Source organism: Isoalcanivorax indicus (genome assembly GCF_003259185.1).
Taxonomy (GTDB): Bacteria; Pseudomonadota; Gammaproteobacteria; order Pseudomonadales; family Alcanivoracaceae; genus Isoalcanivorax; species Isoalcanivorax indicus.
This window is the reverse complement of record NZ_QGMP01000002.1, coordinates 1-113097: the sequence shown is the minus strand read 5'-3', so window position 1 is coordinate 113097 and position 113097 is coordinate 1. Positions and strand designations below refer to the sequence as shown.

Genomic DNA, 113097 nt, shown 5'->3' with positions numbered 1-113097 from the left:
AACGAAGGTGGATTCCTTGCCCAGTCGTTTCAGCAGGTCACCGATCTGCGGCCCGCCGCCATGCACGATCACCGGGTGCATGCCCACGGCTTTCATCAGCACGATATCGCGGGCGAACGAGTTCTTCAGGTCCTCGTTCTCCATGGCATTGCCGCCGTACTTGATGACCACGGTGGCGCCGGAAAAGCGCTGGATATAGGGCAGCGCCTCGATGAGGATGCGTGCTGTTTCGCTGGCCCGGTTCTGGTCCATGTTGTCTCCGTCGTGTTCGATGCTAGAAAGGCAGTTTCAGTTTCGGTTCGATATCCTGCAATGTCTTGCGGAACAGCGCCACGATACGATGCAGGGCGGCCTTGTCGCGTCCTTCGAAGCGGGCGGTCAGCGCTGGCGTGGTATTGGAGGCGCGCACCAGGCCCCAGCCATCCTCGAAGTCCACCCGCAGGCCGTCCAGGGTGCTGACACTGCCGTCGGCGAAGTCAGCCTGCCGGGCCACCAGCCTCTCGATCAGGGCGAACTTGCTTTGCTCACTGGCCGGGATCAGCAACTCGGGGGTGGTCATGCCGGTCTTCAGACGGGCAAATACACTGTCGGCGTCGCCGGATTCCAGCGCCAGGATTTCCAGCAGGCGGGCAGCGGCGTAGAGGCCATCATCCATCCCGTTCCAGCGGTCGGCGAAGAACATGTGGCCGCTCATCTCGCCGGCCAGCGCAGCGCCGGTCTCGCGCAGTTTGGCTTTCATCAGGGCATGGCCGGATTTCCACATCAGTGGCCGGCCGCCCATGCGGCTGATCAGCTTGGCCAGTTCGCGGCTGCATTTTACATCAAAGATGATGTCCGCCCCCGGTGAACGGGACAGCAGGTCGCGGGCGTACAGCATCAGCAGACGGTCCGGCCAGATAATCTGCCCGCTCGGGGTGATCACCCCCAGGCGGTCGCCGTCACCGTCGAAGGCAATGCCGATATCGGCGCCGTGCTGCTTCACCGCCTGGATCAGGGCGTGCAGATTTTCCGGGCGGCTCGGGTCGGGGTGATGGTTCGGGAAGTGGCCGTCCACCTCGGCAAACAGGGGCATCACCTCGCAACCCAGCTCACGGAACAGTTGCGGGGCAATCATGCCGGTAATGCCGTTGCCGCAGTCGATCACGACCTTCAGGGGGCGGGCCAGCACGATATCTTCGCTGAGGGCGCGCAGGTACCGCTCGCGGATATCGCGGCTGTCTGCCCTGCCCTGCCCCTCGCTCAGGCGCTGTTCGGTGATGCGCTGATGCAGGCCGCGGATGCGATCGCCACTGAGGGTTTCGCCGCCGATCACCACCTTGACGCCGTTGTAGGCCGAGGGGTTGTGGCTGCCGGTGACCATGACCCCGGACTGCACATCCATCACGGCGGTGCCGTAATAGAGGATCGGTGTGGGAATGGCGCCCAGGTCGATCACGTCACGGCCGCTGGCCAGCAGCCCCCGGGTCAGTGCCTGGGTCAACTCCTCCGACGAGGTGCGCCCGTCGCGGGCCACCAGCAGGGTCTGTTGACCCGCATCGCCCGCTTCGCTGCCGATCGCGCGACCGATCAGCTCCATGATTTCGGCGTTCAGGGTCTTGCCGACGATGCCGCGGATGTCGTACTCGCGGAAGATTTCCTCCGGCACCTGGGGGGCGCTTGGCGCGGCCGGTGCGCTGTCGCGAATCAGGAGGCCGACGTCCTCTTCCACCAGGATATCCAGGAAGGCGTCCTCCGGCGCCGGTGCGCGGGCCCGGGGGCTGGCTGCGGGGGCGCTGGCGGCGCGCTGGGCCAGACTGCTGGCAGCGTCGCCGAGGGCGCTGAAGGTGAAGCCCTTGCTGCTGCCGCTGACCAGACGGTGTGCATCGGCAGCAATGTGGCTGCCGATCTGGCGCAGCGTCAGGACCAACAGGGCCAGCAGCACCAACAGTATGCTGCCAGCGCCGATCAGGAACAGGTCGCGCGAGTCGTTCAGTGGCGCGGGTTCGCCCCGATAGGTCAGGGTCAGTTCGGCGGCGGCCGTGGCGCTGGCAATGGTCTCGCCGCGAGGCTGGCCGATGCTTACCAGGGTGGTGTTGTTGCCCTGCTGGCGAATCTCGATGCCCCCGCCGGGCAGGGACATGCGGCGCAGCTGGCTCACCAGCGGCTCCAGGGATTGCTCCACCAGCACGATGCCGCGCCCGTCTTCGCTACCCCGTGCCGCGACCAGGCGCAGCGGGCTTCCAGGGATCAGCACGGCCCCGGGGGCCTGCCCGGTGCGCGCCTGCTGGACCAGGTCTCGGGCGGAAAAGGACAGCGCCGCGCGCGGGATCCGCTCGTCCGTGGGCACCAGCGTAATGGTGAAATCCGGTAATTGCTGGCTCAGCCGCAGGGCGGCAGTGTCCGGGTCGCCGTCAAAGCCCTGGCGCACGGCGCTGCTGCGGGCCAGCACCTCCAGCTGCGCCTCGGTGGCGGCCACTTTCTGGTTGATCAGGGCGACTGGCTGCTGCAACAGGGTGTTGGCCAGTTCCACCGCGCGCTGCTGTTGGGCCGGGCCATACAGCAGCCAGCCGCTGAACGCCGTCAGTGCGCCCACGGCCAGTGCCGCCACGACACAGGTGGCGATGATGAAACGGTTCATGCCGCCGGTCTGCGGTGCCGCAGACGATGCCTTCTTGTTGTGCTTCTCTGGCTTTTTCTTCTCTCGCTTTGCCATGGTCATTCCCCCAGTACCAAACCCTGCGCCACGAAGCGGGCCCTGTTGTCAGCGCCCCGTGTGCCCGAAGCCGCCGCTGCCACGCTTGCTGGCATCGAAATCCTCCACCTGTTCCAGGGCCACTTGCATGACCGGCACGATGACCAATTGAGCCATGCGTTCCCCGGGTGCCAGCGTGAAGGTGTCGTGACCGCGGTTCCAGCACGAGACCATCAGTTCCCCCTGGTAATCGGAGTCGATCAGCCCGACCAGGTTGCCCAGCACGATGCCGTGCTTGTGACCCAGCCCCGAGCGCGGCAGGATCAGGCCCGCATAGCCGGGGTCGGCGATATGGATGGCCAACCCGGTGGGAATCAGCACCGTCTGGCCTGGTTCGATCACCTGCGGGGCGTCGAGCATGGCGCGCAGGTCGAGTCCGGCGGAGCCATCGGTGGCATACGCAGGCAGCGGAAAGTCGTTGCCGAGTTTCGGGTTCAGGATCTTGTACTGCAATTTCATGGTGATGTCCCGGTGCTGAGGCGTCTAACGCTTGTAACGGATGGCGACCAGCTCGACCAGTTGCTTGGCAATCTGCCGTTTGGCCGCCAGTGGCAGCACTTTATGGCCGCCCGGCCAGATCACGGTGAGCGCGTTGTTATCGCTGTTGAAGCCGACGTTTTCGCCGGAGACGTCGTTGGTGGCGATCATGTCGAGCTTCTTGTTATCCAGCTTGGCCCGGGCATAGGCCACCACATCGCGGGTTTCGGCGGCGAAGCCGACGGTGAACGGGCGCCGCTCATGGGCCGACACCGCCGCGACGATATCCGGGTTCTTCACCAGGGTCAGGTGGATCTCTTCGGTGGATTTCTTGATCTTGTGATCGGCGGTGACGGTCGGCCGGTAATCGGCGACAGCGGCCGTGGCAATGAAGATATCGCAGCCGCCGTCCACCGCACTCAGGCAGGCGTCATACATGTCCTGGGCGCGCACCACATCAATGCGCTTGACCCGCGTGGGGGTCGGCAGGTTGACCGGGCCGCTGATGAGCGTAACCCGGGCGCCCGCTTCGGCAGCGGCTTCGGCAATGGCGAAACCCATCTTGCCGCTGCTCTGGTTGGTGATATAGCGCACCGGGTCGATGGCTTCGCGGGTTGGCCCGGCATTGATGACCACATGCAGCCCGGTGAGCAGGTCGTGGTCGAACACCTCGGCGGCCATCTGCACGATCTCGGACGGCTCGAGCATGCGCCCGGGGCCGACTTCGCCGCAGGCCTGGCTGCCCGCGCCGGGACCGAACACGCGCACGCCCTTCTCCTGCAGGATCAGCAGGTTCTTCTGGGTGGCGGTGTCGGCCCACATCTGCTGGTTCATGGCCGGGGCCAGGGCGATGGGCGCCCCGGTGGCCAGGCACAGGGTGGTGAGCAGGTCGTTGCCATGGCCGTGGGCCATACGGGCCATGAAGTTGGCCGAGGCCGGGGCGATCAGCACCAGATCGGCCCAGCGGGCCAGCTCAATGTGGCCCATCGCGGCTTCGGCACGGGGGTCCAGCAGGTCGGTGTGCACCGGGTGGCCAGAGAGTGCCTGCATGGTCAGCGGGGTGATGAACTCGCAGGCGCCGGCGGTCATGACCACGCGCACTTCGGAGCCGGCATCCTGCAGTCGACGCACCAGGTCCGCGCTCTTGTAGGCGGCAATACCCCCGGTGACGCCCAGCAGGATGCGTTTGTTGACCAGTCGTTCCATAGTGCCTATTGTCTCCGAAGCGGTGTCACGGAAGGCGCCAAGCGTAGCATTGATGGCCGATGGAGTAACGGCCCTCCTGCCCTGTCGGCTTTCCTGACCTGATCCCTGATTCCGGACACATGGAGCGTGTCATGCCTATCAATGAATGGCCGGTGGACCAGCGTCCACGGGAAAAACTGCTGCACCGCGGCGCAGCCAGTCTCGACGATGCCGAGCTGCTGGCGATCTTTCTCGGCTCTGGCTTGCCGGGGCGCAGTGCGGTGGCGGTGGCCCGCGCGGCCCTGCGTGACAGTGGCGGCCTGCGCGCGCTGCTGGAGCTGTCCCCCGGAGAGCTGGGGCGCCTGGCAGGCTTCGGGGTGGCCCGGCGCGCCGCGTTGCAGGCTGCGCTGGAGCTGGGCAGACGTTATCTGGGCGAGCCCCTGCAGCGCGCCGACGCCATGCAGAGCCCGGGGGCGGTGGCCCGCTATCTGATGGCGCAGATGCGGCATCACCGGCATGAAGTCTTCGTCGGCCTCTTCCTGGACACGAAAAACCGGCTCATCGCCTGCGACGAGTTGTTTCACGGCACCATCAATGCGGCAGCGGTCTACCCCCGCGAGGTGTTGCGCCGGGCCATGCATCACAATGCGGCGGCGGTGGTCTTTGCCCACAACCACCCGTCCGGCGAGCCCACGCCCAGCGAGGCAGACCGGCGCATCACGGCCCAGTTGATCGAGGTGCTGGGGCTGGTGGATATCCGTGTGCTGGATCATGTGGTGATTGGTGACGGCCGCTGGGTGTCGATGCGTGAGCACGACTGGCCGGGTGGACAGGTCTGAGGGGGATTTTCGAGGTCCGGCGAGTGTCTTCCTTGCTTCGCTGGCCCTGCTCTGGTATAAATCGCCGCCTTATTCCGGAGCGGGGCCTGTCCGAGTGCCGTTCCGCGTACACGATTCTCTGGAGCACGATCATGTCCAAGGTTTGCCAGGTTACCGGTAAGCGTCCTGTTACGGGTAACAACGTATCGCACGCCAACAACAAGACGAAGCGTCGTTTCGAGCCGAATCTGCACTACCACCGCTTCTGGGTGGCCAGTGAGAACCGCTTCGTACGTCTGCGCGTGTCAGCCAAGGGCATGCGTATCATTGATAAAGTCGGTATCGACAAGGTTCTGGCGGACGTTCGCGCCAGCGGCCAGAAAGTCTGAGGAGGCCCTGAGTCATGGCGGGTAAAGCAGTTCGCGAGAAGATCAAGCTGGTATCCAGTGCAGGCACTGGGCACTTCTATACCACCACCAAGAACAAGCGGAATCATCCCGAGAAAATCGAGACCCGCAAGTACGATCCGGTGGTGCGCAAGCATGTGGCCTACAAGGAAGCCAAGATCAAGTAAGACCTTACTTGCTCCGGCATTCCAGAAAACCCGGCTTTGGTCGGGTTTTTTTGTGCCTGTCGCGCGCCTCAGGCCTTTGAGTGAACGCTCGTGCTCCCTTGCGAATATGCGGTTGACAGTATCGGGGAAGGCGGTAACGTCGAAGACGAAGGAAATGCTGGTTTGCCGAATTGGCATAGGGCGTCAAGAAAGCATGACGAAGTAGACACACAATCAATACTGTGAGTCCCGTCACGTTTCTTTACACTAATCCCGATTGGTAGTACAAATGGCTTAACAGTGCATAGGTAAAAGGAGTTAGGCATATGATCAAGCAGTGCATGAACAGGCAGCGGATGGCCGGTAGTGACAAGACTGAGCGCACTGGAATCAGGCAGGCATCGGAGCGCGGTGCCAGTGCCATCGAATACGTAATGATTATCGCGGTGATTGTGCTGGCGGTTGTCATCGCTTTTAACACGACAAACCTCGGGCCGTGGATAACTGAGACGTTCCAGGAGCTTACGGGTGAACTGGAAGGCGGCGGGGGCGGTTGACGCCCTTGGGGCGTCCTGTCTGTCGACCTGGTTGGTGTCCCCGGAAAGGGAGGTGGGCTATGTCTTGGCATAGTCGGCAAGATGGGGCGGTGGCCATTGAGTTTGTGCTGCTCTTTCCTGTGTTCATTCTGGTCATGTTGGGGGCGCTGTATTTTGCATTCGCCTTCAACACGCAGCGGTCGCTGGTGTTCGTCGCCCAGTCGGGCGCCGATGCGGCGCTCCGGGTCGATCGCAGCCAGTTTGACTTGTCCGGTGAGGCAGGTCGGAGCGCATATCTTACCCGCATGCGGGACGAGGCTTGCGATGTCATGCGACCATTGCTGGCGCGTCAGTCGCGCACCGTGGTCGGTTCTCTGGAAGGCATGGATTGCCCCGGTTCGGAAGGGGTAAACAGCATCAGCATTGAGCCAGCGGATGACGGCGCTCCGGTCATATTGATCGCCATAGAGGTCGAGCCCGCCTGGCGGCCACCGCTGGTCAGCCAGTTTATCACGACCATCTCCGGGTCAGCTTCTGTACCGTTCTAGCAGAAAAAAAAGGTGTACCTGTCCAGTGTGGATGTCGGCAGGTCTGATATAAACAGGGATGAGCCAACGCCAGCGAGGGAATGATGTCTTCTTCAAGGGCTATCTACATGTTGCCGGCGCTCGTACTGAGCGTGCTGGCCATCGTGCTTGCCATCATCGGTCTGAGCCGCGAACCGACGGCACCAGCCCCTGTCCCGCCTGAGGGTGAACCGCTGGTGGTCACAGAATCCCGTACTGACGATGCCCGGGCGCGTTACCGCTACTGGGCGTTTGCGCGTGCGGTGGAGGCGGGCGCCGAGCTCACTGACGATGATCTGGTCGAGGTGTCGGCCGGCCAGGCGGTGCCGGGCGCGGTCGGTACGGACACACCGCTGGCGGGACAAACCGTGCGCCGCAATGTGCGCGCGGGCGAACTGGTTTCCGGTTTTCATCTGGAGGCGGGCGGTGCGCTGGCCAATGCCTTGTTGCCGGGTTTCCGCGCCATGGCGTTGCCGGTGGATGAGGTGAGTGGCGTAGGTGGCCTGCTTGAGCCGGGTGACATGGTGGATGTGCTGGCGACCTTCCGTGATGCGGCAGACCAGCGCGGTGAGCCGAGTGCCATGGTGCTGATGCGTAACGTCGAGCTGCTGGCGGTGGGCGGGCTGCTGCAAGGCGCCGAGCCTGATCCCGCTGCCCGGGACCGGCGTGCACGCACTTCGACGGTGGTGCTCGCGGTGCCCGAGCAATCCGTGCCGCGCCTGATGCTGGCGGCGGCCAACGGCTCCCTTCGACTCAGTGCGGTATCGGCCATCGATATGGCCGACACGGAAGGCAGCGAGGACATCGAGGCACGCATCAAGCGTGTTGCCGTGCAGCCCGGTGAAGGGCTGGTGCGCTATCGTGAACTGTTCCCGGCACCACCGCCGCCGCCCCGGGCGGCCCCGCGTCCGCGCGGTCAGCAGGTGGAAATGATCGAGGGCTCGGAAACAAGGAGTGTCAATGTACGCCCGTAACCGTCACCCCCGTCTGATGTTGCAGCGCGCCCTGCTCGGCCTGCTGTGTTTGTGCATGACCGGCGCTGCGCAAGCCCGCGACCAGGACATACTGCGGCTGGCCAGCGGCGAGCAGCAGATCCTGTTCTATCCGGACGGCATTGCCAAGGTGGCCACCTCGGAACCGGATGTGCTGGCGTTGACGGTCAGCCAGAGCCGCGAGCTGGTGCTGACTGGCAAGGCCGAAGGGGCTGCCATTCTTTCGGTGTGGCCGCGCGGCGCGGATCGACCTGAGCGCACCACGGTCGTGGTGTCGCCGACCAGCGGCGCGCGGCTGCCTTTCGGCACCCAGGTGCAGACCGACATTCGTATCGTTGAGGTCAGTCGCACGCAGCTGAACTCGGCAGGCATTGCCTGGAGCAAATCCCGAAGCGGCAGCAACTTCGGGATTGCACCGCCGGGCAGTGGTTTTCTGGATGGGGGCAGCGTCTCGCCCCTGTCAGGGGAAACCTTCAATATCTTTCGGGTGGGCAGCAGTAGCCTGACCGCCATTTCGGCGCTGGAAGCGGGCGGCTTTGCCTACACGCTGGCGGAGCCGAGCCTGACCAGCCTGAGCGGACAGAACGCGACCTTCCTGTCGGGCGGTGAATTTCCCGTACCCACCCGGGCGGACACCACGGGCACCCAGATCGAGTACAAGGAATTCGGCGTCGGCCTGTCGTTGACGCCCACCGTGGTGAGCGGTGAGCAGATCATTCTGCGGGTGGCGCCGGAGGTCAGTGAGCTGGATTTCAGCGCCGGGATTGCCAGTGGCGGGGTACAGGTGCCCGCGTTGCGCGTGCGACGCTCCGAGACGACGGTATCTCTGGCGCCCGGTGAAACCTTCATCATCAGCGGGCTGGTCAGCCGCAATACCATCAACGCCAGCGACCGCCTGCCCGGCCTGGGCAATCTGCCGGTCCTGGGCGCCTTTTTCCGTTCCAGCCGTATCGAGCGTGAAGACAAGGAACTCATCATGCTGGTGACGCCGCATCTGGTATCGCCGGCGCAGGTGGGTGCGCCGCCCCCGGCATTGCCCGGCGCGGCAGAGGATGCCAGCAGCATGGGCTGGCTGGATATGATGCTGGAGACACAGCGCGGGTCGAAGCCGGTCCGCCATGGACTGAGTTGGTAATGGCCATGCGGGATCATGATGTTGTACTCGGAGTGCTGGATGACGATGGGCTGCGCAGCTGGCTGAAAGGGGTGTTCGATGAAACCCTGAGGCTTGAGGATGTCTCGCGCTCGGATATTTCACGCATCCTGCGCATGCTGGAAGCCACCAACGCGCACATTGCCATGGTCGAGGTGGACGAGGCGGGGCTGAACCAGGCCTTGGCCATCATCATGGCCATCAGCACGGCGCGCCCCTGGGTGACCGTGGTGGCGGTATGCCGCTCGCCGCATCAGGAAATGCTGTTGCAATGCATGCGTGCAGGCGCGCGCGATTGTCTGAGCGCCGGCACGGATATGGCCGAGGTGCGTGAGCGCCTGCGTCGCCATCAACTGGTGCGGCCACCGGCGCTGAGTGCTCAGGCCGGTGTCAGCAATCTGATTATTGTTGCCGGTGCCGATACGCTGGTGGACACCGGCTTCTTTGCCCAGAATCTCGCGGTGTCGATGGCGGCCCGGGTGCGCGGCCAGCGCACGCTGGCCATTGATGCGGTGCCCCGTGGCAATGGCCTTTTCTATCTGGATGCGCGCACCGACTTCGGTCTGGAAAACCTGCTCGCCAATCCCGAATCACTGGATGAAAAACTGATTGATACCGCCCTGGACGAGTTTCGCCCCGGGCTGCGGTTGCTGCATGGCGGGATCGACAAGGCGCGCATTTCCGGTGATCGGGCAGCGGATCTTTTTATCGCCCTGAATCGTCTGATGAATGTATTCGACGTGGTGGTGATCAACGCAGGCGGGCCGGGCCAGTGCAGCTGGATTCATCACCTGGGAATTCATGCCCGCCAGCTGATTCTGCTGGCGACGCCTGAAGTGCATCAGATTCAGGGATTGCGTGCGGTGGCGAATGACTGGAAGCCGCATCTGTCTGCGGCGGCCGAGATGAGCCTGGTGCTGGACGGCCATGAAGCCGGCATCACGCCAACCGATGATGAGATTACCGAGCTGTGCGGCGTCACCATTGCGGCCAAGCTGCCCATGGACTGGCGTCACCGCCTGGAAGCCATGAATCTCGGGCTGCCAATGTGCGAACAGTCTGCGCGTTCCAGCTACTGCCGACAGCTCGAGGCGCTGGTGGATCGCATCACCGGTACCCGGTTGAGTGGCAGCCTGCTGGATCGCATTCGCGGTTCGGTGACACGGCGACAGGCCGCCGCATCAGGCGGGTGAGCCGTATGGGCAGCCCGCAGGAGTAAAGTATGGCCGGACGCATTGATGACGAGTACCAGGCGCTCAAGGCCCGTGTCCATCATGTGGTGGTAGAGCGGCTGGACGAGGAAGGCATTGAAGTGGCCAAGGCGTCACAGGAACGTCTGGTGGATTTTGTGCGCGCGGCCGTGAGCAAGTTCATCGCGCAAAGCCGCATTCCCCTGAGTAATCGCGATCTGGCGCAGTTGAGCAGCGACCTGATCGATGAGGTGGTCGGGTTTGGCCCGCTGGAACCCTTGCTGAAGGATCCACGCATCAACGACATTCTTGTCAACGGTGCCGAGTCGGTTTATGTCGAGGTGGCGGGCGTCTTGCAGAAGGCGCCCGTACGCTTCATGGATGACGGGCATGTGATGCGAATCATCCGGCGTATTCTGGCGCCGCTCGGCCGTCGACTGGATGAATCCAGCCCGATGGTGGACGCGCGGTTGCCGGATGGCTCGCGGGTCAACGCGATCATCCCGCCGTTGGCGCTGGACGGGCCTTCGGTGTCGATCCGGAAGTTTTCAGCGGACATGCTGACGGCAGACCAGCTGCTGGCCAACGGTTCCATGAGCCAGGAATGCCTGACCGTGCTCAAGCGTGCGGTCGAGGATCGGCGCAATATCATCATCAGCGGCGGTACGGGCACCGGCAAGACCACCATGCTGAACCTGATCAGCAACTATATCCCACGCAACGAACGCATCATCACCATCGAGGATTCGGCTGAACTGAGCCTGCGTCATCCGCATGTGGTGCGGCTGGAAACCCGGCCGCCGAATACGGAAGGGCGGGGGCGTGTCAGTTCACGGGATCTGGTGGTGAACGCGTTGCGTATGCGCCCCGACCGGATCATTGTCGGTGAAGTGCGCTCCAGTGAAATTATCGAGCTGTTGCAAGCCATGAATACCGGCCACGATGGGTCCATGAGCACCCTGCATGCCAACAGCTCCCGGGATGCGATCGTGCGTATTGAAACCTTGCTGGCCATCAGTGGTTATGAAGCCAGCGAGCAGTCGGTATCGCGGCTGATTGCGTCTGCGGTGGACATCATCGTGCAGCTGGTGAGGATGCCGGACGGTCGGCGTCTGGTGCAGGAAGTGGTGGCGGTCGAGCAGGATGAGCATTACCGCTGTGCCCTGAGACCTGTTTATCGGAGCGAGGATGACGCGCGAATGGTTTCTTGATTCCGCAGTCACCCTGGCGGTACTGGCCGGGGTGGTGGCGCTGATACAGGTGCTCTGGGTGCTCTGGCGAGACAGCCATGCGCGCCGCACGCGCATGCTCGGGCGCATGGGCGCGGCGGGCTATGGCGTCTCCTCGGGCGAAGAGACACCTCAGCCGCTGGTCGTGACCGACACGCGCCTGCAGCGTGTCATGTTGCGCGGCAACATTGCCCTGAGCGAGGGGGCCTTCCGCGGGCTGCTTTTCCTGTTGCTGGCATTGCTGGTGCTGGTGGTGCTGGTCTGGGGCATGATTGCCGCCGTCCTGTGCCTGGCGACGGTCGGGGTGGGCTTGTGGATTTACTGGTTCAGACGCTTCAGCGCGCGACGTCTGGAGATCAACGAAACCCTGCCGGGCATCGCCGATGCCATTATCCGCGGGCTGAGCGCCGGGCGTACACTCGATATGGCCGTCATGAAAGCCCTGGACGAGGCCCCGGAGATATATGCCCCGCTGGCGTTCCGGGTGCGCTCTGCTGTGGAGGGCGGGCGTGATTACGTGCCGCTGTTCGAGGATTTTGCCGACCTGTATCAGATCCCGCCGATGGTGCAGATGGCCATAGGCCTCGGCACCGGCCAGCGGCACGGTGCCTCGGTGCAATCGGTGCTGGCCCAGTTGGCCGAAGGCCTGCGCGGGCAACAGCAACTGCGCCGCGATTTCATGGCCATGACCGGCGAAACACGCGTCAGCGCCGTGCTGTTCGCCGTGGTGCCCATCGCACTTGCCGCTTATCTGATGCTGGCCAATGAAGAATATCTGCAGGTGTTGCTGTACACCCCGCAGGGCAACCGCATGCTGATCATCGCCCTGATCTTCGAAGCCGTGGGCATCTTCTGGCTTTACCGCATGGTGCAGGGGGTGGGGCGTGTCTGAGGTCTGGCTGTGGCTCGCCGTGCTGTCTGCACTCGGTGCCTTCTGGGCAGCGGTATGGCTGGCGCCGGCCTGGGCCCGTCGTGACCGCATCAGTCGACGCATGGAGCACCGTTACCATGGCGTATCGGGCAGCGAGGTGGATGAGCCGCAAGGCTGGCTTTTACGCTTCGCCGAGCGAGCGTTGGGCACCGGCGTGCTGGCCAGTGATTTCAGGGAGGTGGACGAGGCCTTGTCGCGCACGGCCCTGTCGCGCGAACGTATTGTGCTGACCTACTCGCTCGCCTGCTGGGTGCTACCGCTGGCGCTGGGGCTGGCTGGCCTGCTGATCTACGGGCCGCTGGGTGGCCTGGCGGGCCTGGCGCTTACCTTTGTATTGGCGCGGCGCATTATTCGCAAGCGTGGTGAACAGGCCGAAGCCCAGATGAACCGCGAAGCGGTGGCCCTGTGCCAGTTGATGAGAATGTTTCTGGAAACGGGTATGACGCTGGAGCGTGCCTTTCGCACTCTGGCGCAACAGGCGGGCCCGCTGATGCCGGTACTGATTCGTCACATCGACACCTTCAACCGGCGTATCGATGCCGGCATGGATCGCAGTCGAGCGCTGGCCGAGCTGGGGCGCAACCGTAACGTACCGGTGCTGTACGACCTGACCATTATTCTGCGCCAGACCGGGGTGCTGGGTACCGGCGCCGGGGAAGCGATCAACGCGTTGATCCAGCGCGCTAACGAAATAGAACGGGCACGCTTGCAGGAAGCGGCGAGCAAGGTCAGTGCAAAGATGTCGGCGGTGATGGTGCTGTGCATGTTGCCAGCACTGATGATTCTGATTGCGGGGCCGGGTCTGGTTTCGTTTTCCGAATTGCTCAGATAGAGGCGGACAGAGGCGATGAGGCGGATGATGAAGCGCGTAGGGATACCGATACTGGCGGTGATGATCAGCGGCTGCGCCAGCATGGGCAATCTGGTCAGTTCATCAAACGATGGCCTGCCCGGGCGGGTCACCTGTAGTGATCGGGTGCAGCCCAGTGATCGGGTGCATCTTGAGCTGGTCGACAGCCAGGCCGCCGAGGGCCGCCGTTACGCCGCGCTGGCGCAGCTGGAAAGCCGTCCGCTGGCGGCGTTGCCGCACTGGTTGCGTTACGGGCAACTGAAAGCCGGCGTTAACGAGCTGGATGAAGCGGAGCATGTCTTCAGCACGCTGGTGCGTCGCTGTGGTACCGGCGAGACCTACCACGGCCTGGGTCTGGTACAGGTCAAGGCTGACCGCCGTGGTGAAGGGCTGGCGAACCTCCAGCGCGCCCGCGAACTGCTGCCAGCGTCCGCCAGTGTTCGCAACGACCTGGGCTATGCCCTGATGCTCAACGCGGACTATCAGGCCGCGGAACGGGAGCTGTGGACCGCTCTGGAACTGAGTGACAACAACGCCGGCCCGGCCCGGCAGAATCTGCTGACCAATTACCTGCTGATGGGCCAGCGAGACAGACTGGAATCCTTTATTCGCAGCCAGCGTATTCCCGAGGCAGAAGTTGAACATGCCCATGCACTGGCCGCCGACATACGGAGGGCACGCTGATGTCTGAGATCAAACCCCTTCTGATCGCCGCCCTGCTCACCTTGCCGCTGGCCGCCGTGGCGGAGACACCGCCGCCGCAGTCGGGTTTCTCTGATCAGGTGATCCAGAAGCCGCCACGCACAGAAACGTCGCGCCTGCTTGAAACCCAACGCCGATCCGGCGAGCCGGAAGAAAGCGAGATTCCCGCTTCCATCTACGTCGACACCCAGCGTCGCTCGGCAGACACGTTCCGCCGACCGATTCCCGAAACCATGCGCGAAGATACCACTCGCAGGTAAACGCCATGCGAAACCGTCAGCGCGGTGCCTACAGTTTTCTCTTCCTGGTCGTCCTGATCGCTGGCGGCCTGCTGGTGTTCGCCCTGGCCGCCGACGGAGCGCGGTTGTATGCGCAGCAGCGAATACTGCAGCAGCAGGCGGATGCCATTGCGTTGGCGGCCGCCCGAGGGGTGCAGACCTGTGGCGGTGATTCGGCTTCCTCAGGGCAGGTTTGCCTGTTGGCGCAGCAGCATGCAGTGCAGTCCGGGTTTCCGGTCTCTGTTGATTGTGAAAATGTTCAAACCGGAGTGTTGAGCACCGCGGGGAGTGATCTCTATACCTTTTCTCCGGCGCCTTTTCTCCAGAGTAACAGCGTCAGGGTGGTCCTGAACGAAACGGCTCCGCGCTCGCTGCTGTTGCCCGGCCGCATCGTGGGTCAAACCACGCTTACTGCGCAATCGACGGCACGAAGACAGTTGGTGGGCACCTTCTCTTCTTCTCCTGACACGCTCGCGTTGGGGCTGGAGGAAGCGAGCCTCCTGAATGGATTGTTATCCGAAGTCCTGGGCATGCCGGTTGGACTCGGGCTGGTTGACTATCAGGATCTGCGCGATGCAACCGCTGGCTTGGGCGATCTTCTTGTTGAGTTGGCGCAACTGGGGGTTGGAGACACAACCCTGGAAACGTTACTCGGCAGCGATGTTCCGGCGGACGTACTTATTCTGGCTTTGCGAGGCGCTGTTGGCGCACTGACGCCTGCGGGCCAGGTTCTGGATGGTCTGTTGGCGGGGGGCGGGCTTGGCCTGGTGTCGATCAGCAATGTGCTGGAGATTGTTGATGCGGCGAGTGTGCCTGAGTCATCTCGCTTGCCGGTCTATGACCTGCTGATCAGCACGATACTCAATCTCGCTGAGGGGGCATTGATTGAATTGCCAATTGACGTTTCCCTGCCTGGCGTCGCCAGTGTTACAGCGAACATCCTGACGGACGCTGCTCCAGTCGTTGCAGTAGGTGTGGCCAGGCAAGATGCGGATGGTGGCTGGGTAACCAGCGCTCGTGGAGCAGATATTCATGTCGAGCTCCTCGCGATGATAGAGCTGGATCTTACTATCCTCGGAACCGGTGTCAGAGCAACGGTATCGTTGCCACTCACCACAAGCACAGGCTCTGCAAGAGGTGATTTTGTCTCGGCGGCATGCGCAGACGGATTCAGCAATCTGGTTCAGGTGGGGGTCGGTGCCAGAACGGCGGTGGCTGATGTAGAGGGGGCGGCAGATGTATTGGTGCAACTCAGCCTGATTGGTATTCCTGTGACTATTACGGGCCTTCGGCTTGTCGTGGATTTGCCCGTGGGCGCTCAGGAAGAAGAACTGACCTATCCGTGGATGGATCTTCATTCTCAACAGCAGGAAACCATCAGGGCGGGCCAGCCACTTAATCTTTCGGGTTTGGGGAGTGGCTCGGTTCGGATTGAGGGCAGTGCAAACCCCAGCGCGTCTTGTGGGCTCCTTTGCTCGACATTCAACGCATTGCTCTCGCCGATAATAGCGCTGCTGAACGTCACGCTCTTCAATGCATTGCTGCCCGTGGTAGGTGGCTTGCTTGACGTTGTCGTTGGGCCGCTGCTGACGGCATTGGGACTCGAGCTGGGCACTGCTTCAATCACGGTGTCAGATTTGCAGCAGGCTCAGCCCGTTATTGTGCGAACGGTAGAGTGACCCCTCAGATGGTCACCGAATTATCGGTCGGTACCGTGTAGGCCTTCAGCTTGGCCGCAAATTCCTGCAGCGCTCTGATGCCACTCTGCTCGGCTTCCTGGCACCACTGCTTCAGCGCTTCCAGCATTTCGGCAGAATTTCGGCTGGTGCGTGACCAGATTTCCTGCAGACGCAGACGATACTGATAGATGGTGGCGAGGGTTTCATTCTCGGCGGTCAGTCGATCCAGGCGCGCGCGGTGGCGTTCAGTGATCAGTGTGTCATCACGATAGAGCAGCTTTCGGGCGCGGCTGAACAGATTGCGGGTGGCGTCGCAGGCGCGCTGCTTCTCATCACGAAATACCGGTGTTATCACTTCCTTGCGGTAGCGGGCCATGACCTGAAAGCGATTGGCCATCAGGGCGCGCAGTGTGTCCAGATCCAGCGCGGTCTTGTCGGCGGCAATGACCGGACGGGGCGGTACCTTGTTGACCTTGGCCAGGCGCAGGGTTTCGAGCACACGAATCCAGAACCAGCCGGCATCGAACTCGAAGCGACGCACCGACAGCTTGGCGGAGTTCGGATAAGTGTGGTGGTTGTTGTGCAGCTCTTCGCCGCCGATCAGGATGCCAATGGGCGAAATATTGCGTGACGCATCCTTGCTCTCGAAATTGCGGTAGCCCCAGTAATGGCCCAGGCCATTGATGACACCTGCGGCAAAGACCGGAATCCACATCATCTGTACCGCCCAGACGGTGATGCCGATGGCGCCGAAGCAGGCAATATTGATCGCCAGCATCAGATAGATGCCGATATAGGTGTGACGGGTATAGACGTTGCGCTCGAGCCAGTCGTCGGGTGTGCCGGCACCGTAGCGGTCCAGTGTCTCCTGATTCCTTGCTTCCTCGCGGTACAGTTCAGCGCCTTCGCGCAGTACCTTGCCGATGCCGTGATAGACCGGGCTGTGCGGGTCTTCCGGGGTTTCGCAACGGGCGTGATGTTTGCGATGGATGGCCGTCCACTCTTTGGTCACGGTGGCGGTGGTCAGCCACAGCCAGAAGCGGAAGAAATGCGCCACGGCGGGATGCAGGTCCAGCGCACGGTGGGCGCTGTGCCGATGCAGGTAGATGGTCACGCTGACGATGGTGACATGGGTCAGAGCCAGGGTAATCAGCACCAGCTGCCAGACGGAGGGAGCAAAAAAGCCAGTCCACATAATGTGTATCTCGGGTCATCAATCGCAATAACAGGTCTACCAGTCTACCTTGTCGGGGCCTGTCCGGCACAGGGCCGCTGGGGCCAGTAGGACGGGCGCCCGGGTTAGGCGCGGGTCAGAAGCAGATCGCCAGAGGGCAGGCAGCGCACGGTCCATCCCGGTGCGACCCAGGTGGTGGCCACAGGTTCCGTGATCACCAGGGGGCCTGGCAGGGGCGCGTCTGCCGCCCGGGCGGGCAAGGCGTCCCTGGCCAGCACGGGCACGGGGCCCATACCCGCGACCTCGGTGGCTGAGGGGGCCGCCGGGTTGGCCTGCAAAGGCGGCGGTGCCTCGGGCAGCCGGGTGGGTGCGCTGACGCGGGCGCGCACATTGACCCATGCCACGGGCAGGCTCAGGCGGTGCCCGTAACGGCTTTCGTGCAAGGAGTGGAAGGCCGCCTCGGCAACCTGTGCATCGCCGTGCCAGGGCACGCTCAGGGGAAAGGACTGCCCCTGGTAGCACAGATCCACCTGCACGGCCCGGGTCAGCGCGGACGAGTCCGCTCCCTCGTCCCGCAAGGCCTGGTCGCCCTCGGCCAGCAGGGTGTCGGCCAGGGCGGACACGGTCGCGGCGTCGGCGTCAGCGGGCAAGGCGCGGATCAGCTCGCGCTGGCGTGGGGCATGCACCAGCCCCTGGGCGGACAGGACGCCGCTGTTGCGGGGCACCAGTGCCCGGGAGCTGCCGAGAATGTCGGCCAGCGCGCAGACATGCAGCCCGCCGGCGCCGCCGAAGCTCATCAAGGCAAAATCCGCCGGGTCATAGCCTTTCTGAACAGAAATGACGCGCAGCGCCTGGGCCATGTGCTCGTTGGCCAGCGCGAGCACGCCGTGTGCCGCGCCCTCGCGGTCTGTGCCCAGACGGCGGGCGAGGCGATCCATGGCGGCCAGGGCGGCGGGCCGATCCAGTCGCATGGAGCCGCCCAGGCTCTGGCTGGCGGGCAGGTGGCCCAGCACCAGATGGGCGTCGGTCACGGTGACCTCGGTGCCGCCACGGCCGTAGCACGCCGGGCCCGGGTCCGCGCCGGCGGATTCCGGGCCGACGTGCAACATGCCGGCATCGTCGACGCGGGCCAGCGAGCCGCCGCCAGCGCCGATGGTGTGCATGTCGACCATGGGCACCGCCACGGGCCAGTGGCCGATCCGGCCTTCCAGCGTCAGGCGGAAGCCGTGGTCCAGCAGGGCCACATCGGTGGAGGTGCCGCCCATGTCGAAAGTCATCAGGCGCGGCATGTCCAGTTGTTCGCCAATGGCCCGGGCGGCATTCAGGCCGCCGGCAGGACCAGACAACAGCAGATTCACGGCGCGGCTGGCGGCGGCATCCAGTGACAGGGTGCCGCCGCTGGACTGCATCAGGCTGATGCGGCCGGGGCGGGCGCCGTGGGCCAGACGTTGCAGGTAATCCGCCACCTTCGGGCCCAGCCAGGCGTTCAGCCAGGTGGCCAGACCGCGCTCATATTCGCCGGCAATGGGCAGGACCTCGGCGGAATGACAAACGAAGGCTTCCTGGTCGGCCAGCGCATGGCGCAGGGCTTTCTCGTGGTCGTCGTTCAGATGGCTGAACAGGAGGCTGATGGCGATCGCCTCCGGTTTCAGTGTTCTGACGGCCTCCATCACCCCGGCGATATCGTCGGTGCCGAGAGGAGTCAGCTCGGCGCCGGACGCCTCCAGACGGGCGGCCACGCCCTGGACCGGGGCGTTGTCCAGAGGGGATGTCCGGGTCGGCGGTGTCAGGTCATAAAGTGCAGGGCGGGTCTGGCGACCAATGCGCAGCACGTCCTCAAGCCCGGCGTTGGTGATGAACAGCGTGCGCGCGCCCTTGCCTTCCAGGGCTGCGTTGGTGGCCACCGTGGTGCCATGGACGATCATCAGATCGCCCGTCTGCAAGGCGGGTGTCAGGCCAAGCTCCTCGATGCCGCGAAAAATCGCTTCCTCGGGCGCATGAGGAGTCGACAGCACCTTGTGGATGCGCTGGCGACCCTCGCTGAGTGCCACGAAATCGGTAAAGGTGCCGCCGGTATCCACGCCCAGCCAGGATGTCATGAATCGAGTCCTTCTCGGGTACACTGTAGCGCCGCAAGGCTGTTATAAGCGCCGCAAGCCTACCATGCCCGCTACAGGAGTGAAGGTCCTGCCATGCCCGAATTGCCAGAAGTCGAGACCACGCGCCGGGGAATTGCGCCGCATCTGGAGGGTCGTCGTATCCAGCGCGTGCTGCTGCGGCAGCGCCAGTTGCGCTGGCCGGTGCCTGACGAGGTGGCGGGCTTGCAGCATGCCCCGGTCTCGGGGGTGGCGCGCCGCGCCAAGTTCCTGCTGGTAGACCTTCCCGGCGGCCAGATGCTGATGCACCTGGGGATGTCCGGATCGCTGCGGGTGATCCCGGCAGAAACACCCCATGGCAAGCACGATCATGCCGATTTCGTGCTTGATGACGGCAAAGTGCTGCGTTTTACCGACCCGAGGCGTTTTGGCGCCCTGCTCTGGACAGCCACCCCGGGTCAGCACGCCCTGCTTGACCACCTCGGGCCCGAACCGCTCGGTGACGCCTTCACCGGTGAGGCGCTCTTCCATCGCTCGCGGGGGCGGCGGCAAAGCGTCAAGACCTTCATCATGGACAATCGCACTGTGGTGGGCGTGGGCAATATCTACGCTCAGGAAAGCCTGTTCATGGCCGGTATACACCCGTCGCGCCCGGCGGGTCGCATCAGCGCCGCGCGCTACCTGCGCCTGGCTGAGGCGATCCGCGAGGTGCTGGGGCGTGCCATCGAGGCGGGTGGCACCACCTTGCGCGATTTCACCCGCGCGGACGGTCAGCCCGGTTACTTCGCCCAGTCGCTCGCGGTCTATGGCCGAACCGGGGCGCCCTGTATTCGCTGCGGGGCCGCTCTGAAAGGCTCGCGCCATGGCCAGCGCAGCACCAGCTATTGCGCCGTATGTCAGACCTGAAACGCCCTCGGGTCAGGCACTTTTCGGGGGTTGGTTGCCGCGCTAGCACCAAAGGTGTAGATTGTGAACCAATTGTCGGTATATTAACCACTTAGCTGCCACACTGATGGCAGCACTTTAACTATAACAAGCGTTTCGCGTACATAAAGAGGGATTGATCATGCAGCGAGCCAAGCACCCGGTGCTGTCCGGTATCCTTGCCGCCTCCCTGATCATGGCGGGTCTGATGCCGGTAACCGGGCAGGCGAACAGCGTCTACGCCGAAGAACGCCCCGGTGAGCTGGCCACCATCGGTGATGCGGTGTTTGTGCGTCCTGTCATGCTGGTTGTTACCGGTCTGGGGCTGGTGGCGTTTACGGCATCACTGCCTTTCAGCGCCCTGGGCGGCAACGTGGATGAGGCGGGCGAGCGCCTGGTGAAAGCACCGGCGCGTTCCACCTTCTTGCGTTGCCTGGGCTGTACACCCGCCCAGCATGAACAGCGCCGTGCGGAACGCCGCACCGAACGGGCCAACAGATAAGCAGATGTTCGTGTCGGGAGACTCAATAATGAAAAAAGCAGGCGCTGTGCTGCTCTCCGGAATGTTGCTTGCAGGGGGTGCTGTCGCCCATGCCGAGCAACGCATGCAAGGTTATGTGGGCATCAGTTACGCGGAACTCGAACAGTATGACCGGTTCTTTGGTCAGGGGCGTTACGAGACGGGCGAAGTGTTTGCGCGTATCGGTGGCCACCTCAACGAGATATTCACTTCCGAGTTACGCATCGGTACGACGCTGAATGACGAGAGTGGCACGTCGTCGGTCGGCGTTCGCGACTATCGCCACGATTACATCATCACCATGATGTTGCAGGCAGGTCATGAGATCGGCATCTTCCGGCCCTATGTTGGCGCAGGCTACTCCTATGTGCGCGAGCGCGTCACGCTGGTCAATGGCAATGAAGTGACCGGCTCCTTTGATGACATCACGGTAGCGGGTGGTGTGGATATCTATCTGGGCGAGCGCGTTGGCCTGAACCTGGAATTCACGCAGTATTATGACACGGAAAACCTGCGCCTGAAGGGCCCCTCTGCGGGACTTATCTGGCGTTTCTGATCCATCGGGAGTGGGTTGGGCGAGGATAACAACGTAAAGCCTATCGGGGGTATGCGGTGAAAAGGACATTTTTCTTGTGCGTTGTTCTGGCAGCGCTGGTATCCGGTTGTGGCGGCTCTTCCGGCGGCGATGGCGGAATCACCTTCGCGCGGCCTGCCGTGCAGGTTGCCGGGCTGGAACCCGGGCAGGGCGTCAGCGTGAGCCTGAATAATGGCCAGGTGCTGGCCTTCACCAGCAACGGGCGCCAGACATTCGCTGAGCGCCTGGCAAACGGTGACAGTTATACGCTGCGCATCACCTCTACGACAGGCGGCGCTGAATGCCGCTTCAGTAATGGATCACAGACAACCACGTCGAATTCCGTTACGCGCGATAACCATGTGATATGCGGCGACGCGACCGACCCGGGAGACCCTGGCGATCCGGGTGATCCCGGTGGTCCGGGGCAACCCTCTGATCCGGACGATGGCACCGGAGAGTTGCGGATAATTTCCGCTGCGGGTCAGGAAGGTTCGCTGGTCACCATGGCGCTGCGCATCGTCCGTCCGGGCGGTGTCTATACCGGGCCGCTTCAGCTTTCCAATCTGGCCGTACTGCACAAAGGGATCGATGTTGCCACCACGGAAGAGCAGCATTTGCATCTCGAGAACAATCCGGAACGACAGCGGGTCATCATTGCTCACGTTGACGCCAGTGAGAGCATGAGGGACCACCTGCCAGGCATATCCGATGCCCTGCTGGACCTGTACGCGCACACCAATCCGGACTATGACCACCGTCTGTATCTCGCTGTATTCGATGCGGGGCCCGAGACGCGGTACATTTATCCGGCTGCCAGTGATCGGTCGGAGTTCGGTTTTGCGGGCATGCTGGACTACTGGCTGCCGCCGGGTGGGGCCTTCAAGCCTGGGTCAAACCTGAATACCGCGCTGTTCAATGCGGCGGCGAGCTCAGGGGACTCTGTTTCGGCTGCGCATTTCCAGACTATTGATTCAGTGGTTATTACCGATGGGCGTCATCTTTTGAGTGCCCTCCAGGTGGACGCCATTCGCAACGCGATGCGCAGTGGCCGGGTCTCGATCATTGCTTATGGTCCGGATGCCGACGTTGAGACTCTGCGATTGGTAGATCCCGATGTACCGCATGTCACATCTGCCGCAGCGCTGAGCGCCCTGCTTGCAGATCTGGCTGACCAGCAAACTGCCCGCTCAGCTGGCATCAGGTTGCTGCATCATCTGGCTTCTGAAGATGCGAGAGAGCAGGAAGTACCCGAAACCTACACCTTGACGCTCGGCGGTGGGCTTTGCACCACCGGAGATTGCACTGTGTCCCGGAATATCGGGGGTGCGACGGGCAGTAACCGCGGTACCTATGCACTGGCCAGTAATACAGCGCCATTCATACATGAAACGACAAAAATGAAGGCCCTCCGCTGGGTGGACAACTGGCTCGGCCATCACTGCCCCGGTACAGGTGAGTACGAGTGGGCGGTGCGGGTGAGTGAGCATGAATTCATCCCCATCAACCAGCGCGCCGAGTTTGTCATTTTCGACACCAACGGCGCGGTCATCCACGATGGGGGGGGTACCGATCCGCACTTCATCATGTTGACCGATGCCAGCGAGTATATTTTTGTGAGCCCGGGCACCGACACAACCATAGAGCTTTACGCTGCGGAAAACGGGCTCTTCGGTTATGCTGGTTGCCGCAGCAGCGCTATTCTGAGCGTGCAACGTGCGGCACCGTTCGAAGGCTGATCAGTACCGAGTCCCGGCTTCCGGGCGAGGCGCACTCTTGGCCTGACCTTCCCCGCGCGGATCGGAAGCGGCTGAAACGCCTTCCGATCCGCGCTGCCAATGAATGGCATGCATATCCCCATAAGTGCGGCCCACGGATTCCAGCGTGTGGCCGCGCACTTCCAGTTTTTTCGCCAATGGCGTACCCATCACGTCCGGTTCCACCTGCACGACATCCGGCAGATACTGATGGTGATAGCGCGGCGCGCTGACCCAGGCGTCTACCGGTTCACCGGCCAGTGCCTGCTGGATGCCCAGCAGCACCATGGTGATGATACGGCTGCCGCCCGGGGTGCCCAGGATCGCCACTTGATCGTCCCACTCCACGAAGGTCGGCGTCATCGACGATAGCGGGCGCTTGCCCGGGGCAATGGCATTGGCTTCGCTGCCCACCAGGCCGTAGGCGTTGGGTTCTCCTGGCTTGGCGGAAAAATCGTCCATTTCATTGTTGAGCAGAATGCCGGTGCCGGGCACCGTGAAGCCGGAGCCGAAGGGCAGGTTGATGCTCAGGGTAGCGGCCACGCGATTGCCGTCCTGATCCAGCACCGAAAAGTGTGTGGTGTGAGTGCCTTCAGGCTGCGCCATGGGGGTGCCCAGATCGCTGCTGGGCGTGGCGCGATCCAGGCGGATGCTGGCGGCGCGGCTGCGGGCATAGGCCGGATCGAGCAGTGTCTCAAGCGGTATATCAATATGATCCGGGTCGCCCAGGTACACGGCGCGATCATGGTAGGCGCGGCGCATGGCTTCCACGTTCAGGTGAGGCAGCAGTGCCGGGTCGATGTCGCCCTCGTTGAAGCGGGCGAGCATGTTGAAAACCTGAGCGAGGACTACGCCGCCCGAGGACGGCGGGGGGGCAGAGATGATACGTGCCCCGCGAAACTCCGTCACGATGGGCGCCCGCTCCACGACCCGGTAATCGCGCAGGTCTGCCAGCGACCAGATGCCGCCGTGACGCTGTACGGCCTCGACCATCAGCCGAGCGATATCTCCCTCGTAGAAACCGGCAAACCCCTCGTCGGCCAGGGTGCGCAACACCTTGGCCAGTTCAGGCTGGCGGATGACATGACCCTCTGGCGGTATCGTGCTGTCGTGCAGGAAAATCCGGGCGCTTTCCGGGTAACGTTGCAGGGCACTTTCCCGGAAACCGGCGAGCATGCGGTAGCGAGGGCTGACCGGGAAGCCTTCTTCCGCCAGCGTGATGGCGGGGGCCAGTGATACGGACAAGGGTACGGCGCCATAGTGGTCCGCCAGGTGCACGAAGGCGGCGGCCTGGCCGGGAATGGCGGCGGCCAGCGGGCCATTGATGGCGCGGTCGCGCACCACCTCGCCCTGTGCATCCAGGTACATGTCATGCCGTGCCCGACCGGGGGCGGTTTCACGCGCATCCAGCATGGTCTGGTGGCCATCGGTGTCGCGGTGCAGCAGCCAGAAGCCGCCACCGCCCATGCCGGAGCCCGCTGGCTCGACCACGGCCAGAGCGGCGGCGACCGCGATGGCGGCGTCGAAGGCGTTACCGCCGGCCTCCAGCACGGTAAGGCCAGCGTGGGTTGCGGCGGGGTGCGCGCTGGCGATGGCTGCGGCGGAGGGGCGCAGGGTCTCGGCCCAGGCCAGCAGCGGCAGCGTCAGGGCTAGGAGTAGTGAAGCAAGGCGATAGCGCATGATCGGGCTCCGGTTGCGGGGCGGCCGACCGGGCGCACCCCGGGGGAGGGCGTGTCAGCCCTCTCTTGCGGCCTTTTTGGCGGCCAGGGCATCGGCTACGGATGCCGGCACAAACTGGTTTACGTCGCCGCCCAGCAGCGCGATTTCGCGCACCAGGCTGCTGGAGATGAATGACAGGTGTTCGGCGGGCGTCAGGAAGACGGTTTCCAGCTCGGGAGCCAGTTTGCGGTTCATGTTGGCCAGCTGGAATTCATACTCGAAATCCGAGACCGCTCGCAGTCCGCGCAACAGGATATTGGCCTTCTGCTCCTGGCAGAAAAACGCCAGCAGTTTCGAAAAGCCGACCACTCTGACGTTGGAAAGGTGGCCCAGGCATTGTTCGGCCAGCGCCACCCGCTCGTCGATGCTGAACAGGGGGCCTTTTTTCTCGCTGACCGCGACAGCCACGATGACTTCGTCAAACATGGCGGCGGCGCGTTCCACCAGATCCTTGTGGCCATTGGTGATCGGGTCGAAGGTGCCGGGGTAGACAACACGGTTGGTCATGGCAAGCGGCTCTCAGCAGACAACAACAATGCGGCGAGCATACAGGAATCGGCCACGGGGCTCACCCCGTGGTCAGTTGCTCCGCCAGCCGTGAGGCATTGCGCGCGCTGATGCTGTAGATCGTCAGCTGGGGATTGACCCCCAGGCTGGTCGGCAGCACTGAGCCATCGAACACATACAGGTTCTCCAGCTGCCGGAAGCGGCCAGTGCTGTCCGTCACGCACAGACGCTCGTCTTCGCCCATGGCGCAGCCGCCCATCACGTGGGCGCTGCCCATCAGGGCAAAGTGCGCTTCATAGGTGTAGTCGCGTATGGCGTCGCGCGCCTCGGCCCAGCTGTCGTGGTACTGCGCCTGGGAATGACGTGCCCGCACCTTGCGGGCGCCGGCGGCAAAATGCATCTCTGTCTGGGAAAGCAGGCTGTGCCGCACACCCTCCATCAGGTAGGCGTTGATCGGGTAGTCCACCACGGGCGTGCCGTCCGTGCGCAACTCGACGTTCCCGCCAGGGCAATCGTCGTGGAAGCCGTCGCGCAGCATGCCAATACTGGCGGACAAGTGGGGCAGCTCGCGCATCTCTTCCTGCATACGCTGGCCGTGGGTATCCAGCAGTACCGAGGTAATGCCGGGGTGCACGGGCATCACCTCGAGCTTGTAGCCCGCCTTGCCGGTCACGCCGTCACGCCAGGTAAATTCATCGGAATACAGCGACTGTGGCGCGCCGTAATAGCCGGCGATTTCCTCGTCATAAACCCCGAACGACGAGGTCGTGACATGCAGGGTGGTGCGCTGGCCGATACGGCCATGGGGGTCCGGCAGGTCTGAGCGCAGCAGCAGGCCCGGCGTATTGATGCCGCCACCTGCGGCAATGACGGCCCGCGCGCGCACCGTGCAGGTATGGCCATTGGGCTGCCGGTCTGCGCCGAGCAGCGTGCATTCCACGGCGGTGACGCGCTTGCCATCATGGTGCAGCCGCGCGGCTTCGGCGCTGTGCACCAGGGTGGCGCCCGCCTTCATGGCCTCGGGCAAGGTGGTCACCAGCATCGACATCTTGGCGTTGGTCGGGCAGCCGGTGCCGCAGTAACCCAGGTTCCAGCAGCCATCCACGTTGCGGGGAATCACATCCCAGTGCCAGCCGAGTTTTTCAGCGGCACGCTGGATCACGGCATTGTTGGCGTTCGGGGGTATCACCCAGCGGCTGACTTTCAGGCGCTGCTCCATGCGCTCGAACCAGGGCGCCATGTCTTCAGGGCGCAGGCCCTGCACGCCGAAAGCGTCGTGCCAGTGATTCAGCGTTTGCGCCGGAGTGCGGAAGCTGGAGGTCCAGTTGACCACGGTGGTACCGCCTACGGCGCGACCCTGCAGGATGGAAATGGCCGCATCCTTGGTGGTGCGTGTTGCGCCTTCCTGATACAGGTCTCGATAGGCCTCGGCCTCCTTCATGTCGAAGGCATCGGAGCTTTTCAGCCGCGCGGCTTCGATCATGATGACCTTGAGGCCCGCCTGGCTGAGGATTTCCGCACTGACCCCGCCGCCGGCGCCGGTGCCGATGATGACGACGTCGGCCTCAAGCGCCAGATCGCGATCGGTCACGGCACCGTCAATCACATCCCAGCCGTCGGCAACGCCATCCACCCAGGGGTCGCGGATACCGCGAATTTCAAGCGAGGAAAGATTTTGTGTCATGCGGCGACTACCTTCTTCGGCGGACCGGGGTAGCCGGTGCTGCGCGCACCTTCCTCGGTCAGGTACCAGGCCCAGGCGAGTGGCTGGTGAATGGCGCGCAAGGCGAGCCGTGCCAGGCCGTTATCGCGTTGCGACCAGTGGGCAACAGTCTGTGTCAGGGTGTCGAGGTCCTGGCGATGGAAGGCGCGCCAGGTGCCTGTAAAGAACCACCGCGCCGGGCCGATGCGCAGGGCATCCAGCAACTGGAACAGGTCGGCACGCGCGCCGGCGACGGCACTGTCCAGCAGCAGGTCCATCTGCTGCAGCGCCTGTTCCACCCGCTCCTCGGTGGCGACGAAGGCGCCAGCCAGCAAGACAGGCACCAGCGGGCGCAGCAGCGTCAGATCGCTGTCGCGCAAATGTCGGTAACCGGTGGCGGGCGTACTGGTGCGGCTGCAACCGCTGACCCCGGCGAGTGTGGCGCCAGAGGCCACCACCGCCGACCCCATCATGGAAAAGCGGATGAAGTCCCGGCGGCTTACACCGCCGGGTACCGGCACTTGACCGGCGTTCTGCGCATCCATGACCGGGTCACTTCATCAGGTACTTGTAGATGAAGCGGTGCATGCCACGGCCGAACGGCGGCAGGATATTGCGTGTGGCATTCATGCGGCCCTTGCGGAACACCCCTTTGGCCTTGCTGAAGGTGTAGAAACCTTCCGGGCCGTGATAATGCCCCATGCCGGAATCGCCGACGCCGCCGAAGGGCAGATCATCAATGCCCACGTGGCTCATGGTGTCGTTCAGGCAAACGCCGCCGGAATGGGTGTTGTTGAGCACATACTGGGCGCGTTCGCTGTTCCAGTCGAAGTAATACAGCGCCAGCGGGCGCGGGCGATCGTTGATGTAGTCGATGGCCTGATCGAGGTTGTCGTAGGGCTGCACGATCATCAGCGGGCCGAAAATTTCGTCCTGGGCGATCTTCATGTCGTCCGTGACATCCAGCACCAGGGTAAACGGCATCTTGCGCGTGTTGCTGAAGTCTTCGTTGGCCGGGTTGATCTCGACGATTCGCGCCCCCTTGGCGCGGGCATCCTCGATGTAACCGCTCAGCCGCGAGTGCTGACGATCGTTGATGACACTGGTGACGTCCGGGTTGTTGACGATGCTCGGATACATCTGGCCCACCTGGGCGCGGAACGCATCGATGAATTCGTCAACCCGGTTGCGCGGGCACATCACGTAATCCGGCGCCACGCAGGTCTGACCGGCATTGAAGCACTTGCCGAAGGCAATGCGTTCCACGGCATCCTTCATCGGGAAATCCTCGCCGATGATGGTGGGGCTCTTGCCGCCCAGCTCCAGCGTGACCGGGGTCAGGTTCTCGGCGGCGGCGCGCATGATGTGGCGGCCGACCGAGGTGGAGCCGGTAAACAGCAGGTGGTCGAACGGCAGGCGCGAGAACGCGACGCCGACCTCAACGTCCCCGTTGACCACCACCACGTGATCGTCGCCGAAGGTTTTCGCGATCAGTTGCTGCAGCAGCTCGCCGATATGCGGGGTGGCTTCACTCATCTTGATCATCACCCGGTTGCCCGCAGCGAGCGCGGCCAGCAGCGGCCCGACGGCGAGATACACCGGGTAGTTCCAGGGCACGATCACGCCGATCACGCCGAGCGGCTGGTAGACCACACTGGAGGCACCGGGGAAGCCCATGCTGCCGGAGGCGCGCTTTTGCGGCTTCATCAGCTTGCGCACGCGCTTGCTGTAGTACTTGATGCCTTCCAGGCTGGTCAGGATTTCGGCAATCCGGGTTTCGTCTTCGGAGCGGCCGCCGAAATCCTTGTTCAGGGCCTCGACAATCGCGTCGATATTGTCCAGCAGCATCGGTTTGATGCGCTTGAGGTGCTCGATGCGCTCTTCGGCAGTCGGGTAGGGGTGACGGCGGAATGCTGCGCGTTGCGTGTCGAACAAGGTGCGGAGCCGGGCCAGCTCGGCTTCAGGTGCGTGGATCGATTTCACTTCGGCGACCATGATTGCGCCTCCCTGGGTTTGTTATCATGAGTTGTTATCGATTCTTAGAGTAATTACTCTAACTGTCAATCTGCTCTCTGTAACCCACCCACATTGCAAAGACATTGGCCTGATATGACCGGAACACGGGAACGCATTCTGGACACCAGCCTGGCGCTGTTCAACGAACAGGGTGAGCGCAACGTCACCACCAACCATATCGCCGAGGCCCTGGGCATCAGCCCTGGCAACCTGTACTACCACTTCCGCAACAAGGCGCAGATCGTGTTCAGCCTGTTCGAGCGCTATGAGGCGCTGGTGACCGGCTTTCTTAGCGTACCCGAAGGGCGAGCGCTGACCTGGGAAGACAAGATCGGCTATTTCGAGGCCATCCTGCAGAGCATGTGGGGGGCGCGCTTCTTCCACCGGGACCTGGGGCATCTGCTCAATCAGGATCCGCACCTGCGTGAGCGCTATGGCCAGTTCGTGCGTCAGAGCATGGATCGCGGGCTGGGGGTCTATGAAGGGCTGCGTGCGGCGGGGCTGGTGGAGGCCAGTGACGAAACGCTCAGGGCCCTGCTGGTCAATACCTGGGTGCTGACCGCGTCCTGGGCTAGCTTTGTCCACAGCCTGGTGCCGCCGGACCGGCAGAGCGAGGCGCTGGACAGGACACTGTTGAGTCAGGGCATCTATCAGGTGATCTGTCTGGAGGCGCCTTACTTGCGTGGCGAGGCCGCAGACCACCTTGAGGACATGAAGGCGCGCTACCGGATGGGCCGCGGCGATACGCTGGATCTGCTGTTCACACCTTGAGCCAGGGGCGCAGGAAGGCCGGGATACGTGACTCCAGCCAGTACTCCGGGTTTCTCGGGCTGCCGCCCACAAAACCCACATGCCCGCCGTGGGGGCTGATTTCCAGCGTGACCGCGCTGCTTACCCGGGAGGCAGGCGGAATCACGTCGGGGACCATGAACGGGTCGTCCTCGGCATGCAGGATCAGTGTCGGTACGGTGATGCGATCCAGCTTCTCCCCCGCGCTGCAACGCGCGTAATAATCGCCGGCGTCGCGAAAGCCATGCAAGGGCGCCACGATACGGTCATCGAATTCGCGAAAGGTACGAATACCGTCCAGCGGTCCCAGCTGCTGAAGGCGGCGCGCTTCGTGGGGGGCCAGGACTTTCAGTTTTTCGTGCTTCTGCTGCAATTGTTCCAGCAACTCGCCGAGCAACCGGTTGCGGTAGACCCGTGAGAAGCCCCGGTCCAGTTGTGCGGAGCAGGGGGCCAACTGCAACGGGACCGACACGGCCACAGCGGCAGCGACGCAGCGTGCGGGCTTGTCCGCGAGGTAATTCAGCAGGCGGCTGCCGCCCAGGGAATAGCCGACGGCCAGCACCGGGCCATGGCCGTTGCGCTCCGCCAGCGACGAGATCACATCGGCCACATCCCGGGTCTCCCCGGCATGGTAGATGTCGGCCCGGTCGTTGTGACGGCGCGCTGTGCCGCGGGCATTCATCACCACACTGGTCACGCCAAGATCGGCGAGGCGTGCCTGCAGGCCGCGGGCATAATGCGAGTCATAGCAGCCGGACAGGCCGTGCAGGATCAGTACCACGGGGGAGCCCGCGCCCAGCGTCGGGCCGGCCCAGGTCAGCCACAGGTGGTCGCCATCACGCAGCGCCAGTTTTTCCTCGCGGCGGAGCAACGGCAGCGGCCGCCGGAACAGAGGGCCCCAGATCGTCTGCAGGTGGCGCGAGCGCAGCAGCCGGTGCGGATGGAACGGCGCCGTTGTGGCGCCGTGGAGGCGTGCGGCAAGGTCAGTGGCTGAAGGGCTCATCAAAACGGGTCCACCTCACATCATCAATACTTCACGGTGCAGCCGTACGGGCGCGTGACGGCGGGGTCCGGGGTATGGCCATCGAGGACTGCCCGGGCGGCGTTCGCGAGATAGGGCGTGGCGCCCGGGATATCTGCCGGATCGGCGCTGGGGTTGCTGTCGATACCGCCCATGAAGCGCAGCACCCCGTCTGCGTCGATCACATACATGTGCGGGGTGGTCCGCGCGTCGTAGGCGCGTCCCATGTCGCCGCTCTCATCCAGCAGCACGGCGGTGGGGGCAGCATGGCGGTCACGTGTGAGGGCGTCGGCCTGATCGGGGGACACATGCCCCTGCTTGCCCGGTGCCGACGAAATGACGGTCAGCCAGACGGCACCGTTTTCAGTATAGCGGCGCTGCAACTGCTGCATGTTGTCGCTGACGTAGTGCTTCTTCACGAAGGGGCAGTCGTGGTTGGTCCACTCCAGAATCACGGTCTGTCCGGAAAAATCAGCCAGGCTGTGGGTCTGTCCGGCGGTATCGATGACAGAGAAGTCCGGGGCGGGCTGGCCCACGCGGGGTGCAGCATGGGCCGCGCCCAGGGTCAGTGCGAGCAGGCAGCCTGTGAGGGCAAGGTGCAGGGATTTCATGGGTAGCGCTCCATATCTGTTGATCGTGTCAGGGGTTGGCGGCGCGGCTCACCGCATCGCGTACCAGGGTCGGTGTCAGTACCTGCGGCAGGACCTGCGGTGCGCCGCCGCCGCGTGGATACAGCACATACAAGGGCACGCCGTTGCGTCCGTAGCCGGCCAGGTACTCGGTAATGTCCGGGTCCTGGCGGGTCCAGTCGCCCTTGAGATAAGAGACGCCGCCGTCCGTCAAGGCGGCGCGAACCATGTCAGTGTCCAGTGCCACGCGCTCGTTGGCCAGGCAGGTGATGCACCAGTCAGCAGTCATGTTGACCAGCACCGGCTCCCCGGCGGCACGCAGCGCTGCCAGACGCTGCGGCGTCCAGCGATCATCGTCAGCGGTCACGGCGATGGTGGCCTGTTGTCCGCTGGCCTGCCACAGGGGCCACAGTGCCGCCAGCATCACCAGGGCGGCGGCCAGCCGCAGGCGTTGGCGGCCGTGCTGGCCGAGCCCCCACAGCCACAGACCCAGCGCCAGCACCACCAGACCGGCCAGGGCGAAGGTCAGCCCATCAATGCCCACCTGGCGGCCCAGCACCCAGAGTAACCAGACGCCGGTGAGAAACAGCGGGAAAGCCATGGCTTGCCGGAAGATGCCCATCCACGGGCCGGGTTTCGGCAAGCGCCGGGCGAGTGCCGGGACAAACCCGATCAGCAGGAACGGGAAGGCCAGGCCCAGGCCCAGCGCGGCGAAAATGCCCAGCGCGACCGGCGCCGGTTGGGTGACGGCGAACCCGAGCGCGGTGCCCATGAAGGGCGCGGTGCAAGGGCTGGCGACCACCACGGCCAGAACGCCGGTAAAGAAGCTGCCACGCAGGCCGGTGTCGCGGGTCAGTGTTTCGCCGGCGCCCATCCAGCCCGCACCCAACTGCACCACGCCCATGAGGGCCAGCCCCAGCGCGAACATGAGGTAGGCCAGTCCGCCGACCACCATGGGGGTTTGCAACTGGAAGCCCCAGCCCAGGGCGGCGCCCCCGGCGCGCAGCGCCAGCAGCAAGGCGGCAATGACAAGGAAGCAGGCGAGCACGCCAGCGGTGTATGCCAGGGCATGTCCACGATGCCCGCCGTGGCGGGCCAGGCCGAGTGCTTTCAGAGAGAGCACCGGGAAGACGCACGGCATCAGGTTCAGCAACACGCCGCCGCCGAAGGCCAGCAGCAGGGCCAGCAGCCGCGTGGGTACCGTGTCGGTGGCGCTGTCTGCGCGGTCCTCACCGGTGGGCGGCGCTTCAGTGCCACCCACGGTCAGCGACCAGGCGCCATTGGCGTCGCGCAGTACCGCCGGGAACTGCGCCGGAGTGGTGTGGAAGTAGACGTTCAGCGGCTGGCGGATGATCAGGTTGCCGTGTTCATCGGTGGAAAACTGCTGGTTTTCGGCATGTTCCACCAGCTCGGTGGTGCCGGGGAAGAATTGCAGTGGCGGCGTCAGTGGGCGGTCGGGGGCGACGGTGACTTCAAGCCAGGTCGCTTCGATGCTGAAGGCAGCGGGCCAGTCTGCCGCCTGCGGCTGGCGCGCGCGGGCGCGCTGGAACAACGCCGTGTGCGCGGACAGGTCGGTGATGTCGCCCACGGGCAGGGTCAGGCTGAGCTCGGCGTCGCCCGGAATGCACTCCACTTCGCAGACCAGCCAGCGGGCCTGGGCGGTCAGGGTCACGCTATCGTCTTGCGCGATCTCCAGGGGCAGAGTGATGTCGCTGAGCAGGAGGGTTTCGCCCTCGAAACCGTAATTGACCAGATGTTCCACCGGCAAGCGGTCCGGCACCGGCCACTGGATCGGCCCGGCCTCGGCGCCGTCCGGCAAGGTCCAGTCGATACGGGTCTCCAGGCCGGAGTCGCCCGGGTTCATCCAGTAAGTGTGCCAGCCCTCGTCGGGCTGCAGACGCAACGCCAGGGTCAGCGTATCGCCCGGCGCGACACGGTCGGCGTCACTGAACAGTTCGGCGCGGATGTGCGGGGCCTCGACCTCGCCTGAACGGGCCGGGTCGCCGACGGCCTGGGCGGCCAGGGCGCAGAGCCCCAGGAGCAGGGTGAGGCGTCGCGATGTCCGGGCCATGCCGGTTCTCCTTCAGTTCAGGACGGTGCGTTCGGGGCATCCGGCTGTCGACGGTACAGGCAAGCGCGCACGTCGCCGCCGAGCTTCTCCTTTTCCAGATGCCAGTTTACCGGCACCGCCGGGGCAGGATCATGACGCCGTGTTTCGACATAGATGAGCGCCTCCCGGCTGAGCCAGCCGCCCCGCTCCAGAGCGTCGCAGGCGGGCGGGACCAGCCCCAGGTCATAGGGCGGGTCAATGAACGCCAGGTCAAAGGGCGCCGGTGGCGCGCCGCGGGCGAGCCATGTCAGGGCGTCGGCGCATTCGACCCGCAGGGTGGCGCCGAACAGCGGTTGCAGCTGGCGCGTCAGGTCACTGGCGCGTTCGCGCTTCTTTTCCACCAGCACGGCTGATGCCGCGCCCCGGGACAGCGCTTCGGCGCCGAGCACGCCAGACCCGGCAAACAGATCCAGTACCCGGCGCCCGCGTATTTCGAACTGCAACCAGTTGAACAGGGTTTCGCGTAGCCGGTCCCCACTGGGGCGCAAGTCGCCGCCCTGATCGGTGAACTGCAATCGGCGGCCCCGGTGCTGGCCGCCGATGATGCGCACGCTGCCCTTGCTGGTGGTCATGGCAGGGTCCTCATTCGGCGCCGTCCGGATCGTCATCGGGCAGCCGAGCCTCGGGAGCGCGCGGTCCGATGCTGGCGATCGCCAGCCGGGTCGGATCCAGATGACGGCGCAGGGCCGTGCGGATCTGTTCCGCTGTCACGGCGGCGATGTCCCGCTGGAACTGGTCCATGTAGTCCAGCGGCAGGTCGTAGAAGCCGATGGAGCCCAGCTGGCCGACGATGGCACTGTTCGAGGCTGTGCTCATGGCAAAGCTGCCGGTCAGGTAATCAATGGCACGCTGCACCTGTTCGTCCGTGGGGCCCTCCTCGACAAACTGCTCGAGCAGCGACAGGGTCAGGCCCAACGCCTCGTCGGCGTTGTCGTTGCCGGTCTGCAGGGCAATCTGGAACGGCGCTGCGGCCGCCATCGGCGTAATGGACGAGGAAATGCCATACACCAGGCCACGGCGCTGCCGCACTTCGTCCATCAGCACAGCACTGAAGCCGCCCCCGCCGAAGACGTGGTTGCCCACGTACAGCGGCACATAGTCCTCATGATCCCGGCTGATGACCTGGGTGCCGATCTGGATATGCGTTTGCGAGGAATTGAAGGTGATGTGGCGGCGGGTCGATTCGGCGGGCGGTTCGGCCTGCGGCAGGGCGGGCGCGCGGCCGCCCTCGGGCAAGGCGCTGCTCAGGCGGTTGGCCAGAGCGCGTGCCTCCGCTTCGCTCAGCGCGCCGACCACGGCAATCACGGCGTTCCCGGCGGTGTAGAAGTCCCGGTAGAAGCGCTGCAGATCGTCCCGGCGCAGACGCGGCAGGCTTTCCAGCGTGCCGGACGAAGGAATGCCATAGGGATGGGCACCAAACAGGGTCTCCTGGAAGGCCCGGGAGACCTGCGGGCCGGGAACCTGTTGCTGCATCAGCAGACCCTGCTGCATGCGCGTGCGCACCCGGTTCAGCGCATCCTCGGGGAAGTCCGGCGCGCGCAGGATCCGCGCCGTCAGCGCCAGTGCCGGTTCGAGAAATTCGGCGTCGTTGAGCGACGTCAGGGTTACCAGGGCCATGTCCCGGTGGCTGCTGCTGCCGAAGCGAGCCCCGAGGTCCTCGAAACCGCTGGCGATCTCGTCCACGCCCATGCCGTCCGCGCCCTGATCCAGCAGGGCATTGGTGAGGGAGGCGAGCCCGGCGAGATCGCCGTCGCGGGCGCTGCCGGCATTGAAGACCAGTCGCACATCCACCATCGGCAGCTGGTCGGTCTGCACATGCAGGACCCGGCTGCCCGCGTCGGTCTGCCAGTGCTGGATGGCCAGCTCCCGGCGGCCCGGCTGCGCCGCTTCCACCTCGGCCAGCGATACCGGGAAGGAGACCGGGGCGGCTGAGGTGTCGCGATCATGAGTACGGCTGGCCACCACCATGACCAGGACGATCAGCACCGGTACGGCGATCAACGCTGCTACATAACGGGAATCACTCATCGTGGGTGGCCTCACTGACCTGGGGTTGCACATGGGCCACAGCGCGGCGCTGGGCAACGAGATAACGGCGGGCCGCCGCACTCACCTCTTCCGGCGTCACGGCGGCCAGCGCCTCAGCCATATTGGCGCGCAGGCGCCAGTCCACACCGAGCATGGACAGATAGCCCAACTCCATGGCCTGACCGAACAGCGAATCCTGGCCAAAGACATGGCTGGCCAGGACCTGGGCACGGACCCGATCGAGTTCGGACTGCGCTGGCGGTGTCTCGGCGATGGCGCGGATTTCGGCCTCGATGGCGGCCTCCAGATCGTCCAGCATGACACCCGGATTGGGGGTGGCGCTGACCACAAATACCCCATCGCCCCGTGCCAGGCCCTGATAGCTGGCGCCCGCGCCTGCGGCCAGGCGCTGACCGCGCACGAGGTTGCGCTCGATGCGCGCACTGCTGCCGCCGTCGAGCACGCCGCTGAGCATGCTCAGCACGTAAAACTCGTGGGGATCTTCAGCCGTGCGCAGCGACGGCAGGTTCCAGCCCATGTACAGCGTCGGCACCTGCACCGGCAGCACCAGGTTCAGGCGCCGCTCGCCCGCGATGTCAGCCTGCCGGGGTTCTGGCCGCGAAGGCACCGGGCGGGCGGGAATCCTGCCGAAGAAGCGTTCGACCTGGGGTTTGACCTGATCCAGGGTGACATCACCGACGATCACCAGGGTGGCGTTCCCGGGCATGTACCAGCGCTCGTACCAGTGCTGGGCCATGTCCGGCTGATACTGCTCGATCTCCCGGCGCCAGCCAATGATCGGGTGGGCATAGCCGGTCCCCGGGCGCAGGATGCCGGTGAATTTTTCCCAGGCCAGCGCGTTGGGGTTGTCATCGGTGCGCTGGCGCCGCTCTTCCAGCACCACCTGGATCTCGCGCTGGAATTCCTCCGGGTCGATGCGCAGGTTGGTCATGCGCTCGGCTTCCAGTTCCAGCGCCAGCGGCAGGCGTGACGCCTCATACTGCTGGTAATAGCCGGTGTACTCGTACGCGGTAAAGGCATTGCTCTGGCCACCAAAACGGGCCACCAGAGCAGAATAGTCGCCGGGGGTGAGGTGCTTCGTGTCCTTGAACAGCATGTGTTCCAGCATGTGGCTGATGCCGGTCATGCCCGGCGGCTCATCGATGCTGCCCACTCGATACCAGAGCATGACCACGGCCACGGGCGCGCGGTGATCCTCGCGCACCATCACATTCAGGCCGTTGCCCAGGGTGAATTCATGGGTCGGCGGGACTTCGCCCCGGGCGCTGGCGATCAGGCCGCCCAAGGCGAGCAGGGCCATCATGACCCGGATCAGAGGTGTCGCTGGAAGTCGTCTCATAAGCGGGCTGCGCGTCTCTCTGCGTTTCTATGGGTGTGGCGGGATGATAGGATAGCCCGGCCCCTGGTGTCCTGCGCTGTGTCGCGCATGGCCGCCGATCCCTTGCCATCATGATCTCTCGGAATGACCCAGCATGAGCGATGAAGTTTCCCGGAAACCCGATCAGGACGACGACGAGCAGCGCGATGAAGGCGGTTTCTTCTCGCGGATGTTCCGGCGGCGTCCGGAGGGCGACAGCGGCGCTGATGAGACGCCAGCATTGACGCCTGCCGATGTGGAACCCGTGAAGGACGATGATGCGGCGGCGGGTGAAAGCCTGTGGACGCGCATGAAACTGGGCCTGGGCAAGACCCGGCAGAGTTTCGGCAAAGGGCTGGCAGATCTGCTGGTCGGCGCCAAGGAAATTGATGACGAGATTTTCGAAGAGATCGAAACGCAATTGCTGGTGGCCGATGTCGGCGTTGAAGCCACCGACACCATCGTGGCGGCGCTGACCGAGCGCGTGGGCCGCAAGGAACTGGTTGATGCAGACGCGCTTTACGACGCCCTGCAGGACGAGTTGCGCAAACTGCTGGTGCCGGTGAACCAGCCGCTGGACGTGCGCGCCGATGACAAACCCTACGTCATCCTGATGGTGGGCGTGAACGGTGTCGGCAAGACCACCACCATCGGCAAGCTGGCCAAGCGCCTGCGCAATGAAGGTAAATCCGTGATGCTGGCGGCGGGCGACACCTTCCGTGCCGCCGCCGTGGAACAGCTTCAGGTGTGGGGCGAGCGCAACGACATCCCGGTGATTGCCCAGCATACCGGCGCCGATTCCGCCTCGGTGATTTTCGATGGCTTGCAGGCTGCCAAGGCGCGCGGCGTGGACGTGCTGATCGCCGATACCGCCGGGCGCCTGCATACCCGCAGCAACCTGATGGACGAACTGACCAAGGTCGTGCGGGTGATGAAAAAGCAGATGCCGGACGCCCCCCATGAGGTGCTGCTGGTACTGGATGCCGGCACCGGCCAGAATGCCATCAACCAGGCGCTGGAATTCCGCCAGGCGGTGGGCGTGACCGGCCTGGCCCTGACCAAGCTGGACGGCACCGCCAAGGGCGGCATCCTGTTTGCCCTGGCACAACGTACCGGCCTGCCGATTCGCTTTATCGGCGTGGGCGAAAAACTTGAAGACCTGCGGCCGTTCGATGCCGAGGAATTTGTCCAGGCCCTGTTCGAGGATGTCACCGGGGGATGATCCAGCTCGATCGTGTCAGCAAGCGCTACACCAGCCCGGGCATGGGCAGCAAGGATGCCCTGCGCCAGGTATCGCTGCGCCTGCCCGCCGGCGAGCTGACGTTCCTCACCGGGCATTCCGGCGCAGGCAAGAGCACCCTGCTGAAGCTGATCATGATGATCGAACGGCCCAGCGCCGGCGAGATCGTGGTGGACGGCATCCCCCTGAACCGGGTCGGCCGCAGCGGCATTCCCCTGGTGCGGCGGCGCATCGGCATGGTGCACCAGAATCACCAGCTGCTGTTCGACCGCAGCGTCTACGACAACGTCGCCCTGCCGCTGATCATCGCGGGCTTCCCCCGCGCCGACATCGGCAAGCGCGTGCGCGCCGCGCTGGACAAGGTCGGCCTGCTGAGCAAGGAAAAGCTCAACCCGATGATGCTGTCCGGCGGTGAGCAGCAACGTATCGGCATCGCCCGTGCCGTGGTCAACAAGCCACCGCTCCTGCTGGCCGACGAACCCACCGGTAACCTGGATCCCGAACTGTCGGCCGAGATCATGGACCTGTTCCGCGATTTCGCCCGCGTCGGCGTGGCCGTGATGATCGCCACCCACGACCTGTCCCTGATCGCCCGCTATCCGCACCGCCTGCTGACCCTGCGCGAAGGCACGCTGGTGGCCGATCGTGAGGAGGTGGGTCATGGCGCGTAACGCCACCCCCATAAAACCGCGCAAGCCCGCCCCGGTGACGCCGAAGCGCCCCGGCGCCCGCATCAGCCGCAGCGTCTGGCGTGATCGCCTGACCGCCTGGCGCCTGCACCACCGCGACTCCGCCCGTGACGCCCTGCAACGCATGCGCAATACCCCGGCCGCCACCGCCATGACCGTGCTGGTGATTGCCATCGCCCTGGCGCTGCCCGCCGGCATCACGGTGCTGCTGGAAAACGCCCAGGCGGCGACCCGCGACTGGGACGGCAATGCCCACCTGTCAGTCTTCCTGAAGGCCGACGTCAGCGACGCCGATCAACGCGCCCTGGCCCAGCGCTGGCAGGGACGCGACGACGTGGAACGCGCCCGCCTGGTGACCCGCGACGACGCCCTGGCGGAGTTCCGCGAACTGTCCGGATTCGGCGAAGTGTTGGACGCCCTGCCCGACAACCCCCTGCCCGCCCTCATCATGGTTTACCCCAGCGACACCCGCCCCGACGCCCTGGCGGCCCTGCAATCCACCCTCTCGGCCCTGCCGGAAGTGGATATTGCCCAGCTGGATGTGCTCTGGGTGCAGCGCCTGCACGCCATGATCGAACTGGCCGGGCGTATTGTCGGCGCCCTCACCCTGGCCCTGGCTCTGGCCGTCGTCCTGGTGGTGGTCAACACCATCCGCCTGGCCATCGAAAGCCGCCGCGACGAGATCGTCGTCATCAAGCTGGTGGGCGGCACCGACGGCTTTGTCCGCCGCCCCTTCCTCTACACCGGCTTCTGGTACGGCCTGGCCGGCGGCCTCGTGGCCGTCCTGCTGGTCCAGATCGCCCTGCTCTGGGTCGGCTCGCCCATGGACGAACTCACTTCCCTCTATGAAAGTGAATACTCGCTAATCGGCATCGGCTTCTCCAACGCGCTTATCCTGCCACTCTTCGCGGGCCTTCTCGGCCTGATGGGCGCCTGGCTGGCCGTCTCCCGACACCTCAACGACGTCGACCCCCAACTGCTCTGACTCCCTGTGCTCGACCCAGCCTGCGCACTACCGCAGCAGGAACAGAACCGCCCGTTGGCTGTTGGTTTCCGATCAGGCTGCGCGTGACGGCCCTCGGGGGACGGGTAAGGGTATTCAGGACCTTCGAGAGGCATGGATGCCGAACGAGAGCCCCCACGGACGGGTTTACGGCGTGTCCTGAATACCCTTACCCGTCCCCCGAGGGCCAGCCCTCCGAACCAAAAAGAATGGAAAGCCCTGAACCCCCGATAGCCACTGGCTATGAAGGGGAACCAAAATCCCCTCTTAGCACTCCAAGGCAGCGAGTGCTAATATCGGTGTCGCTCCGATGGGAGAGACTCCAGACAGGAGATGGGGAAAGATGACCATGCAACTGCAGAAATTCGAATCGGGAGACATCGCCCTGCGACTGAATGTGCCGGGCGCCAGCCTGGAAAGCTACACCCAGGCCGTCAACACCGTGCCGGTACTGAGCGCCGAAGACGAACGCGCCCTGGCCGAACGGCTGTTCTACGACAATGACATCGACGCCGCACGCAGCCTGGTGCTGTCGCACTTGCGTTTCGTGGTGCATATCGCCCGCAGCTACACCGGCTACGGCCTGCCCCTGGGCGACCTGATCCAGGAAGGCAACGTCGGCCTGATGAAAGCTGTGCGACGCTTCGACCCCACCGTCGGCGTGCGCCTCGTCAGCTTTGCCGTACACTGGATCAAGGCTGAAATTCACGAATTCGTACTGAAGAACTGGCGCATCGTCAAAGTGGCCACCACCAAGGCCCAGCGCAAACTGTTCTTCAACCTGCGCGGCGCCAAGAAGCGCCTGGCACGCCTGACTCCGGAAGAGACCCAGCGGGTCGCCGAAGATCTGGGCGTCTCGGTGCGCGACGTGCAGGAAATGGAAGGCCGTCTGGCGGCCTACGACGCCTCTTTCGATGGCCCTATGGACGACGACGAAGACAGCGCCATGGTCTCGCCAGCGCAGTACCTGCAAGCCGAGGGCGGCGACCCGGCGGACATTCTGGCCGACGAAGATTGGCAGCAGCAAAGCAGCCGCCGCCTCGGCTCCGCCCTGCAGAGCCTGGATGACCGCAGCCGCGATATCCTCGAACGGCGCTGGCTCACCGACGACAAGACCACGCTCCAGGACCTGGCCAACGAGTACGGCGTGTCCGCCGAGCGCATCCGCCAACTGGAAAACGCCGCCATCGGCAAACTGCGTAACGCGATGGCGGTCTGATAGCGCGGCAGTGCCTGGACAGTCCGCATCGCCCCCGGGGCGGGCAGACCCTTCCGGGACCCGCCGTGAACCCATCCCTGGGGGCTTGCGTTCGGCATCCTGCCTCACACAGTCCCGGGAGGGTCTGCCCGCCCCGGGGGCGATGCTCAGCAGTAGCGTCTGCGCATCTTTGCCCTGAAGGGGTTGGGTAAATGCGTTAGACTGAAGGCCGTTCTTGTAGCGGCCTTTTTCATTTCTGCACAGACCTGTCGGAACACATCCATGAAAGCTTTGTTGATACTGGGTGCCCTTAACGCCGCGTTGGCGGTGGTGTGCGGTGCCTTTGGCGCGCACGGGCTGAAAGCACGGGTCGAGGCCTCGTTGCTGGAGACCTGGGCGACGGCCAGCGAATACCATTTCTTTCATGCCCTGGCCTTGCTGCTGGTGGGCGTGCTGGCGAAGCAGTTCGGGGCGGCGGGCATTGTCACGGCAGGCTGGATACTGCTTGCCGGCATGCTCGTGTTCAGCGGCAGTCTTTATCTGCTGGTGTTGTCAGGCCAGCGCTGGCTCGGCGCCATTACACCGCTGGGCGGCACCGCGCTGATCATGGGCTGGGTGTGGCTGGCCTGGGCCCTGTATAAAGCAGTATGAGCCGGGCGGAGTGAGGTAAGCCATGCAGATTCAGGTTAACGGCGACGCGCTGGATTTTCATGGGCGCACCATCAGTGACCTGCTGGTGCAACTGGAGATTCACGGGCGTCGGCTGGCGGTGGAAGTGAACCGCGACATCATTCCGAAAAGTGAGCACGCCGACCATGCCTTGCAGGACGGCGACGTGATTGAAATTGTTCATGCCATTGGTGGTGGATGAATCATCGATGACATCAGGCGCAGGAGACACCATGACCGCAGATACCTTCGAAATCGCTGGCAAGGCCTATCAGTCACGATTGCTGATCGGGACCGGCAAGTACAAGGATTTCGAGGAAACCCGTGCCGCCATCGAAATGAGTGGCGCGCAGATCGTGACGGTGGCGATTCGCCGCACGAATATCGGCCAGGACGCGAACGAACCGAACTTGCTGGATTTTGTGTCGCCCGAGCAATACACAATCCTGCCGAACACGGCCGGGTGTTACACCGCAGACGACGCCGTGCGCACCTGCAAGCTGGCACGCGAGCTGCTGGATGGTCACGATCTGGTGAAACTGGAAGTGCTGGGCGATCAGAAGACGCTGTACCCGGACATGCCGGCCACACTGGAAGCGGCCGAGAAACTGGTGGCCGATGGTTTCAAGGTCATGGTCTATACCAATGATGATCCGATTGCGGCAAAACGCTTCGAGGAGATGGGGTGCGTGGCGGTGATGCCGCTGGGCTCGCTGATCGGCTCCGGGCTGGGCATTCTCAATCCGCACAATATCCGCATCATTCTGGAAGAGGCGAAGGTGCCGATCATTGTGGATGCGGGTGTTGGCACAGCCAGTGATGCCGCGTTGGCCATGGAGCTGGGCTGTGAGGGCGTACTGATGAATTCGGCGGTGGCCCATGCACGGCACCCGGTGCTGATGGCCAGTGCCATGAAGAAAGCCATCGAGGCGGGGCGCGAGGCGTTTCTGGCCGGGCGCATGCCGCGCAAGGCCTATGCCAGCGCCTCATCGCCGCTCGACGGGCTGGTGCGCTGAGATGAATGCCGCCGCCGCGCAGGACCAGCTGGCGACACTGGTGGGCTTCCCCACCGTGTCGCGGGATTCCAATCTGGCGCTGATCGATCATGTCGAGGCGCTGCTGGTCCAGCATGGGGCGGTATGTGAACGCATTGCCAGCGATGACGGCCGCAAGGCCAATCTGCTGGCACGCATGGGTCCGGCAGTAGCCGGGGGCGTGGTGCTTTCCGGCCATACCGATGTGGTGCCCGTGGCGGGCCAGGACTGGCACAGCGATCCGTTTGTACTCACACCCGGTGAGGGTGATCGCTTGCATGGGCGCGGCACTTGCGACATGAAAGGCTTTATCGCCTGTGCGCTGGCCATGCTGCCGGTATGGTCGCAGGCGGCATTGCAGCGACCCCTCTGGCTGGCGCTGTCCTACGATGAGGAAGTGGGTTGTCTGGGAGCGCCACGCATGATCGAGCGCCTGCTGGCTGCGCATCCGCGCCCGTCGGCGGTGATTGTGGGCGAGCCGACCTTGATGCAGCCGGTGGTGGCCCACAAGGGCAGCACCAATCTGCGCACCACAGTGACCGGCAAGGCGGCGCACTCCAGCCAGATCGACCAGGGGGTCTCGGCGATTCATCTGGCCGCGCACCTGGTCACTGCCATTGAAGCGGTGATGGCAGACCTGCGGGCGGAGGGCCGTGTTGATGAGGCCTTCAATATTGCCCACTCGACATTGCATGTGGGGCGCATTCAGGGGGGCATTGCCATCAACGTGATGGCGCCGGAATGCCACTTCGACTGGGAAATCCGGCATCTGCCCACGGATCAGTTCGAGGCCTTGCTGGCCCGGGTCGACGCGCGGGCCGAGGCGCTGGTGGCGGAGTACGGCAAAGGGCTGGCGGAGGTGACGGTGCGCACCGAGCGACTGACGGCCACGGTGCCGCCGCTGGCCAATCGCGATAACGGGGCCGCCCTGGCGCTTTGCCACCGTCTGCTGGGCGATGTGCCGACTGAACAGGTGGCTTATGCCACCGAGGCCGGGCAATTCCAGCAGGCGGGTCTGCCTACCGTCATATGCGGCCCCGGCAGTATCCGTCAGGCGCATCAGCCCGATGAATTCATCACCCTCGCCCAGCTTGATGCCTGCATGGCCTTCATGCGGGCGCTCACCGATTCCCTGCAACAATCTTGATCTGACACCGTGACAGGCTGTCGATACCGGGTTATCCGGGGCGGGGGCCATGCGCTGTGGTCATGCCCGGGGGGTGGTGCAGGGTTTGCGCGTATTCCCGAACCAGTTGTACCGCCAGCAGATACAGCCAGGTATCGGGCTTGGCCTTGCCCTGGAAGTCGCGACAGCGGATCCAGTTGTCGCGGGCCAGCTCGCGCAGCACGAAATCGGTGGCATCCTCGACCCGTAACGGATCGTTGCCCAGCATGCGACGGCACAGTGCGCGCACACGGGACTTGTGCGCCGACCCGAAAACCAGCGATGCCCAGTTGATGTGTGACCCCATACGGCTCATGCGTCATGCCCTCTGCATGGAGCCTCGCCGATGGTGCGCGGCGTGTCGTCCCCCAAATGGGGTAGACATGTTGATGGGGGTCAGAGTGACCGGCGGCAGGCCGGGCTGGTGAGGACGCAGCGCACCAGGTCAGCCTGGCTGTGCGTGCCGGTTTTCAGAAACAGGTGCTTGAGGTGCGTGCGCACCGTGCTGTCCCGGGTCCGGGTGGCCTCGGCGATGCGCTGCACGGTGTCGCCGTTGGCGAGCCTGACGGCGATGTCCGCTTCGGTGGGTGTCAGATCGAACAGGTGTTGCAGCGACGCTGCTGCGATGCGGGGGCGCTGGTCCGCCTGTTGCAGCTGAACGGCCACAAAGGCGCGGCGCGGGGTGAACAGCAGTGGTGTGTCGTCGCCCTGTACCGGCATGACGCGCAGCCAGATATCGCCCTGTTCCGGGCAATGGAGGCGCAGCGGCGGTGACGTGTCGGCTGGACCCTCCGGCACCTTGGCGGCCTCGGCACAGGCGGCCTGGAAATGCTGCTGGCTGGCGGAGGTGCACAGGCGCAGGCGATCCTGCTGCAGGTGCATCACGCTGCTGGCGCGAATCAGGGCCTCGGCGCGGGGGCTGGCGTAAACCACTTTTTGCGCGGCATCCAGCAGCAGGAACGGGCTGGCCAGGTCTTCGGCGGAGCGGACGATGGCGCCGGAGCGCAACTGGTTGTTTTCATACAGGCGTCGCAGGGCGCAGACATGCTGCAGATGGGGTACCAGGGTGTTCATGGCCCGGGTTTCTTCCCGGGTAAAATGACCCGGGCCGTCGCTGCGCTGAATCAACAGCTGCACCGTGCAGTCGGCATCCTGGTAAACGGTGCCCAGCATGCCGTGATGAATGCCCTGGGGGCGGGCCCATTCGTTGAAGAAGCGAGACTTGAGAAAATCCGGCTGGCGGCAGGAAAAATCCAGATAGGTGCTGTAAAGCTGCCCGGGGGGTTTCTGCGCCAGTTCGGGGCGCCATGGGCACAGATTGACGAAATGATCGACATACTGCTGGTAGTACTGCGCGCAGTGGTTGATGACCACGCCGGTCTGCACCGAGGCGGCCCTGCGATCCATCACCAGCAGGCGTGCGGAGCGCGCGTCCAGAGCGTCGACCAGTCCATGCAGCACCTGCTCCCAGTGCTCCGGCTCGGCAGCGGTTCGGTACAGGCTGTCCAGCAGTTGCGGCTGACCGGTCGACAGCCGCTGTGCGGGCCTGCCGTGCAGCCTGTTCATGCGGCGTCTCCCGGAGCGATCCGGGCCAGCGCCGCACGCAGCAGGGCCGTGACGCGATCGGGCACCTCCATCTGCAAAAAATGCCCGGTGTCCGGCACCACGACCTCGTGGAGGTGGGGGGCACAGCGCGCCCTGGCGCTGTCCGGAATCAGGCTGCCGTTGATGGCATGGACCGGGCAATGCAGCGTCGCCAGAGTGTCCGGTTGCCAGGCCAGTAGCGAGGCCCACAGGGGCAGGGCCAGTGCCGGGTCTGCGCTGGCCATCTCTGTCTTCAGGCGCGTTTTCAGCGCTGCCGGGGTGAGGGCCGTGCTGGTATTGTCGATCAGATCAGCCATGGCGGCCGCGAAATCGGCACGAAACGGCGCATGGATGCTTTCCTGCGTGGCGGCATCCAGGCCGCCATAATCGATCACAAAGGTGTCGATCAGGATCACCCCGCGGGCCTGATCGCCAAGGCGGGCGGCGGCTTCCAGGGCCACGGCGCCGCCCATGGAGTGGCCAACCAGGACCAGCGGCCCGTTGAGGTCGCGCTGCAAGGCCTCCACCAGCGTGGCGGCGAGGGTATCGATCCCGTGCGCGGCGCTGGCCGGGCTGTCGCCATGGCCGGGCAGGTCCACCACCCACATCGGGTAGTCGCCGCGCAGGGCCTCCACCTGCGCCTGCCAGTAGTGCCGTCGGCAGCACCAGCCGTGAACCAGCACAAGCGTTGCCTGCGGCTGCGGGCCGTCAATGCGATCGACCACCAGCGTCGCGGCGTCACGGGCCGTCTGGGCAGCTGTCGTCATGGTGTCTTCCCCGGAGAGTCATTGCTTTATTTATTAATGTGACTTCTATCACATGCCCGTGGCGTCGACAAACCCGGGCCTGTAGGCGTTTGTGCAGAAAATGTACGCCGGAATATGTCGATAGCACCGGGTGGTCGCGCGACCAGAAGTCAGGTTCAGGTGTTCGGGAGCGATCATGCAGTATCTGTGTCTGATATACGGCGCGTTGCGCCAGCCCTGTGTGCTGCCCGCGTGCGGCGCGGAGGCCGTCGCAGTGGCGCATCTCGTCTGTGATGACGTGGTGCGGGCTTCACGGCATTATCTGGCGGCAGAAGCACTGGATGACGCCGCTTCGACCGCATCGGTGCGGGTGCAGCAAGGCCGCTACCACGTCATACCGGGCCCGCTGCTGTCCGGTGGCGCGATACTGTCCGGCTTTCTGCTGATCGAGGCGCGTGATCTGAACGACGCCATTCGCGTGGCAAGCCGGGTACCCTTTGCCGAAGGGGGCACGGTAGAGGTGCGTCCGGTGCGCCCGGTGCCGCGCAGCGAGAGGGAATACCTTGACTGACAGGAGTGACTGCTCAGCGATTATCAGCCGCGTCTACCGCGACGAGTCGCGTCGTGTGCTGGCGACCCTGATTCGTTTGCTGGGTGATTTTGACTTGGCCGAGGAGGCCCTGCAGGACGCCTTTATCGCGGCGGTGGAGCAGTGGCCGCGTGACGGTGTGCCGGACAAGCCGCGCGCCTGGCTGGTCTCCGCAGGGCGTTTCAAGGCCATCGACCGCCTGCGCCGCCGGGTCCGCTTCGACGCGTCGCTGCGTGAGCTGGCGATTCGCCTTGAGGGCGAGGACAACGAGCTGGATCTGGATGATCCGGTGCAGGATGACCGCCTGCGCCTGATCTTTACCTGCTGCCACCCGGCGCTGCCGGAAGATGCGCAGGTGGCGCTGACGTTGCGGGAAGTCTGTGACCTGACCACCGAGGACATCGCCCGGGCCTTTCTGGTGGGCACGCCGACGCTGGCGCAGCGCATTGTGCGCGCCAAGCAACGTATCCGGGATGCCGACATCCCCTATGCCGTCCCCGAGCGCGGCGAACTGGCCGAGCGGCTGGATGCGGTATTGCGGGTTATCTATCTGGTGTTCAACGAAGGCTATTACGCCAGTAGTGGCGACGCCCTGCTGCGCACGGATCTGTCCACGGAAGCGATTCGTCTGGGACGCCTGCTGCATGAACTGCTGCCTGAGCCTGAAGTGTCGGGGCTGCTCGGGCTGATGCTGATCAACGAGGCACGCCGCGAGGCACGCATGGACGGCGACGGGATGCCGGTCTTGCTGGAAGATCAGGATCGTCGCCGCTGGGATGCTGCGCTGATTGCCGAGGGTGGACGCCTGACTGAAGAGGCGCTGCGCTCGCGACGGTTTGGCCCCTATACCCTGCAGGCGGCGATTGCCGCGGTACATGGTGAGGCGCCCTCGGCGGCCGACACGGACTGGCCGCAGATCGTCGGTCTCTATGATGTGCTGATGCGGGTGGCGCCGTCGCCGGTGGTGGCACTGAACCGCGCCGTGGCGGTGGCCATGCGCGATGGCCCCGCCGCCGGGCTGGCGCTGATGGATGAGATACTGGCTGCCGGGCAGCTGACGGATTACAGTCTGATGCATGCGGCCCGGGCCGATCTGTGGCGCCGTCAGGGCTGCGATGACGAGGCGCGTGCCGCCTACAAGCAAGCGCTCTCGTTGTCGCGCCAGGAGGTCGAACGGGCATTCCTGAGGCGCCGACTGGAGGCGCTTGCGTCTGAAACGGGTTGATGAGGGGACGAGATGAAATACCTGTGCCTGGTGTACGCCGACGAAACACAACTGCACAGCCAGCCGGACAGCCCGGAAGATGCTGAGTGCCACGCCTACGCAGAAGCGATCGCGGGCAGTGGGGCGATGGTGGCGGCCGAAGCGCTGGCGCCGGTCAGCACAGCGGTGACGGTGCGTGTGCGTCAGGGCAAGTCCACCGTGACCGATGGCCCCTTCGCTGAAACCAAGGAGCAGCTTACCGGGTTTTATCTGGTGGAGGCCGACAGCCTGGAGGCCGCCCTGCGCATTGCCGAAGGCATCCCGCCAGCGCGCGTCGGCAGCATTGAAGTGCGTCCGGTGCGTGAACTGGATATCTGAGACGCCCGGGCGGTACTTGTGATTCCCCGGCACCGGGGGGACCATGGGGGCTCAGTATCCTGTGTAACGCTGACCCTTGGGAGTGCCGTGATGGAACGGATAGCGGAGGCGCCCGCGTCGCGCCAGGCTGGAGTCGTCCCCGCCCTGCTGGGCCTGCTCGTGCTGCTGATGGCCTGTTCGCTGCAGGCCGCACCCCGCGACATCAATCCGGACGCACTGGTGGAAGTCGAGATCGCCACGTTGGGCATGGCGTTTGATGGTTCGCCGGTCGTCCTGCTGCGCGAACCCGGGGCCAACCGCGTTATTCCCATCTTCATCGGCCATGCCGAAGCGCAGGCCATCGCCCTCGGCCTGCGCGGGCAGCGATTTCCCCGACCCATGACCCACGACCTGTTCGGCAATGTGTTCGGCGCGCTCGATGCGACGCTGCGACGTGTGTTCGTGGATGATCTGGTGGGCGGGGCCTTTCTCGGCATGCTGGAGCTGGACGTGGCCGGGCGTGAGGCGCCGGTACGTATCGACAGCCGTCCCAGTGACGCGCTGGCCCTGGCGGTGCGTGCCGGTGCCAGTATTCATGTTGCCCCGAAGGTACTGGATGCGGCGGCCGAGATTGATTACCGCGGCCTGGACGATGAACTCGTGACGGCCCTGGGGGTAACCGTCAGTGCCGTGACGGATGAGCTGCGCGCCGCCCTGTCTCTGCCTGACAAAGAGGGGCTGCTGGTGACGGATGTGACCGGGGCGGCGGCAGAGCAGGGTCTGGCGGCGGCCGCCTTGCTGTTGTCGGTGAATGGCGAAACGCCGTCGTCACCGATGCACTATCTGGAACTGGTCAGTGCAACGGAAGCCGGTAAAAAGGCCCGGCTGCGTGTCTGGCAGGATGGCGAGGAACACGACATCGAGCTGGCAACGGATCAGGCGCCACGTCGCCGTGTGCCGCCGCCCCGGGAAGGCCTCCAGTCTTCATAGATGTTTATCTGATTCACCGTGTCCCCCTCAGGCATGACCGGGCGGGTTCGGTGGGCGCGGCAAAACAAGACACGACAGACAACCAGAGGCCTCGAGCGATGAGAGCAGTGATGAAAGCAGCCATGATGAAGACCGGCCTGGGCATGATGGCGGTCATCGCCATAGCGGGGACTGGCGCGGTATCTGCGTCCGACCGTATTGATCGCATTGTCCAGTTGCAGCTGGAAGAAGGCGCGCGGTTCTTCGCGGATGAAGGCTATGTGATGCTGGGCGCGCCTCGCTACGGCGCCCTGGGTCACGGCGGAGAAGACCGGATTCCGTTCCGGATTCGGGCAGGGGTCAACCATGTTTTCTATGCCGTCTGTGACATGGATTGTGACGATCTGGACCTGCTGCTGCTTGACCACGATGGCAGCACACTCACCAGTGACCTGTTGCCCGACGATGTGCCGATTGTGGAATACACACCGGTCAGGGACATGCAGGTGACCGTGGTGGTGAGAATGGCCAGTTGCGATATTGCACCCTGTGCCTACGGCGTGTCGTTACTCGTGGATGAGCAGTGACGCGGCGGGTGAATCCGTCTCCCCTGTCGGGGTAGCCCAGTAGGGGGATAGGTGTTTAACCCCTGATCTCCGTAGATTGGAGCTTTCCAATCAGGAGTCAGGATAATGAAACGGATAGCTTTTCTGAGCATCATGGCTGCGGCGGGCGCGCTGGTGGCTTGCGGCGGTGGTGGTTCGGGCGACGGGAGCGGCGGGCCGAGCGGTGGAGGTGGCCAGGGGGGCGATACCCTGCCGGTGCTCAGTGGTCTGGCCGGGGACGCAGACAACCAGGATTACCTGTACTACACCGTCGCCATTGAAGGCAGTGAAGGGTTGTATGCCGTGGATCCGCAGAATCCGGCATCGCCCCTGCTGGTTGACGCTGGCCTGGCGGAGGGCCTGACAGGTCCGAACTTCGATTACGAGCGACTTGTTTTCCCGATTCATGAGGCCACGATCACCGTCGATGGTGGCATTGCTGATTTCCGCGTTGTGCAAGTCTTTTACGGGGATGGCATGAATCATTTTCCGCCGTTGTCGGAAAGTCTCGGCTACCAGCGTGTGAGCACCGATACCGGCGTACCCATGCCCTCGCCGGTCAGCGTCTCGTCTGCACCGGGGGGGATTCCGTTCCAGCAGGGCGCCTTTTTCCAGTTCGACCTGAATGATGCCCTCGGCACCCTGATTCTTTATCGCCGGCTGGATGACTGGTTGCAGATCTCGGTGGGCGATGGTGGCCAGGTGGCGCCCCTGGAAATGGATGCTGACCACGAGCCGGTTGCCACGGTGCTGGACGCCGGCGCTGCGGCCGGAGGCGGCTATCTGGTGGTCGATACCGGCAACAACAACAGGCTGCTGCGCCTTGATGTGGCGCTGGATGTGGTCGGGGCCGTCAACGCTGGCGGTGCGGTGTTGGAAGAGGTAACCAGTGTCCAGCCGCTGGGGTCGCCCCTGGCAGACGGCAGCCAGTATCTGGTCATCGGCATCGATGAGGAACAGGCCACCTTGTGGCGCTACCAGCCCGGCGGCGCGGGGGCGGGCACCGTGGAGCCGGTGCTCAGCGCGAGCGGTGAGCCGTATGGTTTTCCGGTGGCGGTGTTCGGCCAGATCGATCCGGTTCGCGGCAGTGCGGCCTTGCCGCCAGCCGAGCATATCGCCACGCACGATGGTGTCTTGTTCTTCAAGCTGGGGGAGTTTCTGCTCTTCAATGAGACTTTCGATCTTGTCAGGGTAGAAGGCACCAGTTGGTCGCTTGTCGAAGAGGTGAACGACACCCAGGGCCCGTTCCTGGTGGCCACGGAGAACGGCATAGCCCTGGCGACGCCCACGGAGATCATTGCCTGGAATATTGACGGATCAGGGCGGCGTGTCCTGGATGCGGATGATCGCAGCATTTTCGGGCAGGAGATCGAGAACGATTTCTTTGCCATTGGCGGCGGCTGGCTTTTCTACAACCGTTCCCAGGGGTTTCCGGAAATCCGGGTGGCGGCGGCGGTGCGTCTTGACGGCAGTGAGAGCCTGAACCTGCACGATGCCCGGTGGGTCGGTGCCTCGACCGATGGTACGGCGGCAGCCGTAGACCAGCTCAGTTTGCTGTCGGCCTCGGAGGTGTTCCTGCTGCGTGACAACGGCGAACTGGCGGCGCTGTCGTCGGCAGATCCCCGGGCGGGCGCGGTCACGCTGGGCAACTTGCCCGAGGGCAGTGTCGGTGCCCGGCTGTTCGGGCTGGCCCCGGGGCCATACCGGCTGGTGCAGTCACGCCGTGACGGCGGTTCGGACCCCGATGAGTTCGATGTGCTCTACGTGGATACCCGCACCGCAGGATCACTGGTGCGGCTGACGCCGACCTCATCGCCACTGACGCCGCAGCGGCCGGTCAGTGGCTTCTGAGGGGCCAGCAGGGCGCGCTATGCCGCGCCCTGCTCTGTGTCGGTAAAGAAGGTCAGCAGGCGGTCCAGCGCCATGCGCAACGGGCTGCCTTGCAGGCTGATGCGCGCCAGTAGCTCGCTGACAGCATCATCACCGTCGATGCTGTCCATTTTTTCACTGAGCATGTCCAGCGCGCGCAGGCGTTTGATGTCCAGATTGTCTGCCAGATCGAATTCGAAGGCGTCGTCCCAGCACAGATTCAGTTTGACCACCGCCATACCGCTTTCCAGTTGTGCCATGATTTCCGGGCTGCCCAGATCCACGGCGGTGTAGCGCACACTGCTGCCGGCGTCGTTGTCGGCCTTCAACTCGCAGCGGTCGCCCAGGGTCAGGCCGCCGGGTAGCGTGTCGGGGGCGCGCAGCCAGGCCGTCATGGCCGCACTGGGGGCATGATCGGCTCCGGGCGGTTTGACCGGCAGGTCGCCCACCGCCTTGCGCAGCGCCGCGATGACCTGCTCGGCGCGATTGGCGGGGGCATCCACCAGAATGCGCTGGCGCAGCATGTCGATCATGAACGGAATCCGGCGCGAACGGGTAAAGGCCTTCGGCATCAGCTCGAAGGTGATCTGGTCCTTCAGGTCCGCGCGTTCCTTCCTGCCCGGTTTGCGCCCGTCCCGGTCCTCGATCTGCTGGACGCGTTCATCCAGCTCTTCCTTGATGACCGCCGCAGGCAGGAGGCGGCTGGTTTCCTGCCAGGTGCCCAGCAGCAGGTGGTCGCTTTCCAGCAGCAGACGGTCATCTTCGCGCAGCGGCGCCACGAAGCCATCGACACTCAGGGCCTGCTGGCTGATCGGCGGGCAGGGCACTTCAGCGAGCAGATCATTCAGTTCAGTGGTGGACCAGCTGAACGGCTTGCTGCTGACATAGAGGGAGATATTGCGGAACCACATGGCGTTGCGTCCTGATTCGGGCGGCGGTTGAGAGGCGAGGACGATAGCGGAGCGAGGGGCTGACCTCAAGGGATCATATGCGGGCCGCTGAATCGGGGACGCTGGCATGTCGCTGGGGTAGAATGGCGGGCCCACAGACAGATGCCGATCCGCCATGCTTGATTTCATCAGACAGGACAAGGACCCCGTAACCGGCCGCGTCATGCGGCGTGTGCGCAGCTTCGTGCTGCGTGAGGGACGCCTGACCCACGGCCAGCAACGTGCGCTGGACACGCTCTGGCCGGTGTATGGTCTGGAGCGCAGTGGCGGCGTGCTCGACGCACAGGCCGTGTTCGGCCGTGATGCACCGCGCGTGTTCGAGATCGGTTATGGCATGGGCGCGTCGCTGGTGGCCATGGCCACCGTGGCGCCGGAGATGGATTTTATCGGCGTGGAAGTACATCGTCCCGGTGTGGGGGCGCTGCTGATGGCGATCGAGGAGCACGGGCTGGAGAACCTGCGCAGCTACTGTGATGACGCGGTGGAGATTCTCGAACAGTGTATTGCCGATGACAGCCTGACGCGCGTGCAGCTTTATTTTCCTGATCCCTGGCACAAGAAGAAGCATCACAAACGGCGCATTGTGCAGCCGGGGTTTGTTTCGCTGGTGCAGCGCAAGCTGGCTGCCGGTGGCGTCTTCCACATGGCGACCGACTGGGAGGATTACGCTGCTCATATGCTGGCCACGATGGAGGCTGAGACGGGCTGGGAGAATATCGCCGGTGCGGGTCATTTCTCGGAGCGACCGGCCTGGCGCCCGGAAACCAAGTTCGAACGCCGTGGCGCGCGCCTGGGGCACGGTGTGTGGGACCTCCTTTATCGAAAAAGGTAACCCGAAAATAGTAGTGGTATTTTTCGTCTGATACTAAATGCCCAGAAGGGCGTTCTCTCGTAACACTCCCCCAACAAAACGACATCAATCTGCACTTTAGTGCATGCCCGGCAGTGATAAACAATCGACACATTGGTGTCCCATCAGGTCACATTTTGCCGTGCCCTGACACATTTTGACGCCGCCCATAATGATAACGATGCCGGGTGAAAACAAAATGCTGATGTCCAGGCCTGTTTACGTGTTCGTACTGATGCTGGGGATGGCGCTGTTACTGGCGCTGGCGACAGCGAGTCACCGTCATGCACCGGTCGCGGATACGGTGGGAAGTTGCCACAAGCGCGGTCACACCGTGGGGCACACGGTGGCCATGTCCGGTTTTGATCTGGTGGGCCTGCGTCCCTGCATTGCAGAGGATATTGGTCATGCGGGTAGCGAGGCAGCCCGCCCCCTGCCCACCCACCTTTCTCTCGAATTCTACGACTGAGCCGACACGTCACGCAGTCGCCAGGCACTGAGGGTGCCCAGTAGCCCCATGGCACCCAGCAACAGCAGCACTGCCGCGCTGGAGATCAGTGAAGCCAGTGCACTGAGGCCTCCCGCCACCAGCAGCAGTACACCGATGGCCGTGTTGCTCACGGCGACATAATCGGTCCGCCGGTTCCCGCCAGCCATGTCCACCATATAAGTCTTGCGGCCGATACGAACGCCGGCATGGGCAACCGAGAGCACGAAAAACGCCACCGGATAGAACCAGCTGGCGCCGGAAAAATCACTCTCTACCAGCGCCAGGCCGCCGGTCATCAGGCACGCCAGACAGGCCAGCGCGCCGCCACGCACCATCACCTGACGGCTTGATGCATCGGCCATATAGCCCCAGGCCGTCGCACTGAGCGCGCTGGCCAGGCTGGCGGCCATGACGAAGGTGCCGAGCATCAGGGCGCCGCCGCCCTGTTGTTGCGCCAGCACCACCATGAAAGGCGCGCCGAGCGCTGAGGCCATCAGCAAGGCGCGGGCGATGACGAAGCGGCGGAAGGGCCGGTCGTCGCGCAACAGGGAGAGGCTGGCGATGGCGGTGCGCAGGGCATTGCCGCCACCGCCGGTTTCGCCGTCGAATTCCTCCACACGATGGAACAGCAGGGCCGCCAGCCACCAGGTCAGCGCGGCGGCCAGCAGCAGGCCGATATACAGCGCCAGGCCGGGGTCCGTGTCGTCATGGAAAATCACGGCCGCCAGCGCCAGCGTGATGACGCCGGACAGCGTCGATGCCAGACCGGCAAGGCGGCCGCGTCGCGATTTCGGAATGCATTTGCCCTGCACGTCCTTCAGGGCAACGGAGCAGAGACCACGGGCCAGGCTGAACAGCACCAGCATCAGGATGATGCCGAGGCCGGCGGCCAGCCCGTCGAGCCACCAGACACAGGCCGCCATGGCGGCGACGGAGGCCCCTTGCAACACGGCACCCAGCACCCAGAATGGTTTGCGCTGCGGATGGCGGCGCACCCAGGCGCCAATGGCCAGTTGCGGGATCAACGAGCCTGATTCGCGAATCGGCACCAGCCAGGCCACCAGCGCCGATGGCGCACCAACGGCGCCGATCAGCCAGGCGAGTACCGTTTTCGGGTTGATTAACAGGTCGCCGATGCTGGTCAGCACCTGGCTACTGAGCATGCGGAAGAAGTTGCCGGGCACTTCCCGGCAGGCCTCCTCGGACAGGTCGGTGCAGACGCGCGCGTCTTCGTCGTTGGCAACCAGCGCATAAAGCTGGTCGGCGGCATCCCTGTGGCCTTTCATCTGCACCGTCTCCCCGGAGGTGGGGCGATACTACAGCCCCAGATTGTCCAGAATACGCAATGACGTACCGGCTTGATTCATGGTGTAGAAATGCAGGCCCGGTGCCCCCAGCGCCAGCAGGCGCTCACACAGCCGGGTCACCACGTCTTCGCCGAAGGCACGCAAGCTGGCATCGTCCTGCTGGTAATGCTCTGCGGCCTTGCGAATCCAGCGCGGAATTTCAGCACCGCACATATCCGAGAAGCGCACCACATTGGCGAAGTTGGTGATCGGCATGATGCCGGGCACCACCGGGGCCGAGACGCCGAGCTTCTCCAGTGCTTCCATATAATAGACGTAGGCGTCCGGGTTATAGAAATACTGGGTAATCCCCTGATTGGCGCCCGCGTCGATCTTGCGCTTGAAGTGCGCAATATCATCCTCGAATGAACGCGCCTGCGGATGCATCTCCGGATAGGCGGCGACTTCGATGGTGAAATGATCGCCGGTCTCCGCACGAATCAGGCGCACCAGATCATCGGCATAACGCAGGCTGCTCTGGGCAATGCCCATGCCCGAAGGCATGTCGCCACGCAGCGCCACCAGACGCGTGATGCCCGCGTCGCGATAGCGATGGATCAGTGCCCTGACCTCCTCTTCATCCTGACCGATACAGCTCAGGTGCGGGGCGGTGTCGATCCCCGCCTCGCGTACCTTCATCACGGTGTCCCAGGTGCGGTCCCGGGTGGAGCCGCCAGCGCCGAAGGTGACCGAAAAAAACTCCGGCGTCTTCTTCAGCAGTTTCTGTTGAACCGTAATCAGCTTGTCGAGCCCTTCCGCCGTTTTCGGCGGAAAGAACTCGAAGCTGATGCCATGTTTCTGTGTCATCGGAACGGGCTTCCCTCAGTATTTGTAGTGGTCAGGCTTGAAGGGGCCGTCCACGCTGACGCCGATGTACTCGGCCTGCTTGTCGGTCAGGCGGGTAATCACACCGCCGAAGCCCTGCACCATGTAACGCGCCACTTCCTCGTCCAGATGTTTCGGCAGCACCTCGACCTTGAGCATGCGCTGTTTGACCGCATCGCTGTGGTTGGCATAAGCCTGATCGTACAGATACATCTGCGCCAGCACCTGGTTGGCGAAGGAGCCGTCCATGATGCGGCTGGGGTGGCCGGTGGCGTTGCCCAGATTGACCAGGCGGCCTTCGGACAGCAGCAGCAGGAAGTCGCCTTCGGCGCGGTCACGCCAGACCTTGTGCACCTGCGGTTTGACCTCTTCCCATTCCCAGGTCTTGCGCATGAAGGCCGTGTCGACTTCGTTATCGAAGTGCCCGATGTTGCAGACCACGGCACCTTTCTTGAGCGCCCGCAGCATGTTGCTGTCGCAGACATCGTAGTTGCCGGTGGTCGTGACCAGCATATCGGTGTTGCCCAGCAGGGTCTTGTCGATGCACGCTTCGGTGCCGTCGTTGACGCCGTTGAGGTAAGGGCTGACCACTTCGTAGCCGTCCATGCAGGCCTGCATGGCGCAGATCGGATCCACTTCGGTGATCTTGACGATCATGCCTTCCTGGCGCAGTGACTGCGCCGAGCCCTTGCCGACGTCGCCATAACCGATCACCAGTGCTTTCTTGCCGGACAGCAAATGGTCCGTGGCGCGTTTGATGGCGTCGTTCAGCGAATGACGGCAGCCGTACTTGTTGTCGTTCTTCGCCTTGGTGACCGAGTCATTCACGTTGATGGCCGGGACCTTCAATGTGCCCTGCTTGATCATCTCGTACAGGCGATGGACGCCGGTGGTGGTTTCTTCGGTGACGCCGTGCACCTTGTCCAGCATCTGCGGGTAGGTCTCGTGGATATAGGCGGTCAGGTCGCCGCCGTCATCCAGAATCATGTTGGCATCCCACAGATCGCCCTCGGGCGTGCGGCAGGTCTGCTCGATACACCACATGTACTCTTCTTCGGTCTCCCCTTTCCAGGCGAACACCGGAGTGCCGGCGGTGGCAATGGCGGCAGCGGCATGATCCTGGGTGGAAAAGATGTTGCAGCTGGACCAGCGCACCTGGGCGCCGAGGCTCTGCAATGTTTCGATCAGCACCGCCGTCTGGATGGTCATATGGATGCAGCCGATGATACGGGCACCCTTGAGCGGTTGTTGTGCGCGGTATTTTTCGCGGATGGCCATCAGGGCCGGCATTTCGGTTTCGGCGATCTCGATTTCCCGGCGACCCCAGCCAGCAAGGGAAATGTCGGCGACCTTGTAGTCCTGAACGGTTTCTGCCTTGGCATTCATCAGTCTTTTCTCCATTCACAGTGTGTGCGAATGGGCGCCGTTGTTCGGATTACCGGCCGTGCCCGAGCCTCGCGGTCGTGCCGCTGCAGCGCCCCTCGGACAGGCCGGTATGACGTCGGCTTACAGCCCGGCGTCGGCCTTGAGCGCAGCGGCCTTGTCGGTGCGCTCCCAGGTAAAGTTGTTGCCTTCGCGGCCGAAGTGACCATAGGCCGCCGTCGCCTGATAAATCGGGCGGCGCAGGTCCAGCATCTCAATGATGCCGCGCGGGCGCAGATCAAAATGCTGACGTACCAGCTCGATGATCACGTCATCGGCTACCTTGCCGGTGCCGAACGTATTCAGCGAGATGGAGGTGGGTTCTGCCACGCCGATGGCGTAGCTCACCTGAATCTCGACTTTCGACGCCAGTCCGGCAGCCACAATGTTCTTGGCCACATAGCGCCCGGCGTAGGCCGCAGAGCGGTCCACTTTCGTGGGATCCTTGCCAGAGAACGCGCCGCCACCGTGACGGGCCATGCCGCCGTAAGTGTCGACGATGATCTTGCGTCCGGTCAGGCCGCAATCGCCCATGGGGCCGCCGATGATGAACTGGCCGGTGGGATTGATATGGAAGCGGGTCTTGTCGTGCAGCCATTCTTTCGGCAGCACGGGCAGCAGCACCTCATCCATAACCGCTTCACGCAGATCTTTCTGGCTGATGTCCGGCGAATGCTGTGTGGACAGCACCACGGCATCAATGGCCACCGGCTTGCCGTTCTCGTAGCGCAGGGTGACCTGGCTTTTTGCGTCCGGGCGCAGCCACGGCAGCACGCCGTTCTTGCGCAGTTCCGCCTGGCGCTCCACCAGACGGTGAGAAAAGAAGATCGGTGCGGGCATCAGCGTATCGGTTTCGTCTGTGGCGAAACCGAACATCAGGCCCTGGTCGCCGGCGCCGATTTCCTTGTCTTCTTTCTCGTCCACGCCCATGGCGATATCGCGGCTCTGCTTGCCAATGGCATTCAGTACCGCACAGGTGCTGCCGTCGAAGCCGACATCAGAGCTGTCATAGCCAATGCCCAGAATGACCTGGCGCACCACATCTTCCAGATCCACGTAGGTGGAGGTGGTGACTTCCCCGGCAATGATGGCCATGCCGGTCTTGACCATGGTTTCCACGGCAACCCGGGCATGGGGGTCGTCCTTGATGATCGCGTCCAGTACGGCATCAGAAATCTGGTCAGCCATTTTATCCGGATGACCTTCGGACACGGATTCGGACGTGAAGATGGAATATTCGCTCATCGATGCAGGGACTCCATGGTGATGTGGTCGTTGTCAGGTAGTGAATGTCGTGGCATCCAGGTGGGCAAAGGTGCGCACCTGGACCTGAAAACCGTTACGTAATGCCAGAAACTGGCTTTCCAGCAATGTCAGCCCGGCCCGCTCTGCCCAGCCGGTCAGTTCGGCCTCCTCGAAGCCCAGCCACTGATCACCGCAATTGTCGCGGGTCCAGGCCTGGTCGTGGCGGCTCAGTTCGGTGACCAGCAGCACGCCGCCGCGACGCAGGCGTCGGGCGGCGCTGATGAAACTGTCGCCGGGTGCAGGCAAGTGATGCAGCACCATGTTCAACACTACCGCGTCAAACTGGCGTGGTGGTGCCGCCTGCGGCCATTCTCCCAGACACAGCGTGACATTTTTCAGGCCCTGCACACTGCGGCGTGCGTGATCCAGCATGGCGCGGGTATTGTCCAGCCCGGTCACCTGCTCGAAACGGCCCGCCAGCCAGGCCAGGAAGCGACCATCGCCGGGTCCGATCTCCAGTGCCGCCTGGCCGCCCTCCGGCAGTGCCCGGGCCAGCATCTCCGCCGCCAGCTCGCCGTACTGATCAAAGTCAGCGATCAGGTCCTGGCGAGCCGCCAGATCCCCGGCATGACGATCAAAGAAAGCCCGGCTCTGCTCGGCCCGACGGGCCACCACCCCGGCCAGCCGCTCGGCCACCTCGGTGGCCAGCGGCAGTGCATCCAGTTCGTCCAGCAGCGCCTGGTGCAGCAGGGCGGGCTCGCCCTCGGCCGTCGGCAGCCGCCGCCGATAAAAGATGGTGTTGCCCTCCCGCCGCTGCTCCACAAGCCCTGCCCTGGCCAGCACTTTCAGGTGGTGGCTCATGCCGGATTGCCGCACTGCCAGCACCTCGCACAGTTCCAGCACTGCAAAGCTGTTGCTGCCCAGTACCTGCAAGACCTGCAGTCGCAGGCCATCGCCGGCAGCGCGGAGCAGGCCGGTCAGTGCGTCCAGCAGGTCGCCACCCTCGGGCAGCTGTGGTTGCGGCTGTGGCAGTGTCATAAGAGGGCGAGTTTAGAGGAATGCCACCCCTATATCAAAACTTTTTGATATAGGGGTGGCATGACGAGCTGCGCCATATATAACGCAGTGCGTTATGGCTTGCCCATGGCGATCAGCAGCTTCATCGACAGGGAAGCCGAACTCATCTGCAGGAGGGTTTAATGAGCAAATTGCCGAACGTTCATCCCGGCAAAGTGCTGATGGAAGAGTTCATGGTGCCGCTGGGGATCAGCCAGAACCGGCTGGCACGTGTCCTGGGCACAAGCCCCCAGTTCTGAGGCGGATTATGACCTGGAAGCGGCGGCCAGTATCGACCTGGAGGCGCTTTCACCCCTGTGCGCATGAAAGCGCCTGCCAAGCATCGGTCGTGACAGTTTGCCGCCAGCCCCCACCTGGGCGACAATAGCGCCCCTTTGATCGGCGCCCCGGCTTGTCCCGGCAGGCGCCGTTCTTGATTGATGACGTGTCAGACAGCCCAGGAGCCCGCTACATGCCCGCCTCAAGCCCCGGTCCTCGTGACCTTGCCAACGCCATTCGTGCGCTGAGTATGGACGCCGTGCAGCAGGCCAACTCCGGGCATCCCGGTGCGCCCATGGGCATGGCTGACATCGCCGAGGTGCTGTGGCGCGGCTTCCTGCGCCACAATCCGGCCAATCCGGACTGGCCCAACCGGGACCGGTTCGTGCTGTCCAACGGCCATGGCTCGATGCTGCTCTACAGCCTGCTTCACCTGAGCGGTTACGACCTGTCCATCGACGACCTGAAACGCTTCCGTCAGTTGCACAGCCCCACTGCGGGGCATCCGGAGCACGAAGAGTGTGTGGGGGTGGAAACCACCACCGGCCCGCTGGGCCAGGGCATTGCCAATGCCGTGGGAATGGCGCTGGCCGAGAAGCAGCTGGCGGCACAGTTCAACCGTGATGGCTTTCCGGTGGTCGATCACTATACCTACTGTTTCCTGGGCGATGGCTGCCTGATGGAGGGTATTTCCCACGAAGTCTGCTCGCTGGCGGGCACGCTGGGTCTCGGCAAGCTGATCGCTTTCTATGACGACAACGGCATTTCCATCGACGGTGAGGTGGACGGCTGGTTCACGGACGACACCGTGGAGCGTTTCCGCGCCTACGGCTGGCATGTGATCCCGAATGTGAATGGTCACGATCCGGTGGAGGTGCAGGCCGCCATCGAGAATGCCCGCAAGAACCCGGATCAGCCGACCCTGATCTGCTGCAAGACCGTGATCGGCTTCGGCTCGCCCAACAAGCAGGGCAAGGAAGAGTGCCACGGTGCGGCGCTGGGCGATGACGAGATTGCCCTGACGCGCAAGGAGCTCGGCTGGGCACATGGCCCCTTCGAGATTCCGCAGCCCATTTATGAGGCCTGGAATGCGCGCGAGGCGGGTGCTGCGGCCGAGACGGACTGGAAAGCCCTGATGCACGGCTATGGCCAGCAGCATCCTGAGCTGGCTGCGGAGTTGAGCCGCCGGCTCAAGGGTGACCTGCCCGCAGACTTTGCGGCGCAGGCGGAGGCTTATATCCGCGAATGCCAGAACAAGATGGAAAAAGTGGCCACCCGCAAGGCCAGCCAGAACTGCCTGGACGCCTTCGGCCCGCTGTTGCCGGAGCTGACCGGCGGCTCGGCGGACCTGGCCGGCTCCAACAACACCATCTGGAAAGGCTCGAAAGCGCTCAAGGCCGAGGATGCCAGCGGCAACTATGTGCATTACGGCGTGCGTGAATTCGGCATGACCGCGATCATGAACGGCATGCAGCTGCACGGCGGCGTGCGTCCCTACGGCGGTACCTTCCTGGTCTTCATGGAATACGCTCGTAACGCGGTGCGCATGGCGGCGCTGATGAAGCAGCCCACCATTCTGGTGTACACCCACGACTCCATCGGTCTGGGCGAAGACGGCCCGACCCATCAGCCTGTCGAGCAGTTGGCGAACCTGCGCATGACCCCGAACATGCGCACCTGGCGCCCCTGCGACACCGTGGAGTCTGCGGTGTCCTGGAAGGCGGCTATCGAGCGCACGGACGGCCCTTCGGCGCTGGTGTTCACGCGTCAGGGCCTGCCCTGCATGACCCGCGATGACGCGACCCTGGCGAACATTGCCCGAGGCGGTTACGTGCTGCACCAGACGGGTGACGGTGAGCCGGAGGCGATCATTATTGCCACCGGTTCCGAGGTGCATCTGGCCATGGACGCGGCGGCGGCGCTGGATGGCGTGAATGTGCGTGTGGTGTCCATGCCCTGTGTCGAGGCCTTCCTGGCGCAGGATGCTGACTATCGCGAGCAGGTGTTGCCGAGTGCGGTGCGCAAGCGCGTGGCGGTGGAAGCAGCGATTACGGATTACTGGTACCGGTTCGTCGGCCTCGACGGCCGCATTATCGGGATGAACAGCTTTGGTGCCTCGGCGCCGGCGGGTGATCTGTTCAAACACTTCAATATCACGGCCGACGCCGTGAAGCAGGCAGTGGCCGAGCTCATCGGCTGATACGGGGCACACCATGCGTGTGGCACTGAATGGTTATGGTCGCATCGGCCGGTCATTTGTCCGGGCGCTCGCGGAGCGCGAGGCGGGAGGCTGGCAAGCGCCCTTTTCGCTGGTGGCGATCAATGATCTCGGTCGCCCCGAGGACCTGCTGTATCTGACCCGCTTTGATTCTACCCACGGGCCCTTTCCGGGGCTGGCGGCGCTGGGGGCGGACGGCCTGACGGTGGGGCGGCACACCGCACGCCTGTTCAGCAATGAGGACCCCGCCGGTTTGCCCTGGCAGGACATGGGGATCGGTCTCGCGCTGGAGTGCACCGGCGTCTTCCGTGGTCATGATGAAGCCAGTGAGCACCTGCGTGCTGGCGCCCAGCGCGTGATCATCGGGGCGGTGCCGTTTGATCAGGCGGATGCGTTGCTGGTGTATGGCGTGAATCATGAAACGCTGCAGCCGGGGCAGCGGGTGCTGTCCGCCGCTTCCTGCACGACCCACGCCATCGCGCCGCTGCTGGCGGCGCTGGATCAGGCCTGGGGCGTGGAACAGGTGCTGATGAAGGAGGTCCATGCCTACACGTCTGATCAGACGTTGCTGGACCACGTGCATCGCGATCCGCGTCGGGGCCGGGCGGCGGCGCAGAATATTGTGCCGACCACCTCCAGCGCTATCGGCGCGGTGCAGCAGATTCTGCCGCAACTGGCCGGGCGCATCAGTGGGGGCTCCATCCGGGTGCCGACACTGAATGTGGCCATGGTGGACCTGACCCTGCGGCTGCGCCAGGTGCCCACGGCCAGTGAGGTCAATGGGCTGATGGCCCGGCGTGCGGACGAAGTGCCGTGGCTGATCGGCTACAATAATGACCCGCTGGTGAGTGTGGATTTCAATCACCGCAGCGAGTCGGCGATTTTTGATGCCACCCAGACCCGTGTCCAGGGCGACATGGTGCGAGTGGTGGCCTGGTACGACAACGAATGGGGTTATGCCAACCGACTGCTGGATCTGGTCAGTTGGCTGGCCCGGCACCCGTAAAACACAGAGAACGACGCCAAACAGAGGTAGCACGATGGCCATTCTGCGCATGACGGATCTGGATCTGAAGGGCAAGCGCGTACTGATCCGCGAAGATCTCAATGTGCCGGTGAAAGACGGCAAGGTGACCAGTGATGCGCGGATTCGTGCGTCGCTACCCACTATCCGCCATGCGCTGGATGCGGGCGCACGCGTGATGCTGATGTCACACCTGGGGCGGCCCGAAGAGGGCCAGTTCGATGAAGGCGCCTCGCTGAAGCCGGTGGCCGAACATCTCGGCCTGCTGCTGGAGCGTGACGTGCCGTTGGTGCGCGACTGGCTGGATGGCGTCGAGGTGGCAGAAGGCGATCTGGTACTGTGCGAGAACGTGCGGTTCAACAAGGGTGAAAAGAAAGACGACGAGGCGCTGTCGAAAAGAATGGCCGCGCTGTGCGATGTCTTTGTCATGGATGCCTTCGGCACGGCGCATCGCGCCCAGGCCTCCACACACGGTGTGGCGAAATTCGCGCCGGTGGCCTGTGCCGGCCCGCTGCTGGCGGCAGAGCTGGATGCGCTGGGCAAGGCGCTGGAAAATCCGGCCAAACCCCTGGTGGCTATTGTCGGGGGCGCCAAGGTGTCCACCAAACTGGAAGTGCTTGAATCCCTGGCCGACAAGGTCGATCAGCTGATTGTGGGCGGCGGCATTGCCAATACCTTCCTGGCGGCAGCGGGCAAGCCCGTGGGCAAGTCGCTGTGCGAGCATGACCTGATTGACGCGGCCCGGCGTATTGCGGCGAAAGTGAATATTCCTCTGCCTGTGGATGTGGTGGTGGCGCGCGAATTCTCGGCCGATGCCGAAGCGGTCACGAAATCCGTGGACGAGGTGGCTGATGACGAGATGATTCTCGATGTGGGGCCGAAAACGGCGCATGTGTTTGCAGCATTGATGAAAGAAGCACGCACCATTGTCTGGAACGGGCCGGTGGGTGTGTTCGAGTTTGACCAGTTTGCCGGGGGTACCCGGGAGCTGGCCGAGGCGATCGCGGAAAGCGATGCCTTTTCCATTGCGGGCGGCGGTGACACGCTGGCGGCGGTGGATAAATACGGTATCACCGAGCAGGTGTCCTACATTTCCACCGGCGGTGGCGCTTTCCTGGAATTCCTGGAAGGCAAGACACTGCCGGCCGTAGCGATCCTGGATCGCTGACAGACAGGATGAATTGAGGAGAATCACATGGCACTGATCAGCATGCGACAGTTGCTGGACCACGCCGCCGAATATGGCTACGGCGTACCGGCTTTCAACGTCAACAATCTGGAGCAGATGCGCGCCATCATGGAAGCGGCGGATCAGACGGATTCGCCAGTGATCGTGCAAGCGTCTGCGGGCGCCCGCAAATACGCCGGCGCGCCTTTCCTGCGCCACCTGATCCTGGCCGCTATCGAGGAGTTTCCACATATTCCGGTGGTGATGCATCAGGATCACGGCACCAGCCCGGCGGTATGCCAGCGCTCCATCCAGCTCGGTTTTTCATCGGTGATGATGGATGGTTCGCTGGGTGAAGACGGCAAGACCCCCATGGATTACGACTACAACGTGCGGGTGACCCAGACGGCTGTGGCCATGGCCCATGCCTGTGGTGTGTCCGTGGAAGGCGAACTGGGCTGCCTGGGTTCCCTGGAAACTGGCCAGGCCGGTGAAGAGGATGGCATCGGTGCCGAAGGCATTCTGGATCACAGCCAGATGCTCACCGACCCCGAAGAAGCGGCTGACTTCGTCAAGGCCACCAAAGTGGATGCCCTGGCCATCGCCATCGGCACCAGCCACGGCGCCTACAAGTTTACCCGTCCGCCCACCGGGGACATTCTGGCCATTGACCGCATCAAGGCGATTCACGCCCGTATTCCCGATACGCACCTGGTCATGCACGGCTCCTCCTCGGTACCGCAGGACTGGCTCGAGATCATCAACGAGTTCGGTGGCGAAATTCCGGAAACCTATGGCGTGCCGGTGGAAGAAATTCAGGAAGGTATCCGTCACGGCGTGCGCAAGGTGAATATCGATACGGACCTGCGACTGGCCAGCACCGGCGCCATCCGTCGTTTCCTGGGCCAGAACAAGTCGGAGTTCGACCCGCGCAAATATCTGGCGGTGGCCACCCAGGCCATGAAAGATATCTGCATTGCCCGTTACGAGGCCTTCGGCACTGCCGGCAACGCCAGCAAGATCACGCCGCTGTCACTGGAAGTCATGTTCCAGCGTTATGAAAAAGGTGAGCTGGACCCGCGTGTAAAATAAGCGCCCGCCCGGCACGAAAAAGCCCGCCCTGGCATTCGCCCTGGCGGGCTTTTTCGTGCCGGGCTGTTGTTTTCGTGCGGAACTTGACCTCAGGGTTTGGCGTAGGGATAACGCGCCAGTGGCTGTGTACGGTGATAGCTGTCCAGGCCGGAAATGGCGACAGCGTCGAGCTGCGTTATATCAATGTGGCCATCTTCTCCCACAGCGCTGGCCAGGGTCAGCACCTCCACGATTTCGCCAATGATCAGCACGGTATTGTTGAGGGTGACGGGTATCGTCTCGCGCAGCCGCAGGCCCAGCCTCAGACGACTTTCCAGCACATAGGGCGCGTCCAGCGTGCCGGAGTACCACGGCGTCAGGCCGCAGGCCACAAACTCGCTCGCGTCCCGGGGATAGCGCGCGCTGGTCTGGTGGGCGGCCTGGATGATGCCGTCATGGACCTGGTTCAGGGTGAAGACGCCGGTGCTCAGGATGTTTTCCAGGGTGTGACGCTCGGATACGGGTGGGCGGCTGATCAGGCCGAGGAGCGCCGGGTCCGCGCCAAGATGCACGGCGGAACTGAACAGGGCCAGGTTCTCCCGGCCATGGGGGTCCCGGGTGCCCACCAGGTTGGCGCTCTTGAAGCCAGTCAGTGCATTGACGAAGCGGGCGCGGTGCCGTTGCGGCATGGTCGCCGGGTCAAAACGGGTTAACGCTGACATGCCTGGACTTCCGTGATGGTTGAATCGGTCAGTGTGATGCAGGCTGCGTCATGTTTGTGTCGTGACAACGCCTGGACTCGCCGCCCGAGCAGTGTGCGGGTATGCTCTGGTCATGAGTTCACCACCCGATGCCTCGCCGCCTTTTGATATCGACGCCATACAGTCCGGCTGGCAGCCGCTGGACTGGACGGCGCCGCAGGTGATTAGCGGTGAGGCGAAACGCTATGCGGAATATTACGGTATCGATTTCGCGCGCCAGTACCCGGATCTGTTGCATGCGTTCGGATACTTCGACGCGGCCGGGCATACGATCGCCGTGCACGGCTGGCTGCCACCGCAGGCGCGGGGCACGGTGCTGGTGGTGCATGGTTATTTCGATCATGTGGGGCTCTATCGGCATGTGGTCGGCCACCTTCTTGAGCGTGGTTACGCCGTGCTGGCCTATGACCTGCCCGGGCACGGATTGTCATCGGGGCCCCGTGCTGCGATTGACGATTTCCTCATCTATCGGGACGTTCTGCATCAGTGTCTGACCAACAAGGCAAATGGATTTCCGCGCCCCTGGCATGTCATTGCCCAGAGCACCGGCGGTGCGATTGTCATGGATTATCTGGTCAGTACGGCGGTGCAGGGGGTGCCGTCACCCTTCGAGAAAGTCATTTTGCTGGCCCCCCTGGTGCGTCCGTTTGCCTGGCGTTCCGGGCGTATTCTGCATGCGCTGGTCAGCCCGTTCCGGGACTATGTAAAACGCGTTTTTACAGTTAACTCGAATGATCCTGATTTTTTACACTTTCTGGAGCATCTGGACCCTTTACAGCACCGCGCACTCTCTGCACGCTGGGTATCCGCGCTGAAAAAATGGATACCGACCTTCGAGCGCGCCGGGGCCGTGCAGGTCAGCCCGGTCATCATCCAGGGCGATATGGATGAGACCGTTGACTGGCGGCATAACCTGAGCATTATCGAAGACAAGTTCCATCAGCCGGAGATTCATGTGCTCAAGGGTGCACGGCATCAGTTGGCCAATGAGCATCCGGATATTCGCAAGCAGGTGCGACAGATCATCGACAAGCATCTGGGTTGAACGCACCTGTATTGACTGGGAGTAGAGACATGAAGACAGGTTTTTCGAGAATGACATTGCTGAGTCTGGCGTTGGCAGCAGCGGCGTCGGCGCAGGCCCAGCCCGCCCAGCGCGATGGTGCGGAGCGAGCCGGTGCCGCGCAGCAGGCGGCCGAGCAGCGACTGACGGCTGACGAAGCGCGCGAGCATGCCCGCGAGCGTGGTGAGGCAAATCGCGATGCAGCGCGTGAACGCGGTGAGCGGATGCGGGAGCAAGGCGACCAGCAGCGCGAGACCCTTCGTGAGCGTGATGCCCGGCAGCGTCAGGACACGCAACAACGTGGCGAGGACATGCGACGGGACTCGGAGCAGCGTCGCCAGGGCCAGAGTGATGCCATGCGTGATGCAGATCGCAGGGCGCGGGAGCGTACCGGGCCGGTGCGTAATTATCCCGAGCAGTAAGGGTTTTCTCGAGTGTAAATCGGATCAGAAGGAGATGGATCATGAAAATGTGGATAGCAGGTACAGGTGTTGCAGCGCTGTTTGCCGCTGGTGCGGTACAGGCGCAACCGATGACCCAGATGCAGCCTGAGTTTTATGTCGGCGGTCAGTACAACTATCTTGAGCAACGGGTGAGTGGCCAGTCGAACCCGAACTATGACGTATTCAGTGGTCGTCTTGGCGTGCAGGTCAATCCGTTCATTTCCGGCGAAACTCGTCTTGGCTTCGGCGTTAGTGGTGATCGGGTGGATCCAGGCAATCTGAAGACAGAGGTCCACAATTATTACGGCTTCTACGCGCGTGCCGGTTTGCCCAATGAAACAGCGTTCACGCCCTATGTGATTGGTGGCTGGACGGATGTTCGCTTCGAGTTGGAGGGTAACGGGCAAAGTCGCGACGGCGGCAGCTACGGCGCGGGTGTTGATTTCAATCTGGACCCGTTCCTGGCCCTGAACCTGGAGTACATGCGAATGCAGGACAAGAGTGACTACGATCTTGACGGTATTTCGCTGGGTTTCACCTTCAAGTTCTAAGGAAGGTGTAGCCAAAAAAGCCGACCTTCCGGGTCGGCTTTTTTGTGCCTGCTGCGCGCGTTTCGCTCAGTCCCACTGAATGGGTGCGGCGGAAGATCCGGGTGTCATGGGGCGGCCGGAGGGGGTTGTGGCGGCGACACGGGTGGGGCGCAGCAGGGCGTCTGCGGTGATGGCGGCGGCATTGCCTTCGACCAGTTCGGCCACGGCATGGTCATCGAGGACGCGGGTAACACGCAGCGTCGCCAGTGGTGGACTTTCCAGGCGAATACGTTGCCCCGTGTCCGGGTCCTCCAGCTCGCGCAGCGTGTCGTGCACGCTCAGCAATCTGCCGGCGACCAGTCGGCCGCTGCCCTGGCTGAGGTAGTAGCTGCCGTGGTCACTGGCCAGCACGCGGATCGGATACAGCGTATCGGTGACGGTACTGGTCAGGTCGGCGGCCACATCGGGGAACAGCAATTCACTGATCCGGTCACGCTCGCGCTCGGGATCAATGTCCGCATCCCGCAGACGGCGGCGCAGATCTGCCGGTGTTTCCCGGTAGACAAAAGTGTCTGCGCGGACGATTTCGCCCGTGGCGGTTTCGATCAGCCGATAGTGAATGCGAACCACCGGTTCCAGATCATTGAACGCGGCGCCGTAATAGCGCCGTTGCGGCCGACCCAGCTGAAAATCGCGAATCTCGCCCACCAGCATCAGGTCGGCGCCCATTTCCCTGCCCAACTGAAGCTGCGCTGCAGGCAGCAGGCTGCCTGCTGACACGTTCAGTTCCTGATCCAGGTCGGCGCTGAAATCGCGGTCGAGCACACGCAGGCGACCGCTCTGGCTGAGGCTGTTGACCAGGGCATTGCGCAGGCGTGCGCTGACTTCGGGGGCGGGCAGGGTGCCGCCCAGATCGAAGTCTGGCTGGGCGGTGCGGAAGCTGCCTACGGCCACGGACGGCAGATGGCGGCGGTCGGGGCCCACTGGCGCGTAATCCAGCAGCTGTGCCTCGACGTCCGCTTGCCAGAGGCCCTCGCTGATCTGCCGGGTGGCCAGCACCCGGTAGCCTGCTACGGAGGCCAGCGTCGGCAACTGGGTCTCGGGTTCGCTGTACCAGCGGCCCGTGGCGACGCCTTGCTTTACCACCCATTCACGGACCTGGGTACGAAAGGCCGGGTCCAGCGTCACCACGACGCCGAGTCCCTGGCGGGCCGCTTCCACCAGCGCATTGGCAACCGCTTGCTGGGGGGTGCCGCCATAACCGCTGGCATTGCGGGTGAGGGTCTCGCTGGCGTGGCTGTTGAGCGCCAGACAGGCGCCGAACAGCAGAGCGAGCAGAAGCCGTGGTGTGTGCATCGTGTGCTCCCCGTCGGGATTACATACCGAACAGCCGGCGTGACTGGGTCTTGCGGATTTCCTTCTCGCTGGACCACTCGATGATGCCGGTTTCCAGGTTCATCATGTTCAGGGTGAACTTGTAATAGACATCGCGGGTGCGGTTATCGCGCTTCACGATGCTGGTCAGGGCGCCGTACAGCATGAACTCGGCTCCGATCTGGCGGCCCATGGTCACGGCGGTAGCCGGGTCGACCATGCCGCTCTGGGTCTGGAAGTCCATTTGCTCGCGCACCCGGTCCACCACGGTCATGTCCACAAAGCGGAACTTGCCGGACTGGATCAGTCGGGTGCGGATGCTGTCGGTCACCGATTCGGTGTCGATGTGCTCAACGGTCCGGTTCTGTACCCGGTCCACGAACACCACCGGGCGCCGTTCGGCGGTCAGCTGGACGACCGGGGGGAAGCGCAGCAGATCATCCACCATCGAGGTGGCGATCATCTGCAGGTCGGTGGAGCCGAAATCCACGGTCACGGTTTCCGTGGCGGTGGCGTCACCGTATTGCACTCGGGTACAGCCGGTGGCGACCAGGGCCAGTAGCATCACAACCAGTGTCATTGCACGCATCATCGCGTTGTCTCCTTCAGATCAATGATGGCCGGATTTACTGTTCCCGGACCCAGACTTCAAAGCGTACCGCCGACGGATTCGGGGCCACGCCCTGCAGGCGTTCTTCACTGCGGCCAGCCAGTTGGCGTGGCTGCCAGGGTTCCCCCTCCGGGGCGATCTCGAAGCCGTTGCGATCATACCAGCGGAACTTGTACTGGTATGAGAGGGCAAAGGCAGAGCGGTTGCGCACCAGAACCTGGGTGCGGATCAGATCACCGGCCATGGCACGGTTCACTTCCAGCAGCTCCAGGCGGCCGTCCAGAGACACGCTGTCATAGCGCATGACATCGCGATCTTCTTCGGGCAGTGACGAGGTGGTGGTGGCGCACGCAACCAGCAGCAGGGGCAGCAGCACCAGGGCAAGGTATCTCATTGTTGTTCCTCCAGGGTGGGCATCACGGTGATGTGCAAACGGCTTCCGGTATCGATCACGCGGACCAGGGTGATGCCCCCTCTGGTAACCGGAATTTCCACGGTAGCACTGCCTCCTGACCCCGACAACCTGAGAGCCTGCGGGCCCGGCGGAAGTTCCAGCCGGGCCACCTGGGCATACGCAGGCAGGGTCAGCCAGCTGCGCAGGTCAGCGGATTCAGAAACCAGATTATAAACCTGGGTGGCGAAAGCGCCGAAAAGACCCAGATCATCGTTGGCGCGTTTCTGCGCCTCATACTTGGCGGCGGCGCGCAGGGTCTGGCGCGCCAGCATGCCCGGCACGGCTTCACGCAGGGCCCGCGCGGCCATGCCGCTGACCGCGGTGGCCACTTCGCTGCGGCCCAGTTCGGTATCGCCCTGCTGGATGCGCAGCGGCACCGGGCCCACCAGATCACCCCCGTAGGTGGGGAAGGCGATGGCAAAGTAGCCGTGAATGGTGGGGATGGGCAGGCTGACTTCTTCACGTGGCGGCACAAAGCCCTGTTCGTAAGCGATCACCACCAGCCCCTGGTCGCTGACATGGCGCCGGTTCATGCGCGCCTCGACCCGAGCGATGTCGGCGGGCAGCAGACTGATGTCCGGGTTGACCTCCCAGGCACGTTTGTAGTCCACCAGCGCGTTGTTGTAGTCGCCGGTGGCCTCCCGGAACACGCCCGCCAGATAGTAGAAGTAGGCGTTCTGGATGCTGGAGCGAACGCTGGCAGCGGCGCTGTTGAGCCCGGCCAGTTCGCTACCGAAATCGCTGACGGCGGCGACGGGTTCGCCGTCTGCCAGGGCGTCACCGATTTCACGCTCGCGGCGCTGTTCCGCCACTTGCTGTTCCAGGGTGACGCGGCGGAACTCCACCGCCGCAGCGTCGAAATCGCCCGTCTGCCAGTAATTGAGCGCCTGCAGGCCGTGCACCATGATGCGTTCGTAGTCCTGGCCGCGATAGGGAATGGCGTTGTCGTTGACCATCAGGGCCGCGATACCCGACCCGGCCCCGCTGGCGCGGATGCGGGCCTGCTCGTCCTGGTTGTCGTACAACCGGATGACGTCGCGGAAATCCTCGATGCTTCGTGTCAGGTCACCGGCGATCTGTGCGGCACGGCCACGTTCCTGCAGGTACAGCAGCTTGTCGGCGCCACGGGTGCGGCGATTCAGGCGGGTGATGGCGGCGTCGGGCTGGTCACTGGCCAGTGCGCTCTTCCATTGCTCTGCCTGCCAGGGATAGGGGTTGAACAGCGAGCTCGTGGCGCACCCTGTCAACAGGGTCACCATCAGGAGCAGGGGCAGGCGGAACCAGGGTTGCAGCATGGGAAGCCAGTCAGACGTTCGAACCGACAAGGTAGCGGTCTGCGAGCGGGCTGTCGAGATGGGCTCCGCCCGGATGGCGTGAACGGCCATCGGGGCGGGGTGCCGGGTGTGGCGGTTCAGAACAGGACGCGAGTGCGGACCGTGCCCTGGATATTGCGCAGTTTTTCCAGCGCGAGCTGGCTGTACTCGGCGTCCACGTCTATCACGACATAGCCGATCTTCTCGTTGGTCTGCAGGAACTGGGCGGCGATGTTGATGCCGTTGTCCGAGAACACCTGGTTGATCTGGCTGAGGATGCCGGGCACGTTGGCGTGAATGTGCAGCAGGCGGTGCATGCCGGGGTGCGAGGGCAGGGCGACTTCGGGGAAGTTCACCGCTGACAGCGTCGAGCCGTTGTCGGAGTAACGCACCAGCTTTTCGGCCACTTCGGCGCCGATGTTTTCCTGGGCTTCCTGGGTGGAACCGCCCACGTGCGGGGTCAGGATGACGTTATCGAACTCACGCAGTGGCGACAGGAACTCGTCGTCGTTGGACTTGGGTTCTTCCGGGAAGACGTCGATGGCCGCGCCCAGCAGGTGGCCGTCGCGCAGGGCGGCGCACAGGGCGTCGATGTCCACGACCTTGCCGCGGGCGGCGTTGATCAGGTAGCTCTTCGGCTTCATGGCGCGCAGCTGGGGTTCTTTCATCATCCAGCGGGTGTTGGGGGTGTCCGGTACGTGCAGGCTGACCACGTCGCTCATGGCGAGCAGTTCGTTCAGGCTGCCCACCTGGGTGGCGTTGCCCAGTGGCAGCTTGGTGACGACGTCGTAGAAGTAGACCTTCATGCCCATGGATTCGGCCAGTACGCTGACCTGGGCGCCGATGTTGCCGTAGCCGACGATGCCGAGCTTCTTGCCGCGCACTTCGTAGCTGTCTTTGGCGGACTTGAGCCAGCCGCCGCGATGGCAGGAGGCGTTGCGCTCCGGGATGCCGCGCATCAGCATGATGGCTTCGCCCACGACCAGTTCGGCCACGGAGCGGGTGTTGGAATAGGGAGCGTTGAAGACCGGAATGCCTCGGCTGAGGGCGGCACCCAGGTCGACCTGGTTGGTGCCGATGCAGAAGCAGCCGACAGCCATCAGTTTGTCGGCGGCGGCGAAGATCTCTTCGGTGAGTTGGGTGCGTGAGCGGATGCCGATGATATGGGCGTCGCGCACTTTTTCCTTGAGGTCATCGCCAGTCAGGGCGCCCTTGAGGAGTTCGACATTGGTGTAACCGCTCTGGCGCAGGTTCTCCACGGCGGTGTCGTGGATGCCCTCCAGCAGCAGTACGCGGATCTTGTCCTTCTCGAGAGACGTTCTGGCCATGGGTGTAATTCCGGTAACCTCTGAAATGGGCGCGTATGGTATCATATCGGGCTTGCAGGAAACCCCCGAAATAGCGATGCCGTCCATGTGACCGGCTGGTTTCGTGGTAAGGGCCATCGGGGTGCGGTGCACCTTGCCCGGACCCGCCGTGAACCCGTCCATGGGGGCTTGCGTTCGGCATCCATGCCTCACACAGTCCTGGCAAGGTGCACCGCACCCCGATGGCCGTCACGTTCAGTGGTTGTCGTCCAGACCAACATTACAGATTGGCCTCTCCCCCGGAGATTGGAAAACATGAGTCAAAACACCGTTGCAGACCTCTTCCGTCCCCTGCTGGGCGATACTCGCTGCCTGACCGATGCTGACAGCTGTCAGCGCTATGGGGTGGACTGGACCAAGGTCTGGGCGCCCGCGCCCAGCGTGGTGCTGTTACCGGAGACGGTGGAGGAGGTGCAGGAGATTGTGCGCCTGGCCAATGAGCATGGCATCGCGCTGGTGCCCTCCGGAGGCCGGACGGGTCTGTCGGCGGGGGCGGTGGCGGCCAGTGGTGAGGCGGTGGTGGCCTTTGATCGCATGAACAAGGTGTTGGGGTTTGATGCCTATGATCGGGCGGTGACGGTGCAGCCGGGGGTCATTACCCAGCAGTTGCAGGATTACGCGGAGGAACAGGGGCTGTTCTATCCGGTGGACTTTGCTTCGGCGGGGTCGAGTCAGATTGGCGGCAATATCGGTACCAATGCCGGCGGCATCAAGGTGATCCGTTATGGCATGACGCGGGACTGGATTACCGGCTTGAAGGTGGTCACGGGCAAGGGTGATCTGCTGGACCTGAACAAGGGATTGATCAAGAACGCGACGGGCTATGATTTCCGGCATCTGTTCATCGGCTCGGAAGGCACGCTGGGTTTTGTCGTCGAGGCGACAGTGAAGCTGGCGCGGCAGCCGAAGGATCTGGCGGTGCTGGTACTGGGGTCGCCGGGTTTTGCCGAGGTGATGAAGGTGCTGCATGCGTTTCAGCAGCAGATAGACCTGACCGCGTTCGAGTTCTTTTCCGACAAGGCGATGGCGCATGTGCTGGCGCATGGGGTGCCGCGTCCGTTCGAGACGGAGGCGCCGTTCTATTGCCTGCTGGAATTCGAGCAACTTTCCGACGCCACGGCGGATCAGGCCATGGAAATCTTCGAGCATTGCGTCGAGCAGGGCTGGGTGCTGGATGGGGTCATGAGTCAGTCGTTGCAGCAGCTGGAGCAGCTGTGGCAGTTGCGCGAGCGCATTTCGGAAAGCATTGCGCCGCATACGCCCTACAAGAACGATATTGCGGTCAGTGTCAGCAAGGTGCCGGCATTTGTAGAAGAAGTGGACGCGGTGGTGCAACAGGCGTATCCGGATTTCGAAATTGTCTGGTTCGGGCATATCGGTGATGGCAACATGCACCTGAATATTCTCAAGCCGGCGGCACTGGCCAAAGAGGAATTCTTTGCGCGCTGCAATAATGTGTCGAAATGGGTCTTCGAGATTGTGCAGAAGTACAACGGGTCGATTTCGGCGGAACATGGTGTGGGCATGACCAAGAAGCCGTATCTGCATTATTCCCGCTCGGCAGCGGAGATCGACTACATGCGCGCCATGAAACAGATCTTTGATCCCAACGGCATCATGAACCCGGGCAAGTTGCTCTGATGAAAGCACCTTATCAGCACAAATGGATCGACGGTTCGGTCATGGACATGCCGGTGGGCAAGGTGGTGTGCGTGGGCCGCAACTACGCGGAACATGCGCGTGAGCTGGGTAATGAAGTGCCGGCAGAGCCGGTGCTGTTCATGAAGCCGGCCTCGGCCTTGTGCCATCTGGAGGCGCCGCTGGCGATTCCCCGTGACCGGGGCGCGGTGCATCACGAGGTGGAAATGGTGGTGCTGATCGGGGCGCCGCTGTGCAAGGCGTCGGACGACGAGGCCAAGGCAGCCATTGCGGCCTACGGGATCGGTCTGGACCTGACCCTGCGGGATGTGCAGGACGGGCTCAAGGAGAAGGGCCTGCCGTGGGAGAAGGCCAAGGCCTTTGACGGCAGTGCGCCGGTGTCCGGGCTGATCGATGCGCGGGGTGTCTCCACGCGTCAGAACCTGGATGTGATGCTGGACGTGAATGGCGAGATGCGCCAGTACGGCCATACCGGGCAGATGCTGTTCCCGGTCTTTCAACTGGTGGCGGAGATCAGCCGGCATTTCACCCTGATGCCGGGGGACCTGGTGTTTACCGGCACGCCAAAGGGGGTGGGCCCTTTGCAGGTGGGCGACCGGCTTGCCATTCGGCTGGGCAACTTCCTGGTGACCCGCACCGAGGTGGTCTGATCTCCGGGCGGCGGATCAGAAGCGCTCCACGCCGTCCGGCGTCGCCATCAGCACGATATCGGCAGGGCGTCGGGCGAACAGGCCATTGGTGACCACGCCGACGATGTTGTTGATATCTTCTTCCAGCTTGATCGGGCGCATGATGTCCAGCCCGTGCACATCCAGAATGATATTGCCGTTATCGGTCACGAAGCCTTCCCGGTACTTCGGGCGGCCGCCCAGTGCGGTCAGGCGGCGCGCGACATAGGAGCGCGCCATGGGGACCACCTCTACGGGCAGCGGAAAGGCGCCGAGCCGGTTGACCCGCTTGCTGGCATCGACCACGCAGATGAACTGGTCGGCCACGGCGGCGACAATCTTTTCGCGGGTCAGGGCGCCGCCGCCGCCCTTGATCATCTCGCGGTGGCGGGTCACTTCGTCGGCGCCATCCACGTACACGGGAATCTCGTTGACGTCATTCAGCGACAGCACGGTGATACCGTGAGACTGCAGGCGTTTCGCGCTGGCCTCGGAGCTGGCTACCGCCCCCTTGATGTCGTCTTTCATGGCGGCGAGGCCGTCAATGAAGAAGTTGGCGGTGCTGCCGGTGCCGACGCCGACAACGGTGCCGGGCTGTATGAAGGTCAATGCCATGTCGGCAGCGGCTTTCTTCAGTGCGTCCTGATCCATGAGGGCCCATCCGGGTAGTGGTGGTGTGTCATCTTCGGGTGCCCAGTTTACGGCAGCCGCGCGTCCGGGTCATGCTGGTAGGCGCAACAGGTCGCCGCCCTGTACAATCCTTCTCCTTCCGACGGAAAAATCAGGCTCGTATCATGCCGGACCGCTACATCAAGAAGATTCTGCAGGCCCGCGTTTATGACGTGGCCATAGAAAGCCCGTTGCATGAAGTCGGCCTGATTTCCCGTCGTCTGAACAACCGTGTGCTGCTGAAGCGGGAAGACCTGCAGCCGGTCTTCTCCTTCAAGTTGCGAGGGGCCTACAACAAGATCGCCGGCCTGACGCCAGCCCAGCAACAGCGCGGGGTTATCTGCGCCTCTGCAGGCAATCATGCCCAGGGCGTCGCGCTGGCCGCCGGTTTCCTGGGTCTCAAGGCGGTGATCGTGATGCCTCGCACCACGCCCGAGATCAAGGTGCGTTCGGTGCGCGAACGGGGTGGCAAGGTCGTGCTGCATGGTGACAGCTTCGATGAGGCCCTGGCCCATGCCCGCGAGCTGGAGGCGCGTGACCAGCTGACCTTTGTGCACCCCTATGACGACCCCGAGGTGATTGCCGGCCAGGGCACTGTGGGCATGGAGATACTGCGCCAGCACACGGGGCCCATTGATGCCGTGTTTCTGCCGGTGGGCGGCGGTGGCCTGGCGGCGGGTGTGGCGGCGTACATCAAGTACCTGCGCCCGGATGTGCGCATCGTGGCGGTGGAGCCGGAGGATGCAGCCTGCTTCAAGGCGGCGATGGAGAAGCAGCGCCGTGTGGTCCTGCCGGAAGTCGGTCTGTTTGCCGACGGTGTGGCGGTCAAGCAGGTGGGCAAGGAGACCTTCCGGGTGCTGCGCAAGTGCGTGGACGAAGTGATCACCGCCAATACCGACGAAATCTGTGCGGCGGTAAAAGACATCTTTGAAGATACCCGTTCCATCGCCGAACCGGCGGGCGCGCTGGCGCTGGCGGGCCTGAAGAACTGGGTCAGTCGGCATGGTGCCGAAGGCAAGACGCTGGTGGCGGTGCACAGTGGCGCCAATGTGAACTTCGATCGGCTGCGGCATATTTCCGAGCGCGCCGAGGTGGGTGAGCAGCGCGAGGCGATCCTGGCGGTGACCATTCCGGAGCGGCCCGGCAGCTTCCGGCAGTTCTGCCAGGCGCTGGGGCGACGCGCCATCACCGAGTTCAATTACCGTTATCGCGATGCACGTGACGCCACGATATTTGTCGGCGTGCAGATTCGTCCCGGCTCGGATGACCTGTCCTCGTTGCTGAGGTCGTTGCAGGACAAGAACTATCCGGTGGTCGACATGACCGGTAATGAAATGGCGAAGCTGCATATTCGCCATCTGGTGGGTGGCCGCGCCATGGCTTCCGACCCCGGTGAGATGCTCTATCGGGTGCAGTTCCCGGAACGTCCGGGGGCGCTGCTGAAGTTCCTCATGTCCCTGGGCAGCCACTGGAACATCAGCCTGTTCCATTACCGCAATCACGGTGCGGCCTACGGGCGGGTGCTGGTGGGCTTCCAGGTGTCTGCCGGGGAAGAGGCCCGTTTGCGCAAGGACCTGCGCGATGTGCCCTACCCGATGACCGAAGAGAGCGATAATCCGGCCTATCAGCTCTTCCTGCGTTGACGCGTCGCTCACTGTCCAAAATGACAGTTGCGCGCAAAATATAAGGTCGAATCTCAGAGATTCGGCCTAACCCCTTGACTTGCGGTCCCAAATTGTTCATTTTTTGAACCCGTTCCGGTTGTGTGCTGTCACATACCGGTAGTCTTTCTTACCCGGCGTTGCAGGCCGGTATTCGTATGCCACAGGGCGTTTGGGTGGCATCACTTTTGCAGGCAGGGATTTGCCTGGACCAAGGGCGTAGTGAATATGTTGAACAACAAGGCGCGGGGATGCCTGAAGCGATGAACAAGAAAAAACCTGATGCATTGGTAATTCTGGCAGTGATTTTCGGTCTGGGCGTGCTGGTGAGCAGCCTGACCTACGGTGGCAATGAGTCGCGTCATGATCAGATGGCGGTCAGTGCTGGCGTGAAGAGCGTTACCGTCACCCGGTAACGAAGTACTCTCTGTCTGTGACGATCCCGTCCAGCGGCACATCCCAGGGTGCCGCTGGCAGTCTGTCCACGCCCTGAAAATGGTGTGCGACGCCCAGCAGCAGTGGCCGGCGCGGCCGACGCGCCAGGTCTGCCAGTGTGCGATCGTAGAAGCCGCCCCCCATTCCCAGTCTGTTTCCCTCTCTGTCGAAGGCCACCAATGGCAGCAGCACCACGTCCTGGGTCCAGGCCGGCATGGCGTGTCGACGGTCGGGGCGAGGTTCGCTGATGCCAAAGCGGTTCAGGCGCAGGCGGGTGCGGTGGTTCCAGCGTATGAAGGTCAGCGGGCCTGCGCCAACGGCCGGGAGCGCTGGCAGGGCCAGGTCGCGATGGCGCCAGCCGGACTGCCGGAACAGGGCTTGCGGATCAATTTCACCATCGGCGCTTTGATAAACGGCGATACGCCGGGCGTTGCGCAGGGCGGGCAGACGGGAAAGTTGCTGTGCCAGCGCGCGGGCGGCGGCGTCCTGTGCACCGGGGGTCAGGGCACGGCGTCGCTGGCGCAGATGCTGGCGCAGGGTGCGGCGTGTGTGGCGTTGTGCGGGGGTGAGGTCCGGAGTCGGCATGGCGGATCCTGCAGAAAATAGTGTTCCCCGGTGGTACCGCTGCCGTGGCTTGGCCCTTGAACCCTGCGGTTCAAGGTGGTGGCGTCAGGCGAGTCTTCAGGCTTTCCGCAAGGATGCGGACATGCACACAGACCCGCCAGTATTCGCCCCCGGTAAGTAAAACATCGGCTCAGGGACATCGCCTGGCTGGCCTGTACACCAGGGAACACAGGATCAGTATATCAGGGCGCTGCCCGGGGTGTCAGAGGCGACTTTCCTGCAGGCGGTGATAAGCGTGAATTTCCGCATCCACCTTGCCCAGCAGCTTGGCGAGGCGCTCATTGTCGGGCTGTTGCTGCAGGGCGGACGACGTTTGCAACAGCTCATGTGCCAGGTTCAGTGCGGTCATGACGGCAATGCGCTCCAGGCCGATCACGTTGGCGTCACGGACCTCGCGCATCTGCTGATCAAGATGCCGGGCGGCGCGCAGCAGATTGTCGCGCTCTCCCGGTGGGCAGGCCACGCGGTATTCCTTGTCCAGCAGATGCACGACAACGGAATCCGATTCGCTCATGATTCCTGCTCCAGGGATTTGAGGCGGGTGATGATGGCTTCGACCTTGGCCTTGGCCACGTCGTTCTTTTTAAGCAACTGGGCGCGTTCCTCGAGCAATCGCAACTCGCGCGCATGCAAGGTCTGGTTTTCTTCGCGCAGTCGGGCACTGATGCTTACCAGTTCCTCAACGCGGGCTTCCAGTTGCCGAAGCTGATCTTCCGATTTCATGGCAGAGTGCGCACTGTTATCCTAAGGAATCCCCCGCCTGTACTATAGAGACGGCCCCGCAGGGGGTCAACGCGCCCCGACACAGGAAGATTTCATGACAAAAGGCACCGCCGACTACTTCGAACCCCTTGTGGATGCCCTTGGCCAGTCCGGCGTGCGACATAGCCCGGCAGAACTGCACGGTGTGATCTGCGGTTTGCTGAGCACCGGCAGTGGCGGCCACGATGCCGAACTGCTGGGCGTGCTGGGTGCGCATGCTGAACTGGGCGGCCAGTGGCCTGCCACCGTCTCGTCGACATTGTTGACCCTGAGAGACCTGGCCGCCGAGGGCCTGGCCGGCGACGACATGGAGCTGGTCCTGCTGTTGCCCGATGATGCGGAAGAGCTGGGCCAGCGGGTGGCGGCCCTGGCGCAGTGGTGCGAGGGGTTCCTGGTGGGTTTTGGCACCGGCAGTGCCGGGTTGCGTGACAGCGAGTTGCCCGCCGGGCTGCAAGAGGCGTTGTCGGACCTGGCGGCTATCAGCCAGGTGGGCCTGCCGGAAGAGAACAGTGATGATGAAGAATCCATGTTTGCGCAGATTGCCGAGCACACCCGCATGGCCGCACTGATGGTGTTTACCGAGATGGTGATGGCCCGCGAGCGCAAGGCCCGGGGCGATACGCCCCCGGTGACACACTGAGCCGGAGCGCAGGAGAGAGCATGTCGATTTCCCGTCAGGAATTTGCCCGTCGTCGCCGTGAGCTGATGGCGCAGATGGAAGAGAACAGCATCGCCATTCTGCCGGCGGCGCCTGAGCGTACCCGCAACCGTGATGTCGAGCATCCGTATCGGCAGGACAGTGATTTCTGGTATCTGAGCGGTTTTCCGGAGCCGGAGGCGGTGATGGCCCTGATTCCGGGCCGCGAGCACGGTGAGTTTGTGCTGTTCTGCCGCGAACGTGATCGCACCATGGAAATCTGGAACGGCTACCGGGCCGGGCCGGAGGGCGCAGTGGCGGAGTACGGGGCGGACGATGCCTTCCCGATCAACGATATCGACGAAATCCTGCCCGGCCTGATCGAGGGGCGCGAACGGGTCTATTACGACCTGGGTCGTGATGCGGAGTTTGACCGGCACGTCATGAGCTGGGTCAACAGCATTCGCGCCAAGGTGCGCAGTGGCGCGCATCCACCGGGCGAATTTCTGGCGCTGACGCACCTGCTGCATGACATGCGGTTGTACAAGTCGGCGGCCGAACTGAAAGTCATGCGCCGTGCCGGTGAAATAGCTGCAGCGGCCCATGTGCGCGCCATGCAGGCGGTGCAGCCGGGTATGTACGAATACCAACTGGAAGCTGAATACCTGCATGAGTTCATGCGCAATGGTGCCCGCTCGCCCGCCTACCCGTCGATTGTCGGCGGCGGTGCCAACGCCTGCGTGCTGCATTACATCAGCAACAACGACAAGTTGCGTGACGGTGATCTGGTACTGGTGGATGCCGGCTGTGAGCTGCACAGCTATGCCAGCGACATCACCCGTACTTTTCCGGTCAATGGCCGTTTCAGCCGTGAGCAGCAGGCGCTTTACGAGGTGGTGCTGGCCGCGCAGGATGCCGCGATCGCAGAGGTGTACCCGGGGCAGCACTGGAACGCGTTTCATGAGGCGGCGTTGACGGTGCTGACTCAGGGCCTGCGTGATCTGGGATTGCTCAAGGGCGATGTCAGCGAGTTGATCGACACCGAGGCCTACAAGCCGTTCTTCATGCACCGTACTGGCCATTGGCTGGGGCTGGATGTCCACGATGTGGGCGATTACCGGGTTCAGGATGCCTGGCGTGTGCTGGAGCCCGGCATGGTGCTGACCGTGGAGCCGGGGCTGTACGTGGCACCGGACAACGAGGCCGTGGAAGCACGCTGGCGGGGCATCGGCATTCGCATCGAGGATGATGTGGCGTTGACCCGTGACGGTCACGAGGTGCTTACCGCAGATGTGCCGAAAACCGTGGCTGACATCGAGGCACTGATGGCGGGCCAGAAACGGCAGCGTCGCGCATGAGCCACCAGGGTATCGTCATTGTGGGGGGGGGCATGGCCGGTCTGGCGCTGGCGCTGTTGTGGCGTCGTGCCGGGCAGCCGTCGGTCACCCTGGTGGAAGCGGCGCCGCTGGCAGAGGGGGGCGCGCTCGATACACCGAGCTTTGATGCCCGCAGCACGGCCTTGTCGGCCGGCTCCCTGGCGCTGCTGGCGTCACTGGGCCTGGAAGACACCCTGCTGTCCAGAGCCGCTTCGATTCTGAGTGTGGATGTGTCCCGGCGTGGCCGTCTCGGGCAGACGCGCATACGCGCTGAAGAAGAAGGACTGCCGCGGCTGGGGGCGGTGGTGGAAAATCGCTGGCTGGGGCAGGTGCTGCTGGAGGCCGCGCGGCGCGATGAGGGCCTGCGGCTGATCGCCCCTGCCACGGTGAACAGCGTGCGCCGCCAGGCCGGTGGCTACGCTGTTACCCTGACCCACGACAGCAGCCCCACTACCCTGACCTGCGCGCTGCTGGTGGCGGCAGACGGGGCCCGCTCGCGGGTGCGGGATGCCATGGCCATCAGCGCCCGGCATCACGATCTCGGTCACGACGCCCTGATTGCCAATGTCGCCCTGGGGCAGGCGCCGGCAGCCGCTGCCGGTGTGGCCTGGGAACGCTTTCTCGATACCGGGCCGTTGGCACTGTTGCCGTTGCCGCAGGCGCGTATGGCACTGGTCTGGACCGGCCCGCGGGCGTTCATCGACGAGCTGGCGGCGCTCGATGAGGCTGCCTTGCTGGCCCGGTTGCAGGGGGCCTTCGGGGAGGATCGTCTGGGGCGTTTCGCCCGCATCGGCGAGCGTCAGCGCTACCCACTGATCCTGACGGAAGCCTGTGCCCAGTACGTGCCCCATGGCGTGGTGGTAGGCAACGCGGCCCACAGTCTGCACCCGGTGGCCGGGCAGGGGTTCAATCTGACCTTGCGCGACCTGGCGCGGCTGGCCGATACCCTCGGTGATACCGGCACCCCCGGCGATATCGCGCTGTTGCAGCGCTACGCGGAAGGCCGTGCCGCCGATCAGGCATTGATCCGGCAGGCCTCTCGCTGGGTGCCGGAGCTGTTCCGGGTGCGTTTTGGCCCGTTTGCCCATACCCGCCAGCTTGGACTGGTAGCGCTGGATATTCTGCCTGGCCTGCGCAGTGGTTTTGCGGCGCGTGCGATGGGGCTGGCCAATGGAGGCTGACGGCGTGGACGTGTTGATTGTAGGGGGCGGGATGGCCGGCGGCATGCTGGCTGCCGCACTCGGTGATTCGGGGCTGCGCGTGACGGTGCTGGATGCCGCCCCCGAGCCGGTCATGCCCGAAGGGCCGCCGCACCCGCGCGTGTCGGCGCTGACGGAAGCGAGCCAGCGGATGCTGACGCAGGTGGGTGCCTGGGCGCAGTTGCCTGCGGCACGGGTCCAGGCGTACCAGCGTATGCAGGTCTGGGATGGGGACGGCACGGGTGAAGTGACCTTCGATGCAGGCTCGGTGCAGGCGGAGGCGCTGGGCTGGATTGTTGAAAATGATGCGCTGGTTGCGGCCCTGTACCGGGCGCGCCCGGCCAACGTGCAATGGCTTTCGCGTACGCGTACGCAGGCTATTCGCCGTCAGGGCGAGCACTGGCAGGTGACGCTGGAGGATGGCCGGGTTCTGTCGGCCCCGCTGCTGATTGGCGCGGATGGCGCCCGTTCCCGGGTGCGAGACGCCGCTGGCATTCCGGCACCCGTCCAGGACACCGGGCACGTGGCCATCGTGGGCAGCTTGCGCAGTGCGATGCCGCACGACGGGTGTGCGCGTCAGCGCTTCCTTACGTCGGGGCCGCTGGCATTACTGCCTTTGTCTGGCGATGGGCAGGATTGCTCCCTGGTCTGGTCCTTGTGGCCTCGCGAAGCTGAACGGCTGATGGCGCTGGCCCCCGAAGCGTTCGAGGCGGCGCTGACCCAGGCCAGCGACGCCTGTCTGGGGGCGCTCAGCTTTCAGGGGGCGCGGCAAGTGATCCCGATTCGCACCCTGCACGCCAGTGACTATGTGCGCCCGGGTCTGGCGTTGATCGGGGATGCCGCCCACGTTGTCCACCCTCTGGCGGGCCAGGGCATCAATCTGGGATTGCTGGATGCCGCCGTGCTGGCGGAAGAGATGCAGCGCTCCCTGTCACGCGGCCTGCCCGCATGGCATGCCGCGGCGCTGAATCGCTACCAACGCCGCCGCTGGGGGCATAATGCCCTGATGCTCAGGGCGCTGTCGGGTATCAAGGCACTGTTCGAAGCCAATGCCCTGGAGCTGCGCTGGGCCCGGAATACCGGCATGCGCTGGGTGAACCGCCTGGTGCCCGTCAAGCAGCTGTTGGCGCGTGAAGCCCTCGGTAGACAGGGTGATCTGCCTCGTCTGGCGCGCAAATAGACAAAAACCGCAATACTGTCTATCCCCTCTATTGTCGGACTAAATTCCTGTTTTAATGGGGGTTTTCCTCCAAAAAAGGTTGATTGCGTCACGTTTTTGTTAAGACAAGGTTAACTTTTTTGTCCTGATACGACCTACCTCTACGCCTTTCCCCCCTGAGAACATGTCATTAGAACTAGCGTGCAATAACTGATGGCATTGTGGGGGTCCTGCCCCCATACCAGTTATCGACCGGTTCTGTTGCCAGTAGCGATATGCGCGAATCAGGACGCGCGCAGGCTGGCAATACGTAGCGCTACTACATAACAAGAGCTGGAGAAAAATGATGAAACACCTTCCGCGCGCGCGGCGGGCCCTCTTTGCGGCCGCCGGCATGACCCTGTTCCCCCTTACCGCGACAGCCAGCATGGGCAATATCGGCACCACCTACGGCGTGACGCCGCTGGATGTGGGGACCGCCCAGGCCATGTCCATGTTCAACAGCGGTGTGGCGGCGACCTATTACAACCCCGCCTACCTGGCCCGAGATCGCCGCGGCGAATTGTCGGTCGGGGCCCTGACGGCCAATACCGACATTGATGCCCGCACGGATTTTGCCTCCAGCTTTGCGCCCAACCGTGATGGTAGCGGTGTGGGTGCAGGTCGCACCGAGCATGTACTGATCGGCATGAAAACAGACCTGTCAGACCTGTTCAGCACCGATCGCGCGCTGGTGCTGGGCATGATGGCCGGCGTGGAGAAATACGGCACTGAAATGCTGGGCTTCAACGCCGAAACCTCGGATGAGGGCCAGTACTTCCGCTACGGCGCGCAACCGCTGTTTCTGAATATCGGCGTCGGTGCGAATCTGGCACCGGGCATTGATGTGGGTGCCTCAGTGCGGGTGACCCTGGAGGCGGATGCTGACCTGGTACTTGAATCCACGCCAGGCGGAGTCACCAGCAACGAGCAGATCGCGGTGTCGGCCAAGCCGGTACTCAGCCCGATTGTCGGTCTGAGCGTGCATTGGGGTGAGGTGCTGGGTGCGGATGACAGCAGCTGGCTGCGCGGTGTCGAGACAGCGCTGACGTACCGGAAAAAAACGGCCTCGCGGGCGGACATTGATGCGCTGGCCATCATTCCCGGTCTGATCAATGACGGGCTGGGCCTGTCCTTGCGTACCCTGCATGCTTTCCAGCCCGAGATCTATGCCGTCGGCGCCAGCTATGGCGACGGTGCGCTGCGCATTTCTGCGGTGGCTGAACTGCAGCGCTGGTCTCAGCTTGAGGGCGAATTCGCTCGCGATTCAGTGCGCGATCAGGCTGACATGAAATTCGAGGATGTGGTGATCCCCCGCTTTGGCATGGAGTATCGCATCAATCCGATGTTCTCGGTGGTGTCGGGGATTTCCTATGAAAAATCACCGCTCGACGGCAACGAGTCCCGTGGCGTGAACTACTTCGACAACGATCGCATCGTGCTGGGTGTGGGCGGCGGTATCGAGTTTGCGGAGGTGCCCGGCTTCAACTATCCGGTGCGTCTGGATGTCGCCTATCAATACCAGCATCTGCGCGAGCGAAAGTTCGATCTGACCTCGGACAACAGCAGTTTTAATCCGTATGAAACGGTCAATGTAGATGGCCAGGCGCACGTCTTTGGCGCCACGCTGACCATGACGTTCTGAGCGGGAGTGCTGACATGAAATATTTTATACCCATAGTGCTCGCCGCACTCACCCTGATCGGTTGCGGTGGTGGTGATAAGGCCACAGTCACCTTTGATCGATGGGCCAGTGACAGCCTTGTCTTCAGCTACCCCTATCACGGCCAGAAGGAAGTGCCGGTGGCGGCCCCTCTGGTGCTGCGCTTCAGCAGTGATCTGGCCGGGGTCTCCGAAGCGGATCTGGAATCGCGCATCCGGCTGCGGGATGCGGGCGGTAATGATGTGCCCTTCACCGCCGCCCTGGTCGGCCGCGTCGTGGTTGAAGACGACAACAGCGACGGTGATGATGGCGACAACGGCGACAACGGCGACAACGGCGACAACGGCGACAACGGCGACAACGGCGACGGCAACGGAAATGACGATGGCGATGCCACGGCGGGCGTGACCCAGACCGAACAAACTGGCGTCAGCGTGGTCATCAATCCGGTCAGCCGGCTGGCGCCTGCGCGTGAGTACACGCTGACCTGGAACAACCTGCAAGGCCCGAACGGCGCCATTCGTCCACCGGCAGAGCCGATCCGGTTCACCACGCGGCTGTCGGCGACGGCAGGTCGCTCATCCGCCACGCTGGGTGATTTCCGTGTGACCCGTACTATCCCGGATGCGGGCGATGGCGCGCTGGTATTTGGTGACTTCCACAGCATCCGCGTGCAGTTTTCCCATCCGCTGGATACATCAACGCTGACGGCGGGGGACACCGTTCTGTTGCTGGATGGTATGGGCAATATGGTGCCCGTTGACCTGCTGGCCAAAGACAACTACCTGACCATCGATCCGCGCGAAGACCTGATTGGCGGCCGCGACTATGCGCTGGTGCTGATGGGTAACATTCGCAGCAAGTTCGGAGACAGCCTGGCAGCGGGGCAAGAGGTGCAATATCTGTTCCGCGCGCGCAACACCTTTCCGCGTACTGATCTGATTGCCCGGGCAGACAGCCCGGACGTGACGGGGGAAACGGTATTTTCCAAGCTGACAGGTGCGCCCATCAACACCGTGCCGGTGCAGTCCACGTTGCTGGGCAATGAATCATCGTCTGCACAGCAAGGCAACCTTTACGGCGATCTGGCCTTCGTGCCGAACTTCCCGGAGGTGACGCCGCTTCGTATTCCTCGTGGCAATCTGTTGTCAGGCACCCCGGTGGAAGTGCTGATCTCGGGCGAAGTACCGGCGCAGCTGCAAACCGGCGATATTTCGGTCACGATCATTTCCGATGCCGTGGGCTACCTGCTGCCCAACGAAAGCTCGGATGATCGCTTTGCGCCGCGCCACGTTCGCATGTGGATGGATGTGGCGATGAGCGCAGAAGGCACCGAGGCCAACGCTGCGCTAACGCAGGATGTCATGCATGTCGAGGTGGTGGGTATTGCCATCATCGAGAATGGTGTGCTGTCCATCGATGCCGTGGCGGCGATTGAACTGGATGTACTGGGTATTGATCGTGCCATTGGTGCGTTGGCGTTCCGCCTTGAAGGATACGATCATCCGAGCCTCGCACCGCCGCAGCAAGAGCCTGCCGGTCTGGCGACGTTGCAGTCCTGGCTGCCCGCCGATCAGGTGGATCGGGCTCGCCCGGGCGATCCGATTATCCTGACGTTTGATCGGCCGATCTATCGTGATTCCGTAAAACCGGGTTCCGGAGCGCTCAACGTCCAGCGTAACGGCATGGATGTGGACTTCGAGGTCAAGGCTGATGGTGCTGCACTGGTTATTCACCCGGAAGGCGGGCTTGGCTTCAATAACAGCTATTCAGTGACCATCAATGGCATGGCTCGGGATCTGTACGACAACCCCATCGGGCAAGACTATTTCCTTGAGTTCACCATGCCGCTGTTCCGTGAGTACGCCCAGAACGAGATTCGCGAGAGCTTTGACCCGGGTGACGAAAATCAGGCCAACCGTTTCATTCGCGTGCCGATGTCTCCGCGTGCCGTGACGACCTACCCGGGCTATCCGTGTGCTACCGAAGCGCGCAATATTGCGCTGGGGAATCATGGCCGCTGTGTCGGCTCCCGGACCTCCCGTGAAAGCTGGGCTGGTGGTGATGTCGTTGCCATTAACGAGAACATGCCGGTCACCGAGCTTCCTGCAAACCGCGATATTCGGGTGCGCTTCTCCAAGCCCATGAATACCAACAGCTTCAGGCTCGGCAACCTGGACGGCAGCCGCGCTTGCAACGTCGGTACATTCCGGGTTGAGCGCATGACTGCAAACGGCAACACCTGCATCGAGCCGGTGCCCGGGCGGCTGGAAGTGAGCGAAAGCAGCGCGCGGTTCGTTCCGGATGAACCATGGATCGAGGGAGAAACCTATCGCTATACCATGGTTTCCAACGGCAGCATTCGTGCTACCGCACCACACCGGACCAACCTGGCCAATGCACGGGCAGACTGCAACACAGGCAATATCATCTGCTCAGCAGACAATCTGCCTCTGATGACGCGTTTCTTCTCGACACAGCCCACAGGCAATAATGGCGCGCCCACGCACACCGGCGGTGGCCCGAACCTGGAGATCTTCTTCCGCGGCACAGAGCCGACCACCGCAGTGTTCCAGTCCATGGTCACGCTGCCCACTCCGGATGTGAACGCCAATTCGCTGCTTGATCCCGAGGAGCGTCCGACACTGGTGCCGCGGCAGGGACATCAGTTCCTTCAGCCGAACAACCCGGATGCTGGTCCGAGCCCGTTCGAGATACCGCTCAATGGATCATGGCTGAGTATCGCGGCCACCGGTGGGCAAGTGGACGACCTGAGAATCGGCTGCTCGCCCACGGGAGGCACCTGTCATGAAGAAGCCTTCATCTATGTCAACGGCGGTCTGGATGCGGACATCATCGGTGTGGACGTATATGACGAAGTATCCGGAGAGCAGGCGGTGCGCGTGGCGCTTTACCCGACCATGATCGCGACCACCAGCGTTAACCTGTTTGCGACGTCCGGTGTGGGTACTCCGCGCAGCCCTGCGCCGACGGGTCCCCAGTTCATGCGTACCCGTTATGCGCTGGATGAACAGAACAATCGCACTCAGGCCGGAACAGGCTGGATTCGTGTTAATCCGGATGATCCGAACGGCCCGCCGATTTTCGAGACGACCCTGGATCTGCTGGTGGATGCGCCCCAGACGGACGCGCGAGTTTATGCGCCCGTGCTCGGTCTGACGTCACTCGATCACAATATCCGGTCCTTGACCTTTTCGCTGAGTCTTCGCGGCCCGGTAACGTTCCTCGAAGACGGGCGTATGGTGATTGCGGCCATCAATACAGCAGATGCTGTTCTGGATACACGTCTGAATGCCATCAGCTTGCTGAATGCAAACGTCACCCTCGCACTGCGGGCAGGTGATGCTTCGCTGGCATTCGTTGCGGATCCGGTGAAGGAATAAGAGTTTGCCTTTTGCGTGTGAGTTTGCGGGCCTACCCCGGCCCGCCCTTTTTTCACGCAGCGGATTGAATGACAAGCTTGTGTCTGTGATCAGGCACAACAGAATAATCAAGGAGAACAAGATGAAATTCAGAAAACTCATGGGCGTCGCAGCTGTCTCCGCTGCGGTAGCCAGTCTGGCGGCCTGCGGCGGCAGCTCCGATTCCCGTCCGACCGCTGATCTGCGTATTGTCCATGCAGCCACGGATGCGCCGGACGTGCGGGTTAACTTGCAGAATGATGGTATTGATGAGAATGCCAGTGTTCGCTTGAATCGGCTGGGCTTTGCGCAGTCGTCGGCCTTTCAGCGTGTGCGGCCAAGCCGCTATAACGTGACGGTTGACGCCTATCTTCCCGGAGGCGTGACCCTGGATGGCGTGATTGATGAAACACTGTTGTTCGAACGCGATCGCCAATGGACCCTTGTGGCCACCGGGTTGCTGGATGATGGCACCTTCGGCCCTGTCGTGATCGAGACCGAGCGAGCGCCGGTGAGCGCGGGACAGGCACGGGTTCAGCTGGTCCATGCTGCGCCTGGCGCGCCAGCGGTGGACATCTATCTGGCTGCGATTGAGCCTGTTCTGCCTCCTGAAGACGACGAGGACGACGATGGTGACGGTGGTGACGAGGGCGGTGATGACGGTGAGGGCGGTCTGGACCCTCAGGGCCTGACGACGCTCGACGAGTCGTTTGACTGTACCGCTGGCGAGCCGGTGGTGGTCGACGCATCGTTTGGCGCCTTCACCGACCGTCTCGAAGTACCTGCGGGGGATTACCAGATATGTGTCACGCTGGCCGCGTCGCAGACCCGTGTTTTCGAGAGCGACATTGTTGGCCTGCGCGCTGGTGATGATCTGTTGGTCAGCGCTATCGACAGCGCGGGCGCCTCGCTGCAGATTGCGGACAATTCGCCGATCAATCTGCTGGTCAGCTTCCCGAACGCCACCAGCAGCCTGGTGCTGCGCGACATCAACGACCGCGCCGCGCTGAATGTGGTGCATGCGGCTGCGGGCGTCGGTGATGCGGAAGTCTACTTCGCGCCGCAGGCGGCCTTTATCGCCTGCGTCAATGGTGACGAAGACCATAGCGACGTCTGCACAGACCCGACGATCCCCTCGATAGCTTTTGGTGACAGCCTGCGGACTGACGTTGATGCGGGCAGCTATGCACTGCGCGTGAATGCGGAGGGTGCGGGTGCCGCTGAGGCGCCGATTGCCGCCAACCATCTGATGGTCGGTCAGGGGCGCGGCTACATCGCCATCGCCGGGGGGCATGCCGTGGATGTCGAGGCTGAACTGTTCCCGCTCTTCCTGGAGCGACAGACTCGCCCGATTGCCACGCAGGCGAGCTTGCGCATCGTTCATGCGGGGTCGCTCTCGGGTCCTGTAGCCGTGTTCGTGACCGAAGCGGGCGACATCACGGATGCTGATGTGCAGTTTGCCGAGGTGGCTCCGGATTTCACCCTGGATGTGCGTCGGGATAGCGGTTACCTCGTCCTTCCGGGCGGTGACTATGACATTCGCATTGCTGTGCCCCTGAACGATGGTGGTTTCGATGTGATCTACAGTGAGTCGGGTGCTATCGATAACGGTTCGATCCTCGATCTCATTATCCGCAACCCGGATGAAGATGAAGGCTTCTTTGAGGTGGAACTGCTGGATATCGGTGTTGCCATCGGCTAGCCGCCGCAAGGCTGCCACCTTTGTGGCAGCATTATTTTCAGGCCAGGCGCTGCGGCGTCTGGCTTTTTTTTCGGGTCTTCTTCACCCTGTATTGATTCCATCCTGACGCGCCGTTCATGCCGACCTCTCATTTCCGGAGAAGAATTCTGTTTGCGCCGTCAGCTTGACATCACCTTGATGTCACGGAGACCAATCTGACGCCTCCTTTCTTTGTGCTATGGGGTGTCAGACATGCGATCAATCAAGATGATGGCGGGCCTGCTGTGCGCAGCGGGCGTGGTGGGGTTGTCGGCGTGCGGAGGCAGTAGCAGTAGTATTCGCCCGACAGCAGATGTCAGGGTGATTCATGCGGCGACCGATGCGCCGGATGTGAACATTCGTGTTAACGGTGAAGCCGTCGAGGCATTGCAGGGTGTGCCTTTTGGAAGTGGTTCCTCTTTCCTGCGTTTGCGTGCTGACCGATATGATGTGGATGTTGATGCGCTGGCGGCAGCCGGCGTGATCGATGGCGCGATCAGTGAATCCCTGACCCTGGAGCGTGACACGCAAACCACGGTGATTGCTGCGGGTCTTCTGGCTGACGACAGCTTTGGGCCACAGGTGATCGTTAATCAACGTTCCCTTGTGCCCTCCGACAGTACTCGGGTGCAGGTCGTACATGCTGCGCCGGGCGCGCCGGAAGTGTCGGTGTTTGTCACCGCGCCGGACGCGGCGCTGGACATGCCACTGACGACATTCTCGTTTTACGACCATACCGAGCAGGTGACGGTGCCTGCCGGGGAGTACCGGATTCGTATTACGGCGGGCAGCAGCAATGATGTCGAGGATGTGGTCTTCGACTCGGGCGCCATCGCATTGCCCGGCGGTGCCGATCTGCTGGTGCTCGCGCTGGATAACCCGGGTCCGGGTGCTCCGGTTGATCTGCTGGTCTCCACTGGCGCGGGGAATGATTTCGTTCTGCGCGATGTGAACAACACAGCATCCTTGCGTGCCGTGCATGCCGCCTCCGGCGTCGGTACCGCCGAGATATTTGCAGGCCCTGCGCCGCTGGCCTCGGACGCCGAGCCGTTGGTGGACATGATCGAGTTTGGCCAGGACCTGACCGCAGACGCTCTGCCCCCGGCCGAGTATGAACTGCGCATTGGCGTCGCCGGCCAAGGGGCTGATGCCGCGCCGATCGTGGCCACGGCGGAGCTGGAAGGTGGCACGGCATACACGGCACTGGCGGCGGGCGACCTGCCTGCGGACATGGGGGCGTCGGACCTGTTTGCCATACTTGCTCAGGACGACCGGCGCGCGGTGGCGACGGATGCCCGGGTGCGGGCCATTCATGCGGCGTCCCTGGCCGGTACGGTGGACGTGTTTGTGACGCCCAATGCGCAGGCGGTTACCGTGAACCAGATCGAAATGGGCGAAGTGATGCCGACGCTGCCCGGCTTCGAGGTCGGCGATATCACGCCTTACCTCGCGTTGCCGCCCGATACCTATGACGTGAGAGTCCGTGCCGGGGGTGCCGTCGCGATCAATGTGGAAGCCGTGCAGCTTGACGGCGGGACGGTCACCACCCTGGTAGCGCGCAACCCGGACCTTGGGGAGGCGGTTGACGATTTCGGCTTCATCGTTCTGTCGGATTGAGCCAACCGGGCCTGAAGAAAATCGGGCCTGAAGAAGACAGCGGACAGGGCGGCGTTGGCCGCCCTGTTTCGTGGGCAGGCGGGCTTGCGCCCGGCCCGTCCATTGAAGGATAATGCGAACCATTCTTACCTTCTTTATCGGGAGTAATATGGTGCGCGTGAGTCTTGGCATGGGTGTAAAGCGTGGGCTGATGGCCCTGTGTGTCCTGATTCTCGCCGCCTGCAGCGATTCCCGCAGTGGCGACGAGATTGTTGTCTATACCTCCCGGGCCGACCATCTGGTCAAGCCGGTCTTCGACGCCTATACCGCCGAGACCGGCACCCGTATTCGCTATATCACGGATAACGAAGCCGCGCTGATTACCCGGCTGCAGGCCGAGGGTGCGAGCAGCCCGGCCGATATGCTGATTACGGTGGACGCGGGCAATCTCTGGCTGGCTGCCGACCGTGACCTGTTGCAGCCGGTGCAGGACGGCGACCTGGACAACGCGGTGCCGGCGCACCTGCGCGATGCCGAGGGGCGCTGGTTCGGCCTGACGGTGCGTGCGCGCACGCTGGTCTACTCCACAGAGCGTCTTGATCCCGCCGAGCTGTCCACCTACGAAGCGCTGGCTGATGAACAGTGGGCAGACAGACTGTGCCTGCGTACGTCCAAGAAGGTCTACAACCAGTCGCTGGTGGCGACCATGATCGAGCGGCTGGGCGTGGAGCAGGCCGAGCAAGTGGTGCGTGGCTGGATCGGCAATCTCGCCACGGACGTCTTCGCCAATGATAACGCGGTGATGGAAGCCATTGCGGCGGGCCAGTGTGATGTCGGCATCGTCAACACCTACTATTTCGGCCGATTGCTGCGCGACCGCCCTGACATGCCGATCCGTCTGTTCTGGGCCAATCAGGGCGAGGGCGAAAGCGGCGTGCACGTGAACGTTTCCGGCGCGGGCCTCACCCGGCATGCGCCGAACCGCGAGGCCGCACTGGATCTGCTGCGCTGGATGACACAGCCAGAAGCGCAGAGCCTGCTCGCTGACCTGAATCTGGAATACCCGGTCAACCCGGATGTGGCGCCGGACGAAACGGTCGCGGCCTGGGGCAGCTTCCGCGCCGATGACCTGAACGTGGAGATCGCCGGTCGCCGTCAGGTGGAAGCGGTGAAGCTGATGGACCGGGCCGGTTATCGCTAAGCGTTCTGCGCCAACGCGACTGGCGGAGGGCTGGCGTGGCGGGCAGAATGTGCCCTCCATTGCCTGACCTGATGCCATGCACCTGATATCGACCCGTTTGAAGCTGCGGCGCTGGCGCCCCGATGCCCTGGTGCTGCTGACCGTGTTGCTGTCGGCCATGGTGCTGATGCCGATCGCCGTGCTGGGTCTGTCCTGGCTGGGGGATGAGTCCGCCGTCTGGCGGCATCTGGCCGACACGGTCCTCAAGGACCTGATCCTGAATACCCTGTTGTTGCTGGTGGGGGTGGGCGCCGGGGTGTTACTGCTGGGCGTCAGTCTGGCCTGGATGGTTTCCACGCTCGATTTCCCCGGCCGCCGCTTTTTCGACTGGGCGTTGCTGTTGCCGTTGGCGGTGCCTGCTTATGTGCTGGCCTTCGTGGCGCTGGATCTGCTGGACTTTTCCGGGCCGGTGCAAGGCAGCCTGCGGCAATGGTTGCCTTTCTTCTCCGGTGGCAGTGTGCGCCAGCCCTGGCTGGTGATTGTCAGTCTGTCGCTGGTCTTCTATCCCTACGTCTATATGCTCGCCCGGGCTGCCTTCATGGTGCAGGGGCGTACCCTGATGGAACAGGCCAGGATCCTCGGGCTGGGGCCCTATGCCGCTTTCTGGCGCGTGGCGTTGCCCATGGCCCGGCCTGCCATCGCCGCCGGGCTGGCCCTGGCGTTGATGGAAACCCTGGCGGACTTCGGCGCGGTGGCGGTGTTCAACTACGACACCTTTACCACGGCCATCTACAAGAGCTGGTATCACCTGCGCACCCTGAATGCGGCGGCCCAGCTGGCCTCGCTGCTGCTGCTGTTCGTGCTGGTGACGCTGGTGCTGGAACGCATGGGCCGTGGCCGGGCCCGCTTTGCCCAGCAAGGCGGGCAGCAGATGCATCGGGTGCGCCCGCGCGCGCTGCAGCGTTGGTTGTTGACCGGCTACGCCGCACTGGTCTTTCTGGCCGCCTTTGCCATCCCTGTGGGTCGGCTGGTGTTCTGGGTGGTGGACAGCGCCTGGATGGATCTGGACAGCCGTTACTGGGGCCTGGTCACGCGCACCTTTCTGCTGGGCTGCATCGCGGCCGTCGCCACCGTGGTGCTGTCGCTGTTGCTGGGGTATGTGCGGCGCACTCGCCGTCATCGGTTGGTGCATGCCGCAGTGCGCGGCGCGACCGTGGGTTACGCGATGCCAGGCTCTGTGCTGGCGGTGGGCATCATGTTGAGCTTTGCCGCGATCGACCAATGGCTGGGGGCCACTTTCAATGTGCGGCCGTTGTTGCTCGGTGGCCTGCTGGCCTTGCTGATGGCCTACGTGGTGCGTTTTCTGGCGGTGGCCTACGGGCCGGTGGAGGCGGCGTTCGAGCGGGTGCGGCCGCGCCTGGTGGATGCGGCCCGGACCCTGGGAGCCACGCCCGCCGAGGCCGTGCGGCGGGTATACCTGCCGTTGCTGGCGCCGGGCGTGCTCACCGCGCTGCTGCTGGTGCTGATCGATGTCATGAAGGAAATGCCAGCCACGCTGCTGCTGCGGCCTTTCGGTTGGGACACGCTGGCCGTACGCATCTATGAGATGACCACTGAGGGGGAATGGGCGCGCGCGGCCCTGCCCTCCCTGACACTGGTGCTGGTGGGACTGTTACCGGTGTACCTGCTGATGCGGCGCATGCGCTGAGTGATTTACCTGATTACTCCCTAAGCCTTTGATCCTATTTGCTTTGTGCGCTTCGTGGCATTTAACACTAAATTTACAATGCGATAACAAAAGTCGTATGTGAATGATTACTTCATCACGGTTTGTGTAAACGTCCGTTTGCCAGACTCTCCAGTCAGTACACGCACCTCTCCGCGTGGATTGTTCCGGGCGGCACCCCGCCACCCGGCACGAATAACAATGAGACTGGAGTCGAGATCATGTCTGTCCTGTCCCGCTTCGGGGGCGCTGGCTGTGTGGCCGGTGTCCTGTGCAGTGCTTCCCTGCTGAGCGTGTCCACCGCCCATGCCAATATGGGCAATATTGCTTCCACCTACGGCGTTCTGCCTCAGGATCTGGCCTCGGCGCAGGCCCTGTCGCTGTTCAACCCGCAGGTATCGGCCACCTATTACAACCCGGCCTATCTGGCCCGCGATCCGCGCGGCGAGCTGACCGTAGGGCTGTTTCATGCCGAACACGAGCTGCGCCTGGAGAGCCTGGGCGGGCCGGACCCGGTGATCCGCGAGGGCGGTGATGTGCTGGAGGATGCCCCCAGCCAGCACCTGCTGATCGGGATGAAGACCAACCTGACGTCGCTGACCCAGTACAACCGGCCGATCTATCTGGGCTTTATGGCCGGGGTGGAAAAATACGGCCGGGAAATGCTGGCCTTCGAGTCCACCACCTCCAGCGAAGGCCAGTTTTTCAACTATGGCCGGCAGCCCCTGTTCCTGAACCTGGGCGGGGCCATGAACCTGTGGCGCGGCATCGATGTGGGCCTGACCGCGCGCGTGACCCTGCACGCCGATGCCACCCTGCGCACCTGGACTGATCTCGACGGCGAAACCAGCCACGAATCCCTGGCGGTGGAGGCGAAGCCGGTATTGCGACCGATCGCCGGGGTCAATGTGCGCTGGGGCGACACCGTGTGCGCGCAAACCGATTGCTGGCTGGACAACCTGGAAACGGCAGTGGCCTACCGGGGCTACTCCAATACCCGCACCAAGGTGGACGCCTTTGCGACCATCCCCGGCATGGTCGGCAGCATCGGTTTGCCGCTGTCGATCCAGACGCTGGATTCCTTCCAGCCGGAGATCGTCGCGGTCGGCGCCATGTACCAGTGGGGTCGCGCCCGCCTGGGCGTGACCGGCGAGTGGCAGCGCTGGTCGCGGCTGGAGAAGGAGCTGGAAGGTGACACCATCAAGGAACAGGCCAATCTGCGCTTCCGCGATATCGTGATTCCCCGTGTCGGCGCCGAAGTGCGGCTGAACGATCTGCTGACGGTGACCGGCGGGCTGGCCTGGGAGAAATCACCGCTGGAAAGCGATCGCTCACTGGATGTGAATTATCTCGACAATGATCGCCTGATCGTCGGGTTGGGACTGAGCGCGGAGTTTCGTGAGCCCCCGGTGCTGGCCTTCCCGCTGCGGGTGGATATCGGCTATCAGTACCACCACCTGCGGGATCGCGAGTTTGATCTGACCAGCAGCCGCCAGGACGATCCGGATGTGCCCTACGAGCGTGTGCGCTCGGACGGGGATGTCCATGCGATTGCCGGTTCCATCACCCTGAAATTCTGACGGGGGACATCATGAAAACAATAAATTCGATTGCGCTACTCATACTGCCCGCGGTGCTGATCAGCGCATGCGGGGGTGACAAACAGATCACCAGCGACGACTGGGGCGACCGGCCACGGCTGGAATACAGCTATCCTTATGCCGGCCAGCAGGCGGTGTCCACGCGCGCGCCGCTGGTGCTGCGCTTCTCGCACCCGCTGACCGATACGGCGCCGGAAGATGCCGTGACCTGGGAAGACGAGACCGGCGAGCCGGTGCCGTTCAGTGCCAGTCTGACCGAGGATGGTCGCTCACTGGTGCTGTCAGCGACCGGGCCGCTCAAGCCACTCAGCAGCTATCAGGTGAGTGTCGGTACGCTGGACTCGGAAGGGCGCCAGGTCAGGCTGCCGGACATGCCGTTGACCTTCATGACCCGTGACGCCCTGTCCGGCCCGCGCGAGGCGCGTGCCTTGCCGGGGCCCTTCGCGCTGGCACGCCTGATTCCCGACGGTGACACCCAGCCCGTGATGGATTTTTCCGCGTTCCGGCTGCAGTTCTCGCAGCCGTTGGCGCGCGACACGGTGCGTTACGGGGACACCCTGTTTCTGGAAGACGCCGGGGGGGATCTGGTACCCGCCCGAGTCCTGGTGCAAGGCAACTATGTGACCCTGGATCCGGAGCAGGATCTGAGCCCCGGTGGCAGCTATACCCTGCGTGCGACCTCGGCGCTGCAAAGCCTGTATGGCGAGGCCCTGGAGCCTGTCGAGCGGGCGCTGGTGGCGCTTGATTCTGCGCCCCGGGAAACCCTGGTGCAGCGCGCCGGGGATTCTGCCGAGGGCACCCTTCTCTCACCGTTGACGGGCATGCCGATCAACAATGTCCCCGTGAATGCCCGTCTGCTGGGGGATCAGAGCAGCTCCCAGCAGCAGGGGGATGTGTTCGCTGAACTGGCGTACATTCCGAATTTCCCGGATGCGGCGCCCCTGCGTGTGGCGCGAGGGGCCTTGCTGGAGGGCAGTGCGGTACAGGTGAATATTGCCGGTGAAGTCCCTGCCGGTTTTGGCACCGGAGACATCGAGGTGCGTTTCATCAGTGATGCCATGGGGTATCTGGTGAAGAACCCCTATGTGGGGCCGGCGGATATCGACTCGCCACGGCATATCCGTCTGTTCATGGACGTGGCCATGACAGCGGAAGATCCGCAGGCCAACGGCGCCCTGAGCCAGGACCTGTTGCATGTGGAGCTGGCGGGCACAGCCATGGTGGAAGACGGCCAGCTGGTCATCAATGCCATCGGGGTGGTGGAGCCGCGCGTGCTCGGGCTGGAGCAGGCCTGGGGCATCCTGTCGTTCCGGCTGGAGTCTTACCGGGATCAGTTGAACGCGCCTGCGCCGGTGCCGGATACCACGCCGCCGACGTTGCAATCCTGGGTGCCGGATGCGGAAGCTGATGCTGCCCGGCCGGGCGATCCGGTGATCCTCAATTTCAGCGAAGCGATTGATCCCGCCAGTGTCGAAGGTGCGGTCACCCTGGAGCGTGACAATGCCCCGATCGCCCATGACTGGCGGCTTGATGGTGCGTCGCTGGTGCTGTATCCGCAGGATGGCTTGCAGTTTGGCAGCGACTATCGGGTGATCCTGAGCAGCCAACTGACCGATGTCGCGGGCAATGCACTGGCCGACGAGGTGCTGGAGTTCGCCATGCCGGTCTATCAGGGTAGCGGCAACCGTGCCCCGATGGCGCTGACGGTCTATCCCGGTTATCCCTGTGCCAAACAGGATGCCAGCCTGGACGGCACCGAGGCTGAGCATCAGGGGCGATGTGTGGGTGGCCAGGGCGGTGACGATCGCCTGCCGGTGGAGCGTCTGCCCGGGGCCCGGTCCATCGAGGTGCAGTTCTCACAGAACATGGATGCCAGCAGCATAGTGCTGGGTGAACACTGCGGTGAAGGCACCTTCCGGGTTGAGCGCCTGGACGCGGCGGGCAACTGCACTGGCGTGGTCGAGGGGCGGCTTGAACGCCACACCCGGTCGTTGCGCTTTACGCCGGACACGCCATGGGAGACCGAGGCGCTGTATCGCTATGTGCTGGCGTCGGCCCAGAATCCCACCGGTTGCGGTAACGATGCGATCTGCGCCGAGTTCGGTTATCCGTTGCAGACAGCCTTGCTGCTCGGCCGTCCCGGCAACCAGGGTGGGCCGAACCTGGTCAACCACTTCCGCGGTGGCCCGGACACCGGGGATGTATTGCAGCATCTGGTCAACCTGCCGACCTCGGATGTGAATGCCAACTACGCCATTGATCCGGGTGAGGCCAGTCCGCAGCCGGATCCTGAGCGGCCGGGCTATTACATTGTGCCGGACAACGCCGCCGAGTTGAGGGTCAACAACACCAGCGGGTTGTTGCTGGACGCCAATGTGGGGTGTGGCTTTACCGGCGGCGGTTACAGCCCCGGCAAGCAGACCTGCAATGACGAGAAGTTCCTCTACATCACTGGCGGTCTGACGGCAGACGTGGTGGATTATGATCCCGCGGAAGACGCCGTGCGCGTCAATATTCGTCCCACGGTAATCATGACGACCTCCATTGATGTGCATGCATTGCTGTTGCTGCTGATCATTCCCGATCAGACCGTGATTCCCACGGGGCCGCAGGTGATGCGGCTGCGCTATGAGGAGGATGAGCAGGGTCGCCGCACCCGACCGATCACCGGCTGGCTGTATGAAGGGCCGGACGGCCCGCGCCTGCGCGCCACCTTGCAGTTGTATCTGGACGCGCCGAATCTGGCGCCCAGCGCGCTGGGTATTACCCTCACCCATGACCTGTACAGCTATCCGCTGACGCTGGAAGTGGATGGACCGGTGGAGTTCATGCCCGATGGACGCATGGTGATTCGCCAGACCAATATCGGTGGGCCCTCGGATATCACGGCGAGCATCAGCCTGCTTGGTATTGGTGCGGCGGGGATGACACTGCGCATTCCGGAAGAGGGGATGAACCTCACCTTCCTGTCCCGGCCGGTCAAGGACTGACAGGCACCTGGTCCTGATACGAAAGTGCCAGACACACAGGCCGTCGGCGGCGCCGATGGCCTGTGTGTTTACACTCGTTTTCCCCCGTGTAACACGATTACTACGCCGCTTAAAAAACTCCCGCTGAATCGGCTCCCTGCGTCTGTCACGCTGCAACAACCCGAATAATAAGCATGCGGAGCGCGATATCATGTTCTCTCCACTCAGGTTGTCCATGGCGGCGGTCTGTGCCGCCGGTCTGGGAATTTCTGCCCTCGGCGCCCACGCCAGCATGGGCAATACCGCCACTACCTTCGGCATCCTGCCGACGGATATCGCCTCGGCGCAGGGGCTGTCGCTGTTCAACAGTCAGGTGTCGGCCACCTACTACAACCCCGCGTTTCTGGTGCGTGATCCGCGCGGCGAACTGACGGCGGGCCTGTTTCATGCCGAGCATGAATTGCGCGTCGACAGCCAGGGCGGATTCAACGCGCCCACCCGCGAGGGCGACGTGCTCAACGACACGCCGTCTCAGCAGGTGCTGATCGGCATGAAGACCGATCTGTCTTCCGTCACCAAGTACAACACGCCTTTCTATCTGGGTTTCATCGCCGGAGTCGAAAAATTCGGGCAGGAAATGCTGGCCTTCGAGTCCGGTGAGTCTGAGGAAGGCCAGTTCTTCACCTATGACCGGCAGCCTCTGTTTCTGAATATCGGCGGCGGGCTGACCCTGTGGCGGGGCATCGATGTCGGTGCGTCGGTGCGCGTGACGCTGCATGCTGAAGCCGCCTTGAGTACGGACACCACGCTGGGTGGCACCACCTCCCGTGAACGCCTGGAAGTGTCCGCAAAACCGGTACTGCGCCCGATCCTGGGGGTCAACGTGAACTGGGGCGAGACCTTCTGCAGCCACACCCCCTGCTGGATGGAGAACCTGGACACCGCGCTGGTCTACAAAGGCTACTCCAACACCCGCACCAAGGTGGATGCGCGCGCCATCATCCCGGAAACCCTGGGCGGTGATGGCCTGCTGCTGGCGATTCGCACCATTGATTCCTTCCAGCCGGAAATCGTGACCGCAGGCGCCCAGTATCAGTTCGGCCGCGCCCGCGTTGCCCTGTCCGGCGAATTCCAGCGCTGGTCGCGTCTGGAGCGCGAGTTCGAGGGCGACACCATCAAGTCGCGTGCGAACATCGAATTCCGGGATATCTTCATTCCGCGCATCGGCGCCGAGTATCGGGTGAACGACATGTTGTCGGTGTCCACCGGCTTGGCCTACGAAGAGTCTCCGCTGAAAAGCACGCGCACGGAAAACATCAACTACCTGGACAACGACCGCATCATTGTCGGATTCGGCGGGGCACTGGAAATTGCGAATCCGCCGGTGCTGGCGTTCCCCTTGCGGCTCGACTTCGGTTACCAGTACCACCATTTGCGTGATCGGGATTTCATTATTTCCGGCACGCGTTCCAGTGACGGTGAGCCCTATGAAGAGCTGGTCACCGCCGACGGCGATGTCCATGTGGTCGCCGGTTCGATAACCATCAAATTCTGAGGGGGTGCGAGATGATCAGGCAGGCATTCCTTGTTATCGGTTTGGCCAGCGCGGCGCTATTGAGCGCCTGCGGTGGCAGCTCGCAAACGGTCACACCGGCGCCGCCCGCCCTGTCGGTGTTCTACACCTATCCGGCAGCCGACCAGGTTGAGGTGTCGACCCGTGCGCCGCTGGTGGTGCGCTACTCCCGGGCCGTCGAGATCACCCCGGACGATGCACGCCTCGAAACGGCTGACGGGACACCGGTGGCGGCCGATGTGTCGCTGACGGATGATGGCCGCAGCATGGTGGTACGGCCGCAGGCCGCCCTGGCGGGCAACACGCAGTATGTCCTGAGCACGCCGCGCCTGCCGGGCCTGCCGGATGAGGGTATCCGTTTTCGCACGGCGCCAGCCGAAAAGGGCCCGCGCGCGGATCGCGTGCTGTCGGAGACCTTTGCCGTATCACGCATGATCCCTGATGGTGACCTGCTCGAGTTCATCGATTTTTCATCCATTCGCTTGCAGTTCACCCAGCCACTGGACACCGCAACGCTGCACTACGGTGATTCGGTATCGCTGCGTGCCAATGGCGAACTGGTGCCCGCCACCCTGCTTGCCAGTGGCCGTTTCATCACGATTGATCCAGACGAAGACCTGCAGCCTGGTGTCACCTACACCCTGTCGGCGAGCGCTGCCGTGCAGAGCCGCTACGGCGATCCCTTGTTGCCGATGACGCAGACGTTTGTGCCCCGCGATGCCGGGGCCACCTCAGTGTTGCCGTTGCTGGCGCCGGCCAGCGGTGAGCGTTCGGTGCTGACCGGCGATACCGTCAATCTGGTGCCGGTGGTGGCTTCCCTGCTCGGTGAAAATACCGCGTCGCAGCAGGAGGGCATGATCTTCGCCGAGCTGGCGTTCCTGCCCGATTTCCCCGATGTGTCGCCGCTGCGTATCGGTCGTGGTGGCATGCTCATGGGCGACCAGCTGGTGGTGAAGATCGGTGGTGAGGTGCCGGCGGGCTTCAATTCCGGCACCGTCACCGTGGAATTCATTTCTGATGCGGTGGGCTACCTGCTGCCGAACCCGTTCAGCCGTAACCCGAACGCACCCCGGCAATTGCGCGTGTTCATGGATATCGCCATCTCCACCGGCGACCCGGAAGCCAATGCGGCCTTCAACCAGAATATCCTGCATCTGGAACTGATCGGGCAGGCCATCGTCGAGAACGGACGGCTGACCGCCGATGCGTTGACGGTGGTGGAGCCGGAGGTGCTGGGCGTGCAGACCGCCTTCGGGGCGCTCAGTTTCCGCATGCAGAGTTTCGGTGATGACGACGAGCGGCCTGATCCGATGCCGGACATGCGCGAGTTTGCGGTGCAGTCCTGGATGCCGGGCAATGCGGTGCCGCCGTTCCAGGACAACAGTGACAAGCAGCGTCCCGGAGACCCCATCGTGGTGAACTTCACCAAGGCCCCGGACCCGAACAGTCTGGGGCTGGGCGATGACCTGTCCCGGGTCGAGGTGATCAGCGGCGGCATGCCGGTGCCTTTTGATGCGACGCTGGACGGCATTTCTCTGGTCATCAATACCGCGCTGGCCTATGGCGAAACCTATGACATCGTGTTGCAGGATGGCATCACCGATATCGCCGGCAACCCGCTGGTGCCGCAGACCTTGTCCTTCACCATGCCGGAGTATGTGCGTGACGGCGCCGCGCTCGCGTCGCCGCTGCCGCTGAACGTGTACCCCGGCTACCCCTGTGCGCTGGATACCAGTGCGCGCAATCTGGCGGCGGGCGTCAGCGGGCGCTGCGACGGTGGTATGACCAGTGATGATCTGTTGCCGGTGCCGGGGATGCCGGCAAACCGGCCGATCGAGGTACGCTTCTCGCAGATCATGAACCGCGACAGCATCGTGCTGGAGCAGGCCGGTCAGCCGGGCAGTGTTGTGGTCGAGCGCCTGAACGAAGACGGCAGCAGCGCCGGACTGGTGGGCGGCGAGCTGCTGGTGCGTGACCGCGATCTGGTCTTTACTCCCGATGAGCGCTGGGAAGAAGGCGCCCTGTATCGCTACACCCTGCGCTCCAACGGCCAGAGTCGCGGCAGCGCCTGCACGCCGGGAGAGATGATCTGCTCAGCGGACAACTTGCCGTTGCGCACCCGATTGCTGGCGCAAACACCGGGTGCCGCGCCGACACTGAATGGCGGCGGCCCTGATCTGGCCATTGTGTTCCGTGGCGCTCCCGAGGTGTCGTGGGCCCGTATCCTCCTCAACAACCTGCCGACCGCTGACGTCAACAGCAACACGCTGCGTGATGCCGGCGAGGACAATGCGGTGGAAAACCCGGAGCTGCGCAAGAACTCGGCGCGCATCGAGGTCACCGGTGTGGGGGGCGTGGTCAACGATGCCGAGCTGCAATGCGGCAATGACCGCAGCGGTAACCCGCTGGATGACTGCTACGTTTACCTGACGGGTGGCATTGATGCGGATGTGGCTGGCTTTTTCGACGCTGCGGCCGCCGAAGCCATTGCCCGCACCCCGGTCCCGCCGGACGTCACGGCGGCAGGCGGTGGTGTGCTGGTATACCTCTATCCGACCCTGTTGCAGACCAGCAATGTCGTGGTGGATGCCGATGCCGCCATCGGCGAGGCGGCGCCAGCGGATACCGGACCCATGACCATGCGGGTGCGCTATGCCTGTGATGCACGCACGTCAGGCACGCCCACGCCGCCCCATGCCGAGCCCATTCGCCCCTGTGAAGACGGCGAAGCCGGTCTGGTGGAAGGCTGGATCATCGAAGGCCCCGACGGCCCGCAGTTCGCGACAGCCCTGAACCTGTACATTGATTCCCCGGCCCTGGATCCGCGGGTGAATATTCTGGCGCTGGAAACCCTGCCAGACGCGCTGGCCGATGCCATTGGTGTGGTGCCGGGGCTGGGCGACGTGGTCGGCGGGCTGCTGGGGCTGCTCGGCCCCGTGCTGGACCCGGTGCTGGGTGGCACCGGCGACCTGCTGGAGCTGCTCACCGGTTTCCTGCCGGACGGCGCCAACCCGGCGGCGGTGCCGCTGGAGCACAACCAGCGCAGCTACGGCTTTGCCCTGCAACTGCTGGGCCCGGTGGAGTTCTACCGGGATGGCCGCATGGAAGTGGGGCTGCTGAGCCAGGATGACGTCAACCTGGATGTCGAACTGGTGGCGCTGGGCTTCCTGGAGGCCGAGGTCAACCTGCGCATTCCGATGAACGAAACCAACCTCAATTACACCTCAGGGCCGATCAAGCGCTGAAGGCGGGAGTGTTAACAGGCGGGGACATCCATGTAGAATGCGCGGCATACCTTCGTAGCCGGATACGCAGTCTCCATGGGACACAGAACCCCGCTTTATGACCAGCATGTGGCCGCGGGTGGCCGGATGGTCGATTTCGCCGACTGGGACATGCCGGTGCATTACGGCTCCCTGCTGGATGAGCACCATGCCGTGCGCCAGGACGCGGGCGTCTTTGACGTGTCGCACATGACGGTCGTGGACGTCAGCGGCCCCGGCGCGCGCGATTACCTGCGCCATTTGCTGGCCAACGATGTCGACAAGGCCCCCCTGGGCAAGGCGCTGTACAGCGCCATGCTCAACGAGGAAGGTGGGGTGATTGACGACCTGATCGTCTATCGCCGGCCTGATGATTACCGTCTGGTGGTCAATTGTGGCACCCGTGAAAAGGACCTGGCCTGGCTGGCGAAGCAGACCGGCGGCTTCGATGTGGCCGTGACCGAGCAGCCGCAACTGGCGATGCTCGCCGTCCAGGGCCCGCAGGCCCGCTCCCGCCTTGCCGCCCTGCTGGATGGCGCCCGCCGTGAGGCGGTGTCCTCCCTCAAGGTGTTCGCGTTTGCCGAAGACGGCGACTGGCTGATTGCCCGGACCGGCTATACCGGCGAGGATGGGGTCGAGATCATTCTGCCGGGGGCCGATGCCGTGGCGCTGTGGGCGCAATTGATGCAGGCCGGGGTGCGTCCCTGTGGTCTGGGCGCTCGCGATACGCTGCGTCTGGAAGCCGGCATGAACCTCTATGGCAACGATATGGACGAGACGGTGACACCGTTGCAGGCCGGTATGGCGTGGACGGTGGCCTTCAACGACGGTCGTGAATTTATCGGCCGCGCAGCCCTGGAAGCACAGCAGGACCCGGAGCAGCTGGTCGGGCTGATTCTGGAAGAAAAAGGGGTGCTGCGCGCCCATCAGCGCGTGGTGACCCACGCCGGCGACGGCGAAATCACCAGCGGTACCTTTTCACCGACGCTGGGCGTATCCATTGCCCTGGCGCGCGTGCCGGCCGGCGTTGCCGGCACGGCGGAAGTGGAAATCCGCAACAAGCGGCTGCCGGTGCGCATCGTGCGCCCACCGTTCGTGCGGCACGGCAAAGCCGTCTACCAGCAATAGTCTGAAAGGGAAGAGATCATGAGCGATATCCGCGCCGAGCTGCGTTATGCCTCCACTCACGAGTGGGTCCGTCTGGAGGATGACGGCACTGCTTATGTCGGCATCAGCGATCACGCCCAGGACGCCATGGGCGATCTGGTCTATGTGGAGCTGCCGGAAGTGGGTCAGGAGATGAAAGCCACCGACGAGGCCGGTGTGGTGGAGTCCGTCAAGGCGGCGTCCGACATCTACGCCCCGGTGTCCGGTGAAGTGGTGGCCGTCAACGAGGCCCTGGAAGATACCCCGGAACTGGTCAATCAGGACCCTTACGGTGACGGCTGGCTGTTCCGCATCCGTGTGGCCGACACCGACGAGCTGGAGCAGTTGCTCAGCGCCGACGACTACCGTGAACAGCTCGACAGCGAAGACTGATGCCGTACATTCCCCACACCCCCGATGATGTGCAGGCGATGCTGGCGGCCATTGGTGCCGAACGTATCGAGGACCTGTTTGACGAAATCCCCGAGCACCTGAAGGCCGGGCGCCTGGACGCCCTGCCCGACGGCCTGTCGGAAATGGAAGTGACCGCCCTGATGGCCCGCCGTGCCAGCCAGGATGCCGGGGCGCTGTGTTTCCTCGGGGCCGGTGCCTACGAGCACCACATCCCGGCGGCGGTGTGGGAGATTGCCACACGCGGCGAGTTCTATACGGCCTACACGCCCTATCAGGCGGAAGCCAGCCAGGGCACGTTGCAGACCATTTATGAATTCCAGACCCTGATGGCGCGACTGACCGGGATGGATGTCAGCAATGCCTCGGTGTACGACGGCGCCTCGGGTCTGTCGGAAGCCGTGCTGATGGCGCTGCGCGCCAACCGCAAGTCGAAGTCTGGCCGTGTGCTGATGCCGGATGCGGTCAACCCGCGCTATCGCCAGGTGGTGCAGGACATCTGCGTCAATCAGGGCGTTGAGCTGGTCAGCGTGCCGGTCGACCGCAACAGCGGCGTCACGCCGACCGCCGCGCTGAGTGCCCACGACGGCGAGGATTTTGCGGCGCTGGTCATTGCCCAGCCCAATTTTTTCGGCTGTCTGGAAGACGTGCACGCGCTCACCGACTGGGCCCACGCCCAGGGCATGCTGGTGATTGCCGTGGTCAACCCGACCGCCCTGGCCCTGCTGACACCGCCAGGCGAGTGGGGGAGTGAGGGGGCCGATATCGTGGTGGGCGAAGGCCAGCCGCTGGGGGTGCCCCTGTCCTCCGGTGGGCCCTACTTCGGCTTCATGTGCTGCAAGCAGAAACATGTACGGCAGATGCCCGGCCGTATCATCGGTCGCACCGTCGATCTCGAAGGCCGACCCGGTTTCACCCTGACCCTGCAGGCCCGCGAACAGCACATCCGCCGTTCCAAGGCGACCTCGAACATCTGCACCAACCAGGGTCTGGCGATGACGGCCGCGACCATCTACCTGTCCCTGCTGGGGCCGGAGGGGCTGGAAAATGTGGCTGCCCATTGTCACGCCAATACCCGCGATCTGGTGGCCGCGCTGACCGCGCTCGACGGGGTCAGTGAAGCCTTTGCCGCGCCGACGTTCCACGAGGCCGTGTTGCGGCTGCCCCGCCCTGCGGCCGAGGTGCTGCCGGCACTGGCGGCGCGCGGCATCATTGGCGGTTACGACCTGGGTCGCGATGATCCCGCGCTGGCCGATTGCGTGCTGGTGTGCGCCACCGAGACGCGCACCGCAGAAGACATCAGTGCCTACGCTGCCGCCCTGGCGGCGGTGCTCGCCGAGGAGGCCGCATGAGTACGCCGGATACCCGCGATGACCTGCTGATTTTTGAACGCTCGCACCCCGGCCGTCGCGCCATGGCTCAGGCGCCGAAAGCCCTGCCCGCTGATCGGCTGGCGGCGATTCCTGACAGTCTGCGCCGTCGTGCCCGCCCGGCATTGCCGGAAGTGTCGGAACTGCAAGTGGTGCGTCACTACACCAACCTGTCGTCAAAGAATTTTGCCATCGACAAGCAGTTCTACCCGCTCGGCTCCTGCACCATGAAATACAACCCGCGCGGCGCCAACCGCGCGGCCATGCTGCCCGGTTTTCTGGGCCGCCATCCGCTGGCGCCAGAGAGCCACAGCCAGGGCTATCTGGCCTGCCTGTACGAACTGCAGGAATTTCTCAAGGAAGTCACCGGCATGAAAGGCGTGTCGCTGACGCCGATGGCCGGTGCCCAGGGGGAGTTTGCCGGGGTGGCGATGATTCGCGCCTACCACGATGCCCGCAATGACCACGGGCGCACGGAAATCCTGATTCCGGAAGCGGCCCACGGCACCAACCCGGCGACGGCCGTCATGTGTGGCTATACCGTGCGCGAAGTGCCGGTCAACCGCGATGGCGATGTGGATCTGGACGCCCTGAAAGCCGCCTGCGGGCCGCAGACTGCCGGGCTGATGATGACCAACCCGTCCACCTGTGGTGTGTTCGAGCGGCAGATTGATGCCATCGCGAAAACCGTCCATGAAGCGGGCGGCCTGTTGTACTACGACGGCGCCAACCTGAATGCCATTCTCGGCAAGGTGCGCCCGGGTGACATGGGCTTTGATGTCATCCACATGAACCTGCACAAGACCTTTGCCACGCCGCACGGCGGGGGGGGGCCGGGGGCCGGCCCGGTGGGCGTCAGCGAGCGCCTGAAGCCGTTCCTGCCAACCCCGATTGTGGGCCGTGACGGCGAGCGTTATCGCTGGCTGGATCGCAACGACCTGCCGCAGAGCATCGGCCAGCTGTCGGCCTTCATGGGCAATGCCGGTGTCCTGCTGCGTGCCGGTTTTTACGCCCGCGTGCTGGGTCGCGAAGGCATGATTCGCGTCGGCGAATACTCGACCCTGGCGGCCAACTACCTGCTCAAGCGACTGGAAGCTGTGGGGTGTACGGCGGCTTACCCGGCCCGCCGCGCCAGCCACGAGTTCCTGCTGACGTTCGCAAAAGAGGCGAAGACGCTGGGCGTCTCTGCCATGGATATCGCCAAGCGGCTGCTGGACTATAATCAGCATGCGCCGACCACCTACTTCCCGTTGCTGGTACCCGAGTGCTTCCTGATCGAGCCCACGGAAACCGAAACGAAAGAAGCGCTGGATGCGTTCGTAGAAGCCATGGCGGCCATCCTGGCTGAAGCGAAGAACGACCCGGAATTGCTGAAAGGCGCACCCTGGACCCAGCCGGTACGGCGCCTGGATGATGTGAAGGCCGCGCGTGAACTGGATCTTGTCTGGCGCGAATGACCAGCGCCAGCAGGTGACGACGGTGCCCGTACCGGCTTAGTATCCCGACCTTGCGGCAGTCTGGCTGCCGCCGGGTTGCTTTACAGGCCGAGTCATGGATATCGACACCGAGTGCATTCCACTGGGGCACATGCAGACCTACTTCGATCTGCGCAAGGGGCTGGTCCTGAAAATGGACTGGCTCGAGCGTCGTAGCCAGATTCGCCTGAATAATCCCGACGAAATTCTCGACACCATCATCGGCATCAATCCCGAAACCTTCTACCGCAACGCCGGAATTGATTACCGCGATGGCGATGACGCCCGCTTCATCAGCACGCGCCAGTGCCTGGCGCTGGTGGACCAGGCGGTGCGCGCGCTGGGCATGCCTTACCTTGGTCTGGTCATGGGCAACCTGATGACGGCCTCGCATCACGGCATGGCGGGCATGGCTGCAGTGACCCAGCCGACCTTGCGCGAGTGCATGGAAACCGTGTGCCGCTATTGCGACGAGCTGTTCCCGCCGCTGGAGATGACCGCCGACATGAGCGGCGCTGAAGGGTGGCTCGAAATCAGCGAAGCGATCCCGCTGCACCCGTATTCGCATTTCTTCTTCGAACTCAACACGGTCAGTTTCTATAATATTTTTCTGCATCTGGTGGGTGAAGGCCGTGATGCCTTCCGGGTGGAATTCAGCTATCCGGAACCGGCCTGGGGGCATATCTACCGCCGCTACTTCCGCTGCCCGGTCCTCTTCGATCAGCCACGCACCCGCATCGTCGGTGATGCGTCGCTGGCGGATTTCGAGCTGCCCCTGGCCAATCGCCTGATGGCCATGTCAGCGGAAAAGACCCTGTTCGAGAATATCCCCACCCGCGCCATGCGCCTGCTGCCGGTGCGGCTGCGGCGCCTGCTGATGCGTTGCTATGGCGCCTTCCCGTCGCTGGAAAACGCCGCGTCGGACCTGGGTATGAGCGGCCGCACCCTGCGCCGCAAGCTGTCCGAGAGCGGCACCAGCTACCAGCAGGAACTGGATGCCGTGCGGCAGAAACTGGCCCGGGAATACTTCGCCCGGGGCGGCGAGTCCGTCACGGAAGTGGCCATGATGCTGGGCTTTGCCGATTCCTCCGCCTTTGCCAAGGCCTTCCGCCGCTGGACCGGCATGTCGCCCAGCGACTACCTGCTGGGGCGCGAGCCCAGAAATATGTGATTTCCGTCACATCAAATGGCGGCAGGGTGTCTGATTGTGTCAAATCAGAAATCGATTGGCCGGATTTAACCGATGATTGTCCCGCATTATCCTGCGCACACTTGTGCACCGGAATAGTCTGCTCTGGCGTGCCCGAACAAGGCCGCATTACCGCATAACAACAACAAGAATGATCACAATAAAAAGAACAAACAGCGGTAAATAAACACAAGGAGCTCCAGCATGCGTCACCAGGATCTGATCCGCGAACAGTTCAACGATAACAGGATGATGACCCTGGCTTCCCTGGTCATGCTGGTCATCATTCTGGTGAGCATTGGTTTGATTGTGCTGGCCGGGGGGCAACCGGATACCGTGACGACGGCAATGCAGGTGCAGCATGACCACCCTGCGCATTGAACGGGCGCGCCGCGCCGACCTGGCGGAGCTGGCTCACGTCGCGCAGACCGTTCATGCCCACAGCTTTGCCGACATGCTGGGCCCGGCCGCGCTGCAACGAGACCTCAATGGCCCGCTGTCCGCCTGGCACCTGCGCATGCAGGCCCGCTCGGACCTGTTTCTGGTGGCGCGCCGCAAGGGCGTCATCCTGGGTCTGGCACAGGTCGGTGTCTGTGATACGCCCGCCGAAGACCTCTGGTTGCCTTGCATGCTCAGCTCTGGTGCCCTGGAATTACGCCGCATCTATGTGCTGCCTTCGGCCCAGGAACAGGGCCTGGGCAATGCGTTGCTGGGCGCAGCGACCGAAGTGGCGGAGCAGGCCGGCGCTGACATGCTGCTGGATGTCTGGGCGGGCAACACCCGTGCCCAGCGTCTCTATGCCCGAGCGGGCTTTGTCTTCTGCGGCAACCGCATCCTGCCGCCAGATCGCGCAGCCAGCCAGCGCGGCGCCAGCCTCGATCTGATCATGATACGGCGCTACCGCCGCAGCGTGGCCCATTCGGGCTGACCCGCTGGATAGTTATCCAGAGGTTCCCTAGACTGGGCGCCCCCTGACAGACACCGGATAGCGCCCGTGACCGACACCCTGCCCACCCTGCGATTGCGCCGTGGCGAGGAACGCCGCCTGCGTTCCGGCCACCTGTGGATCTATTCCAACGAAGTGGATACCGAGCGCACGCCGCTGAAAGGTCTGACGCCCGGTGTCGAGGTGGTCGTGGAAGACTACCGCGGCAAGGCACTGGGCCGCGCCTACGCCAACCCTCAGTCGCTGATCTGTGCCCGTCTGTTCAGCCGCGACCCGCAACAGGGTCTGTCCGGCAGCCTGCTGAAAAAACGCATCGCCGATGCGATCACTTTCCGCGAGCGACTGTTCCCGGAACACTGTTACCGCGCCGTATTCGGTGAAGCTGACGGCCTGCCGGGCCTGGTCATCGACCGTTACCGCGATCTGTTTGTCATGCAGTCGGGGACGGCGGGCATGGAAGCCGTGCAGGATCGCGTGGCCGATATCCTCGTGGCCCAGCACGGGGCCCGCGTGGTGGTGGCGAAGAATGAAAGCAGCATCCGCGAACTCGAAGGTCTGGAGGCCTACACCCGCGCCCTGCACGGCGACCTGCCGGAATCCGTTTCACTGTCCGAGAACGGCGTCGAATACAGTGCGCCGCTGGCGGGCGGGCAGAAGACAGGCTGGTTTTTTGACCACCGCGCGGCCCGCCGCCAGTTGATTCCGCTGGCGAAGGGCGCACGCGTGCTGGACGTGTTCGCCTACTGCGGTGCCTGGGGGGTGCTGGCGGCCACCCAGGGCGCCAGCGACGTCACCTGTCTGGATTCCTCCGCGGCGGCACTGGAATACGTGCACCGCAATGCCGAGGCCAATGGTGTCGGTGACCGGGTCCAGTCCCTGCACGCTGATGCGTTCGCGGGCATGAAGGAGCTGGCGGCGGCGGGCGAGAAGTTCGATATCGTGGTGCTGGATCCGCCGGCCTTTATCAAGCGTCGCAAGGACGCGAAAAACGGCCTGGCGGGATACCACGCGATCAACGAGCTGGCGGTGCGTCTGGTGGCACCGGGCGGCATTCTGGTATCGGCCTCCTGCTCGATGCATCTGCCGGCGGCACAGCTGCTGGACGTGGTGCGTGCCAGCGCGCGCCATATCGATCGCTTTGCCCAGGTGTTTGCCCAGGCCGGGCAGGCCGAAGATCACCCTGTGCATCCGGCAATTCCCGAGACGGCCTACCTGAAAAGCTGGTTTGCCCGGATATTGCCCAGTCTTTGACGTTGGGGCGTCCCATTCTTTGTTGGTTGGGTGGTTGTGGCCCTCGGGGGGCGGGTAAAGGGTTTCTGGACACGCCGTGAATACATCCATGTAGGCTCTCGTTCGGCATCCATG

At 63.5% G+C, this 113097-nt stretch carries 105 protein-coding genes, 1 other RNA gene and 1 riboswitch (1 of these 107 only partly in view); of the genes, 69 read left to right on the top strand and 37 right to left on the bottom strand.

The window, feature by feature from the left end; genetic code table 11:
- The 4 genes in view from argB to coaBC are tightly spaced (at most 48 nt apart) and all read right to left on the bottom strand, a layout consistent with a single transcriptional unit that may run on beyond the window.
- Window positions 1-252, bottom strand: the 5' end (the start) of a protein-coding gene (argB, locus tag DKW65_RS12415) for an acetylglutamate kinase (RefSeq protein WP_111657735.1). The gene continues 645 nt to the left of window position 1, outside the view; only the first 252 of its 897 coding nucleotides appear in the window; its start codon is at window positions 250-252; the stop codon falls past the left edge of the window.
- 22 nt (window positions 253-274) lie between these two features.
- A complete protein-coding gene (locus DKW65_RS12410; protein WP_245932510.1) occupies window positions 275-2692 on the bottom strand; it encodes a phosphomannomutase/phosphoglucomutase in 2418 nt (805 codons plus the stop codon).
- 48 nt (window positions 2693-2740) lie between these two features.
- Window positions 2741-3190, bottom strand: coding sequence for a dUTP diphosphatase (gene dut / locus DKW65_RS12405; RefSeq protein ID WP_111657734.1), 450 nt, complete (start codon window positions 3188-3190; stop codon window positions 2741-2743).
- 24 nt (window positions 3191-3214) lie between these two features.
- Complete coding sequence (gene coaBC, locus DKW65_RS12400; protein WP_111657733.1) at window positions 3215-4414, bottom strand: bifunctional phosphopantothenoylcysteine decarboxylase/phosphopantothenate--cysteine ligase CoaBC; 1200 nt, start codon at window positions 4412-4414, stop codon at window positions 3215-3217.
- A 131-nt stretch (window positions 4415-4545) separates the two neighbouring features.
- Between coaBC and radC the strand changes: the two genes are divergently transcribed.
- The 14 genes from radC to DKW65_RS12330 all read left to right on the top strand — a co-directional run bounded on the left by radC (window position 4546) and on the right by DKW65_RS12330 (window position 15870).
- Window positions 4546-5232 carry a RadC family protein gene (gene radC / locus DKW65_RS12395; protein WP_111657934.1) on the top strand — a complete coding sequence of 229 codons (687 nt, stop codon included), beginning with the start codon at window positions 4546-4548 and terminating at the stop codon, window positions 5230-5232.
- A 131-nt stretch (window positions 5233-5363) separates the two neighbouring features.
- On the top strand, window positions 5364-5600 hold the full coding sequence (gene rpmB, locus DKW65_RS12390; protein WP_111657732.1) for a 50S ribosomal protein L28: 237 nt from the start codon (window positions 5364-5366) through the stop codon (window positions 5598-5600).
- Window positions 5601-5614: 14 nt separating this feature from the next.
- Window positions 5615-5785, top strand: coding sequence for a 50S ribosomal protein L33 (gene rpmG / locus DKW65_RS12385; protein ID WP_111657731.1), 171 nt, complete (start codon window positions 5615-5617; stop codon window positions 5783-5785).
- 305 nt (window positions 5786-6090) lie between these two features.
- Complete coding sequence (locus tag DKW65_RS12380; protein ID WP_111657730.1) at window positions 6091-6321, top strand: Flp family type IVb pilin; 231 nt, start codon at window positions 6091-6093, stop codon at window positions 6319-6321.
- Between the two features lie 89 nt (window positions 6322-6410).
- Window positions 6411-6848: a TadE family protein gene (locus DKW65_RS12375; RefSeq protein WP_162925856.1), complete on the top strand. Its 438-nt coding sequence runs from the start codon at window positions 6411-6413 to the stop codon at window positions 6846-6848.
- 107 nt (window positions 6849-6955) lie between these two features.
- Window positions 6956-7840: a Flp pilus assembly protein CpaB gene (gene cpaB / locus DKW65_RS12370; RefSeq protein ID WP_162925855.1), complete on the top strand. Its 885-nt coding sequence runs from the start codon at window positions 6956-6958 to the stop codon at window positions 7838-7840.
- Window positions 7827-8993, top strand: a complete 1167-nt coding sequence (locus DKW65_RS12365) for a type II and III secretion system protein family protein (RefSeq protein WP_245932509.1) — start codon at window positions 7827-7829, stop codon at window positions 8991-8993. Before cpaB ends, DKW65_RS12365 begins: the two co-directional genes overlap by 14 nt.
- Window positions 8993-10204: a CpaE/TadZ family protein gene (locus DKW65_RS12360; protein ID WP_245932508.1), complete on the top strand. Its 1212-nt coding sequence runs from the start codon at window positions 8993-8995 to the stop codon at window positions 10202-10204. Before DKW65_RS12365 ends, DKW65_RS12360 begins: the two co-directional genes overlap by 1 nt.
- A 29-nt stretch (window positions 10205-10233) precedes the next feature.
- Entirely contained in the window at window positions 10234-11412 is a 1179-nt protein-coding gene (locus DKW65_RS12355) for a TadA family conjugal transfer-associated ATPase (protein ID WP_111657727.1), read from the top strand.
- Complete coding sequence (locus DKW65_RS12350) at window positions 11390-12322, top strand: type II secretion system F family protein (RefSeq protein WP_111657726.1); 933 nt, start codon at window positions 11390-11392, stop codon at window positions 12320-12322. Before DKW65_RS12355 ends, DKW65_RS12350 begins: the two co-directional genes overlap by 23 nt.
- Window positions 12315-13193, top strand: coding sequence for a type II secretion system F family protein (locus DKW65_RS12345; RefSeq protein ID WP_111657725.1), 879 nt, complete (start codon window positions 12315-12317; stop codon window positions 13191-13193). Before DKW65_RS12350 ends, DKW65_RS12345 begins: the two co-directional genes overlap by 8 nt.
- A 24-nt stretch (window positions 13194-13217) precedes the next feature.
- Window positions 13218-13895 carry a tetratricopeptide repeat protein gene (locus tag DKW65_RS12340; protein WP_162925854.1) on the top strand — a complete coding sequence of 226 codons (678 nt, stop codon included), beginning with the start codon at window positions 13218-13220 and terminating at the stop codon, window positions 13893-13895.
- Window positions 13895-14173 (top strand): hypothetical protein, encoded by a 279-nt coding sequence (locus DKW65_RS12335; protein WP_111657723.1) that lies wholly within the window; start codon window positions 13895-13897, stop codon window positions 14171-14173. Before DKW65_RS12340 ends, DKW65_RS12335 begins: the two co-directional genes overlap by 1 nt.
- A gap of 5 nt (window positions 14174-14178) precedes the next feature.
- Window positions 14179-15870 carry a Tad domain-containing protein gene (locus DKW65_RS12330; protein ID WP_111657722.1) on the top strand — a complete coding sequence of 564 codons (1692 nt, stop codon included), beginning with the start codon at window positions 14179-14181 and terminating at the stop codon, window positions 15868-15870.
- A 4-nt stretch (window positions 15871-15874) separates the two neighbouring features.
- On the opposite strand, the gene DKW65_RS12325 is transcribed toward DKW65_RS12330, so the two are convergent.
- Both DKW65_RS12325 and DKW65_RS12320 read right to left on the bottom strand, forming a co-directional pair.
- The gene (locus DKW65_RS12325) at window positions 15875-17065 is read right to left on the bottom strand and encodes a DesA family fatty acid desaturase (RefSeq protein ID WP_111657721.1); all 1191 of its coding nucleotides are present in this window, start codon (window positions 17063-17065) and stop codon (window positions 15875-15877) included.
- A 104-nt stretch (window positions 17066-17169) separates the two neighbouring features.
- Window positions 17170-19143 carry a hydantoinase/oxoprolinase family protein gene (locus DKW65_RS12320; protein WP_111657720.1) on the bottom strand — a complete coding sequence of 658 codons (1974 nt, stop codon included), beginning with the start codon at window positions 19141-19143 and terminating at the stop codon, window positions 17170-17172.
- A gap of 93 nt (window positions 19144-19236) precedes the next feature.
- On the opposite strand from DKW65_RS12320, the gene mutM reads away from it, so the two are divergent.
- The 4 genes from mutM to DKW65_RS12300 all read left to right on the top strand — a co-directional run bounded on the left by mutM (window position 19237) and on the right by DKW65_RS12300 (window position 22897).
- Window positions 19237-20046 carry a bifunctional DNA-formamidopyrimidine glycosylase/DNA-(apurinic or apyrimidinic site) lyase gene (gene mutM / locus DKW65_RS12315; protein WP_111657719.1) on the top strand — a complete coding sequence of 270 codons (810 nt, stop codon included), beginning with the start codon at window positions 19237-19239 and terminating at the stop codon, window positions 20044-20046.
- 160 nt (window positions 20047-20206) lie between these two features.
- On the top strand, window positions 20207-20566 hold the full coding sequence (locus DKW65_RS12310; protein ID WP_111657718.1) for a hypothetical protein: 360 nt from the start codon (window positions 20207-20209) through the stop codon (window positions 20564-20566).
- A gap of 28 nt (window positions 20567-20594) precedes the next feature.
- Window positions 20595-21140, top strand: a complete 546-nt coding sequence (locus DKW65_RS12305) for an outer membrane beta-barrel protein (RefSeq protein ID WP_162925853.1) — start codon at window positions 20595-20597, stop codon at window positions 21138-21140.
- Window positions 21141-21196: 56 nt separating this feature from the next.
- Window positions 21197-22897, top strand: coding sequence for a vWA domain-containing protein (locus DKW65_RS12300; RefSeq protein WP_162925846.1), 1701 nt, complete (start codon window positions 21197-21199; stop codon window positions 22895-22897).
- Here the strand turns inward: DKW65_RS12300 and ggt are convergent, their stop codons facing one another.
- The 5 genes from ggt to DKW65_RS12275 form a co-directional block, all read right to left on the bottom strand.
- Entirely contained in the window at window positions 22898-24595 is a 1698-nt protein-coding gene (gene ggt / locus DKW65_RS12295) for a gamma-glutamyltransferase (RefSeq protein WP_111657715.1), read from the bottom strand.
- A 54-nt stretch (window positions 24596-24649) separates the two neighbouring features.
- A complete protein-coding gene (gene coaD / locus DKW65_RS12290) occupies window positions 24650-25141 on the bottom strand; it encodes a pantetheine-phosphate adenylyltransferase (RefSeq protein ID WP_111657714.1) in 492 nt (163 codons plus the stop codon).
- Between the two features lie 61 nt (window positions 25142-25202).
- Window positions 25203-26825 carry a GMC family oxidoreductase gene (locus tag DKW65_RS12285; RefSeq protein WP_111657713.1) on the bottom strand — a complete coding sequence of 541 codons (1623 nt, stop codon included), beginning with the start codon at window positions 26823-26825 and terminating at the stop codon, window positions 25203-25205.
- Window positions 26822-27388: a Tat pathway signal protein gene (locus tag DKW65_RS12280; protein WP_111657712.1), complete on the bottom strand. Its 567-nt coding sequence runs from the start codon at window positions 27386-27388 to the stop codon at window positions 26822-26824. The genes DKW65_RS12285 and DKW65_RS12280 overlap by 4 nt, the downstream gene beginning before the upstream one ends.
- A gap of 7 nt (window positions 27389-27395) precedes the next feature.
- A complete protein-coding gene (locus DKW65_RS12275) occupies window positions 27396-28838 on the bottom strand; it encodes a coniferyl aldehyde dehydrogenase (protein ID WP_111657711.1) in 1443 nt (480 codons plus the stop codon).
- A gap of 114 nt (window positions 28839-28952) precedes the next feature.
- On the opposite strand from DKW65_RS12275, the gene DKW65_RS12270 reads away from it, so the two are divergent.
- Entirely contained in the window at window positions 28953-29630 is a 678-nt protein-coding gene (locus tag DKW65_RS12270) for a TetR/AcrR family transcriptional regulator (RefSeq protein WP_111657710.1), read from the top strand.
- On the opposite strand, the gene DKW65_RS12265 is transcribed toward DKW65_RS12270, so the two are convergent.
- Genes DKW65_RS12265 through DKW65_RS12240 form a run of 6 tightly spaced genes read right to left on the bottom strand, consistent with a single transcriptional unit; the run spans window position 29620 to window position 36796 of the window.
- Complete coding sequence (locus DKW65_RS12265) at window positions 29620-30651, bottom strand: hydrolase (protein WP_111657709.1); 1032 nt, start codon at window positions 30649-30651, stop codon at window positions 29620-29622. The two genes, DKW65_RS12270 and DKW65_RS12265, sit on opposite strands and share 11 nt — an antisense overlap.
- Window positions 30652-30674: 23 nt before the next feature.
- Window positions 30675-31280: a thioredoxin family protein gene (locus DKW65_RS12260; protein ID WP_111657708.1), complete on the bottom strand. Its 606-nt coding sequence runs from the start codon at window positions 31278-31280 to the stop codon at window positions 30675-30677.
- Between the two features lie 28 nt (window positions 31281-31308).
- On the bottom strand, window positions 31309-33369 hold the full coding sequence (locus tag DKW65_RS12255) for a protein-disulfide reductase DsbD family protein (protein WP_111657707.1): 2061 nt from the start codon (window positions 33367-33369) through the stop codon (window positions 31309-31311).
- A gap of 17 nt (window positions 33370-33386) precedes the next feature.
- The gene (rsmD, locus tag DKW65_RS12250) at window positions 33387-33980 is read right to left on the bottom strand and encodes a 16S rRNA (guanine(966)-N(2))-methyltransferase RsmD (RefSeq protein WP_111657706.1); all 594 of its coding nucleotides are present in this window, start codon (window positions 33978-33980) and stop codon (window positions 33387-33389) included.
- Between the two features lie 10 nt (window positions 33981-33990).
- On the bottom strand, window positions 33991-35436 hold the full coding sequence (locus DKW65_RS12245) for a M16 family metallopeptidase (RefSeq protein WP_245932507.1): 1446 nt from the start codon (window positions 35434-35436) through the stop codon (window positions 33991-33993).
- Complete coding sequence (locus tag DKW65_RS12240; protein WP_245932506.1) at window positions 35429-36796, bottom strand: M16 family metallopeptidase; 1368 nt, start codon at window positions 36794-36796, stop codon at window positions 35429-35431. The genes DKW65_RS12245 and DKW65_RS12240 overlap by 8 nt, the downstream gene beginning before the upstream one ends.
- 133 nt (window positions 36797-36929) lie before the next feature.
- Here DKW65_RS12240 and ftsY point away from each other — a divergent pair, with 133 nt between their 5' ends.
- From ftsY to argE, 8 genes are all read left to right on the top strand, one after another.
- A complete protein-coding gene (gene ftsY, locus DKW65_RS12235) occupies window positions 36930-38036 on the top strand; it encodes a signal recognition particle-docking protein FtsY (protein WP_111657704.1) in 1107 nt (368 codons plus the stop codon).
- The gene (gene ftsE / locus DKW65_RS12230) at window positions 38033-38725 is read left to right on the top strand and encodes a cell division ATP-binding protein FtsE (protein ID WP_111657703.1); all 693 of its coding nucleotides are present in this window, start codon (window positions 38033-38035) and stop codon (window positions 38723-38725) included. Before ftsY ends, ftsE begins: the two co-directional genes overlap by 4 nt.
- Window positions 38715-39728, top strand: coding sequence for a permease-like cell division protein FtsX (gene ftsX, locus DKW65_RS12225; protein WP_111657702.1), 1014 nt, complete (start codon window positions 38715-38717; stop codon window positions 39726-39728). The genes ftsE and ftsX overlap by 11 nt, the downstream gene beginning before the upstream one ends.
- A 361-nt stretch (window positions 39729-40089) precedes the next feature.
- Window positions 40090-40965, top strand: coding sequence for an RNA polymerase sigma factor RpoH (rpoH, locus tag DKW65_RS12220; protein ID WP_111657701.1), 876 nt, complete (start codon window positions 40090-40092; stop codon window positions 40963-40965).
- A 261-nt stretch (window positions 40966-41226) separates the two neighbouring features.
- Window positions 41227-41595 carry a DUF423 domain-containing protein gene (locus tag DKW65_RS12215; RefSeq protein ID WP_111657700.1) on the top strand — a complete coding sequence of 123 codons (369 nt, stop codon included), beginning with the start codon at window positions 41227-41229 and terminating at the stop codon, window positions 41593-41595.
- A 22-nt stretch (window positions 41596-41617) separates the two neighbouring features.
- A complete protein-coding gene (thiS, locus tag DKW65_RS12210; protein WP_111657699.1) occupies window positions 41618-41815 on the top strand; it encodes a sulfur carrier protein ThiS in 198 nt (65 codons plus the stop codon).
- A gap of 31 nt (window positions 41816-41846) precedes the next feature.
- Window positions 41847-42629, top strand: coding sequence for a thiazole synthase (locus DKW65_RS12205; RefSeq protein ID WP_111657698.1), 783 nt, complete (start codon window positions 41847-41849; stop codon window positions 42627-42629).
- A 1-nt stretch (window position 42630) separates the two neighbouring features.
- Window positions 42631-43794 (top strand): acetylornithine deacetylase, encoded by a 1164-nt coding sequence (argE, locus tag DKW65_RS12200; RefSeq protein ID WP_111657697.1) that lies wholly within the window; start codon window positions 42631-42633, stop codon window positions 43792-43794.
- A 31-nt stretch (window positions 43795-43825) separates the two neighbouring features.
- On the opposite strand, the gene DKW65_RS12195 is transcribed toward argE, so the two are convergent.
- The 3 genes from DKW65_RS12195 to DKW65_RS12185 form a co-directional block, all read right to left on the bottom strand.
- On the bottom strand, window positions 43826-44128 hold the full coding sequence (locus tag DKW65_RS12195; RefSeq protein ID WP_162925852.1) for an RNA polymerase sigma factor: 303 nt from the start codon (window positions 44126-44128) through the stop codon (window positions 43826-43828).
- A gap of 80 nt (window positions 44129-44208) precedes the next feature.
- The gene (locus tag DKW65_RS12190) at window positions 44209-45378 is read right to left on the bottom strand and encodes a helix-turn-helix transcriptional regulator (RefSeq protein ID WP_111657695.1); all 1170 of its coding nucleotides are present in this window, start codon (window positions 45376-45378) and stop codon (window positions 44209-44211) included.
- Complete coding sequence (locus tag DKW65_RS12185) at window positions 45375-46163, bottom strand: alpha/beta fold hydrolase (RefSeq protein ID WP_111657694.1); 789 nt, start codon at window positions 46161-46163, stop codon at window positions 45375-45377. The genes DKW65_RS12190 and DKW65_RS12185 overlap by 4 nt, the downstream gene beginning before the upstream one ends.
- 175 nt (window positions 46164-46338) lie before the next feature.
- Here DKW65_RS12185 and DKW65_RS12180 point away from each other — a divergent pair, with 175 nt between their 5' ends.
- The 6 genes from DKW65_RS12180 to DKW65_RS12155 all read left to right on the top strand — a co-directional run bounded on the left by DKW65_RS12180 (window position 46339) and on the right by DKW65_RS12155 (window position 51717).
- Window positions 46339-46713, top strand: coding sequence for a YciI family protein (locus DKW65_RS12180; protein WP_111657693.1), 375 nt, complete (start codon window positions 46339-46341; stop codon window positions 46711-46713).
- A complete protein-coding gene (locus DKW65_RS12175) occupies window positions 46706-47956 on the top strand; it encodes an RNA polymerase sigma factor (protein ID WP_111657692.1) in 1251 nt (416 codons plus the stop codon). The genes DKW65_RS12180 and DKW65_RS12175 overlap by 8 nt, the downstream gene beginning before the upstream one ends.
- A 12-nt stretch (window positions 47957-47968) precedes the next feature.
- Window positions 47969-48313 (top strand): YciI family protein, encoded by a 345-nt coding sequence (locus tag DKW65_RS12170; protein WP_111657691.1) that lies wholly within the window; start codon window positions 47969-47971, stop codon window positions 48311-48313.
- 90 nt (window positions 48314-48403) lie between these two features.
- Window positions 48404-49282: a bifunctional nuclease family protein gene (locus DKW65_RS12165; protein ID WP_111657690.1), complete on the top strand. Its 879-nt coding sequence runs from the start codon at window positions 48404-48406 to the stop codon at window positions 49280-49282.
- 110 nt (window positions 49283-49392) lie between these two features.
- On the top strand, window positions 49393-49848 hold the full coding sequence (locus tag DKW65_RS12160; RefSeq protein WP_111657689.1) for a hypothetical protein: 456 nt from the start codon (window positions 49393-49395) through the stop codon (window positions 49846-49848).
- A gap of 105 nt (window positions 49849-49953) precedes the next feature.
- The gene (locus tag DKW65_RS12155) at window positions 49954-51717 is read left to right on the top strand and encodes a hypothetical protein (protein WP_111657688.1); all 1764 of its coding nucleotides are present in this window, start codon (window positions 49954-49956) and stop codon (window positions 51715-51717) included.
- Window positions 51718-51734: 17 nt separating this feature from the next.
- Here DKW65_RS12155 and DKW65_RS12150 read toward each other — a convergent pair whose 3' ends face one another.
- Window positions 51735-52646, bottom strand: coding sequence for a recombination-associated protein RdgC (locus tag DKW65_RS12150; protein WP_111657687.1), 912 nt, complete (start codon window positions 52644-52646; stop codon window positions 51735-51737).
- A 154-nt stretch (window positions 52647-52800) separates the two neighbouring features.
- On the opposite strand from DKW65_RS12150, the gene trmB reads away from it, so the two are divergent.
- Window positions 52801-53517, top strand: a complete 717-nt coding sequence (gene trmB / locus DKW65_RS12145) for a tRNA (guanosine(46)-N7)-methyltransferase TrmB (RefSeq protein WP_111657686.1) — start codon at window positions 52801-52803, stop codon at window positions 53515-53517.
- Window positions 53518-53734: 217 nt separating this feature from the next.
- Entirely contained in the window at window positions 53735-54004 is a 270-nt protein-coding gene (locus tag DKW65_RS12140) for a hypothetical protein (protein ID WP_162925851.1), read from the top strand.
- On the opposite strand, the gene DKW65_RS12135 is transcribed toward DKW65_RS12140, so the two are convergent.
- The 5 genes from DKW65_RS12135 to DKW65_RS12115 all read right to left on the bottom strand — a co-directional run bounded on the left by DKW65_RS12135 (window position 53995) and on the right by DKW65_RS12115 (window position 59901).
- Entirely contained in the window at window positions 53995-55311 is a 1317-nt protein-coding gene (locus DKW65_RS12135; protein WP_111657684.1) for an MFS transporter, read from the bottom strand. The two genes, DKW65_RS12140 and DKW65_RS12135, sit on opposite strands and share 10 nt — an antisense overlap.
- 30 nt (window positions 55312-55341) lie before the next feature.
- A complete protein-coding gene (metF, locus tag DKW65_RS12130; RefSeq protein WP_111657683.1) occupies window positions 55342-56178 on the bottom strand; it encodes a methylenetetrahydrofolate reductase [NAD(P)H] in 837 nt (278 codons plus the stop codon).
- Between the two features lie 15 nt (window positions 56179-56193).
- Complete coding sequence (gene ahcY / locus DKW65_RS12125; RefSeq protein WP_111657682.1) at window positions 56194-57582, bottom strand: adenosylhomocysteinase; 1389 nt, start codon at window positions 57580-57582, stop codon at window positions 56194-56196.
- Window positions 57583-57607: 25 nt separating this feature from the next.
- Window positions 57608-57685, bottom strand: a riboswitch (S-adenosyl-L-homocysteine riboswitch).
- 17 nt (window positions 57686-57702) lie between these two features.
- Window positions 57703-58863: a methionine adenosyltransferase gene (gene metK, locus DKW65_RS12120; protein WP_111657681.1), complete on the bottom strand. Its 1161-nt coding sequence runs from the start codon at window positions 58861-58863 to the stop codon at window positions 57703-57705.
- Window positions 58864-58896: 33 nt separating this feature from the next.
- Window positions 58897-59901 carry an ArsR/SmtB family transcription factor gene (locus DKW65_RS12115; protein ID WP_111657680.1) on the bottom strand — a complete coding sequence of 335 codons (1005 nt, stop codon included), beginning with the start codon at window positions 59899-59901 and terminating at the stop codon, window positions 58897-58899.
- Between the two features lie 161 nt (window positions 59902-60062).
- On the opposite strand from DKW65_RS12115, the gene DKW65_RS16170 reads away from it, so the two are divergent.
- From DKW65_RS16170 to fba, 5 genes are all read left to right on the top strand, one after another.
- Window positions 60063-60179, top strand: a complete 117-nt coding sequence (locus DKW65_RS16170) for a helix-turn-helix transcriptional regulator (RefSeq protein ID WP_425451946.1) — start codon at window positions 60063-60065, stop codon at window positions 60177-60179.
- Window positions 60180-60391: 212 nt separating this feature from the next.
- On the top strand, window positions 60392-62398 hold the full coding sequence (tkt, locus tag DKW65_RS12105; protein WP_111657679.1) for a transketolase: 2007 nt from the start codon (window positions 60392-60394) through the stop codon (window positions 62396-62398).
- Window positions 62399-62411: 13 nt separating this feature from the next.
- Complete coding sequence (locus DKW65_RS12100; protein WP_111657678.1) at window positions 62412-63422, top strand: type I glyceraldehyde-3-phosphate dehydrogenase; 1011 nt, start codon at window positions 62412-62414, stop codon at window positions 63420-63422.
- A 34-nt stretch (window positions 63423-63456) separates the two neighbouring features.
- Window positions 63457-64608, top strand: a complete 1152-nt coding sequence (locus DKW65_RS12095) for a phosphoglycerate kinase (RefSeq protein WP_111657677.1) — start codon at window positions 63457-63459, stop codon at window positions 64606-64608.
- A gap of 27 nt (window positions 64609-64635) precedes the next feature.
- Window positions 64636-65700 carry a class II fructose-bisphosphate aldolase gene (fba, locus tag DKW65_RS12090; RefSeq protein ID WP_111657676.1) on the top strand — a complete coding sequence of 355 codons (1065 nt, stop codon included), beginning with the start codon at window positions 64636-64638 and terminating at the stop codon, window positions 65698-65700.
- An 89-nt stretch (window positions 65701-65789) separates the two neighbouring features.
- Here fba and DKW65_RS12085 read toward each other — a convergent pair whose 3' ends face one another.
- A complete protein-coding gene (locus DKW65_RS12085; RefSeq protein ID WP_111657675.1) occupies window positions 65790-66401 on the bottom strand; it encodes a flavin reductase family protein in 612 nt (203 codons plus the stop codon).
- Between the two features lie 112 nt (window positions 66402-66513).
- Here DKW65_RS12085 and DKW65_RS12080 point away from each other — a divergent pair, with 112 nt between their 5' ends.
- From DKW65_RS12080 to DKW65_RS12070, 3 genes are read left to right on the top strand one after another with little or no spacing between them, the layout of a single operon-like run.
- Window positions 66514-67485, top strand: coding sequence for an alpha/beta hydrolase (locus DKW65_RS12080; protein WP_111657674.1), 972 nt, complete (start codon window positions 66514-66516; stop codon window positions 67483-67485).
- Window positions 67486-67514: 29 nt separating this feature from the next.
- Window positions 67515-67925, top strand: a complete 411-nt coding sequence (locus tag DKW65_RS12075) for a hypothetical protein (RefSeq protein WP_162925850.1) — start codon at window positions 67515-67517, stop codon at window positions 67923-67925.
- A 41-nt stretch (window positions 67926-67966) separates the two neighbouring features.
- A complete protein-coding gene (locus tag DKW65_RS12070) occupies window positions 67967-68497 on the top strand; it encodes a porin family protein (RefSeq protein ID WP_111657672.1) in 531 nt (176 codons plus the stop codon).
- Window positions 68498-68563: 66 nt separating this feature from the next.
- Here the strand turns inward: DKW65_RS12070 and DKW65_RS12065 are convergent, their stop codons facing one another.
- From DKW65_RS12065 to serA, 5 genes are all read right to left on the bottom strand, one after another.
- Window positions 68564-69832, bottom strand: coding sequence for a CsgG/HfaB family protein (locus DKW65_RS12065; RefSeq protein ID WP_111657671.1), 1269 nt, complete (start codon window positions 69830-69832; stop codon window positions 68564-68566).
- A 19-nt stretch (window positions 69833-69851) separates the two neighbouring features.
- On the bottom strand, window positions 69852-70439 hold the full coding sequence (gene lpoB, locus DKW65_RS12060; RefSeq protein WP_425451953.1) for a penicillin-binding protein activator LpoB: 588 nt from the start codon (window positions 70437-70439) through the stop codon (window positions 69852-69854).
- Between the two features lie 37 nt (window positions 70440-70476).
- Window positions 70477-70854, bottom strand: coding sequence for a YcfL family putative periplasmic lipoprotein (locus DKW65_RS12055; RefSeq protein ID WP_111657669.1), 378 nt, complete (start codon window positions 70852-70854; stop codon window positions 70477-70479).
- Window positions 70851-72209, bottom strand: a complete 1359-nt coding sequence (locus DKW65_RS12050; protein WP_111657668.1) for a COG3014 family protein — start codon at window positions 72207-72209, stop codon at window positions 70851-70853. The genes DKW65_RS12055 and DKW65_RS12050 overlap by 4 nt, the downstream gene beginning before the upstream one ends.
- A gap of 116 nt (window positions 72210-72325) precedes the next feature.
- Window positions 72326-73555, bottom strand: coding sequence for a phosphoglycerate dehydrogenase (gene serA / locus DKW65_RS12045; RefSeq protein ID WP_111657667.1), 1230 nt, complete (start codon window positions 73553-73555; stop codon window positions 72326-72328).
- Window positions 73556-73849: 294 nt separating this feature from the next.
- On the opposite strand from serA, the gene DKW65_RS12040 reads away from it, so the two are divergent.
- Window positions 73850-75235, top strand: coding sequence for an FAD-binding oxidoreductase (locus DKW65_RS12040; RefSeq protein ID WP_111657666.1), 1386 nt, complete (start codon window positions 73850-73852; stop codon window positions 75233-75235).
- The gene (locus DKW65_RS12035) at window positions 75235-75903 is read left to right on the top strand and encodes a fumarylacetoacetate hydrolase family protein (RefSeq protein ID WP_111657665.1); all 669 of its coding nucleotides are present in this window, start codon (window positions 75235-75237) and stop codon (window positions 75901-75903) included. Before DKW65_RS12040 ends, DKW65_RS12035 begins: the two co-directional genes overlap by 1 nt.
- A gap of 15 nt (window positions 75904-75918) precedes the next feature.
- On the opposite strand, the gene rpiA is transcribed toward DKW65_RS12035, so the two are convergent.
- On the bottom strand, window positions 75919-76572 hold the full coding sequence (rpiA, locus tag DKW65_RS12030; RefSeq protein ID WP_111657664.1) for a ribose-5-phosphate isomerase RpiA: 654 nt from the start codon (window positions 76570-76572) through the stop codon (window positions 75919-75921).
- Between the two features lie 143 nt (window positions 76573-76715).
- Here rpiA and ilvA point away from each other — a divergent pair, with 143 nt between their 5' ends.
- Window positions 76716-78233 (top strand): threonine ammonia-lyase, biosynthetic, encoded by a 1518-nt coding sequence (ilvA, locus tag DKW65_RS12025; protein ID WP_111657663.1) that lies wholly within the window; start codon window positions 76716-76718, stop codon window positions 78231-78233.
- 194 nt (window positions 78234-78427) lie between these two features.
- Entirely contained in the window at window positions 78428-78667 is a 240-nt protein-coding gene (locus DKW65_RS15920) for a hypothetical protein (protein ID WP_162925849.1), read from the top strand.
- On the opposite strand, the gene DKW65_RS12020 is transcribed toward DKW65_RS15920, so the two are convergent.
- From DKW65_RS12020 to DKW65_RS12005, 4 genes are all read right to left on the bottom strand, one after another.
- Window positions 78657-79271 (bottom strand): 5-formyltetrahydrofolate cyclo-ligase, encoded by a 615-nt coding sequence (locus tag DKW65_RS12020; protein WP_111657662.1) that lies wholly within the window; start codon window positions 79269-79271, stop codon window positions 78657-78659. The genes DKW65_RS15920 and DKW65_RS12020 overlap by 11 nt on opposite strands.
- A 20-nt stretch (window positions 79272-79291) precedes the next feature.
- A non-coding RNA gene (gene ssrS / locus DKW65_RS12015) (6S RNA) lies at window positions 79292-79479 on the bottom strand.
- Between the two features lie 33 nt (window positions 79480-79512).
- Entirely contained in the window at window positions 79513-79824 is a 312-nt protein-coding gene (locus tag DKW65_RS12010; RefSeq protein WP_111657661.1) for a cell division protein ZapA, read from the bottom strand.
- Window positions 79821-80033, bottom strand: a complete 213-nt coding sequence (locus tag DKW65_RS12005; protein WP_111657660.1) for a TIGR02449 family protein — start codon at window positions 80031-80033, stop codon at window positions 79821-79823. The genes DKW65_RS12010 and DKW65_RS12005 overlap by 4 nt, the downstream gene beginning before the upstream one ends.
- A gap of 94 nt (window positions 80034-80127) precedes the next feature.
- Here DKW65_RS12005 and DKW65_RS12000 point away from each other — a divergent pair, with 94 nt between their 5' ends.
- From DKW65_RS12000 to DKW65_RS11895, 22 genes are all read left to right on the top strand, one after another.
- The gene (locus DKW65_RS12000; RefSeq protein WP_111657659.1) at window positions 80128-80712 is read left to right on the top strand and encodes a UPF0149 family protein; all 585 of its coding nucleotides are present in this window, start codon (window positions 80128-80130) and stop codon (window positions 80710-80712) included.
- Window positions 80713-80732: 20 nt separating this feature from the next.
- Window positions 80733-82067, top strand: a complete 1335-nt coding sequence (gene pepP, locus DKW65_RS11995; RefSeq protein WP_111657658.1) for a Xaa-Pro aminopeptidase — start codon at window positions 80733-80735, stop codon at window positions 82065-82067.
- Entirely contained in the window at window positions 82064-83266 is a 1203-nt protein-coding gene (locus DKW65_RS11990) for an FAD-dependent monooxygenase (protein WP_111657657.1), read from the top strand. The genes pepP and DKW65_RS11990 overlap by 4 nt, the downstream gene beginning before the upstream one ends.
- A gap of 4 nt (window positions 83267-83270) precedes the next feature.
- The gene (locus tag DKW65_RS11985; RefSeq protein WP_342767603.1) at window positions 83271-84464 is read left to right on the top strand and encodes an FAD-dependent monooxygenase; all 1194 of its coding nucleotides are present in this window, start codon (window positions 83271-83273) and stop codon (window positions 84462-84464) included.
- A gap of 322 nt (window positions 84465-84786) precedes the next feature.
- Window positions 84787-86127 carry an outer membrane protein transport protein gene (locus DKW65_RS11980; protein WP_245932505.1) on the top strand — a complete coding sequence of 447 codons (1341 nt, stop codon included), beginning with the start codon at window positions 84787-84789 and terminating at the stop codon, window positions 86125-86127.
- Window positions 86128-86141: 14 nt separating this feature from the next.
- Window positions 86142-89549: an Ig-like domain-containing domain gene (locus tag DKW65_RS11970; protein ID WP_162925848.1), complete on the top strand. Its 3408-nt coding sequence runs from the start codon at window positions 86142-86144 to the stop codon at window positions 89547-89549.
- A gap of 121 nt (window positions 89550-89670) precedes the next feature.
- The gene (locus DKW65_RS11965; protein ID WP_111657653.1) at window positions 89671-91269 is read left to right on the top strand and encodes a DUF4397 domain-containing protein; all 1599 of its coding nucleotides are present in this window, start codon (window positions 89671-89673) and stop codon (window positions 91267-91269) included.
- Window positions 91270-91500: 231 nt separating this feature from the next.
- Window positions 91501-92904, top strand: a complete 1404-nt coding sequence (locus tag DKW65_RS11960) for a DUF4397 domain-containing protein (protein ID WP_111657652.1) — start codon at window positions 91501-91503, stop codon at window positions 92902-92904.
- A gap of 169 nt (window positions 92905-93073) precedes the next feature.
- Window positions 93074-94084, top strand: a complete 1011-nt coding sequence (locus DKW65_RS11955) for an extracellular solute-binding protein (protein WP_111657929.1) — start codon at window positions 93074-93076, stop codon at window positions 94082-94084.
- Window positions 94085-94160: 76 nt separating this feature from the next.
- Entirely contained in the window at window positions 94161-95771 is a 1611-nt protein-coding gene (locus tag DKW65_RS11950; protein WP_111657651.1) for an ABC transporter permease, read from the top strand.
- Between the two features lie 239 nt (window positions 95772-96010).
- The gene (locus tag DKW65_RS11945; protein WP_111657650.1) at window positions 96011-97369 is read left to right on the top strand and encodes an OmpP1/FadL family transporter; all 1359 of its coding nucleotides are present in this window, start codon (window positions 96011-96013) and stop codon (window positions 97367-97369) included.
- Between the two features lie 11 nt (window positions 97370-97380).
- On the top strand, window positions 97381-100380 hold the full coding sequence (locus DKW65_RS11940; RefSeq protein ID WP_111657649.1) for an Ig-like domain-containing domain: 3000 nt from the start codon (window positions 97381-97383) through the stop codon (window positions 100378-100380).
- Between the two features lie 190 nt (window positions 100381-100570).
- The gene (locus tag DKW65_RS11935; protein WP_111657648.1) at window positions 100571-101914 is read left to right on the top strand and encodes an OmpP1/FadL family transporter; all 1344 of its coding nucleotides are present in this window, start codon (window positions 100571-100573) and stop codon (window positions 101912-101914) included.
- A gap of 11 nt (window positions 101915-101925) precedes the next feature.
- Complete coding sequence (locus tag DKW65_RS11930; RefSeq protein WP_111657647.1) at window positions 101926-105177, top strand: Ig-like domain-containing domain; 3252 nt, start codon at window positions 101926-101928, stop codon at window positions 105175-105177.
- A gap of 75 nt (window positions 105178-105252) precedes the next feature.
- Window positions 105253-106323, top strand: a complete 1071-nt coding sequence (gcvT, locus tag DKW65_RS11925) for a glycine cleavage system aminomethyltransferase GcvT (protein ID WP_111657646.1) — start codon at window positions 105253-105255, stop codon at window positions 106321-106323.
- A gap of 18 nt (window positions 106324-106341) precedes the next feature.
- The gene (gcvH, locus tag DKW65_RS11920; RefSeq protein WP_111657645.1) at window positions 106342-106734 is read left to right on the top strand and encodes a glycine cleavage system protein GcvH; all 393 of its coding nucleotides are present in this window, start codon (window positions 106342-106344) and stop codon (window positions 106732-106734) included.
- Entirely contained in the window at window positions 106734-108104 is a 1371-nt protein-coding gene (gene gcvPA / locus DKW65_RS11915) for an aminomethyl-transferring glycine dehydrogenase subunit GcvPA (RefSeq protein WP_111657644.1), read from the top strand. The genes gcvH and gcvPA overlap by 1 nt, the downstream gene beginning before the upstream one ends.
- Window positions 108101-109579 (top strand): aminomethyl-transferring glycine dehydrogenase subunit GcvPB, encoded by a 1479-nt coding sequence (gcvPB, locus tag DKW65_RS11910; RefSeq protein ID WP_111657643.1) that lies wholly within the window; start codon window positions 108101-108103, stop codon window positions 109577-109579. The genes gcvPA and gcvPB overlap by 4 nt, the downstream gene beginning before the upstream one ends.
- A gap of 94 nt (window positions 109580-109673) precedes the next feature.
- Window positions 109674-110768, top strand: coding sequence for an AraC family transcriptional regulator (locus DKW65_RS11905; RefSeq protein ID WP_111657642.1), 1095 nt, complete (start codon window positions 109674-109676; stop codon window positions 110766-110768).
- Window positions 110769-110990: 222 nt separating this feature from the next.
- A complete protein-coding gene (locus DKW65_RS15915; RefSeq protein WP_162925847.1) occupies window positions 110991-111167 on the top strand; it encodes a hypothetical protein in 177 nt (58 codons plus the stop codon).
- Complete coding sequence (locus DKW65_RS11900) at window positions 111148-111714, top strand: GNAT family N-acetyltransferase (RefSeq protein ID WP_111657641.1); 567 nt, start codon at window positions 111148-111150, stop codon at window positions 111712-111714. Before DKW65_RS15915 ends, DKW65_RS11900 begins: the two co-directional genes overlap by 20 nt.
- A 66-nt stretch (window positions 111715-111780) precedes the next feature.
- Window positions 111781-112983, top strand: a complete 1203-nt coding sequence (locus DKW65_RS11895; protein ID WP_111657640.1) for a class I SAM-dependent rRNA methyltransferase — start codon at window positions 111781-111783, stop codon at window positions 112981-112983.
- The last annotated feature ends 114 nt before the right edge of the window (window positions 112984-113097 follow it).

Coding starts and splice junctions, on each gene's coding strand:
- DKW65_RS12410 (WP_245932510.1), bottom strand. CDS start 2,692: ATGGCAAAGCGAGAGAAGAAAAAGCCAGAGAAGCACAACAAGAAGGCA.
- dut (WP_111657734.1), bottom strand. CDS start 3,190: ATGAAATTGCAGTACAAGATCCTGAACCCGAAACTCGGCAACGACTTT.
- coaBC (WP_111657733.1), bottom strand. CDS start 4,414: ATGGAACGACTGGTCAACAAACGCATCCTGCTGGGCGTCACCGGGGGT.
- radC (WP_111657934.1), top strand. CDS start 4,546: ATGCCTATCAATGAATGGCCGGTGGACCAGCGTCCACGGGAAAAACTG.
- rpmB (WP_111657732.1), top strand. CDS start 5,364: ATGTCCAAGGTTTGCCAGGTTACCGGTAAGCGTCCTGTTACGGGTAAC.
- rpmG (WP_111657731.1), top strand. CDS start 5,615: ATGGCGGGTAAAGCAGTTCGCGAGAAGATCAAGCTGGTATCCAGTGCA.
- DKW65_RS12380 (WP_111657730.1), top strand. CDS start 6,091: ATGATCAAGCAGTGCATGAACAGGCAGCGGATGGCCGGTAGTGACAAG.
- cpaB (WP_162925855.1), top strand. CDS start 6,956: ATGTTGCCGGCGCTCGTACTGAGCGTGCTGGCCATCGTGCTTGCCATC.
- DKW65_RS12365 (WP_245932509.1), top strand. CDS start 7,827: ATGTACGCCCGTAACCGTCACCCCCGTCTGATGTTGCAGCGCGCCCTG.
- DKW65_RS12360 (WP_245932508.1), top strand. CDS start 8,993: ATGGCCATGCGGGATCATGATGTTGTACTCGGAGTGCTGGATGACGAT.
- DKW65_RS12355 (WP_111657727.1), top strand. CDS start 10,234: ATGGCCGGACGCATTGATGACGAGTACCAGGCGCTCAAGGCCCGTGTC.
- DKW65_RS12350 (WP_111657726.1), top strand. CDS start 11,390: ATGACGCGCGAATGGTTTCTTGATTCCGCAGTCACCCTGGCGGTACTG.
- DKW65_RS12340 (WP_162925854.1), top strand. CDS start 13,218: ATGATGAAGCGCGTAGGGATACCGATACTGGCGGTGATGATCAGCGGC.
- DKW65_RS12335 (WP_111657723.1), top strand. CDS start 13,895: ATGTCTGAGATCAAACCCCTTCTGATCGCCGCCCTGCTCACCTTGCCG.
- DKW65_RS12330 (WP_111657722.1), top strand. CDS start 14,179: ATGCGAAACCGTCAGCGCGGTGCCTACAGTTTTCTCTTCCTGGTCGTC.
- DKW65_RS12325 (WP_111657721.1), bottom strand. CDS start 17,065: ATGTGGACTGGCTTTTTTGCTCCCTCCGTCTGGCAGCTGGTGCTGATT.
- DKW65_RS12320 (WP_111657720.1), bottom strand. CDS start 19,143: ATGACATCCTGGCTGGGCGTGGATACCGGCGGCACCTTTACCGATTTC.
- mutM (WP_111657719.1), top strand. CDS start 19,237: ATGCCCGAATTGCCAGAAGTCGAGACCACGCGCCGGGGAATTGCGCCG.
- DKW65_RS12310 (WP_111657718.1), top strand. CDS start 20,207: ATGCAGCGAGCCAAGCACCCGGTGCTGTCCGGTATCCTTGCCGCCTCC.
- DKW65_RS12305 (WP_162925853.1), top strand. CDS start 20,595: ATGAAAAAAGCAGGCGCTGTGCTGCTCTCCGGAATGTTGCTTGCAGGG.
- ggt (WP_111657715.1), bottom strand. CDS start 24,595: ATGCGCTATCGCCTTGCTTCACTACTCCTAGCCCTGACGCTGCCGCTG.
- coaD (WP_111657714.1), bottom strand. CDS start 25,141: ATGACCAACCGTGTTGTCTACCCCGGCACCTTCGACCCGATCACCAAT.
- DKW65_RS12285 (WP_111657713.1), bottom strand. CDS start 26,825: ATGACACAAAATCTTTCCTCGCTTGAAATTCGCGGTATCCGCGACCCC.
- DKW65_RS12280 (WP_111657712.1), bottom strand. CDS start 27,388: ATGGATGCGCAGAACGCCGGTCAAGTGCCGGTACCCGGCGGTGTAAGC.
- DKW65_RS12275 (WP_111657711.1), bottom strand. CDS start 28,838: ATGGTCGCCGAAGTGAAATCGATCCACGCACCTGAAGCCGAGCTGGCC.
- DKW65_RS12270 (WP_111657710.1), top strand. CDS start 28,953: ATGACCGGAACACGGGAACGCATTCTGGACACCAGCCTGGCGCTGTTC.
- DKW65_RS12265 (WP_111657709.1), bottom strand. CDS start 30,651: ATGAGCCCTTCAGCCACTGACCTTGCCGCACGCCTCCACGGCGCCACA.
- DKW65_RS12260 (WP_111657708.1), bottom strand. CDS start 31,280: ATGAAATCCCTGCACCTTGCCCTCACAGGCTGCCTGCTCGCACTGACC.
- DKW65_RS12255 (WP_111657707.1), bottom strand. CDS start 33,369: ATGGCCCGGACATCGCGACGCCTCACCCTGCTCCTGGGGCTCTGCGCC.
- rsmD (WP_111657706.1), bottom strand. CDS start 33,980: ATGACCACCAGCAAGGGCAGCGTGCGCATCATCGGCGGCCAGCACCGG.
- DKW65_RS12245 (WP_245932507.1), bottom strand. CDS start 35,436: ATGAGTGATTCCCGTTATGTAGCAGCGTTGATCGCCGTACCGGTGCTG.
- DKW65_RS12240 (WP_245932506.1), bottom strand. CDS start 36,796: ATGAGACGACTTCCAGCGACACCTCTGATCCGGGTCATGATGGCCCTG.
- ftsY (WP_111657704.1), top strand. CDS start 36,930: ATGAGCGATGAAGTTTCCCGGAAACCCGATCAGGACGACGACGAGCAG.
- ftsE (WP_111657703.1), top strand. CDS start 38,033: ATGATCCAGCTCGATCGTGTCAGCAAGCGCTACACCAGCCCGGGCATG.
- ftsX (WP_111657702.1), top strand. CDS start 38,715: ATGGCGCGTAACGCCACCCCCATAAAACCGCGCAAGCCCGCCCCGGTG.
- rpoH (WP_111657701.1), top strand. CDS start 40,090: ATGACCATGCAACTGCAGAAATTCGAATCGGGAGACATCGCCCTGCGA.
- DKW65_RS12215 (WP_111657700.1), top strand. CDS start 41,227: ATGAAAGCTTTGTTGATACTGGGTGCCCTTAACGCCGCGTTGGCGGTG.
- thiS (WP_111657699.1), top strand. CDS start 41,618: ATGCAGATTCAGGTTAACGGCGACGCGCTGGATTTTCATGGGCGCACC.
- DKW65_RS12205 (WP_111657698.1), top strand. CDS start 41,847: ATGACCGCAGATACCTTCGAAATCGCTGGCAAGGCCTATCAGTCACGA.
- argE (WP_111657697.1), top strand. CDS start 42,631: ATGAATGCCGCCGCCGCGCAGGACCAGCTGGCGACACTGGTGGGCTTC.
- DKW65_RS12195 (WP_162925852.1), bottom strand. CDS start 44,128: ATGAGCCGTATGGGGTCACACATCAACTGGGCATCGCTGGTTTTCGGG.
- DKW65_RS12190 (WP_111657695.1), bottom strand. CDS start 45,378: ATGAACAGGCTGCACGGCAGGCCCGCACAGCGGCTGTCGACCGGTCAG.
- DKW65_RS12185 (WP_111657694.1), bottom strand. CDS start 46,163: ATGACGACAGCTGCCCAGACGGCCCGTGACGCCGCGACGCTGGTGGTC.
- DKW65_RS12180 (WP_111657693.1), top strand. CDS start 46,339: ATGCAGTATCTGTGTCTGATATACGGCGCGTTGCGCCAGCCCTGTGTG.
- DKW65_RS12170 (WP_111657691.1), top strand. CDS start 47,969: ATGAAATACCTGTGCCTGGTGTACGCCGACGAAACACAACTGCACAGC.
- DKW65_RS12165 (WP_111657690.1), top strand. CDS start 48,404: ATGGAACGGATAGCGGAGGCGCCCGCGTCGCGCCAGGCTGGAGTCGTC.
- DKW65_RS12160 (WP_111657689.1), top strand. CDS start 49,393: ATGAAAGCAGCCATGATGAAGACCGGCCTGGGCATGATGGCGGTCATC.
- DKW65_RS12155 (WP_111657688.1), top strand. CDS start 49,954: ATGAAACGGATAGCTTTTCTGAGCATCATGGCTGCGGCGGGCGCGCTG.
- DKW65_RS12150 (WP_111657687.1), bottom strand. CDS start 52,646: ATGTGGTTCCGCAATATCTCCCTCTATGTCAGCAGCAAGCCGTTCAGC.
- trmB (WP_111657686.1), top strand. CDS start 52,801: ATGCTTGATTTCATCAGACAGGACAAGGACCCCGTAACCGGCCGCGTC.
- DKW65_RS12140 (WP_162925851.1), top strand. CDS start 53,735: ATGCTGATGTCCAGGCCTGTTTACGTGTTCGTACTGATGCTGGGGATG.
- DKW65_RS12135 (WP_111657684.1), bottom strand. CDS start 55,311: ATGAAAGGCCACAGGGATGCCGCCGACCAGCTTTATGCGCTGGTTGCC.
- metF (WP_111657683.1), bottom strand. CDS start 56,178: ATGACACAGAAACATGGCATCAGCTTCGAGTTCTTTCCGCCGAAAACG.
- ahcY (WP_111657682.1), bottom strand. CDS start 57,582: ATGAATGCCAAGGCAGAAACCGTTCAGGACTACAAGGTCGCCGACATT.
- metK (WP_111657681.1), bottom strand. CDS start 58,863: ATGAGCGAATATTCCATCTTCACGTCCGAATCCGTGTCCGAAGGTCAT.
- DKW65_RS12115 (WP_111657680.1), bottom strand. CDS start 59,901: ATGACACTGCCACAGCCGCAACCACAGCTGCCCGAGGGTGGCGACCTG.
- DKW65_RS16170 (WP_425451946.1), top strand. CDS start 60,063: ATGAGCAAATTGCCGAACGTTCATCCCGGCAAAGTGCTGATGGAAGAG.
- tkt (WP_111657679.1), top strand. CDS start 60,392: ATGCCCGCCTCAAGCCCCGGTCCTCGTGACCTTGCCAACGCCATTCGT.
- DKW65_RS12100 (WP_111657678.1), top strand. CDS start 62,412: ATGCGTGTGGCACTGAATGGTTATGGTCGCATCGGCCGGTCATTTGTC.
- DKW65_RS12095 (WP_111657677.1), top strand. CDS start 63,457: ATGGCCATTCTGCGCATGACGGATCTGGATCTGAAGGGCAAGCGCGTA.
- fba (WP_111657676.1), top strand. CDS start 64,636: ATGGCACTGATCAGCATGCGACAGTTGCTGGACCACGCCGCCGAATAT.
- DKW65_RS12085 (WP_111657675.1), bottom strand. CDS start 66,401: ATGTCAGCGTTAACCCGTTTTGACCCGGCGACCATGCCGCAACGGCAC.
- DKW65_RS12080 (WP_111657674.1), top strand. CDS start 66,514: ATGAGTTCACCACCCGATGCCTCGCCGCCTTTTGATATCGACGCCATA.
- DKW65_RS12075 (WP_162925850.1), top strand. CDS start 67,515: ATGAAGACAGGTTTTTCGAGAATGACATTGCTGAGTCTGGCGTTGGCA.
- DKW65_RS12070 (WP_111657672.1), top strand. CDS start 67,967: ATGAAAATGTGGATAGCAGGTACAGGTGTTGCAGCGCTGTTTGCCGCT.
- DKW65_RS12065 (WP_111657671.1), bottom strand. CDS start 69,832: ATGCACACACCACGGCTTCTGCTCGCTCTGCTGTTCGGCGCCTGTCTG.
- lpoB (WP_425451953.1), bottom strand. CDS start 70,439: ATGCGTGCAATGACACTGGTTGTGATGCTACTGGCCCTGGTCGCCACC.
- DKW65_RS12055 (WP_111657669.1), bottom strand. CDS start 70,854: ATGAGATACCTTGCCCTGGTGCTGCTGCCCCTGCTGCTGGTTGCGTGC.
- DKW65_RS12050 (WP_111657668.1), bottom strand. CDS start 72,209: ATGCTGCAACCCTGGTTCCGCCTGCCCCTGCTCCTGATGGTGACCCTG.
- serA (WP_111657667.1), bottom strand. CDS start 73,555: ATGGCCAGAACGTCTCTCGAGAAGGACAAGATCCGCGTACTGCTGCTG.
- DKW65_RS12040 (WP_111657666.1), top strand. CDS start 73,850: ATGAGTCAAAACACCGTTGCAGACCTCTTCCGTCCCCTGCTGGGCGAT.
- DKW65_RS12035 (WP_111657665.1), top strand. CDS start 75,235: ATGAAAGCACCTTATCAGCACAAATGGATCGACGGTTCGGTCATGGAC.
- rpiA (WP_111657664.1), bottom strand. CDS start 76,572: ATGGATCAGGACGCACTGAAGAAAGCCGCTGCCGACATGGCATTGACC.
- ilvA (WP_111657663.1), top strand. CDS start 76,716: ATGCCGGACCGCTACATCAAGAAGATTCTGCAGGCCCGCGTTTATGAC.
- DKW65_RS12020 (WP_111657662.1), bottom strand. CDS start 79,271: ATGCCGACTCCGGACCTCACCCCCGCACAACGCCACACACGCCGCACC.
- DKW65_RS12010 (WP_111657661.1), bottom strand. CDS start 79,824: ATGAGCGAATCGGATTCCGTTGTCGTGCATCTGCTGGACAAGGAATAC.
- DKW65_RS12005 (WP_111657660.1), bottom strand. CDS start 80,033: ATGAAATCGGAAGATCAGCTTCGGCAACTGGAAGCCCGCGTTGAGGAA.
- DKW65_RS12000 (WP_111657659.1), top strand. CDS start 80,128: ATGACAAAAGGCACCGCCGACTACTTCGAACCCCTTGTGGATGCCCTT.
- pepP (WP_111657658.1), top strand. CDS start 80,733: ATGTCGATTTCCCGTCAGGAATTTGCCCGTCGTCGCCGTGAGCTGATG.
- DKW65_RS11990 (WP_111657657.1), top strand. CDS start 82,064: ATGAGCCACCAGGGTATCGTCATTGTGGGGGGGGGCATGGCCGGTCTG.
- DKW65_RS11980 (WP_245932505.1), top strand. CDS start 84,787: ATGATGAAACACCTTCCGCGCGCGCGGCGGGCCCTCTTTGCGGCCGCC.
- DKW65_RS11970 (WP_162925848.1), top strand. CDS start 86,142: ATGAAATATTTTATACCCATAGTGCTCGCCGCACTCACCCTGATCGGT.
- DKW65_RS11965 (WP_111657653.1), top strand. CDS start 89,671: ATGAAATTCAGAAAACTCATGGGCGTCGCAGCTGTCTCCGCTGCGGTA.
- DKW65_RS11960 (WP_111657652.1), top strand. CDS start 91,501: ATGCGATCAATCAAGATGATGGCGGGCCTGCTGTGCGCAGCGGGCGTG.
- DKW65_RS11955 (WP_111657929.1), top strand. CDS start 93,074: ATGGGTGTAAAGCGTGGGCTGATGGCCCTGTGTGTCCTGATTCTCGCC.
- DKW65_RS11950 (WP_111657651.1), top strand. CDS start 94,161: ATGCACCTGATATCGACCCGTTTGAAGCTGCGGCGCTGGCGCCCCGAT.
- DKW65_RS11945 (WP_111657650.1), top strand. CDS start 96,011: ATGTCTGTCCTGTCCCGCTTCGGGGGCGCTGGCTGTGTGGCCGGTGTC.
- DKW65_RS11940 (WP_111657649.1), top strand. CDS start 97,381: ATGAAAACAATAAATTCGATTGCGCTACTCATACTGCCCGCGGTGCTG.
- DKW65_RS11935 (WP_111657648.1), top strand. CDS start 100,571: ATGTTCTCTCCACTCAGGTTGTCCATGGCGGCGGTCTGTGCCGCCGGT.
- DKW65_RS11930 (WP_111657647.1), top strand. CDS start 101,926: ATGATCAGGCAGGCATTCCTTGTTATCGGTTTGGCCAGCGCGGCGCTA.
- gcvT (WP_111657646.1), top strand. CDS start 105,253: ATGGGACACAGAACCCCGCTTTATGACCAGCATGTGGCCGCGGGTGGC.
- gcvH (WP_111657645.1), top strand. CDS start 106,342: ATGAGCGATATCCGCGCCGAGCTGCGTTATGCCTCCACTCACGAGTGG.
- gcvPA (WP_111657644.1), top strand. CDS start 106,734: ATGCCGTACATTCCCCACACCCCCGATGATGTGCAGGCGATGCTGGCG.
- gcvPB (WP_111657643.1), top strand. CDS start 108,101: ATGAGTACGCCGGATACCCGCGATGACCTGCTGATTTTTGAACGCTCG.
- DKW65_RS11905 (WP_111657642.1), top strand. CDS start 109,674: ATGGATATCGACACCGAGTGCATTCCACTGGGGCACATGCAGACCTAC.
- DKW65_RS15915 (WP_162925847.1), top strand. CDS start 110,991: ATGCGTCACCAGGATCTGATCCGCGAACAGTTCAACGATAACAGGATG.
- DKW65_RS11900 (WP_111657641.1), top strand. CDS start 111,148: ATGACCACCCTGCGCATTGAACGGGCGCGCCGCGCCGACCTGGCGGAG.